At 71.1% G+C, this 115,343-nt stretch carries 94 protein-coding genes, 3 tRNA genes, 1 other RNA gene and 1 pseudogene (2 of these 99 only partly in view); 30 read left to right on the top strand and 69 right to left on the bottom strand.

Features of this window, described 5'->3' with window-relative positions; translation table 11 throughout:
* A protein-coding gene (locus EDF53_RS03330; protein WP_111086611.1) for a biotin carboxylase N-terminal domain-containing protein crosses the window boundary here: on the top strand, window positions 1-736 show its final stretch. The gene continues 1,049 nt to the left of window position 1, outside the view; only the last 736 of its 1,785 coding nucleotides appear in the window; its start codon lies off the left edge, out of view; it ends in the stop codon at window positions 734-736.
* Window positions 737-872: 136 nt separating this feature from the next.
* Here EDF53_RS03330 and EDF53_RS03325 read toward each other — a convergent pair whose 3' ends face one another.
* The 13 genes from EDF53_RS03325 to EDF53_RS03265 all read right to left on the bottom strand — a co-directional run bounded on the left by EDF53_RS03325 (window position 873) and on the right by EDF53_RS03265 (window position 15,248).
* A complete protein-coding gene (locus tag EDF53_RS03325; RefSeq protein ID WP_123292192.1) occupies window positions 873-1,826 on the bottom strand; it encodes a hypothetical protein in 954 nt (317 codons plus the stop codon).
* Window positions 1,827-2,021: 195 nt separating this feature from the next.
* Entirely contained in the window at window positions 2,022-3,698 is a 1,677-nt protein-coding gene (locus EDF53_RS03320; protein ID WP_123292191.1) for a phospho-sugar mutase, read from the bottom strand.
* Entirely contained in the window at window positions 3,695-4,537 is an 843-nt protein-coding gene (locus EDF53_RS03315; protein WP_123292190.1) for a purine-nucleoside phosphorylase, read from the bottom strand. Before EDF53_RS03315 ends, EDF53_RS03320 begins: the two co-directional genes overlap by 4 nt.
* Window positions 4,538-4,614: 77 nt before the next feature.
* Window positions 4,615-4,893, bottom strand: a complete 279-nt coding sequence (locus EDF53_RS03310) for a PTS sugar transporter subunit IIB (protein ID WP_123292189.1) — start codon at window positions 4,891-4,893, stop codon at window positions 4,615-4,617.
* A complete protein-coding gene (locus EDF53_RS03305) occupies window positions 4,890-5,336 on the bottom strand; it encodes a PTS sugar transporter subunit IIA (protein WP_123292188.1) in 447 nt (148 codons plus the stop codon). The genes EDF53_RS03310 and EDF53_RS03305 overlap by 4 nt, the downstream gene beginning before the upstream one ends.
* A gap of 3 nt (window positions 5,337-5,339) precedes the next feature.
* The gene (locus EDF53_RS03300) at window positions 5,340-6,452 is read right to left on the bottom strand and encodes an adenosine deaminase (RefSeq protein ID WP_123292187.1); all 1,113 of its coding nucleotides are present in this window, start codon (window positions 6,450-6,452) and stop codon (window positions 5,340-5,342) included.
* Window positions 6,453-6,630: 178 nt separating this feature from the next.
* Window positions 6,631-7,929: a thymidine phosphorylase gene (locus tag EDF53_RS03295; RefSeq protein ID WP_123292186.1), complete on the bottom strand. Its 1,299-nt coding sequence runs from the start codon at window positions 7,927-7,929 to the stop codon at window positions 6,631-6,633.
* Between the two features lie 5 nt (window positions 7,930-7,934).
* A complete protein-coding gene (locus EDF53_RS03290; RefSeq protein WP_123292351.1) occupies window positions 7,935-8,333 on the bottom strand; it encodes a cytidine deaminase in 399 nt (132 codons plus the stop codon).
* A 166-nt stretch (window positions 8,334-8,499) separates the two neighbouring features.
* Window positions 8,500-9,789 (bottom strand): ABC transporter permease, encoded by a 1,290-nt coding sequence (locus EDF53_RS03285; RefSeq protein WP_123292185.1) that lies wholly within the window; start codon window positions 9,787-9,789, stop codon window positions 8,500-8,502.
* On the bottom strand, window positions 9,786-11,147 hold the full coding sequence (locus EDF53_RS03280; RefSeq protein ID WP_185020921.1) for an ABC transporter permease: 1,362 nt from the start codon (window positions 11,145-11,147) through the stop codon (window positions 9,786-9,788). Before EDF53_RS03280 ends, EDF53_RS03285 begins: the two co-directional genes overlap by 4 nt.
* A gap of 114 nt (window positions 11,148-11,261) precedes the next feature.
* Window positions 11,262-12,782, bottom strand: a complete 1,521-nt coding sequence (locus EDF53_RS03275) for an ABC transporter ATP-binding protein (RefSeq protein WP_123292184.1) — start codon at window positions 12,780-12,782, stop codon at window positions 11,262-11,264.
* Between the two features lie 87 nt (window positions 12,783-12,869).
* Complete coding sequence (locus tag EDF53_RS03270; protein ID WP_123292183.1) at window positions 12,870-13,934, bottom strand: BMP family protein; 1,065 nt, start codon at window positions 13,932-13,934, stop codon at window positions 12,870-12,872.
* A 198-nt stretch (window positions 13,935-14,132) separates the two neighbouring features.
* Window positions 14,133-15,248 carry a mannose-1-phosphate guanylyltransferase gene (locus EDF53_RS03265; RefSeq protein WP_123292182.1) on the bottom strand — a complete coding sequence of 372 codons (1,116 nt, stop codon included), beginning with the start codon at window positions 15,246-15,248 and terminating at the stop codon, window positions 14,133-14,135.
* A 188-nt stretch (window positions 15,249-15,436) separates the two neighbouring features.
* Here EDF53_RS03265 and EDF53_RS03260 point away from each other — a divergent pair, with 188 nt between their 5' ends.
* From EDF53_RS03260 to EDF53_RS03235, 6 genes are all read left to right on the top strand, one after another.
* Window positions 15,437-16,672 (top strand): glycosyltransferase family 1 protein, encoded by a 1,236-nt coding sequence (locus EDF53_RS03260; RefSeq protein ID WP_235035928.1) that lies wholly within the window; start codon window positions 15,437-15,439, stop codon window positions 16,670-16,672.
* A gap of 78 nt (window positions 16,673-16,750) precedes the next feature.
* The gene (sdhC, locus tag EDF53_RS03255) at window positions 16,751-17,200 is read left to right on the top strand and encodes a succinate dehydrogenase, cytochrome b556 subunit (RefSeq protein ID WP_123292180.1); all 450 of its coding nucleotides are present in this window, start codon (window positions 16,751-16,753) and stop codon (window positions 17,198-17,200) included.
* An 11-nt stretch (window positions 17,201-17,211) separates the two neighbouring features.
* Entirely contained in the window at window positions 17,212-17,658 is a 447-nt protein-coding gene (sdhD, locus tag EDF53_RS03250) for a succinate dehydrogenase, hydrophobic membrane anchor protein (protein WP_123292179.1), read from the top strand.
* Window positions 17,659-17,707: 49 nt separating this feature from the next.
* The gene (gene sdhA, locus EDF53_RS03245) at window positions 17,708-19,501 is read left to right on the top strand and encodes a succinate dehydrogenase flavoprotein subunit (protein ID WP_123292178.1); all 1,794 of its coding nucleotides are present in this window, start codon (window positions 17,708-17,710) and stop codon (window positions 19,499-19,501) included.
* Between the two features lies 1 nt (window position 19,502).
* The gene (locus EDF53_RS03240) at window positions 19,503-20,273 is read left to right on the top strand and encodes a succinate dehydrogenase iron-sulfur subunit (protein WP_123292177.1); all 771 of its coding nucleotides are present in this window, start codon (window positions 19,503-19,505) and stop codon (window positions 20,271-20,273) included.
* A 52-nt stretch (window positions 20,274-20,325) separates the two neighbouring features.
* Entirely contained in the window at window positions 20,326-20,970 is a 645-nt protein-coding gene (locus tag EDF53_RS03235; protein ID WP_111086631.1) for a TNT domain-containing protein, read from the top strand.
* A 70-nt stretch (window positions 20,971-21,040) separates the two neighbouring features.
* Here EDF53_RS03235 and EDF53_RS03230 read toward each other — a convergent pair whose 3' ends face one another.
* From EDF53_RS03230 to EDF53_RS03210, 5 genes are all read right to left on the bottom strand, one after another.
* Window positions 21,041-21,766 carry a DUF805 domain-containing protein gene (locus tag EDF53_RS03230; RefSeq protein ID WP_185020920.1) on the bottom strand — a complete coding sequence of 242 codons (726 nt, stop codon included), beginning with the start codon at window positions 21,764-21,766 and terminating at the stop codon, window positions 21,041-21,043.
* On the bottom strand, window positions 21,763-22,341 hold the full coding sequence (locus tag EDF53_RS03225) for a DUF805 domain-containing protein (protein WP_123292176.1): 579 nt from the start codon (window positions 22,339-22,341) through the stop codon (window positions 21,763-21,765). Before EDF53_RS03225 ends, EDF53_RS03230 begins: the two co-directional genes overlap by 4 nt.
* Before the next feature lie 70 nt (window positions 22,342-22,411).
* Window positions 22,412-22,978: a DUF805 domain-containing protein gene (locus EDF53_RS03220; RefSeq protein ID WP_123292175.1), complete on the bottom strand. Its 567-nt coding sequence runs from the start codon at window positions 22,976-22,978 to the stop codon at window positions 22,412-22,414.
* 132 nt (window positions 22,979-23,110) lie between these two features.
* Entirely contained in the window at window positions 23,111-24,043 is a 933-nt protein-coding gene (locus tag EDF53_RS03215; protein ID WP_123292349.1) for an NADP-dependent oxidoreductase, read from the bottom strand.
* 10 nt (window positions 24,044-24,053) lie between these two features.
* Window positions 24,054-25,319, bottom strand: a complete 1,266-nt coding sequence (locus EDF53_RS03210; protein ID WP_185020919.1) for an ice-binding family protein — start codon at window positions 25,317-25,319, stop codon at window positions 24,054-24,056.
* 186 nt (window positions 25,320-25,505) lie between these two features.
* On the opposite strand from EDF53_RS03210, the gene EDF53_RS03205 reads away from it, so the two are divergent.
* Window positions 25,506-26,465, top strand: a complete 960-nt coding sequence (locus EDF53_RS03205; RefSeq protein ID WP_123292173.1) for a diacylglycerol kinase family protein — start codon at window positions 25,506-25,508, stop codon at window positions 26,463-26,465.
* Between the two features lie 72 nt (window positions 26,466-26,537).
* Here EDF53_RS03205 and EDF53_RS03200 read toward each other — a convergent pair whose 3' ends face one another.
* From EDF53_RS03200 to ptsP, 4 genes are all read right to left on the bottom strand, one after another.
* A complete protein-coding gene (locus EDF53_RS03200; RefSeq protein ID WP_123292172.1) occupies window positions 26,538-27,704 on the bottom strand; it encodes a mannitol-1-phosphate 5-dehydrogenase in 1,167 nt (388 codons plus the stop codon).
* Window positions 27,701-28,138, bottom strand: coding sequence for a PTS sugar transporter subunit IIA (locus EDF53_RS03195; RefSeq protein WP_027466426.1), 438 nt, complete (start codon window positions 28,136-28,138; stop codon window positions 27,701-27,703). The genes EDF53_RS03200 and EDF53_RS03195 overlap by 4 nt, the downstream gene beginning before the upstream one ends.
* 90 nt (window positions 28,139-28,228) lie before the next feature.
* Entirely contained in the window at window positions 28,229-29,767 is a 1,539-nt protein-coding gene (locus tag EDF53_RS03190) for a PTS mannitol transporter subunit IICB (RefSeq protein ID WP_165903544.1), read from the bottom strand.
* Window positions 29,768-29,832: 65 nt separating this feature from the next.
* Window positions 29,833-31,488: a phosphoenolpyruvate--protein phosphotransferase gene (gene ptsP, locus EDF53_RS03185; protein WP_123292171.1), complete on the bottom strand. Its 1,656-nt coding sequence runs from the start codon at window positions 31,486-31,488 to the stop codon at window positions 29,833-29,835.
* 252 nt (window positions 31,489-31,740) lie between these two features.
* Between ptsP and EDF53_RS03180 the strand changes: the two genes are divergently transcribed.
* From EDF53_RS03180 to EDF53_RS03135, 10 genes and pseudogenes are all read left to right on the top strand, one after another.
* Window positions 31,741-32,511: a DeoR/GlpR family DNA-binding transcription regulator gene (locus EDF53_RS03180; protein ID WP_111086639.1), complete on the top strand. Its 771-nt coding sequence runs from the start codon at window positions 31,741-31,743 to the stop codon at window positions 32,509-32,511.
* A gap of 69 nt (window positions 32,512-32,580) precedes the next feature.
* The gene (locus EDF53_RS03175; RefSeq protein WP_111086640.1) at window positions 32,581-32,853 is read left to right on the top strand and encodes an HPr family phosphocarrier protein; all 273 of its coding nucleotides are present in this window, start codon (window positions 32,581-32,583) and stop codon (window positions 32,851-32,853) included.
* Window positions 32,854-33,105: 252 nt separating this feature from the next.
* Entirely contained in the window at window positions 33,106-33,948 is an 843-nt protein-coding gene (locus tag EDF53_RS03170; RefSeq protein WP_123292347.1) for an exodeoxyribonuclease III, read from the top strand.
* Between the two features lie 42 nt (window positions 33,949-33,990).
* Window positions 33,991-35,001, top strand: coding sequence for a tryptophan--tRNA ligase (gene trpS, locus EDF53_RS03165; RefSeq protein WP_111084195.1), 1,011 nt, complete (start codon window positions 33,991-33,993; stop codon window positions 34,999-35,001).
* 2 nt (window positions 35,002-35,003) lie between these two features.
* Window positions 35,004-35,561, top strand: a complete 558-nt coding sequence (locus EDF53_RS03160) for a GNAT family N-acetyltransferase (protein ID WP_185020918.1) — start codon at window positions 35,004-35,006, stop codon at window positions 35,559-35,561.
* 120 nt (window positions 35,562-35,681) lie between these two features.
* Window positions 35,682-36,746, top strand: coding sequence for a bifunctional diaminohydroxyphosphoribosylaminopyrimidine deaminase/5-amino-6-(5-phosphoribosylamino)uracil reductase RibD (gene ribD, locus EDF53_RS03155; protein ID WP_260215203.1), 1,065 nt, complete (start codon window positions 35,682-35,684; stop codon window positions 36,744-36,746).
* A gap of 29 nt (window positions 36,747-36,775) precedes the next feature.
* Window positions 36,776-37,429, top strand: a pseudogene (ribA, locus tag EDF53_RS03150) (GTP cyclohydrolase II); the annotation flags it as partial.
* Between the two features lie 188 nt (window positions 37,430-37,617).
* Complete coding sequence (locus EDF53_RS03145; protein ID WP_123292167.1) at window positions 37,618-38,997, top strand: MFS transporter; 1,380 nt, start codon at window positions 37,618-37,620, stop codon at window positions 38,995-38,997.
* A 143-nt stretch (window positions 38,998-39,140) separates the two neighbouring features.
* Window positions 39,141-39,356: a helix-turn-helix domain-containing protein gene (locus EDF53_RS03140; protein WP_123292166.1), complete on the top strand. Its 216-nt coding sequence runs from the start codon at window positions 39,141-39,143 to the stop codon at window positions 39,354-39,356.
* A 7-nt stretch (window positions 39,357-39,363) separates the two neighbouring features.
* On the top strand, window positions 39,364-41,217 hold the full coding sequence (locus EDF53_RS03135; protein ID WP_123292165.1) for an ABC transporter ATP-binding protein: 1,854 nt from the start codon (window positions 39,364-39,366) through the stop codon (window positions 41,215-41,217).
* A gap of 19 nt (window positions 41,218-41,236) precedes the next feature.
* Here the strand turns inward: EDF53_RS03135 and EDF53_RS03130 are convergent, their stop codons facing one another.
* The 4 genes from EDF53_RS03130 to EDF53_RS03115 all read right to left on the bottom strand — a co-directional run bounded on the left by EDF53_RS03130 (window position 41,237) and on the right by EDF53_RS03115 (window position 45,984).
* Complete coding sequence (locus EDF53_RS03130) at window positions 41,237-42,706, bottom strand: NAD-dependent succinate-semialdehyde dehydrogenase (RefSeq protein WP_123292346.1); 1,470 nt, start codon at window positions 42,704-42,706, stop codon at window positions 41,237-41,239.
* Between the two features lie 56 nt (window positions 42,707-42,762).
* Window positions 42,763-43,383 (bottom strand): isochorismatase family protein, encoded by a 621-nt coding sequence (locus EDF53_RS03125; protein WP_123292164.1) that lies wholly within the window; start codon window positions 43,381-43,383, stop codon window positions 42,763-42,765.
* 23 nt (window positions 43,384-43,406) lie between these two features.
* The gene (gene dacB / locus EDF53_RS03120; protein WP_260215201.1) at window positions 43,407-44,915 is read right to left on the bottom strand and encodes a D-alanyl-D-alanine carboxypeptidase/D-alanyl-D-alanine-endopeptidase; all 1,509 of its coding nucleotides are present in this window, start codon (window positions 44,913-44,915) and stop codon (window positions 43,407-43,409) included.
* Between the two features lie 73 nt (window positions 44,916-44,988).
* Window positions 44,989-45,984, bottom strand: coding sequence for a Gfo/Idh/MocA family protein (locus EDF53_RS03115; protein WP_123292163.1), 996 nt, complete (start codon window positions 45,982-45,984; stop codon window positions 44,989-44,991).
* Window positions 45,985-46,113: 129 nt separating this feature from the next.
* Here EDF53_RS03115 and EDF53_RS03110 point away from each other — a divergent pair, with 129 nt between their 5' ends.
* Entirely contained in the window at window positions 46,114-47,793 is a 1,680-nt protein-coding gene (locus EDF53_RS03110) for an HAD family acid phosphatase (protein WP_123292162.1), read from the top strand.
* Between the two features lie 3 nt (window positions 47,794-47,796).
* On the opposite strand, the gene EDF53_RS03105 is transcribed toward EDF53_RS03110, so the two are convergent.
* From EDF53_RS03105 to EDF53_RS03050, 12 genes are all read right to left on the bottom strand, one after another.
* The gene (locus tag EDF53_RS03105; protein WP_123938665.1) at window positions 47,797-48,237 is read right to left on the bottom strand and encodes a BLUF domain-containing protein; all 441 of its coding nucleotides are present in this window, start codon (window positions 48,235-48,237) and stop codon (window positions 47,797-47,799) included.
* 101 nt (window positions 48,238-48,338) lie between these two features.
* Window positions 48,339-49,142: a glycoside hydrolase family 16 protein gene (locus EDF53_RS03100; RefSeq protein WP_123292160.1), complete on the bottom strand. Its 804-nt coding sequence runs from the start codon at window positions 49,140-49,142 to the stop codon at window positions 48,339-48,341.
* Window positions 49,143-49,337: 195 nt separating this feature from the next.
* Window positions 49,338-49,410 (bottom strand) — tRNA-Thr (locus EDF53_RS03095).
* Window positions 49,411-49,456: 46 nt separating this feature from the next.
* On the bottom strand, window positions 49,457-50,092 hold the full coding sequence (locus EDF53_RS03090) for a TetR/AcrR family transcriptional regulator (RefSeq protein WP_123292159.1): 636 nt from the start codon (window positions 50,090-50,092) through the stop codon (window positions 49,457-49,459).
* 48 nt (window positions 50,093-50,140) lie between these two features.
* Window positions 50,141-51,283 (bottom strand): DNA polymerase III subunit delta', encoded by a 1,143-nt coding sequence (locus tag EDF53_RS03085; protein ID WP_123292158.1) that lies wholly within the window; start codon window positions 51,281-51,283, stop codon window positions 50,141-50,143.
* A 61-nt stretch (window positions 51,284-51,344) separates the two neighbouring features.
* Window positions 51,345-51,980 carry a dTMP kinase gene (gene tmk / locus EDF53_RS03080; protein WP_123292157.1) on the bottom strand — a complete coding sequence of 212 codons (636 nt, stop codon included), beginning with the start codon at window positions 51,978-51,980 and terminating at the stop codon, window positions 51,345-51,347.
* The gene (topA, locus tag EDF53_RS03075; RefSeq protein ID WP_123292156.1) at window positions 51,977-54,784 is read right to left on the bottom strand and encodes a type I DNA topoisomerase; all 2,808 of its coding nucleotides are present in this window, start codon (window positions 54,782-54,784) and stop codon (window positions 51,977-51,979) included. Before topA ends, tmk begins: the two co-directional genes overlap by 4 nt.
* Window positions 54,760-55,209: a hypothetical protein gene (locus EDF53_RS19195; RefSeq protein WP_185020917.1), complete on the bottom strand. Its 450-nt coding sequence runs from the start codon at window positions 55,207-55,209 to the stop codon at window positions 54,760-54,762. The genes topA and EDF53_RS19195 overlap by 25 nt, the downstream gene beginning before the upstream one ends.
* 16 nt (window positions 55,210-55,225) lie before the next feature.
* Window positions 55,226-55,600, bottom strand: a complete 375-nt coding sequence (locus EDF53_RS03065) for a TadE family type IV pilus minor pilin (RefSeq protein WP_123292155.1) — start codon at window positions 55,598-55,600, stop codon at window positions 55,226-55,228.
* A complete protein-coding gene (locus tag EDF53_RS03060; protein ID WP_123292154.1) occupies window positions 55,584-55,796 on the bottom strand; it encodes a DUF4244 domain-containing protein in 213 nt (70 codons plus the stop codon). The genes EDF53_RS03065 and EDF53_RS03060 overlap by 17 nt, the downstream gene beginning before the upstream one ends.
* 84 nt (window positions 55,797-55,880) lie before the next feature.
* On the bottom strand, window positions 55,881-56,681 hold the full coding sequence (locus EDF53_RS03055; protein ID WP_165918796.1) for a type II secretion system F family protein: 801 nt from the start codon (window positions 56,679-56,681) through the stop codon (window positions 55,881-55,883).
* 59 nt (window positions 56,682-56,740) lie between these two features.
* Entirely contained in the window at window positions 56,741-57,637 is an 897-nt protein-coding gene (locus EDF53_RS03050; RefSeq protein ID WP_123292152.1) for a CpaF family protein, read from the bottom strand.
* 941 nt (window positions 57,638-58,578) lie between these two features.
* On the opposite strand from EDF53_RS03050, the gene acs reads away from it, so the two are divergent.
* A complete protein-coding gene (gene acs / locus EDF53_RS03045; protein ID WP_123292151.1) occupies window positions 58,579-60,531 on the top strand; it encodes an acetate--CoA ligase in 1,953 nt (650 codons plus the stop codon).
* Between the two features lie 79 nt (window positions 60,532-60,610).
* Here acs and EDF53_RS03040 read toward each other — a convergent pair whose 3' ends face one another.
* A complete protein-coding gene (locus tag EDF53_RS03040; RefSeq protein WP_123292150.1) occupies window positions 60,611-61,072 on the bottom strand; it encodes a RidA family protein in 462 nt (153 codons plus the stop codon).
* A complete protein-coding gene (locus EDF53_RS03035) occupies window positions 61,069-61,227 on the bottom strand; it encodes a DUF4177 domain-containing protein (RefSeq protein ID WP_017888699.1) in 159 nt (52 codons plus the stop codon). The genes EDF53_RS03040 and EDF53_RS03035 overlap by 4 nt, the downstream gene beginning before the upstream one ends.
* Window positions 61,228-61,277: 50 nt before the next feature.
* Between EDF53_RS03035 and EDF53_RS03030 the strand changes: the two genes are divergently transcribed.
* From EDF53_RS03030 to EDF53_RS03010, 5 genes are all read left to right on the top strand, one after another.
* Complete coding sequence (locus EDF53_RS03030) at window positions 61,278-63,845, top strand: transglycosylase domain-containing protein (protein WP_123292149.1); 2,568 nt, start codon at window positions 61,278-61,280, stop codon at window positions 63,843-63,845.
* The gene (locus EDF53_RS03025; protein WP_123292148.1) at window positions 63,842-64,798 is read left to right on the top strand and encodes a metallophosphoesterase; all 957 of its coding nucleotides are present in this window, start codon (window positions 63,842-63,844) and stop codon (window positions 64,796-64,798) included. The genes EDF53_RS03030 and EDF53_RS03025 overlap by 4 nt, the downstream gene beginning before the upstream one ends.
* Window positions 64,799-64,889: 91 nt before the next feature.
* Window positions 64,890-64,963: transfer RNA gene (locus EDF53_RS03020), tRNA-Pro, on the top strand.
* 151 nt (window positions 64,964-65,114) lie between these two features.
* Window positions 65,115-66,146 carry a sensor histidine kinase gene (locus EDF53_RS03015; protein ID WP_123292147.1) on the top strand — a complete coding sequence of 344 codons (1,032 nt, stop codon included), beginning with the start codon at window positions 65,115-65,117 and terminating at the stop codon, window positions 66,144-66,146.
* Complete coding sequence (locus tag EDF53_RS03010; RefSeq protein WP_148058254.1) at window positions 66,143-66,760, top strand: response regulator transcription factor; 618 nt, start codon at window positions 66,143-66,145, stop codon at window positions 66,758-66,760. Before EDF53_RS03015 ends, EDF53_RS03010 begins: the two co-directional genes overlap by 4 nt.
* Window positions 66,761-66,847: 87 nt before the next feature.
* On the opposite strand, the gene EDF53_RS03005 is transcribed toward EDF53_RS03010, so the two are convergent.
* The 13 genes from EDF53_RS03005 to ffs form a co-directional block, all read right to left on the bottom strand.
* Window positions 66,848-67,891 (bottom strand): LLM class flavin-dependent oxidoreductase, encoded by a 1,044-nt coding sequence (locus EDF53_RS03005; RefSeq protein ID WP_123292344.1) that lies wholly within the window; start codon window positions 67,889-67,891, stop codon window positions 66,848-66,850.
* 375 nt (window positions 67,892-68,266) lie between these two features.
* Window positions 68,267-68,893 (bottom strand): thymidine kinase, encoded by a 627-nt coding sequence (locus EDF53_RS03000; protein WP_123292145.1) that lies wholly within the window; start codon window positions 68,891-68,893, stop codon window positions 68,267-68,269.
* Window positions 68,893-69,594: a response regulator transcription factor gene (locus tag EDF53_RS02995; RefSeq protein WP_235035937.1), complete on the bottom strand. Its 702-nt coding sequence runs from the start codon at window positions 69,592-69,594 to the stop codon at window positions 68,893-68,895. The genes EDF53_RS03000 and EDF53_RS02995 overlap by 1 nt, the downstream gene beginning before the upstream one ends.
* Window positions 69,581-70,840 (bottom strand): hypothetical protein, encoded by a 1,260-nt coding sequence (locus tag EDF53_RS02990; protein WP_123292144.1) that lies wholly within the window; start codon window positions 70,838-70,840, stop codon window positions 69,581-69,583. Before EDF53_RS02990 ends, EDF53_RS02995 begins: the two co-directional genes overlap by 14 nt.
* Window positions 70,837-72,090 carry a sensor histidine kinase gene (locus tag EDF53_RS02985; RefSeq protein WP_123292143.1) on the bottom strand — a complete coding sequence of 418 codons (1,254 nt, stop codon included), beginning with the start codon at window positions 72,088-72,090 and terminating at the stop codon, window positions 70,837-70,839. Before EDF53_RS02985 ends, EDF53_RS02990 begins: the two co-directional genes overlap by 4 nt.
* A gap of 153 nt (window positions 72,091-72,243) precedes the next feature.
* The gene (locus EDF53_RS02980; RefSeq protein ID WP_123292142.1) at window positions 72,244-73,350 is read right to left on the bottom strand and encodes an Rv2578c family radical SAM protein; all 1,107 of its coding nucleotides are present in this window, start codon (window positions 73,348-73,350) and stop codon (window positions 72,244-72,246) included.
* Between the two features lie 46 nt (window positions 73,351-73,396).
* Complete coding sequence (locus tag EDF53_RS02975) at window positions 73,397-74,884, bottom strand: malate:quinone oxidoreductase (RefSeq protein WP_123292141.1); 1,488 nt, start codon at window positions 74,882-74,884, stop codon at window positions 73,397-73,399.
* 112 nt (window positions 74,885-74,996) lie between these two features.
* Entirely contained in the window at window positions 74,997-76,049 is a 1,053-nt protein-coding gene (locus tag EDF53_RS02970) for an aspartate-semialdehyde dehydrogenase (RefSeq protein ID WP_123292140.1), read from the bottom strand.
* Window positions 76,050-76,081: 32 nt separating this feature from the next.
* A complete protein-coding gene (locus tag EDF53_RS02965) occupies window positions 76,082-77,347 on the bottom strand; it encodes an aspartate kinase (RefSeq protein ID WP_123292139.1) in 1,266 nt (421 codons plus the stop codon).
* A 116-nt stretch (window positions 77,348-77,463) separates the two neighbouring features.
* Window positions 77,464-78,063 carry a recombination mediator RecR gene (gene recR / locus EDF53_RS02960; RefSeq protein ID WP_111084231.1) on the bottom strand — a complete coding sequence of 200 codons (600 nt, stop codon included), beginning with the start codon at window positions 78,061-78,063 and terminating at the stop codon, window positions 77,464-77,466.
* On the bottom strand, window positions 78,063-80,849 hold the full coding sequence (locus EDF53_RS02955) for a DNA polymerase III subunit gamma and tau (RefSeq protein ID WP_123292138.1): 2,787 nt from the start codon (window positions 80,847-80,849) through the stop codon (window positions 78,063-78,065). Before EDF53_RS02955 ends, recR begins: the two co-directional genes overlap by 1 nt.
* Before the next feature lie 164 nt (window positions 80,850-81,013).
* Window positions 81,014-88,627, bottom strand: coding sequence for a choice-of-anchor G family protein (locus EDF53_RS19520; RefSeq protein WP_123292137.1), 7,614 nt, complete (start codon window positions 88,625-88,627; stop codon window positions 81,014-81,016).
* 206 nt (window positions 88,628-88,833) lie between these two features.
* An RNA gene (gene ffs / locus EDF53_RS02945) (signal recognition particle sRNA small type) lies at window positions 88,834-88,930 on the bottom strand.
* 37 nt (window positions 88,931-88,967) lie between these two features.
* Here ffs and EDF53_RS02940 point away from each other — a divergent pair.
* Window positions 88,968-89,642: an SDR family oxidoreductase gene (locus tag EDF53_RS02940; protein ID WP_123292136.1), complete on the top strand. Its 675-nt coding sequence runs from the start codon at window positions 88,968-88,970 to the stop codon at window positions 89,640-89,642.
* Between the two features lie 524 nt (window positions 89,643-90,166).
* Here EDF53_RS02940 and EDF53_RS02935 read toward each other — a convergent pair.
* Together EDF53_RS02935 and pta are read right to left on the bottom strand one after the other, a co-directional pair.
* Complete coding sequence (locus tag EDF53_RS02935) at window positions 90,167-91,363, bottom strand: acetate/propionate family kinase (RefSeq protein ID WP_123292135.1); 1,197 nt, start codon at window positions 91,361-91,363, stop codon at window positions 90,167-90,169.
* A 66-nt stretch (window positions 91,364-91,429) separates the two neighbouring features.
* A complete protein-coding gene (gene pta, locus EDF53_RS02930) occupies window positions 91,430-93,538 on the bottom strand; it encodes a phosphate acetyltransferase (RefSeq protein ID WP_123292134.1) in 2,109 nt (702 codons plus the stop codon).
* A 121-nt stretch (window positions 93,539-93,659) separates the two neighbouring features.
* On the opposite strand from pta, the gene EDF53_RS02925 reads away from it, so the two are divergent.
* A tRNA-Ser gene (locus tag EDF53_RS02925) sits at window positions 93,660-93,747 on the top strand.
* 353 nt (window positions 93,748-94,100) lie between these two features.
* Window positions 94,101-94,745: a hypothetical protein gene (locus EDF53_RS02920; RefSeq protein WP_123292133.1), complete on the top strand. Its 645-nt coding sequence runs from the start codon at window positions 94,101-94,103 to the stop codon at window positions 94,743-94,745.
* 19 nt (window positions 94,746-94,764) lie between these two features.
* On the opposite strand, the gene EDF53_RS02915 is transcribed toward EDF53_RS02920, so the two are convergent.
* Window positions 94,765-96,783 carry a helicase HerA-like domain-containing protein gene (locus EDF53_RS02915; protein ID WP_123292132.1) on the bottom strand — a complete coding sequence of 673 codons (2,019 nt, stop codon included), beginning with the start codon at window positions 96,781-96,783 and terminating at the stop codon, window positions 94,765-94,767.
* Window positions 96,784-96,847: 64 nt separating this feature from the next.
* Window positions 96,848-98,104 carry a multidrug effflux MFS transporter gene (locus EDF53_RS02910; protein ID WP_123292131.1) on the bottom strand — a complete coding sequence of 419 codons (1,257 nt, stop codon included), beginning with the start codon at window positions 98,102-98,104 and terminating at the stop codon, window positions 96,848-96,850.
* Window positions 98,105-98,329: 225 nt separating this feature from the next.
* Here EDF53_RS02910 and EDF53_RS02905 point away from each other — a divergent pair, with 225 nt between their 5' ends.
* Window positions 98,330-98,911, top strand: coding sequence for a TetR/AcrR family transcriptional regulator (locus EDF53_RS02905; RefSeq protein ID WP_165901107.1), 582 nt, complete (start codon window positions 98,330-98,332; stop codon window positions 98,909-98,911).
* A gap of 102 nt (window positions 98,912-99,013) precedes the next feature.
* Here EDF53_RS02905 and EDF53_RS02900 read toward each other — a convergent pair whose 3' ends face one another.
* The 7 genes from EDF53_RS02900 to EDF53_RS02870 form a co-directional block, all read right to left on the bottom strand.
* On the bottom strand, window positions 99,014-99,586 hold the full coding sequence (locus EDF53_RS02900; protein ID WP_185020916.1) for a substrate-binding domain-containing protein: 573 nt from the start codon (window positions 99,584-99,586) through the stop codon (window positions 99,014-99,016).
* Between the two features lie 31 nt (window positions 99,587-99,617).
* Entirely contained in the window at window positions 99,618-101,018 is a 1,401-nt protein-coding gene (locus tag EDF53_RS02895) for an MFS transporter (RefSeq protein WP_123292128.1), read from the bottom strand.
* 113 nt (window positions 101,019-101,131) lie between these two features.
* Window positions 101,132-102,277: a cystathionine gamma-synthase gene (locus EDF53_RS02890; protein WP_123292127.1), complete on the bottom strand. Its 1,146-nt coding sequence runs from the start codon at window positions 102,275-102,277 to the stop codon at window positions 101,132-101,134.
* Between the two features lie 14 nt (window positions 102,278-102,291).
* Window positions 102,292-103,656: a cystathionine beta-synthase gene (locus EDF53_RS02885; RefSeq protein WP_123292126.1), complete on the bottom strand. Its 1,365-nt coding sequence runs from the start codon at window positions 103,654-103,656 to the stop codon at window positions 102,292-102,294.
* Window positions 103,657-103,666: 10 nt separating this feature from the next.
* Window positions 103,667-105,100: a mechanosensitive ion channel domain-containing protein gene (locus tag EDF53_RS02880; protein ID WP_123292125.1), complete on the bottom strand. Its 1,434-nt coding sequence runs from the start codon at window positions 105,098-105,100 to the stop codon at window positions 103,667-103,669.
* Window positions 105,097-107,337 (bottom strand): adenylate/guanylate cyclase domain-containing protein, encoded by a 2,241-nt coding sequence (locus tag EDF53_RS02875; RefSeq protein ID WP_123292124.1) that lies wholly within the window; start codon window positions 107,335-107,337, stop codon window positions 105,097-105,099. Before EDF53_RS02875 ends, EDF53_RS02880 begins: the two co-directional genes overlap by 4 nt.
* Window positions 107,338-107,670: 333 nt before the next feature.
* The gene (locus tag EDF53_RS02870) at window positions 107,671-109,545 is read right to left on the bottom strand and encodes an ABC transporter ATP-binding protein (protein ID WP_123292343.1); all 1,875 of its coding nucleotides are present in this window, start codon (window positions 109,543-109,545) and stop codon (window positions 107,671-107,673) included.
* Window positions 109,546-109,704: 159 nt separating this feature from the next.
* Between EDF53_RS02870 and EDF53_RS02865 the strand changes: the two genes are divergently transcribed.
* A complete protein-coding gene (locus tag EDF53_RS02865) occupies window positions 109,705-111,129 on the top strand; it encodes an amino acid permease (RefSeq protein WP_123292123.1) in 1,425 nt (474 codons plus the stop codon).
* A 172-nt stretch (window positions 111,130-111,301) separates the two neighbouring features.
* Here the strand turns inward: EDF53_RS02865 and EDF53_RS02860 are convergent, their stop codons facing one another.
* The 5 genes from EDF53_RS02860 to EDF53_RS02840 form a co-directional block, all read right to left on the bottom strand.
* Complete coding sequence (locus tag EDF53_RS02860) at window positions 111,302-112,219, bottom strand: type IV toxin-antitoxin system AbiEi family antitoxin domain-containing protein (RefSeq protein ID WP_123292122.1); 918 nt, start codon at window positions 112,217-112,219, stop codon at window positions 111,302-111,304.
* A 300-nt stretch (window positions 112,220-112,519) separates the two neighbouring features.
* On the bottom strand, window positions 112,520-112,900 hold the full coding sequence (gene rplL / locus EDF53_RS02855; RefSeq protein ID WP_017888664.1) for a 50S ribosomal protein L7/L12: 381 nt from the start codon (window positions 112,898-112,900) through the stop codon (window positions 112,520-112,522).
* Window positions 112,901-112,951: 51 nt separating this feature from the next.
* A complete protein-coding gene (gene rplJ / locus EDF53_RS02850; RefSeq protein WP_123292121.1) occupies window positions 112,952-113,467 on the bottom strand; it encodes a 50S ribosomal protein L10 in 516 nt (171 codons plus the stop codon).
* Window positions 113,468-113,733: 266 nt separating this feature from the next.
* Entirely contained in the window at window positions 113,734-115,245 is a 1,512-nt protein-coding gene (locus EDF53_RS02845) for a cell wall metabolism sensor histidine kinase WalK (protein WP_123292120.1), read from the bottom strand.
* A protein-coding gene (locus EDF53_RS02840) for a response regulator transcription factor (RefSeq protein ID WP_017888661.1) crosses the window boundary here: on the bottom strand, window positions 115,242-115,343 show its final stretch. Its footprint extends 639 nt past the window's final position; 102 of the gene's 741 nt are visible here — the last part of the coding sequence; its start codon lies beyond the right edge, outside the window; the stop codon is at window positions 115,242-115,244. The genes EDF53_RS02845 and EDF53_RS02840 overlap by 4 nt, the downstream gene beginning before the upstream one ends.

Below are 115,343 nucleotides of genomic sequence, written 5' to 3'. Positions count from 1 at the left end.
CGCGCCCGGCCCCGTGCACGCCTTCAACGCGCCGTCGGGCCCCGGTGTCCGCGTCGACTCCGGCGTCGTGAGCGGCGACGTCGTGTCCGGTTCGTTCGACTCGATGCTCGCGAAGCTCATCGTCACCGGCGCCACCCGCGCCGAGGCGTTGGAGCGCTCGCGTCGTGCACTGGCCGAGTTCGAAGTCACCGGCCTGCCGACCGTGCTCCCCTTCCACCGTGCGGTCGTGTCGGACCCGGCGTTCGCAACGGACGACTCCTCGCCGTTCTCCGTGTACACGCAGTGGATCGAGACCGACTTCGTCAACGAGATCCCGGCGTGGAGCGGTTCTCCGGAAGAACTGCCGGCGCCGGCTTCGCGCGACTCGGTCGTCGTCGAGGTGCAGGGCAAGCGCATCGAGGTCACCATGCCGTCGATCGTCGGTGGCGGTGCCGCCGCCGGTGTCGCCGGTCGTCGTCCGGCCGGTCCCTCCGCTCCCCCGAAGCGCCGCTCGTCGGCGGTCAAGGGCGGCATCGCGAAGTCCGGGGGGTCCGTCGCGTCGCCGATGCAGGCGACCGTCGTGAAGCTCGCAGTCGCCGAGGGCGACACCGTGGTGAAGGGCGATCTGCTCGTCGTGCTCGAGGCCATGAAGATGGAGCAGCCCGTGCAGGCCCACAAGGACGGCGTCGTCACCGGCCTGAACGCCCCGGTCGGCCAGACGGTCTCGTCCGGTCACGTGCTGCTCGAGCTGGCGTAGGCGCGCGCGGCGGGGCTTCCCTCCCCGGGCCGTTCGTCCGGCGCACGTCCGCTGCGCACAACCAAAGTCACCTCGAACCGGGTAATCGCACGGTTCGAGGTGACTTTGGTTGTGCAGACAGTTCTGGCGCGGCTGTTCATCGGACGTGGTGGTACGAGCGGGACACCATCGGGAGCCCTGTCGCGCGCAACACTGCACGCAGGGACTCGGCGTCGTTCGTCTCACGCGCCCCGAACCTGCCGACCGCGCGGACATCCGGATGTCGTCGGAGACGGTCCTCCCGACGCTTCTCCGCCACGACGACGTCGGCCGACGACCGGCCCGCTGCCCGGAGCGCCGGATCCACGTACTTCGATCGACCGTCGAACTCGAGGACCACGCCGTGCTCCGGGAACCAGAAGTCCACACGTCCGATCAGACCGGCGCCGTCGCGGAACTCCTGCTGGAGCACCGGTCGCGGAGCCCCGACCTCGTCGAGCGCGACCCTGGCGACGGATTCACCAGCCGAACCACTGTCGGCGTCCGCGAGGTCGATCGCAACACCCGCCCGGTGTCGACCGTGCACCGCGCTCCGACTCGCCAGTTCGTCACGGATCGCACGCTTCGACACACCGCACTGCAGCGCCACGTCGAGAGCGGGCACCGCGATCCGGAGCTCGTGCGAGATCGCCACGTCGACGACGGTGCTGACCAGGTCGGTGAGTCGCCGGCCGTTCGCGACCATGGTCTGCGTGCGCAGTCGTCGTCCCCTGCCAGGGCGCTTCCGCACGTGGGTCAGCGCCTGCGAGGTCGCGCGGAGTGGATCGATCACCTCGACCACGTCCGGGAACTCGCCCTTCCACGGCAATCCGTGCAGCGCGGCTGCCGAAGCGTGCGACACGACGAGCCGGTCGGCGATCCCGTCGTGCACCGCCTTGATGCGGGCGATGTGGCGCTCGCCTGGAGTCGCCCGACGCCAGTCGTCCGCATCGACGAACCGGCCGGGGACCAGGCGGATCAACTGACCGGCGTCTGCCGCCGAGCGCTGAGCCCGTCCCGTTCGGCCGCTCGTGTCGGCCGAACCACCGCGGATGATCGTGAGTCGTGTCATCCCGGCAGGATCCCTCGTCTGTGCGCGGCGCATTCGGTCGCGCGGTCTGCCTGTGGAGAGCGGACGGCCCGGAGGCACTCGGGAGGAGGGCGGCACCGTTCAGCCTCGCACGACCAAAGTGCCCTCGAGCCGCGCTTTCAGGCGGTTCGAGGGCACTTTGGTTGTGCGCAGGCCCCGGGGCGGCGGGCGGCGGCGCTACGAGACCAAGGGGCGGACGGACTCCGCGAGGGCGTCGACGAGGCGCTGGGCCTCGGCGGGGGTCTCGGCGACGGTGTCGATGTAGACCTTGACCTTGGGCTCGGTGCCGCTCGGTCGGACGATCACGCGCGCGTCACCGGTCAGGTCGTACCGCAGGATGTCCGACGGTGGGAAGCCCTCCACCCCGTCGACGTAGTCCGTCACGGTGCGGACGTCCAGCCCGCCGAGCGACGACGGCGGCGCGGACCGCAGCGAGGCCATGATCTCGCCGATGCGGGACAGGTCGTCCACGCGGGTCGCGACCTGTCCTGACGCGAACGCCCCGAACTCGGCGGCGAAGGCGTCGAGCTGCCCGGCGATCGACGATCCGGCAGCGGCCAGGTCCGACGCCAACGACAGCAGCGACAGTGCCGCCGAGATGCCGTCCTTGTCGCGCACGACCGACGGGTCCACCAGGTAGCCGAGCGCTTCTTCGTACCCGAAGAGGAGCCCGGGGACCCGCGAGACCCACTTGAAGCCGGTCAGGGTGTCGCGGTACTCCAGGCCGTGGCGGGCGGCGACGCGGGCCAGCGCCGGCGACGAGACGATCGACGCTGCGAGGGTGCCCGTGGCGCCGGTCTCCGACGCACGGACGGCAGCCTGCCACCCGAGCAGCCACCCGACCTCGTTGCCCGACAGGCGGCGGTAGGTCGGAGCCCCGGAGTCGGACACCGTTGGGATCGCGAGCGCGAGCCGGTCGGCGTCGGGGTCGTTCGCGATGACGAGATCAGCGCCGACGGCGAGCCCGCGGGCGATCGCCAGGTCCATCGCGCCGGGCTCTTCGGGGTTCGGGAACGACACGGTCGGGAACGCTCCGTCCGGCTCGATCTGCTCCGGCACGACCGCGGGCGATGCGAACCCGGCGGCGGCGAACACCGCGCGTGCGGTCTCCCACCCGACACCGTGCATCGCCGTGTAGACGACCTTCGGCTGCTCCTGCGGCGCCAGGGTCGGGGCCGGCACGATGGCGGCCGTCGCGGCCACGTAGGCGTCGAGCAGCGCCGACGACGCGACGGTGTAGTCGGTGCCCCGGGGCAGGTCCGTGATCGACCCGGCAGCGACGGCTTCGATGGCCGCAGCGATCGAGCCGTCGACCGGCGGCACGATCTGCGACCCGTCGTCGTCCTGTCCGAGGTAGACCTTGTACCCGTTGTCGCGGGGCGGGTTGTGGCTCGCGGTGACCATCACCCCGGCGCCGACGTCGAGGTGCCGCACGGCGAACGCGAGCACCGGCGTGGGCAGGGCGACCGGCAGCAGCGTGACCTCGAGCCCGAGGCCGCGCATGACCTCGGCGGAGTCGCGTGCGAAGACGTCGGAGTTCACCCGGCCGTCGTAGCCGATCACGACGCTGCGCGACCGGCCCGTGTCGATCAGGAAGCGTGCGAGACCGGCAGCGGCCTGCGACACGACGACCCGGTTCATGCGGAGCGGGCCGTAGCCGAGCTCGGCGCGGAGTCCGGCGGTGCCGAACTGCAGCCGGCCGCCGAACCGCGCGGCCAGGGCCTGCACGGCCGGACCGGAGCCGTCGGACGCGGCCTCGATCGCGGCGGTCAGCTCGTCGCGGGTCTGCGGATCCGGGTCCTGCGCGAGCCAGGACCGAGCGGTCCCGAGCACGTGGTCGAGGTCGATCTTCACGACGCCGGCTGCCCGAGGGCGGTCACCACGCGGGCGAGCAGGTCCGCGATCACGGGCTCGGCCTGCTTGCCGGCCTCGAGCACCTCGGTGTGCGACAGCGGCGTCTTCTGGATGCCGGCGGCGAGGTTCGTGATGAGCGAGAACCCGAGGACCTCCATGCCGGCCTGTCGGGCGGCGATGGCCTCGAGTGCAGTTGACATGCCGACGATGTGTCCGCCGATGGCCTTGGCCATCTGGACCTCTGCAGGGGTCTCGTAGTGCGGGCCGCGGAACTGCGTGTAGACGCCCTCGTCCAGGGACGGGTCGACCGACCGCGCCACGTCACGCAGCCGGGACGAGTACAGGTCGGTGAGGTCGATGAACGTCGCGCCCTCGAGCGGGCTGTCGGCGGTCAGGTTGATGTGGTCGCTGATGAGCACGGGCGTGCCGGGCGTCCAGTGCTCCTTGATGCCACCGGCACCGTTCGTCAGCACCATGACCGTGGCGCCCGTGGCCGCGGCGGTGCGGACGCTGTGCACGACCCGGCGGACACCGTGGCCCTCGTAGTAGTGCGTGCGTGCGCCGATGACGAGCGCGTGGCGGCCGTCGGCGAGGCGGATCGACCGGATGGTGCCGGAGTGTCCGGGCACGGCCGAGGCGCTGAACCCGGGGACCTGGTCCGCCGGGATCTCGGACACGGTCTCACCGATGATGTCGGCGGCCTTGCCCCAGCCCGAGCCGAGGGTCAGGGCGATGTCGTGCCGCTCGATGCCGGACTTCGCGGCGATGACGGCGGCGGCGTCCCGCGCGACCTCGAACGGGTCGGCAGCGGGGTCGTTCAGCGGATTCTCGGTGCTCATGCCCCAACTCTAAAGGGCCGACGCCCGCCGCAGCGGCCGCCGCCGCTCCCGCCCCAGCGGCCGCCGCCGCACCCGCCTCAGTGCTCGCCGAGCGCCCGGTCCACCGCCGCCGTGATCTCACCCTGGTCGAAGTGGTTCCGGATCACGATGACCTCGGCGTAGGTGTCGCCGATCGCCTCGACGAACTCCTGGCTGGTGAGGATCACGTTGGCGTCGTCGGACACGTCGCGCACCGAGGCCACGTCGGCTGCGACGACCGATGCCTGCAGGCCGAGGGCGGACAACGCCTTCTCGGCGTTCACCTTGAGGATCCCGCTCGAGCCGATGCCCGCGCCGCAGATGGTCACGATCTTCACGCGGACACCCCCATGATCGTGCGGACCTCGTCCGCCGTCGTCGCGTCGGCGATCCGCCCCGTGACGGCCTGGTCGTTGAACAGGTTCGCGATCTCACCGATGGACTCGAGGTGCGTGCCGACCCCGGCGACCGCGAGCCCCAGGACCACGCGGACCGGGTCGTTGTGCGGGTGGCCGAACGCGACCGGTGTCCCGAGGGTCACGACGGCGAGCCCGTCGCGCAGGACCGCGCCACCTGGTCGGGCGTGCGCGAACGCCAGACCCGGGGAGATCACGATGTACGGCCCGTGTTCCTCGACCATGCCGATCATGGCGTCCGTGTACTCGTCGGTCGCGGCTCCGGACGCGACGAGCGCGCCGCCGGCCAGGCGCATCGCGTCACGCCAGGTTGGCGCGGTGGCCCCGAGGAGCACGGCGGCGTCCGGCAGCGGCGGCAGTCCCATGCGTCAGGCCTCCGAGTACCCGGAGGTGATGGTCGCGATGATCTCCTCACGGTCCTCGAGCGGCAGGAAGGAACCGAGCGCCGCGTTGATCTGGAACGCCGCCAGGTCGTCGAGGTCGTAGCCGAACGTGCCGGCGAGCAGTGCGAGCTCCTTCGACAGCGACGTCCCGCTCATCAGGCGGTTGTCGGTGTTCACCGTGACCCGGAAGCCGAGCTGGTAGAGCACGTCGAAGGGGTGGTCGGCGAGGTCGTCACCCCAGGCCGCGATCGCACCGGTCTGCAGGTTGGAGGACGGCGAGACCTCGAGCGGGATCTCGCGGTCGCGGACCCACGACGCGACCTCGCCGAGGGAGGCCAGCGTCGAGCCGTCACCGGCGTCGGAGAGGGAGACGTCCTCGAAGATCCGGACGCCGTGCCCGAGGCGCAGCGCGCGGCCGTCGACGAGCGCGGACCGGATCGAGGCGAGTCCGTCGGCTTCGCCCGCGTGGACGGTGACGGGGAACAGCTCGGATGCGAGGTAGTCGAACGCGGCACGGTGGTTCGAGGCGGGGAACCCGGCTTCGGCACCGGCGATGTCGAAGCCGACGACCCCGTTGTCACGGTGCCGGACGGCGAGCTCGGCGATCTCGAGCGAGCGGTCGGCGTGGCGCATCGCGGTGACGAGCTGGCCGACCCGGATGCTGCCGCCCGCGGCGTCGACCGCTTCCTCGATGCCGGCCTGCACGGCCTCGACCGTCTCGTCGAGCGTCAGCCCGCCCTGCAGGTGCTGTTCCGGGGCCCATCGGACCTCGCCGTAGACGACGCCGTCGGCGACCAGGTCCTCGACGAACTCACGGGCGATGCGCGTCAGCTGCGGTGCCGTCTGCATGACCGAGGTGGTGACGTCGAACGTCTTCAGGTACTCGACGAGCGAGCCCGAGTTCGACTGGTCGGCGAACCACTGCCCGAGCTCGGACGGGTCGGTGGTCGGCAGCGTCACACCCGACGCAGCAGCCAGCTCGACGATCGTCGCGGGGCGCAGGCCGCCGTCGAGGTGGTCGTGCAGCGAGACCTTCGGCAGGTCGTTGATGACCGCCCCGGCGTCGGGCAGGCGGTAGGTCGGGGCGTCGGCGCTCATGCGACCAGGCTATCGGTGGTCACCGACCGCGCGCAGGCACCTGTGCACAACAGACCCCTGCACAGACTGGCGCATCCCACTAAACGGGATCGCGAAGCGATCCGTGGGATGCGCGGGCGAGCCTGCGAGCCCGGTCCACACGTGTGCGGAGAGCCTCCAGCCGGTCGGACGGTCGCGTTCAGCCCGCGATGCGCTCCCGCACGATCGGCCCGCGGGCCGCCACGGCTGCGTCGGACGAGCCGATCGACCACGCACCCTCGAGCGACTCGAGCGCGCGCGGGATCCGCGAGGCGTCGTCGGTGTGCAGCGTCCAGAGCGGCTGCCCCTCGGTCACGGTGTCACCGGGCTTGACGTGCAGCTCGATGCCCGCCCCGGCCTGCACCGGGTCCTGCGCGCGGGCACGACCGGCGCCGAGGCGCCAGGCCGAGACGCCGAACGGCAGGGCGTCCTGCTGCGCCAGCACACCGGACGACGGCGCCGTGACGACGTGCTGCTCGCGGGCGACCGGCAGCGCGGCGGAGGGGTCCCCACCCTGCGCGGAGATCATCCGACGCCAGGTGTCCATCGCGCGACCGTCGGCCAGCGCCGCGGCCGGATCGGCGTCCGGCATCCCGGCGAGCGTCAGCATCTCCGAGGCCAGTGCCACGGTCAGCGAGACGACGTCGGCCGGCCCGCCGCCCTCCAGCACCTCGATCGACTCCCGCACCTCGAGTGCGTTGCCGATCGTCAGGCCGAGCGGGACCTCCATGTCGGTCAGCAGCGCCGAGGTCTTCACCCCGGCGTCGTTCCCGAGGTCGACCATCGTCTGCGCGAGCTCGCGCGACGCTTCGTAGGTCGGCATGAAGGCACCGGAACCGAACTTCACGTCGAGCACGAGCGCACCGGTGCCCTCGGCGATCTTCTTCGACATGATGCTCGACGCGATGAGCGGGATGCACTCGACGGTGCCGGTGATGTCGCGCAGGGCGTACAGCTTCTTGTCGGCCGGTGCGAGACCCGAGCCGGCGGCGCAGATGACCGCACCGACGTCGGACAGGATCTCCATCATCCGGTCGTTCGACAGCGCAGCCTGCCACCCGGGGATCGACTCGAGCTTGTCGAGCGTCCCGCCGGTGTGGCCGAGGCCACGGCCGGACAGCTGCGGCACCGCGACGCCGAACGACGCCACCAGCGGTGCGAGCGGCAGCGTGATCTTGTCGCCGACCCCGCCCGTGGAGTGCTTGTCGACGGTCGTCTTGCCGAGCGACCCGAACGACATCCGCTCCCCCGACGCGATCATCGCGAGCGTGAGGTCCTTGACCTCGCGCCGCTCCATCCCGTTCAGGAAGATCGCCATCGCCATGGCGGCCATCTGCGGGTCCTCGACGTAGCCGCGCGTGTACGCGTCGACGAGCCAGTCGACCTCGGCGGTGCTCAGGGCGCCGCCGGATCGCTTCGTGCGGATGAGGTCGACGGTGTCGAACGGCTCGACGGCCATGGGGATCAGTGCTCCTGCTGGTAGGTGACGAGGGTGCGCGGCCCGAACGCGTCGGGCAGGACCTCGTCGATGGTGCGGATGCCCGAGACCGTCTCGAGGAGCATGCCCTCGGTCGAGTGCTCGAACAGCAGCTGGCGGCAGCGGCCGCACGGCATCAGGGTCGCCCCGTCGCCGTCGACGCACGTGAACGCGACGAGCTTGCCGCCGCCGGTCATGTGCAGCTGCGACACGAGCGAGCACTCCGCGCAGAGCGTCACCCCGTAGCTCGCGTTCTCGACGTTGCAGCCGGAGACGATCCGGCCGTCGTCGGTGAGCGCCGCGGCGCCCACCGGGAACGACGAGTACGGCGCGTAGGCGCGCCGCATCGCGGCCGTGGCGGCGTCCCGGAGAGCGCCCCAGTCCACGTCGTCGACCGGGAGGCCCGTGGCTGCGTCCGCCCCGTCGGCGGCGGTGTCGCCGCCTCCCGCGCGCAGGGCCGTGGCCGGGTCCGTCCAGGCGATCGCGTCGGTGGACGCGGCCGTGCCGTCGTCCGCAGCGTGCGTTTCGGTCATGTGCCGTGCCTCCTGGCCGTCAGCTCTTGATGTACGGCTTGCCGGACGCGGCGGGACCGCGCGACTGCCCGACCAGGCCGGCCACCGCGAAGATCGTCACCACGTACGGCAGCATCAGCAGGAACTCGCTCGGCACGGGCGAGTCGATCGCCCCGAGCGTGTTCTGCAGGTTCGAGGCGAAGCCGAACAGCAGCGCCGCCAGCGTGGCCTTGATCGGGTCCCAGCGACCGAAGATGACGGCGGCCAGGGCGATGTAGCCAGCGCCGGCCGTCATGTCCTTCGTGAACGGCCCGACCGCGTCGAGCGTGAAGTACGCACCACCGAGGCCGGCGATCGCGCCGGCGAGCGACACGTTCCAGAACCGGGTGCTCGTGACGTTGATGCCCACCGTGTCGGCCGCCTGCGGGTGCTCGCCGACCGCGCGGAGGCGCAGGCCCCAGCGGGTCTTGAACAGGCCGAAGGTGACGACCGCGACGGCCACGTACGCCAGGTAGACGATGACGCTCTGCTCGAAGAACACCGGACCGATGACCGGGATCTGGTGCAGCAGCGGGATCTCGAACTTCGGGAACCGGACGCCGACGTTCAGCGTGGTCTCGTTCGGGGACAGCACCTGCGAGTACAGGAAGCCGGTCAGCCCCGAGATGAGGGCGTTGATGACGACGCCGACGATAACCTGGTCGACGAGGTACTTGATGCTGAACGCGGCCAGGATGAACGAGACGAGCACACCGGCGACGAGCGCGCCGACGAGTCCGACCCACGCGGAGCCGGTGAGCGACGCGATGAGCGCCGAGGTGAACGCACCCGCGAGGAACTGGCCCTCGATGGCGATGTTGACCACGCCGACCCGCTCGGAGATGACGCCGCCGAGGGCACCGAACACGAGCGGGACGCTCAGCCCGAGTGCGCCGACCAGCAGGCCGGGCAGCGGGATCGTGGCGCCGGCCGCTGCCCACGTCAGGAAGCCGACGACGAAGACGATCGCGAAGACCGACGTGACCCAGAGCGGGACGTGCCGGTACGCGCGGACCTCGACGAAGGCGTAGACCGTGGCGATCGCGAGGAGCACGACGACGACGTAGCCGGTCGGTGCCGCCGACAGCGGGACGTTCGGCAGCGCGACGAAGTCGCCGGCGTTCGCGAGCCGGAAGGTGGTCGTGCCGACGCGGCTGAGCAGGACGAAGAACACGACCGCGAGCAGCGTGAACACGGCGTACCCGATCGGGAGCTTCCAGCTGCGGGTCGTCTCGACCGGACGGTCGGACAGGGGCGACGCGGGCGCCGCGGTGGGGCTGAGGGTGCTCACGCGGCGACCGCCTTCTTGCTGTTCTTGCTCGTCTTCGTGCGCTGGCGGGCTCCCGGCTGCGGGATCCGGAAGATCGCGCGGACGAGCGGCGGCGCCGCGATGAATAGGACGATGAGGGCCTGGATGACACCGACGATGTCGATCGGGATGCCGTTGGCGGCCTGCATGGCGTAGCCACCGTTCTTCAGCACGCCGAACAGGATCGCGGCCCAGAACACGCCCCACGGCTTCGAGCGGCCGAGCAGCGCGACGGTGATCGCGTCGAAGCCGATGCCGGCGTCGATGCCCGAGGTGAAGCCCGTCGTGACCGCACCCTGCACCTGGTAGGCACCGGCGATGCCGACGAGGGCACCGGAGATGACCATCACCCAGATCGTCAGCGCCGGCACGCTCATGCCGGCGACGCGGGCGGCACGGGGGTTCTCACCGATGGTGCGGAACCGGAAGCCGAGGGACGACTTGTTGACGAGCCACCAGACCACGACGACGGCGATGATCGCGACGATGAAGCCGAGGTCCACGCCGTACCGCACGCCGAACAGCTGCGGCAGCAGGGCGCTGTCCTTCGTGGCCGGGGAGATCGGGTTGCTGCTGCCCGGAGCCTGGAGCAGACCGGGTGTCCGGAGCAGGTAGCTGACCAGGTAGAGCGCGACGTAGTTGAGCATGATCGTGACGACCACCTCGTTCGCACCCGTGCGGGCCTTGAGGACACCGACGATCCCGCCCCAGACCGCACCGCCGACGATGCCAGCGACGATCGTGAGCGGGATGTGGATCGCGGCGGGGCCGTCGAACGAGAACCCGACCCAGCCGGCGGCCGCGGCCCCCATCAGGATCTGGCCCTGGCCGCCGATGTTGAACAGCCCGGCGCGGAAGGACAGCGCGATCCCGAGGCCGGCGACGACGAGCGGCACCGCGTAGTCGATCGACCGGGTGAGCGGGGCGATCGCCTGCTGGAAGCTGGTGGCGCCGAAGTTGACCACCGAGCCCTGGAACAGCGAGGCGTAGGCGCCGCCGACCGCGGTGCCGATGGCCTGGAGCATGTCGGCGGGACGGGCGAAGAAGTAGCCGGCCGTGGCGCGGACGTTCTCGTCGGTCAGGGCGATGAGGATGCCGCAGGCGACGAGGGCAAGGACGACCGCGAGGACCGTGACGAGCACGGAGCCGTTCAGGATGCTCTGCATCGCGGCGTGCCAGCGGTCGGTGCCGGGGGCGCCGTTGCGGCGCTCCGTGTCGTCCGCCGAGTCCGTCATCAGGTGCGGGGTCTCCGGGGCCTCCTGCAGGCGGTCGTCGGTGAGCGGGGCGTCTGCCTCGGTGCCGGCGGTGGGCTGCGTGTTGTCGGGCGTGGGGGTGGTCACGCTGCCAACTCCGTTCCGGTCGTGGATGTGGCTTGGATCTCGCCGGCCGAACCGGTCATGCGGCCAACTCCGTTCCGGTCGTGGATGTGGCTTGGATCTCGCCGGCCGAACCGGTCATGCGGCCAACTCCGTTCCTTCTGGGATCTCGCCGGCCATCATGAGGCCGAGGACGTCTCGCGGGGTGGTCGCCGGCACGATCCCGACGATGCCGCCGCGGTACATGACGGCGATGCGGTCGGCCAGTGCCACGACCTCGTCGAGCTCGGTGGAGACGACGATGACGGGCACACCGGTGTCGCGGGTGGCGACGATGCGCTTGTGCACGAACTCGATCGACCCGACGTCGATGCCGCGCGTGGGCTGCGCGGCGACGAACAGCCGGAGCTCGCGGCTGAGCTCCCGGGCGAGGACGATCTTCTGCTGGTTGCCGCCGGACAGCCGACCGGCAGCGGTCGCGCGGCCCGGCGTGCGGATGTCGAACTCGGCGATCTTCTCGTCGGCGAAGGCGTCGCGCTCGGCGGCACGGATGGTGCCGGCGCGGACGAACGCGTCGTGGTCGGACCGGTCGAGCATGAGGTTCTCCGCGATCGTGAACTCGCCGACCAGGCCGTCCTCCTTGCGGTCCTCGGGGACGAAGCCGACGCCGGCGTCGAGCACCTGCTTGACGCTGCGGCCGGTGAGCTCCTTGCCGTCCAGCGTGATGCGGCCGGCGTGGACGGGCTCGAGACCGAGGATCGCCTCGGTGAGCTCGGTCTGTCCGTTGCCCTGCACCCCGGCGATCGCCAGGACCTCGCCGCGACGGACCGAGAACGACACGTCGTCGACGAGCACGATGCCGGACGGGTCGGTGACGGTGAGGCCCTCGACGACCAGGGCGTCCTCGCCACCGGTCGACGGCGTCTTGTCGACGACGAGGGAGACGGCGCGGCCGACCATCATCGCGGCCAGCTCGTTGTTGGTCGCCGCGGGCGAGGCCTCTCCTACGACCTTGCCGAGCCGGATCACCGTGATGCGGTCGGCGACCTCGCGGACCTCGCGGAGCTTGTGGGTGATGAAGACGATCGCGGTGCCGGCCTCGCGGAGCTGCCGCATGATGCCCATCAGCTCGTCGGTCTCCTGCGGGGTGAGGACGGCCGTCGGCTCGTCGAACACCAGCACGGAGGCGTCGCGGGAGAGCGCCTTGATGATCTCCACACGCTGCTGGACGCCGACGGGCAGGTCCTCGATCTTGGCGTCGGGGTCGACGTCGAACCCGAAGCGGTCGGAGATCTCCTTGACCCGCTTGCGGGCGCCGGCCAGGTCGAGCCGGCCGCCGAAGGTGGTCTGCTCCTGACCGAGCATGACGTTCTCGGCGACGGTGAAGACGGGGACGAGCATGAAGTGCTGGTGCACCATGCCGATGCCGGCGCGCATGGCGTCACCGGGGCCGTCGAAGTCCTGGACCACGTCGTCGAGCAGGATCTCGCCCTCGTCGGCGTCGTACAGGCCGTAGAGGACGTTCATCAGGGTGGACTTGCCGGCGCCGTTCTCACCCAGGAGGCAGTGGACCTCACCCGGCTCGACGGTGAGCGAGATGTGGTCGTTGGCGACCAGGGCGCCGAACCGCTTGGTGATGCCGCGGAGTTCGAGCTTCATGTTCGGGAGTCTATTTCTGTCTCGCGCGCGCCACGCGGGCGCGCGAGAACGCGGGCGAGGGAAGATCCCCCGCCCGCGTCCATCGGGTTAGGACTGGGTCTTGACCTTGATCGAGCCGTCGATGATGCCGGCCTTGATGTCGTCCAGTTCGCCCTGCAGGCCCTTGTCGACCTTGGACTCGTAGTCGTGGAACGGCGCGATGCCGACGCCCTCGTTCTCGAGCGTGCCCACGTACGGGGTCTTCGAGAACTTCTTGTCGGCCGCCTGCTCGACGACGTCCTTCACGGCCGGGCGCATGCCCTTCTCGACCGAGGTGAAGGCGATGTCCTTGTAGCGCGGGTCGGCCTCGTAGAGGTCGCTGTCCGCACCGATCAGGACGGAGCCGTTGTCGGCGTCCTTGATGGCCTCGGCAGCCGACTGGTAGATCGGACCGCCGACGGGCAGGATCACGTCGGCGTCCTGGTCGAGGAGCGTCTGCGCGACCGACTTGGCCTGCGTGCCTGCCTCGAAGCCACCGGTGAAGGAGCCCTTGCCGGTGTCGACGTTCCAGCCCTTGACCTGGACGTCCTTGTCCTTCTGCTCGTTGTAGTACTTCACGCCGTCCGCGAAGCCGTCCATGAAGATGGTGACGGTCGGGATCTGCATGCCGCCGAAGGTGCCGACGACGCCGGTCTTCGAGTAGGACGCCGCTGCGTAGCCGGCGAGGAACGCGGCCTGCGAGGTGTCGAACGTGATCGGCTTGACGTTCTTCGCGTCGATCGAGCTGTCGTCGATGATCGCGAAGTCGGTGTCGGGGTTCGCCGCGGCCTGCTTCTTCGTGGCGTCGGCGAGGTTGAAGCCGACGGTCACGACGAGGTTGCAGTTCTGGCCGATGAGCTGCTGGATGTTCGAGTCGTAGACGGTGGCGTCCTTCGACTCGGCTTCCTTGTAGGTGGCACCGAGGTCCTTGGCGGCGTCCTTCATGCCCTCGTAGCCGAGCTGGTTGAACGACTTGTCGTCGAAGCCACCGGCGTCGGAGACCATGCAGGGGCGGAAGTCGGTCTTCTTGGCGGTCGTCGTGTCGGACGGCGCCGAGGCGCAGCCTGCGAGGACGGCGGCGGTGCCGAGGAGCGCGAAGCCGCTGAGGACGACGCGTCGGGTACGAGATGTCACGGGTGGGTTCCTCCGGGGAGCGTGCCCGGACCACGTGCGTTCCGGGCGATCGTGGCGACAGTACACGACCGCCCGGCCGGTACAGGACCCGTTCTGAGCACCGGACGGATCAGTTACGGGATCGCGACCGCGCCGAAACGCGCCCGTAACGCGGGGTCACGCTCGGACCCCCAGTTCGAGGGGGTTGTCGGTGGAGCGCTACAGGACGTCGCCGCGGCCGCTGATCTTGAGAGCATCCACGACGCCCTTGACCCGCTGCGCGTTCGCGCTGGTCGTCACGAGCAGCGCATCGGGGGTGTCCACGACGACGATGTCCTCGACCCCGATGAGCGAGATGAGCCGCTGGCTGTGCGAGATCACGATGCCGCTCGACGAGTCGGCGAGGATCCGGGCGCCGTCACCGAGCACGGCGAGGTTGTTCGGACGACCACCGGACTGCAGCTTGGCGAGCGAGGCGAAGTCGCCGACGTCGTCCCAGTCGAAGTCACCGGGCACGACCGCCATGCGTCCGGCCGCGGCAGCAGGCTCGGCGACCGTGTAGTCGATCGCGATCTTCTCGAGCGTGGGCCACACCGCGTCGACGACCGCGCCGCGGGCCGAGGTGTCCCAAGCGTCCGCCAGCTCGTTGATGCCGGCCAGCAGCGTCGGGTTGTTCCGGCCGATCTCCTCGAGCAGCACGTCGGCGCGGGCGATGAACATGCCCGCGTTCCACAGGTACGTGCCCTGTTCGATGTACGAGCGTGCGGTGTCCAGGTCGGGCTTCTCGACGAACGACCGGACGGCGTGCGCGGTCGGTGCGCCCTCGATGTCCAGGGTGTCGCCGTGCGCGTGGATGTACCCGAAGCCGATCGCGGGCTCGGTCGGCGTGATGCCGATGGTGGTGATGTACCCGGCGCGGGCGACGGCGACGGCCTCGCGCACGGAACGGCGGAAGCCGCGGGCGTCGCCGATGACGTGGTCGGCGGCGAAGGAGCCGATGACGACGTCGGGTTCGCGGCGCACGAGGATCGCCGCGGCGAGCCCGATGGCCGCCGTGGAGTCCTTCGGCTCGCTCTCGAGCACCACGTTGTGGTCCTCGACTCCCGGCAGTTGCGACTCGACGGCGACGCGGTGCGCCCGTCCGGTCACGACCATGATCCGCTGTTCGCCCGCGAGCGGGGCGAGCCGGTCCCAGGTCTGCCGGAGCAGCGAGGTGCCGGAGCCGGTCAGGTCGTGCAGGAACTTGGGTGCGTCCGCGCGCGACAGCGGCCACAGGCGCGATCCGATGCCCCCTGCGGGGATGATCGCGTAGAAGTCTTCGAGAGCGTCAGCCACGCGCTCACCGTACCGGTCCTGCCGCGCGGATCCTGGGTGGTCTCCGCACGATTCCCGCATGCGGGCTCCCGCAGGGCAGTGACGCGCGTGCGCGCGGCGACGACGTTGCGTTGTTCACCCGTCGCCTCCGCCCCGTTCACGTCGTCGGCCCCGCGGGGTCACGTCACGCCCGGAGCATGGGAAACACCATGAGCGCACGCAGCGTGGAGCGCGGCACGTCCCCCCGGACCGTCGCCGTCGTGACCGAGAGCTTCCTGCCCACCCTCAACGGCGTGACCACCAGCGTCCTGGCGGTCCTCGACCACCTGGAACGCCGAGGCCACCGCGCGGTCGTGATCGCGCCGGACACCCCGGGGCTCGCGCAGTTCCGGTCGCGCAGCAGTGTCGAGCGCTACCGCTCCTTCGACGTGCACCGGATCCCCGCCGTCGCGTACCGGCAGTTCCCCGTCGCACTCCCCCACCCCGTCCTCGACACGATCCTCGCCGCCTCCGGCGCCGACGTGCTCCACGCCGCGAGTCCGTTCCTGTTGGGTGGGCGCGCGATCACGGCAGCCGGGAGGCTCGGCATCCCTTCCGTCGCTGTCTTCCAGACCGACGTGGCCGGTTTCGCCCGCCGCAACGGCTTGACGGCGACCGTCCCGTTGGTCCGCAGGATCCTCGGCCGCATCCACGCTGGCGCCTCGCTGACGCTCGCGCCGTCGAGTGCGACCGCCGCGATGCTCGCCGAGGACGGGGTCCCCCGCGTCGCACGCTGGGGGCGCGGGGTCGACACCGAGCTCTTCCACCCGGCCCGACGGGAGTCCGCCCACGTCCGAGCGCTCCGACGCCGGATCGCGCCGCACGGCGAGACGATCGTCGGCTACGTCGGGCGACTGGCGCCGGAGAAGGAGGTCGAACGGCTCGCCGAGCTCGGCGGGATCCCCGGCATCCGCGTCGTCGTGGCCGGCGGTGGACCGTCCCGCGCGCTGCTTGAACGGCGACTGCGGCACCTCGACGTCACCTTCACCGGACCGTTGCGCGGCGACGCCCTCGCTGACGCGTACGCCTCGCTCGACCTCTTCGTGCACACCGGTCCGGCCGAGACCTTCGGGCAGACCCTCCAGGAAGCGCACGCCTCGGGGCTGCCGGTGATCGCGCCGGCGTCGGGTGGTCCGCTCGACCTCGTCGCCCCCGGACTCGACGGCGAGCTCTACGACACCGACGCACCGCAGGCCCTGCGACAGGCGGTCCTGCGGCTCCACCACGACCGCGCACTCGCGGAACGGATGGGATCGGCGGGCCGTCTCCGGGTCGAGGGCACCACGTGGGAGGCCGTCGGCGACCAGCTCCTGGGGCACCACGACACGGCCAGGAACATCGGCGCGCCGCCCGTCGGTCGGGGCCTGCGGGCCGGTCGGGACGAGAAGGTCAGCACCCGCGCATAGGATGGGACGTGTTCCACACGAACACGAACGGCAAGGGCTCGCCGATCGGGCGAGCCCGTCCTATGGAAGGACGAGCTCATGGCTGAGCCCACCGGCGGCGGTACGGCGACCGCCGTCCCCGAAGTCACGATCGAGGCGCCCCGCGCCTCTCGGAAACTCGAGGGCACGCTGTACCGCGGGTCGACCGGCATGTGGTCGTGGGTCCTGCACCGGATCACCGGTGTCGCGATCTACTTCTTCCTGCTCGTGCACATCCTCGACACGGCTCTCGTGCGCCTCTCACCCGAGGCCTACAACGCGGTCATCGGCACGTACAAGACCCCGATCATGAACCTCGGCGAGATCGCCCTGGTGATGGCCATCGTGTTCCACGCGTTCAACGGGCTCCGGATCATCCTCGTCGACTTCTGGTCCAAGGGGCCGAAGTACCAGCGGGCCATGTTCTGGGTCGTCATCGTCCTGTGGGCGATCGCGATCGCGGGCTTCCTGCCCCGCCAGCTCATGAACCTCTTCGCGGACTTCAACTAGAGGGGCACCTGATGACCACGCAGATCGTCGAATCTCCCCGTTCCGCCTCGGCCGCCCGCCGCTCCACCAACTGGGAGAAGTGGGGCTGGATCTACATGCGCGGCTCGGGCGTCCTGCTCGTCGTGCTGATCTTCGGCCACCTCTTCGTCAACATGGTGGCTGGCGAGGGCGTCAAGCAGATCGACTTCGCCTTCGTCGCCGGCAAGTGGGCCAACCCGTTCTGGCAGGTGTGGGACTCCCTCATGCTCGTCCTGGCGCTCATCCACGGCTCGAACGGCATGCGCACGATCGTCAACGACTACGTGTCGAAGCCGGGCATCCGGAAGACGCTCCTCGCCGCGATCCTCATCGCGTGCGTCGTGCTGATCGTCCTCGGCCTGCTCGTCTGCTGGACGTTCGACCCGTGCCCCGCCGGCGCAGCCGCCGCGGACCTGCCCTCCTTCTGCCCGGCGCAGTAGCACCATCCCTGCTGCCGACCGCCTTCCCACCGTCTACGGAAAGACCCCTGTGACCGAGACCACCGTGCACCACCACCAGTTCGACATCGTCATCATCGGCGCAGGAGGCGCGGGCATGCGTGCCGCGATCGAGGCCGGCCCGAAGGCGAAGACGGCCGTCATCTCGAAGCTCTACCCGACCCGCTCGCACACCGGTGCGGCGCAGGGCGGGATGGCCGCGGCCCTCGCGAACGTCGAAGAGGACTCGTGGGAGTGGCACACCTTCGACACGATCAAGGGCGGCGACTACCTGGTCGACCAGGACGCCGCCGAGATCCTGGCGAAGGAAGCCATCGATGCCGTCATCGACCTCGAGAACATGGGCCTGCCGTTCAACCGCACGCCCGAGGGCAAGATCGACCAGCGTCGCTTCGGCGGCCACACCCGCGACCACGGCAAGGCACCGGTCCGTCGCGCCTGCTACGCGGCCGACCGCACGGGCCACATGATCCTGCAGACGCTGTTCCAGAACTGCGTCAAGCTCGGCGTCGAGTTCTACAACGAGTTCTACGCGCTCGACCTCATCATGGTCGACGTCGTGGGCGAGGACGGCGTCACGCGCAAGCAGCCGGCCGGCGTCGTCGCGTTCGAGCTCGCCACGGGTGAGCTGCACGTCTTCCACGCCAAGGCGATGATCTTCGCGACCGGTGGCTTCGGCAAGATGTACAAGACCACCTCGAACGCGCACACCCTGACCGGCGACGGCGTCGGCATCGTGTGGCGCACGGGTCTGCCGCTCGAGGACATGGAGTTCTTCCAGTTCCACCCGACCGGCCTCGCGGGCCTCGGCATCCTGTTGACCGAGGGTGCTCGTGGCGAGGGTGCGATCCTGCGCAACGCCTCCGGTGAACGCTTCATGGAGCGCTACGCCCCCACCATCAAGGACCTCGCCCCACGCGACATCGTCGCCCGGTGCATGGTGCAAGAGGTGGCAGAGGGCCGCGGTGCCGGCCCGAACAAGGACTACGTCCTGCTCGACTGCACGCACCTCGGTGCCGAGGTCCTCGAGACCAAGCTCCCGGACATCACGGAGTTCGCCCGCACCTACCTCGGCGTCGACCCCGTCGTCGAGCCGGTGCCGGTGATGCCGACCGCGCACTACGCGATGGGTGGCATCCCGACGAACACCGACGCGCAGGTGCTCTACGACAACACCACCGTCGTCCCCGGCCTCTACGCCGCCGGCGAGTGCGCCTGCGTCTCGGTGCACGGCTCGAACCGTCTCGGCACGAACTCGCTCCTCGACATCAACGTCTTCGGCAAGCGCTCGGGCAACAACGCCGCCGAGTGGGTCAAGACCGCCGAGTTCCTCCCGCTGCCCGTAGACCCCGCTGCCGGCGTCCGGGCGATGCTCGACCAGCTGCGCGCCTCGACCGGCACCGAGCGCATCGCCGTCCTGCGCAAGGAGCTGCAGGACGAGATGGACAAGAACGCCCAGGTGTTCCGCACCGACGAGTCCCTCGCCCGCGTCACCGAGACCATCCACACGCTCCGGAACCGCTTCATGCAGGTCTCCGTGCAGGACAAGGGCAAGCGGTTCAACACCGACCTGCTCGAGGCCGTCGAGCTCGGGTTCCTGCTCGACCTGGCCGAGGTGGTCGTCTACTCGGCCCGCAACCGCAAGGAGAGCCGCGGCGGCCACATGCGCGACGACTACCCGAAGCGCGACGACGAGAACTACATGCAGCACACGATGGCGTACCTGACGGGCGACCCGCACTCGTCACTCGCCGACGACCACATCACGCTGGACTGGAAGCCGGTCGTCGTGACCCGGTACCAGCCGATGGAGAGGAAGTACTGAGATGACCGACACCCTGGTCTCCGACGCACCCCGGACCGACACCACCGACGCGCCTCCCGGGTCCTTCTCCGTCACGCTCATCATCCGGCGCTTCGACCCGGACGTCGACGACGAGCCGCGCTGGCAGGACTTCGACGTCATGATGCTGCCGACCGACCGCATCCTCGACGCCCTGCACAAGATCAAGTGGGACCAGGACGGCTCCCTGACGTTCCGACGTTCCTGCGCCCACGGGGTCTGCGGCTCGGACGCGATGCGCATCAACGGCCGGAACCGGCTGGCGTGCAAGACCCTGATCAAGGACCTCGACGTCTCGAAGCCGATCTACGTCGAGGCGATCAAGGGCCTGCCGCTCGAGAAGGACCTCGTCGTCGACATGGAGCCCTTCTTCAAGTCCTTCCGCGAGGTCCAGCCGTTCCTGCAGCCGAAGACGGCGCCCACCCCGGGCAAGGAGCGCATCCAGTCGGTGGCCGACCGCGCACGCTTCGACGACACCACGAAGTGCATCCTCTGCGCTGCGTGCACCTCGTCGTGCCCGGTGTTCTGGACCGACGGGCAGTACTTCGGCCCGGCCGCGATCGTGAACGCGCACCGCTTCATCTTCGACTCGCGTGACGACGCCGCCGAGGTCCGCCTCGACATCCTCAACGACAAGGAAGGGGTCTGGCGCTGCCGCACCACCTTCAACTGCACCGACGCCTGCCCCCGTGGCATCCAGGTGACGAAGGCGATCTCCGAGGTCAAGCAGGCCGTCATGCGGGGCCGCGCCTGACACTCGGGGTCGTCCAAGACTCGACATCGACTCCACCGATAGGCTCCGCTCCATGACGTTCGCGGCCACCCGCCCCATCCTCGACCAGCTCGGCTACACGATCCGCTACGTGCAGCTCCCCGGAGAGACCCTGCACGAGCCGCCGGTCGAGGGTGCGCTCCGCGTTGTCCCGGCCGAGGCGTCCGACGAGTTCGCGCTCGAGGTCGTCGACTACGGCACGGCTCGTCGCCTCGCCACCGCGCGCGGTGAGGAGGACGCGGTCGAGATGCTCCGTCGGTTCCTGAACCGGCCGTTCCCGGCTCCGCGCGACATCGCCCGGCACGAGCTCGACGGGCTCCGTGACCGTGCGGCGTCGACGTACCCACAGCTGGCACAGCAGGTGTCGCAGGCCGGCGAACAGGGGCTGACCATCCAGATCCCCGCGGGCGTCCCCGTCGACCGCATCGGTGGTCCGGACGGCTACCTGCTGCACCCGCTCGACACCCCGCTGCCGAGCCGGTCGCTGCCGCCGCACGTCGCCGGCGTCCCGGAGACCCACCGCTACCTGGTCGAGCGCCCGTTCATGGTGAACGTCCGCTTCGTGCAGCCGTGGTTCGAGCAGCCGGGCGGTGCGCTCCGCTTCCAGATCGCCGATCCCACGGTCACCGTGCGCGACCTCGTCGTCGACGGTGCGCTGGCTCGACTCCGCGTGGTCTGACCCCGCGCACGACGCAGATCGGCCCGCACCGCGCTTTCGCGCAGTGCGGGCCGATTGCCGTTGTGTGGAGTTACGCCTGGTCGGGGCGGTCGTACTGCGCACCAGCCGGGTTCGGCGGCAGGCAGCCGAACACGATCGCGGCGATGCCGACGAACATCCCGATGAGCCAGAGCGGACCGGCGAGGTTCGCGTCGTGCACGCGGCGCCACCCCAGTGCGATGTTCGGGATGAGGGTCGCGAGCCACCACAGGCCGTACAGGACGAGCAGGATGAAGATCCACGCCGGGGGTGCACCCTCGGTCTGGGTGTAGCCGTACTCGTCGGTGGTCGAGGCCGAGACGCTCCACGAGATGATGCCGGCGATGAACCCGCCGTACAGAACGAGGGTCACGATCGCGTTCGCCAGGATCCAGTACCAGTACTCACTGCGGCTGGCGCGCCCGTCGAACCGGGCGTACTTCTTGAAGAAGCGCGTGAAGGCGTCGAGGAAGCCGGCACCGTAGAAGGGTGCCCACAGCGGCGGAGCTCCGTCGGGCCCGACCGGGATCGGCGGACCGGCCTGCGGGTACGGGTCGGCGTACTGCTGGCCGTACCCGGGCTGCTGGCCGTACTGGGCAGGCTGCTGGCCGTACTGGGGCTGCTGACCGTACGGACCAGGCTGCTGTCCGTAGGGTCCGGGCTGCTGCCCGTAGGCACCAGGCTGCTGCCCGTACCCCGGCTGCTGTTGCCCAGGGTCAGGCTGCCCCGACGGCTGGTCGCCGCCGGGCTGGCCCCACTGCGGTGTGTCGTTGCTCATCGAGCGCCGGTCGGTCGGTCGTAGCGCTCGCCCTGCGGGTTCGAGGGCAGCAGGCCGAACACGATGCCGACGATGCCGACGAAGATCGCGATGATCCACAGGGCACCGGGCAGGTTCGCGTCGTGCAGGCGTCGCCAGCCGAGGGCGAGCGTCGGGATGATGATCGCGAGACCCCAGAGTCCGAGCAGGATGCCGGCGATCACGAAGAGCGCGGACGGGCTGGTCACCGTCGACTGCACGCTCGCCGAGGTCGCGGTCGACATCGACACCGTCGAGCGCTCCGACGTGGCGAAGCCGATGCCGTACAGGATGCCGAGGACGATGCCGACGATCGCGTTCGCCAGGTACCACCACCAGAACTCGCTGCGGCTCGCGCGGCCGCTGAAGGTCGCGTACTTCTTGAAGAAGCGTCCGACGGCCTTGCCGAAGGAGATCCCGTACCAGGGGGCCCAGATCGGCGGCTCGCCGTTCGGGCCGGTCGCCGGCTGCTGGCCGTACTGCGGCGTTCCGTTGTACGGGTTCGGCTGGCCGCCCGGCTGCTGGCCGGACGGGTTCTGCGGGTACTGGTCACTCACGGTGTCCCCCTCGATCGTTGGCTGGTAGTCGGATCCGAGTCAACCAGAACCGTCGTGCGGCCGTCGCTCGCTACCCGCGGTGGGGTTCGTCGTACCGCTGTCCCTGCGGGTTCGACCCCATCAGACCGACGATCAGCGAGAACAGGACGCCGAGCGGCGGGATGATGAAGAGGAAGGCGAAGTACCCGCTCAGGTTCACGTCGTGCAGTCGTCGCACCGTCAGGGCGATGAAGCCGAGAGCACAGGCCAGGGCCCAGAGCCCGCTCAACCCGTTCGACGCGTCGTCGAAGAACGGCAGCACGTTGAAGAACCCGCCGACGATACCGGTGGCCGCCGAGCCGATGACGTACCAGAGGGCCCAGAACCAGAACTCCGACTGGCTCGCGCGGCCGTCGAACCGGACGTACTTCTTCCAGAACCGCGGGAACGCCTGCACGAACGGGATCCCGTACCAGGGCGCCCACAGCGGGGGCTGGCGCGCGCCGGTCGGCTGCTGGCCGTACGGTCCGGGCTGCTGTCCGTACGGTCCGGGCTGCTGGCCGTACGGTCCGGGCTGCTGGCCGTACGGTCCGGGCTGCTGGCCGTACGGTCCGGGCTGCTGGCCGTACGGGTTCCGCGGCGGGTACTGGTCACTCACTGGTTCGTTCCTTCCGAGGCCGACTGCGATCACCGTCGAGTCTGGCAGCGGCGGCGGCAGGACGCGTCCCCCCAGCGGAGGACAGCGCAGCGACTGCGCTGGGACAGCGCTCCGACCGGCGCTTCGACCGACTCAGGGCACCAGCGCCAGCTTGCCGCCGGGGTGCCCGGACTCCAGCAGCTCCGCGGCCGCCTTCGCCTCGGCGAGCGGGAACGTCCGCGCCACCGGGACCTCGAGCTGTCCAGCCCCGGCCAGGTCGATCAGTCGCTGTCGCACCGAGTCGCGGAACGCCTTGCTCGCTGGCTGCGCCCCACCGACGGCGGCGAACCCCGCCTCGGCGGCGCGCGCCTGCGCGGCGATCGTGACGATCCGGTCGCGGTCCGCGACCACCGCGAGCGAGACGTCGACGGCCTCGTCGGTGCCCACGCAGTCCAGTGCCACGTCGATGCCGGAGGGGGCGAGCGACCGGACCCGTGCCTCCAGGCCGTCGCCGTACGCGACCCACTCGCCGCCGAAGCGTCGCACGACGTCCGCACCCCGCTCGGAGGCGGTGCCGATGACGCGCGCGCCGAGCAGGCGGAGCTGCTGCAGCAGGCTGACGCCGACTGCTCCGGAGGCACCGTGCACCAGCACGGTGTCGCGGCCCGCGGCACGGGTGACGCGCAGCATGTCGGCTGCGGTGGTGCCCGCGAGCAACAGGTTCGCCGCCTCGGGGAAGCCGAGCCCGACGGGCTTCGCGAAGACGTCCGCGGCCGGGACGGTGAGGGACGACGTCCAACCGCCGGCGACCCGGAACGCCAGGACCTCGTCGCCGACCGCTCCCCCGCCGGACGCGATGGTGGTGTCCGGTCCGAGGGCGGTGAGCACGCCGGCGACCTCGTAGCCGATGGGCACCGGCAGGTCGGCCGGGTCGCCCTGCCGCGTGTGCTTCGTGTCGGCGGGGTTCATGCCGGCGGCGCGGACCGCGATGGTGACCTCACCGGGTCCGGGTGCGGCGACCTCGGTGTCCACGAACTCGAGGACCTCGCTGCCGCCGAACCGCGGTGCCACCCAGTGCTTCGTCATGCGGCCGACGCTACGCCCCGATCCGCCGGCGGTGTGCGCGGAGAGTCCGTGCACGGAGCACCATCACGGCGATGCCGCCGAGCAGCATCGCGCCTGCCGCGGTGAGCGGGATCGTCGGGTCGCTGCCGGTGAAGGCCAGTTCCGTCGTGCCGCCGCCGGTGTCGCCTCCTCCGATGACCGGGACCGCGGGTGCTGTCGACGTGGGAGCGGTGGGCACGGGAGCCGAAGCGGTCGGCGTCGCCGTGGGCGTCGGTGCCGGCGCACGGACGGTCACCACGTAGGTCTCGGTGTCCGGCGGTGCGGTGCCGTTGTCGACCGTGATCGTCACCGTCGTGGTGCCGGGCGTGGTCGGTGTGCCGGAGATGACACCCGTGTCCGGGTTGATCGTGAGTCCCGGCGGCAGGGTCCCGCCGTCGGAGTACGTCGGTGCCGGGTTGCCCGTCGCGGTGACGGGGAACGAGTACGGCGTGCCGGCGGTGGCGTCGGTCGGCGTGCCCGAGGTGATCGTCGGTGCGACGCTCTCGGACGGCGTTCCGGCAGCCGGGCAGTTCGTCGGCCGGGTGATGGTGTTGTCGTCGAGCGTCACCGCTGCGTTCCGGGCGAGCAGTCGGCCCACGACCGTCGCACCCGTCGTGGCGGTCACGGACTGGTCGGCGAGGACGGTGCCCTGGAACTGGGCGGCGCTGCCGATGGTCGCTGAGCTGCCGACCTGCCAGAACACGTTGCACGAACTCGCGCCACCGGTGATGACGATCCTCGTGCCGGACCCGATGGTCAGGGTCGACGCGGCCTGGAACACCCAGACGGAGTCCGCGCTGCCGGCCAGGGTGAGCTGGCCGGTGTTCGCGAGCTGCAGCGTGTCGCCGTTGTAGACGCCCGGGCTGAGGCTGAGCCCGTTGAGCTCCTGGAGGCCGGTCTGCGTCGGCGTCAGCGAAGCGGCCACGTTGTAGGCGGTCGTGGTGTCCGACTGGGCCTGCGCGGCCGCCGCGTCGGTCTGGTGCACGGTGCCGTTCACGGTCCCGTTGCCGGTGCCGCCGAAGCCGGTGATCGAGGTACCGGGCGAGACGCCGAGGTCACCGTTGACCACGGTCGGCCCGGTGTTCGTCACGGTCTGCGCGCCGAGGACGCCGTAGCTCGCTGCGGTCCCGAGACCGACGGGGCCGTCGATGATGGTGGCGGCGGACGCGGCCGAGGAGGCGCCGAGGGCGAGCGCTGCGGCCAACCCGATCCCGGTGCTGACGACGATGAGCGGACGGAGGATGGGCGTTCTGGCCACGGAGGCCCCTGCCTGAGATGGCGAAGAGCCGATCGGGCATCGGAGACACCCGGCGTTCACCGTGTCCCGAGTGTGTCCGGATCGCATGTGTTCCGAGGTCTTGACTCCCAGGTTCGCCCGGATCAGCCGATACCGGACAGGACCCGTCCGTTCCGGTCGACGACGGCTGTTCGGTATCGTCCTCACATGCCGCGCGCCGCGATCGTCGTCAACCCGTCCAAGGTCGACCTGCGGGTGCTCCGCAACACCGTCGCGGCTGAGGAGGATCGGACCGGTTGGGCTCCCACGACCTGGTTCGAGACCGCGGCGTCCGACGACGGCCGTGCCGCTGCGGTCGACGCACTCGCCACCGCGCCGGACGTCGTCCTGGTCGTCGGCGGCGACGGCACGCTGCGCGTCGCAGCCGAGGTGCTGCACGGCTCCGGCGTGCCCCTCGCCGTGCTCCCCGTCGGCACCGGGAACCTGTACGCCAGGAACCTGCGCATCCCGCTGAACGACGTCGCCGGCTCGGTCCGTACCGCCTTCACCGGGACGGATCGACGGGTCGACCTCGCGTTCGCCGAGCTCACCGACCCGCAGGGCACGACGACGCGCCACGCCTTCCTGGTGATGGCGGGCATCGGCCTCGACGCGAACATGGCGGCCAACACCAACGCACGCCTGAAGAAGCGGTTCAGGTGGCTCGCGTACTCCGACCCGATCATGCGGTCCGTCATCGGCAACCGGCAGATCGACCTGCGGTACCGCCTCGACGACGGTGACACCCGGACGATGCGGGCGCACACCGTCATCGTCGGCAACTGCGGCACCCTGACCGCCGGCGTCCTGCTGCTGCCCGCCGCGAAGCCGGACGACGGGGTGCTCGACGCGGTCGCGTTCCGCCCCGGTCGGACGGTCGGCTGGGCCGGCGTCGGCTACGGCCTGTCGCTGAACCGCTTCTTCCACCGGACCGGCTTCGGTCGCTTCCTGTCGTGGCTCATCCCGGCCACCCGGACGCTGCGGTACACGAGCGCACGGGTCCTCGACCTCGAGCTGGACCAGCCCGAACAGGTCCAGCTCGACGGCGACCCGTTCGGCACCGTGGTGGCGGTGCGGCTGACGGTGGACCACGGCGGGCTCACCATCCGGGTGGGGCCGTCGCGGTGACCACGTGAAGACGGGAGGCCCGGCGCCAGCTGGCACCGGGCCTCCCGTCATCACCGGGCCACGTCGAGGGCGTCAGCCGCGCGCGACACGCACCCGGTCCGCGAACGCTGCGTGCAGCGGGTGCTCCGCGGCGAGGCCGGTGATCTGCGTCACCACGTCGGCATCGGACGCGTCCGAGGCCAGGAGCGCCTGCAGCTCGACGCTCTGCTCGTCGTCGGCGACGTCGAAGCGGAGCGCCGCGCCCATCGCGTCGAGCAGTGCGGTCGGCTCGGTGCCGTCCTCGGCCAGCGCCGCGGCGGGCGAGACGAAGCGCTCGTCACGCGACAGCTTGCGGAGCGGCTGCCGGCCGACGCGTGTCACCGTGTCGGGCAGGTGCGGGTTCTCGAACCGGGCGATGATCGCCTGGACGTAGGCGCGGTGCACCTCGGGGTCGAGTTCGTGGCGGCGGACGAGCAGGTCGCTCGTCTCGGCGAGGACGGACTCGAGCTCGGAACGCACCGCGGGGATCGCGATGGCGTCGGAGATCTTGTCGGCCCCGGCGACGAAGCCGTGGTACGCGACGGTGGCGTGCCCGGTGTTCACCGTGAAGAGCTTGCGCTCGATCGAGGCGGCGAGGCCGTCGACGTAGTGCGCGCCGGGGATCTCCGGCTCGTTGCCGCCGAACGGCGTGCGGTCGATGGCCCACTCGAAGTAGGTCTCGACGGTGACGTCGAGGCCGGCGCCCTCGGGCTGGGCCGGCACGATGCGGTCGACGGCGGTGTTCGCGAAGACGGCCTTCGCGAGTGCCGCGTCACGGCCCTCGGCCGGGAGCGCGTCGACGATGAACTCGCGCAGACGGTCCGTGGCGTTCAGGGCGTTCTCGCACGCCATCACGGCGATGGGCGCAGCGTCCGCGTCGCGCTGCTGCAGCGCCCGCGCGATCACCGGGGCGATGAACTTCAGGACGTTCGGGCCCACCGCGCAGGTGACGATCGCGGCAGTGGCGATCTCGGCGACGACGCCGTCCTCGTCCTGCGCGCTGTTCAGGGCGCGGAAGTTCGTGACCTCGTGGTCCTGCGCTCCGGTGCCGACCTCGTGCACGGTGTACGAGTCGGCGGCGGCGAGGGCGTCGATGAGCGGCGCGGCGACGTCGGCGAAGACGACCTCGTAGCCCGCTTCGTGCAGGAGCAGGCCGACGAAGCCGCGGCCGATGTTGCCGGCACCGAAGTGGACGGCGGTGCCCCGGTCGGCGGTGCTCACTCGTTGACCTCGCCGAGGATCGACAGGATCGCGCTGGTGTCGGCCGCGTCGGTGAGCTTCTGGACCTCGTCCTCGTCGGAGAACACGATCGCGATCTTGGACAGGATGTCGAGGTGCTCGTTGTTCACGCCGGCGATGCCGACGACGAAGCGCACGGGGTTGCCGTCCCAGTCGATCGGGCTGGCGTACCGGATGAACGACAGCGCGGACGACTTGATGGCGTCCTTCGCGTCGTTCGTGCCGTGCGGGATGGCGAGGAAGTTGCCCATGTACGTGGACACGCTCTTCTCACGCTCGAGCATCGCCGGGTAGTAGTCAGCGGTGACCGCGCCCGCAGCTTCGAGGATCTCGGCTGCCTCCTTCATCGCCTCCGACTTGGTCGGCGCGGTGTCCTCGGTGTGGATCCGGATCTGGCTCTCCTGCAGGACGGGCATCGTGGTTCTCCTTGGTGTTCGAGGACGTGACGGAGGGGACGGGGATGTCCCCGTCCCCTCCGATACTGCACTTCGTTACTGGTGGTGGCGTTACTGGTTCTTGAGCTGGTCGACGACCTGGTCGTACTGCGGCGCGTTCATGAAGTTGCCGACCGACACGTGCTGCGCGTTCGGGTTCTTCTGCTTGGCGCGGTCCGTCAGTTCTTCCTGCGTGATGATCAGGTCCTCGTCACCGGACAGGTTCGCGATCGCCTTGTTGGTGACCGTGACCCCTTCGATGCCCGCCTTCTTGATCTTGTTGCGCAGGACGCTGGCGCCCATGGCGCTCGACCCCATGCCGGCGTCGCAGGCGAACACGAGGTTCTGGACCTTCGTCGCGGTGGCGGTGGTGCCGGCAGCGGCTGCCTCTTCCGAGTTGGCCGGGGCGGTGCCGCCGAAGAGCCCTGCGGTCGCGGCGTTCGCGTCGCGGCCCTTGGTGGCCTGCATCTTGTCGAACGCTGCGGTCATGTCGCCGCCGCCGTTGGCGAGGTCGCGCTTGCGGCTGGCCAGCAGGAAGAACGACGCGACCGCGAAGGTGACCGCTGCGGACAGGATGACCGACAGGATGACGCCGACGTAGCTGTCCTTCGCCGTCGCCGTCAGCACGGCGAAGATCGATCCGGGCGAAGCCGGGGCGACCAGGCCGGAGCCGAACAGGACGTTCGTGCCGACGCCCGTCGCACCACCGAGGATGACGGCGATGAACAGGACCGGCTTCTGCAGCACGTACGGGAAGTAGATCTCGTGGATGCCACCGAAGAACTGGATGAGGATCGCACCGGGAGCGGTCGAGCGGGCGATGCCGACACCGAAGAAGGTGAAGGCGAGCAGGATGCCCAGACCGGGGCCGGGGTTCGCCTCGAGCAGGAACAGGATCGACTTGCCGGAGTCCTGCACCTGCTGGGCGCCGAGCTGGTCGAGCACACCGTGGTTGATGGCGTTGTTCAGGAAGAACACCTTGGCCGGCTCGATGATGACGCTGGCGAGCGGCAGCAGCGAGTGCTGGACGAGGAAGTTCACCGCGTCACCGAGGCCCTCGGCGATGAGCTTGAACAGCGGGGCGAGCCAGAAGAACCCGACCATCGCCAGCCCGAAGCCGAGGATGCCGGCCGCGTAGTTGTTGACGAGCATCTCGAAGCCCGGCTTGATCTTGCCGTCCCAGATCTTGTCGATCTGCTTGATGAGGTACGCGCCGAGCGGCCCGCAGATCATCGCGCCGAGGATCATGATCGTGCCGTTGGCGCCGAGGATGACGCCCATCGCCATGATCGAGCCGACGACGGCGCCGCGGGTCTCGTAGATCATCCGGCCGCCCTGGAAGGCGATCGCGAGCGGGATCAGGTACGTCAGGATCGGGCCGACGAGACCGATGTTGGCCACACCGTCCGTCTCGCCGAACCCGCCGAGGATCCCGACGGGGGTCCACCCGGTCTCGATGAAGAAGGCGGTGATCAGGCCCCACGCGATGAAGATCGCGATGTTGGGCATGACCATGCCGGAGAGGAACGTGCCGAACTTCTGAACGGCGACGCGTGCGCCGCCCCGCGACTTCGCGGGTGCGTCGGGCGCTGCAACGGACGACGTTGTCATGTGCGGTGACTTTCTGTGTGGTGGAGCTGCTGCTGGTGCGGACGGGGTGTTGGGGATGGTGCGGCTCAGACGGCGTGCGCGGCCGCCGCGGCGGACTTCGCGGCCGCCGCCGTGGACGCGGCGAGTGCCGCCTGGGCCATCTCGCGGGCCTGCTCGAGCGTGTGCTGACCGAGTTCGGCGCGCACGTCGGCGAGGGCCGCGGGGGTCATGGAGAGGGTGGTGGCGCCGAGGCCGACGAGCACGACGGCGAGCAGCGGGTCGGCTGCGGCCTCACCGCAGATGCCGACGGGCTTGCCCGCGTCGGCACCGGCCGCACCGAGCTGCGCGACGAGGCGCAGGACGGCGGGGTGCCACGGGTCCTGGTAGGACGCGACGGTGCCGAGCATGCGGTCGGCGGCCATCGTGTACTGGGTCAGGTCGTTCGTGCCGATCGACACGAAGTCCGCGTTCTGGAAGACCTGTTCGGCCATCAGGGCGAGCGACGGCACCTCGGCCATCACGCCGGCGGTGCGGATGCCGAGCTCGCGGGCCAGGGTGACGAAGTACTCGGTCTCCTCGGCGTCGGCGACCATCGGGGCCATGACCCAGAGGTCGGCCTCGGTCGCGGCGTCCGCCTGGGCGAGTGCGACGAGCTGGTCGCGCAGCACCTCGGGGTGGTTGCGCAGCGCACGGAGCCCGCGACGGCCGAGCGCCGGGTTCTCCTCGTCCTTGTCGGTGAGGAACGGCAGCGGCTTGTCGGCGCCGGCGTCGAGCGCGCGGACGACGACCTTCTTGCCCGGGAACGCGGCGAGGAGCTGACGGTAGGACTCGGTCTGCTCGTCGACGGTCGGCGCCTTCGGCGAGTCGAGGAAGAGGAACTCGGTGCGGAAGAGCCCCACGCCCTCCGCACCGAGAGCAACGGCGCCCGCGGCGTCGGCGGGGCTGCCGAGGTTCGCGAGCAGGGGCACGACGTGGCCGTCGGCCAGGGCACCGGCGGTGAGCGGTGCGGCGGCCGCGGCGAGCCGGTCGGCGATGCGCTGCTCGACGTCGGCCACCAGGGCCTCGGACGGCTCGGTCACGACGGTGCCGGCGACGGCGTCGACGACGATCGGCTGCCCGTCGGCCAGGTCGTCGGCACCGGTGACGCCGACGATCGCGGTGATGCCCTTGGCACGGGCGAGGATTGCGGTGTGCGAGGTCGGGCCGCCGTCGCGGGTGACCAGCGCGAGGACCTTGTCGAGGTCCAGCAGTGCGGTGTCGGCCGGAGCGAGGTCACGGGCGACGAGGACGAACGGGGTGTCCGACTCGGGGACACCGGGGGCGTGCACGCCGCGGAGCTTCGCGATGATGCGCTGGGCGACGTCGTCGAGGTCGGCTGCGCGCTCCCCCATGTAGCCGCCCATGCCGACGAGCAGGTCGCGGAACTGCGCGAACGCCTCGTACACGGCACGCTCGGCGTTGGTGCCGCCGTCGATGCGCGTGTGCACGTCGTCGAGGAGGGTCGGGTCCTGCGCCATGAGCGCCTGCGCCTCGAGCACGGCCTGGGCGTCGCCGCCGGCGAGCTGTCCGCGCTTGTTGAGGTCCTCGGCCACCGCGGCCAGTGCGTCGTGCACGGCCTGCTTCGCATCGTCCGCCGAACCGGTCAGGGCGTCCTTCGACGGTTCGCCGAGCGGGTCCGCCATGCGGAGCACGGGGCCGTGGGCGACGCCGCGGCCGACGCCGGTGCCGAGCAGTTCGGACATTCGAGACTCCTTCATCTCACACGCGCTTGCGGTGGGGTGTTCGTTCGGTGCGCGCACGGCTGAGACGGGACCTCGCCGGTGCGGCTGAGCAGCACACTACCCCGATCCGCGTTGACAAACAAACACATCCGGGGATAAAAATGCAGAAACAGATGCCCGTTTGCGTCTGGCGGCCAGCCGCTCCGGCTCGGTTCCGTCAGGTTCGTGCCCGGTCATGTCCGTTCCGTTCCGACCAGGAGACGACGAGGTCCGATGTACGCACCAGAACGCCACCAGCGCATCGTCGAGCAGGCGCGCGCGCAGGGGCGGGTCGACGTCAAGGACCTCGCCGAGCTGCTCGAGGTCACGCCAGAGACCATCCGCCGCGACCTCACCTCGCTGGAGCGACGAGGATTGGTCCGACGTGCCCACGGCGGGGCCATCCCGGTCGAGCGCATCACGATCCACCCCGGTGTCGGCGACCGGGGCGGCATCAACCAGGCCGAGAAGATGGTCATCGCCGAGGCCGCGCTCGAGGAGCTGCCGGAGAACGGCTCGATCATGATCGACGCCGGCACCTCCACCATCTGCCTCGCCGAGATGCTGCCGACCGACCGCGGACTCACCGTCGTCACCCACTCGCTCCCCGTCGCGATGGCCGTCGCGAACCGGCCCGGCATCGACCTGCACCTGCTCGGCGGCAACATCCGCAGCGACTCCCTGGCCGGCGTCGGCACGTGGACGCACCAGCTCATCGGCATGGTGAGCGTCGACGTCGCCTTCGTGAGCATCAACGGCATCACGCCGGAGCGCGGCCTGACGACCCACAACATGGCCGAGGCCGCGGTGAAGTCGGCGATGATCAAGTCCGCCCGCCGGAGCATCCTGCTCGCCGACCACACCAAGTTCGGCCGCGAGGAGTTCGGCCGCGTCGCACCCCTCGCCGCCATCGACACGATCATCACCGACCCCGCCGTCAACCTCGACCTGGTCCGCGAGGTCGAGGCCGCCGGCACCGAGGTGTTCTGGCCCGGTCGACCCTGACCGCTCGCCCGACCCGCCCATCCGGCGCTCGCTAGCATGAGCGCACCACCCATCGACAGGAGTACATCGATGTCCGAAGCCACCCGCACCGTGACCGTCGCCAGCGCGTCCGGCCTGCACGCGCGCCCCGCGTCCCTCTTCGTCCAGACCGTGACGGCCTCCGGCCACCAGGTCACGATCGCCAAGGGCGACAAGTCCGGCAACGCCGGCAGCATCCTCGCACTGCTCGGCCTGGGCATCGAGAACGGCGACGAGGTCAGCCTCACCGTGACCGGCGACGACGCCGAGACCACGGCCGACAGCCTGGTCGAGTTCCTGCAGACGGACCACGACGCGGCCTGATCGCGCGGATCCGACGGACGGGAGGCACGGTGCCAGCTGGCACCGTGCCTCCCGTCCGTCGTGCGGTCGCCCGCACTGCCGGGCCCGCGCCCGCCCCGTCCGTCCGGCCCGCGCCCCGAGGTTCCGAAATCTCGGCATCTCGGCGTCACCCGGGCCGGTCCGTGGAACCTCGGCGGACGGCACGCGGCGAGTCGTGGAACCTCGAACCGGTGCGGTCCGGGGCTGTCGGCGCCCGCCGATAAGGTGGTCGGCATGACACGCCTGCGCCTCGCATCCGTTAACGTGAACGGCGTCCGCGCCGCCTTCCGCAAGGGCATGGGCGACTGGCTCGCCACCCGCGACGTCGACGTGCTCGCCCTGCAGGAAGTCCGTGCGTCGAGCGAGGACCTGGCCGGTCTGCTCGGCGACGAGTGGGACATCGTGCACGACCCCGCGACCGCCAAGGGCCGGGCGGGTGTCGCGATCGCGTCCAGGCACTCGGCGCAGATCCACCGCGTCGCCCTCGGACCGGACGAGTTCGACTCCGCCGGCCGCTGGCTCGAGGCCGACTACGAGATCGGCGGCACCACGGTCACGGTCGTGTCCACCTACGTCCACTCGGGCGAGGTCGACACCCCCAAGCAGGACGAGAAGTGGAAGTTCCTCGACGCCATGACCGAGCGGCTGCCCGCCCTCCGCGCGCACAACCCGCTCGCCGTCGTCGTCGGTGACCTCAACGTCGGGCACGACCAGCGCGACATCAAGAACTGGAAGGGCAACGTCAAGCGAGCGGGCTTCCTGCCGCGCGAGCGTGCCTACTTCTCGCGCTTCTTCGGTGCCGACGGCGAACCGGTCGAGGGCGCTGACGGCTCGACGGGCCCGGGGCTCGGCTGGGTGGACGTCGGGCGTGCGCAGGCCGGCGACGTCGAGGGACCGTACACGTGGTGGTCCTGGCGCGGCCAGGCGTTCGACAACGACACCGGCTGGCGCATCGACTACCAGATGGCCACGCCCGACCTCGCGGCGAAGGTCACGGAGTACACGGTCGACCGCGCCGCCGCGTACGACCAGCGATGGTCCGACCACGCCCCCGTGGTCGTCGACTACGAACTCTGATCCCCACTCGTTGCGCTCCACCTGACCCACAGGAACACCACCATGACCAAGACCCGCATCTTCTCGGGCATCCAGCCGTCCGCCGGCTCGCTGCACCTCGGCAACTACGTCGGGGCGCTCATGCAGTGGCGCGACCTGCAGGACGACTTCGACGCCATCTACTGCGTCGTCGACATGCACGCGATCACCTCGCCGCAGGACCCGGCCGAGCTCCGCGCGAGCACCCGGGCGACGGCCGCGCAGTACATCGCATCGGGCATCGACCCGACGAAGTCGACGCTGTTCGTGCAGTCGCACGTGCCGGCCCACGCCGAGCTCGCCTGGGTGCTCAACACCCTCACCGGGTTCGGTGAGGCGAGCAGGATGACCCAGTTCAAGGACAAGTCGGCGCGGCAGGGGTCCGAGGCCGCGTCGGTCGGGCTCTTCACGTACCCGGTCCTGATGGCCGCCGACATCCTGCTGTACGACACCAAGGTCGTCCCGGTCGGCGACGACCAGCGCCAGCACGTCGAGCTCACCCGCGACCTCGCCGGACGCTTCAACTCGCGCTTCGGCGACACGTTCGTCGTGCCCGAGGCCCGGATCGGCACCGAGACGGCGCGCATCTACGACCTGCAGGACCCGACGAGCAAGATGAGCAAGTCGGCGGCGTCCGACAGCGGCCTGATCCGGCTGCTCGACGACCCGAAGCGCACCGCGAAGAAGATCAAGTCGGCCGTCACCGACGACGAGCGCGAGATCCGCTCCGACCGGCAGGCGAAGCCGGGCGTGACGAACCTGCTCGCGATCCTGTCCGCCTTCAGCCGGACCCCCGTCGCCGAGCTCGAGGCATCGTTCGCGGGCAAGGGCTACGGGGACCTCAAGGGCGCGGTCGCCGACGCCGTCGTCGCCGAGCTCGAGCCGGTGCGCACCCGCACGCTCGAGCTGCTCGACGACCCGGCGGAGCTCGACCGGCTGCTCGCCGTCGGCGCGGACCGTGCCGAGTCCATCGCGCAGGAGACCCTGGCGCGCGTGTACGACCGGATCGGGTTCGTCCCGCGCTCGCGCGGCTGACCGTGCTGCCGGTCACGCTGGAGTCCGCTCGGGTCCGACTCGACGTCCCGACCCGGGCGGACACCGCGGCGATCACCGACGCCTGTCAAGACCCGGACATCGTCCGCTGGACGACGATCCCCACGCCGTACCGCGAACAGGACGCACGGACCTTCGTCGACGCCCTGGTCGGCCCCGGCTGGGCGTCGGACCGCGAGTACACCTGGGCGATCCGTCGCAGTGGGGCCTCCTGGCTCGAGGGGATCATCGGCTACCGCACCGCCGGCCGCGACCTCGGCTTCTGGCTGGCGCCCTCGGCCCGCGGTGCCGGGTTGATGCACGATGCGGTGGAGCTCGTCGTGGACTGGGCGTTCGAGGATGGTGCTCCGGACGTCTACTGGGAGTGCTACGAGGGCAACACGGCGTCGGCCGCGGTCGCCCGCAGCGCCGGGTTCTCGTTCACTGGCGTCGGGCCCGCCCGGATCCCCGGACGCGACGGCGGACCGACGACCGCCTGGACCGCCCTGCGCCGGGCCGACGGCGCGCCCGCATCGGACCTCCCGTGGCCCGACGCTCCGTGACGCAGCGCCCCGTGACCCGGTCCCGCATGACGCCCCGTTCCCGACGATGACGCGTCACCGATCCACCGCCGGTAGGCTCGATCCGTGAGCGACACGGCACGACCCACCGAGGTCCGGGCGATGCGCCGCGGGCTCGAACTCGCGGCCCTCGGGCCCGTCGTGGGCGACCACGCTCGGGTCGGCGCGGTGATCCTTTCCCCCGCCGGCGACGTCCTCGCCGAGGGGTGGCACAAGGGTGCCGGAACCCCGCACGCCGAGGTCGACGCGATGGCGAAGGTCGATCCGACTCAGCTGCGCGGCGCGACGGCCGTCGTCACCCTCGAGCCCTGCAACCACACCGGCCGCACCGGCCCCTGCGCCGTCGCCCTGATCGAGGCCGGGGTCGCCCGTGTCGTGTACGCGATCGACGATCCGGGCGCGGACGTGCACGGCGGTGCCGACCGACTCCGCGCCGCCGGGGTCGACGTCGTGTCCGGTGTGCTCGCCGACGAGGCCGAGGCGTTCCTCGAACGGTGGCTCCTGTCGGTCCGCCTCGGACGCCCGTGGGTGACCGTGAAGTGGGCCTCGAGCCTGGACGGCCGCGCCGCGGCTGCCGACGGAACGAGCAAGTGGATCACCGGCGCCGCAGCCCGACAGCACGTCCACGAGCAGCGTGCCGCGCACGACGCGATCCTGGTCGGCACCGGCACCGTCCTCGCCGACGACCCGAGCCTGACCGCTCGGGGTGACGCGGGCGAACTCCTCGCCGACCAGCCGCTCGCAGTCGTGCTCGGTGACCGCGCCGTCCCCGACGACGCCGCGGTCCGGCGACACCCCCGCGGGCTCGTGACGCTGCCGGGGCACGACCTCGCCGCGTCGCTCGCCGCCCTGCGTGGGCACGGCGTGCACTCCGTGTTCGTCGAGGGCGGCCCCACCGTCGCGTCCGCGCTCATCGCCGCCGGGCTCGTCGACGAGTACCTCGTGTACGTCGCCCCGATCCTGCTCGGCGGACCCCGGGTCGCCCTCGACGACCTCGGGGTGGGAAGCATGTCCGGGCGTCGGCGGTTGGACGTACTATCGACCACCAGCCTGGGCCCTGACCTGCTGGTCCGAGCCCGACCGCAACGCAGCGCGACAGCGCAGCAGCACGACGCAGCACCCGGGTTCGGAGACGACGGGCCCACGAACGACCGGAGCACCCCATGACCGACGCGCTGACCTCCTCCACCCCGGGCAGCCCCGTCCAGTTCGAGGTGTCGACGAACGTCCCCACCACCCACGGCACGTTCCAGATGCGCGCCTACCGCGACCTCGTGACCGGCGCGGAGCACGTCGCGATCATCGGCGCGCTGCCCGACGGGTCCGCCCCGTCCGACGGCGCCCTGGTCCGCGTGCACTCCGAGTGCCTGACCGGCGAGGCGTTCGGCTCGCTGAAGTGCGAGTGCGGGCCCCAGCTCGACGCCGCCCTCGACACCATCGCTGCCGAGGGCGGCGTGGTGGTCTACCTGCGCGGGCAGGAAGGCCGCGGCATCGGGCTCATCAACAAGCTCAAGGCCTACCGACTGCAGGAAGACGGCCTCGACACGCTCGACGCCAACCTGGCGCTCGGGCTGCCGGCCGACTCCCGTGCGTACGGGGGCGCCGCGGGCATCCTCGCCGAACTCGGCATCACCCGCGTGCGACTGCTCTCGAACAACCCCGAGAAGCGTCGCCAGCTGGAGGAGCACGGCATCACCGTCGAGTCGCTCGTGCCGCTGGTCGTCGGTGTCTCGGCGCAGAACGCCGGCTACCTCGACACCAAGCGCGACCGGATGGGGCACCAGCTGCCCGCGCACCTCGAGGCCGGCGCCAGCGCCGGGGCGGGCGCCGGCGCAGGAGCCGCCAGCTGACTCTGGGCTGATTCGCAGGTGGGCGACATCTGTCGTACGATGTTGTCTTCCGTCACAAGCGGTCCCCCACCAACCGAACGCACCCGATCGGTGCCCGCGCCACCCTGCGCGAACCGATCGGTGTCCGCCGTTTCGGGTATCCGTGCTCCCTGCCAGGAGCGCGCACCACGGAAGACCACACGACACCCATGACCGCCGCACCGGCACCCGCAACCCCGACCTCAGCTCCGGCACCAGCAGGCAACCCGCGCTCGCGCGTCGTCATCGCCAGCCTCGTCGGCACCTCGATCGAGTTCTACGACTTCTACGTCTACGCGACGGCCGCGGTCCTCGTCTTCCCGACGCTGTTCTTCCCGAACGAGGACCCCACGGCATCGCAGCTGTCGTCGTTCGTGACGTTCGCCCTCGCCTTCTTCGCGCGGCCGATCGGGTCGATCATCTTCGGGCACTTCGGTGACCGGGTGGGCCGCAAGACGACCCTCGTCGCGTCGCTGCTCGTCATGGGCACCGCGACGTTCCTGATCGGCTGCCTGCCGACGTTCAGCACCATCGGCGTGTGGGCGCCGGTCCTGCTCGCCGTGATGCGCTTCGCCCAGGGCGTCGGCCTCGGCGGCGAGTGGTCCGGTGCGGCACTGCTCGCCACCGAGAACGCCCCCAAGGGCAAGCGCGGCGTCTTCGGTTCGATGCCGCAGCTCGGCGCACCGATCGGCTTCCTGCTCGCGAACGGCCTGTTCATCGCGATCAACGCCGCGATGCCCGCCGGTGCCGACGGCACCCCGAACGCCGACTTCCAGGCGTGGGGCTGGCGCATCCCGTTCCTGCTCTCCTCGGTCCTGGTCATCGTCGGGCTCTACGTGCGCTTCAAGCTCGTCGAGTCGCCGGTGTTCCGCGGTGTGCAGGAGTCCGGCACGGTCGCGAAGATCCCGCTGGGCCGGGTGTTCCGCACCTCGTGGAAGGCGCTCATCGTCGGCACGTTCGGCATGGTCGCGACGTACGTCCTCTTCTACTTCATGACCACGTTCACGCTGTCGTACGGCACCACCGGTGCCGAGGCCGGTCCGCTCGTCCCGAAGGTCGGCCTCGGCTACAGCCGCGGTGAGTTCCTGACGCTGCTCATGATCGGCGTCGTGTTCTTCGGCATCTTCACCCCGATCGCCGGCATCCTGGCCGACAAGTTCGGGCGCCGGAAGACCCTCATCCCGACCACGATCGGCATCGCGCTGTTCGGTCTGACGTTCCAGTTCTGGTTCGCCGCGTCGCAGGGCCCGATCACGGTGGTGACGTTCCTGATCGTCGGACTGTCCCTGATGGGGCTGACCTTCGGGCCGATGGGTGCGCTGCTGCCGGAGCTGTTCCCGACGAACGTCCGGTACACCGGTTCGGCGATCGCGTACAACGTCGCGTCGATCCTCGGTGCCTCGCTCGCGCCGACGATCGCCCTGGCGCTGTGGCAGGCCGACGGCAACATCTTCCTGGTCGGGCTGTACCTGACGATCGCCGCCGTCGTGACGCTCGTCGCGCTGCTCTTCGTCCGTGAGACGAAGAGCAAGGAGTTCGCGGACGCCTGAGGCGTCACCACGGACGGACGGGAGGCCCGGTGCCAGCTGGCACCGGGCCTCCCGTCCGTCCGTCGTCGCGTCCACCGGACGGCGCGACCCTGTCCGTCAACTCAGGTTGACAGATGTCGGCGCGTCAATGTAGGTTGACAGCCATGGACCGACCGACCATCACGAGCCTCGCGGCCGGAGCCTCCGGGGACGACCCGTTCTCCGCCCTCGCCAACGTGCGCGAGCTCCGCCGTGAACTCGACCGGACCGAAGAGCTCGCTGCCCGTGCCGCCCGCAACGCCGGGGCGTCGTGGCAGGAGATCGCGACCCTGCTCGGTGTCAGCCGACAGGCAGTGCACAAGAAGTACGGCAGAAACTAGGAACACGATGAGTCTCCCCTTCGCGCGCCCCAAGAAGACCGACGGCCCCCGCGCCACCTTCGGCCGCCTGTTGTCCTACCTGTTCGAGAACAAGCCGGCGATGGTCGTCATCATCGTGCTGAGCATCCTCGGCGCTGGGGCGTCGCTCGCGCAGCCGCTGCTCGTCAACCAGGTCGTCACGGCGGTGCAGCAGGGCAACACGCTCAGCACGCTCGTCTGGCTGCTCGTCGGGCTCGTCCTGGTCGCCGGCATCCTGAACGGTGTGCAGCACTTCCTGCTCCAGCGTGCGGGCGAGGGCGTCGTGCTCTCGACGCGCCGCAAGCTCATCGCCCGCATCCTCAACCTGCCGATCTCGGAGTTCGACACCCGCCGCACCGGCGACCTGGTGTCCCGCGTCGGCAGCGACACCACGCTCCTGCGCGCCGTCCTGACCCAGGGCCTGATCGAGTCGATCGGCGGCGCCCTCACGTTCATCGGCGCGATCATCGCGATGGCGATCATCGACCCGCTGCTGCTCGTGATCGTGGTCGTCATCGTCCTGGTCGCGATCGTGGTCGTCGGCGGACTGAGTCGGCGCATCCGGATCGCGTCGAAGCGTGCGCAGGAGAAGGTCGGCGACCTGACCGCGGCGGTCGAGCGCGGCATCGGCGCCGTCCGCACCATCCGCGCGGCGGGTGCCACCGAGCGCGAGGTGCACGAGGTCGACGGACACGCGACCGAGGCCTACCAGCGCGGCCTCGACATCGCGAAGATGTCCGCGTTCGTCGTCCCGGTCGCGAGCATCGTCATGCAGGTGGCGTTCATCGCCGTGCTCGGCGTCGGCGGGGCCCAGGTCGCCGCGGGCACCATCACCATCGCCACGCTCATTACGTTCATCCTGCTGCTCTTCATGATGATCATGCCGCTCGGCCAGGCGATGGGCGCTGCCGTCGCGGTCGCCCAGGCGCTCGGTGCGCTCGGCCGGATCGAGGAGATCCTGCACCTGCCGACTGAGGCGCAGGACGACGCCGCTGCGCGCCCCGCCGCCGCCGTCGCCTCCGACGACGCCATCACGTTCGAGCACGTCACGTTCCGGTACGCGGCTACAGCGGATGCGTCCGGTCCGGACGGCGCCGTCGCGTCCGGCGCGGTGGACCGACCGGGAGGCCCGGATCGCCTCGCCGACGAGCGTCCGGCCGACGACGTGGTGCTCCACGACGTGTCGTTCCGCGTTCCGCGCGGCTCGCGGGTCGCACTCGTGGGCCCGTCGGGTGCTGGCAAGTCGACGACCCTCGCCCTGATCGAGCGGTTCTACGACCCGACCGAGGGCGTCATCCGGCTCGGTGGCATCGACGTCCGGGGCATGGACCGCCACGAGCTCCGCGCCCAGATCGGCTACGTCGAGCAGGACGCCCCGGTTCTCGCCGGCACCATCCGCGCGAACCTGCTGCTCGGTTCGCCGGACGCGACCGAGGACGACTGCGTCCGCGTGCTCGAGGCGGTCAACCTCGGCGAGGTGCTGCACCGCGACCCGCGTGGGCTCGACGCCCAGGTCGGCGAGGACGGCGTGATGCTCTCGGGCGGAGAGCGTCAACGGCTGGCCATCGCCCGCGCCCTGCTCGCCGCTCCCCCGATCCTGCTGCTCGACGAGTCGACGTCGTCGCTCGACGGCGTGAACGAGCAGAAGATGCGACTGGCGATCGACGCCGTCGCCGAGGACCGCACCCTGCTCGTCATCGCGCACCGGCTGTCCACCGTGGTCGACTCCGACGTCATCGTCGTGCTCGAGCACGGCCGGGTCGTCGGCGCCGGCACGCACTCCGAGCTCGTCGAGTCGACGCCGCTCTACCGCGACCTGGCGAAGCACCAGCTGCTGGTCTGAGCCCCGCCGCCGGGCCCGTTCAGGCGGCGAACGGGTCCGGGGTGAGCACGTACACGGTCTCGAGGTACTCCTCGATGCCCTCGTGCGAGCCCTCGCGGCCGAGCCCGGACGACTTCACCCCGCCGAACGGGAACGCTGCGTTCGACACGACGCCGGTGTTCAGCCCGAGCATCCCGGTCTCCAGGCGTTCGGCGAGCCGCTGCCCGCGCGGGAAGTCCGTCGTGAACGCGTAGGCGATGAGCCCGAACTCGGTGTCGTTGGCGAGCCGGATGCCCTCGTCCTCGGTCGCGAAGCGGGTGATCGACACGACCGGTCCGAAGATTTCGGTCGTCAGGATCTCCGATCCCGGCTGGACGTCGTCGAGCACCGTGGGCGCGTAGTAGGTGCCGGGCCGCTCGACGCGGTGTCCGCCGGTGACGAGCCGTGCGCCGCGGGTGACCGCGTCGTCGACGAGTCCGGCGGCCTTGTCCACCGCACGATCGTCGATGAGCGGACCCATCGTCGTGCCGACCTCGGTACCCCGGCCGATGCGGAGCGCGTCGACCTTCGCGGTGAGGGCGGCCACGAACGCGTCGGCGATGCCGTCCTGCACGAAGAACCGGTTGGCGGCAGTGCAGGCCTCGCCGACGTTCCGGAACTTCGCGAGCATCGCAGCGGTGACGGCGGCGTCGAGGTCGGCGTCGTCGAAGACCAACAGCGGGGCGTTGCCGCCGAGCTCCATGCTCGTCCTGAGCACGTTGTCCGCCGCCTGCTTGAGGAGCGCGGACCCGACCGGCGTCGATCCGGTGAAGGTGAGCTTGCGGAGGCGGCGGTCGGCGATGATCGGCTCGGACAGGCCCTTGGCGTCGAGGGACGGCACCACGTTGAGCACGCCGTCCGGCAGCCCGGCACGGCGGAACAGCTCGACCAGGAACAGCGTGGTCAGCGGCGTGAGCTCCGCCGGCTTCACGACGACCGTGCAGCCGGCCGCCAGTGCAGGGCCGATCTTCCGGGTCGCCATGGCGAGGGGGAAGTTCCACGGGGTGATCGCGTACACCGGGCCGACCGGACGCTTCAGGACGATCGCGCGTCCGGTGCCCTCGGGGTTGGTGCGGTAGTCGCCGCCGATGCGGACGGCCTCCTCCGAGAACCAGCGGAGGAACTCGCCGCCGTAGACCACCTCGCCGCGGGCCTCGGCCAGGGGCTTGCCCATCTCGAGCGTCATCAGGGCGGCAAGGTCGTCCTCGTGCGCGCGCACCAGGTCGAACGCGCGGCGCAGCACGTCGGAGCGCTGGCGCGGTGCGGTGGCCGCCCACTCCTGCTGTGCGGCGACCGCGGCGTCGAGCGCGGCGATGCCGTCCTCGGGGGTGGCGTCGGCGACCTCGGCCAGCACATCGCCGGTCGAGGGGTCGCGGACGGCGAACGTCGCGCCGCTCGCCGACGGGCGCCAGGACCCGCCGATGAACAGGCCGGTCGGCACGCCCTGCACGGTGACGTGGTCGTCGCCCACGGTCGTGACGAGGTCGCCGGTCGTGGTGTCGGTGCTCGTGTCGGTGTTGGTCTCGGTCACAGCTGTGCTCCTCCGGGGTTCGCGAGCCCCTCGTCCATGTCACTGCGGTCGACGTGCCCGCCGGCCGCTCGGATCTCGTCGAGCGCGCGGTCACTGCGGTCGCCGTCGACTCCGGCCACCAGGTCCTCGTAGACGGCGACGTCGATGCCGGCGGCGCGCGCGTCGAGGGCCGAGGCCCGGACGCAGTGGTCGGTGGCGATGCCGACGATGTCGACGGAGTGGACCCGGTGCTCGGTCAGGATCTCCGGCAACGGCACGCCCGTCTCGGTCCGTGCCTGGAACGCCGAGTAGTCCGGCGTGCCCTGGCCCTTGAAGACGTCGACGTCGATCGGCTCGGTGTCCAGCTCCGGGTGGTACTCGGCGCCCGGTGTGCCGGCCACGCAGTGCACGGGCCAGGTGTCGACGAAGTCGGGGCCCTCCGGTCCGGCGAAGTGTCCGCCGTTGTCGTCGTCGCCGTGGTGCCAGTCGCGGGAGCCGACGATCAGGTCGTACTCCTCGGCGTGCCGGCCGAGGAACGCGCTGATCCGCTCCGCGAGGGCCGCACCCCCGGTGACCCCGAGCGCACCGCCCTCGGTGAAGTCGTTCTGGACGTCGACGATGAGGAGAGCCCGTGCCATGGGCCCATCCAACACCCGGTGACTCAGGAGTCGGTGAGCTTGCTCCCGCACGAGTAGGCCGCCGCGGTCACGGCGTCGAGCGCCGGCAGCGCGGCCGCGCGCGACGACCCGATGGCGTAGAACGCGAAGGTCAAACGTGATCCGTCCGCGGCGTCGATGTACCCGCCGAGCGTGTTCGCACTGTCGATCCACCCGGTCTTCGCGTGCACCTTGCCGCGGGCGACGGCGTTCGCGCCGGTGAAGCGGCTGGCGAGGGTGCCGGACTGGCCCGACACGGGCAGGGCGTTCGCGAGGGTACCGAGGCCCTTCGCACCGGCGGCGACCTGCACCATGAGGTGGGCGACGAAGTTCGGCGACACTGCGTTGGCGGCGCTCTCGCCCGAGCCGTCCTTGATGACGATGCCGGCCGGGTCGACGCCGTAGGAGCCGAGCGCCGACTGGTACACCGAGGTCAGCGACGCCGCCGACCCGTTCGAGCCGGACTCCTTCGACGACACCCGGGCGAGCATCTCGGCGAGGGTGTTGTCCGAGTTCGGGATCATCTGCCCGATCAGTGTCGACACCGGCTGGGACGACACCGTCGCGATGGTGTTCGTGCTGGTCGTGGCGCGCTTGACGATCTGTGCCGACCCCGCCCCGGCGACCCCGGCGTTCGCCAGTGCCGTCCGGAACGCGGCGCCCGCACGGCCGACCGGGTCCTCGGACCGGGGCGAGGTCGCCGCGGCCGGGTTCGCCCGGTCACCGTCGACCATGAGCGCCGTCACCTTCGGCTGGTACCCGATGGTGCGCTCGGACACCGGCCACGTGGGGTCCCACGCGTCGGCGTCGCTCCAGTACGTGTCGTCGGTGACGATCGTGGTGACGGGGGTGTCGCCGACCTTCGCCTTGACCTGCTGGGCGAGCTGCGCGAGCGTCGGGGCCCCCGGGTAGACCGTGCCGTTGCCGGCGGACAGGGTGGCGTCGCCGTGCCCGACCAGCGCGATGGTCCCGCCGGACTCCTGCGTGACCGTGGTCGGGATGCGGTGGTCGCCGCCGAGCACCGCGAGCGCCGTCGCCGTCGTCAGGGTCTTCATGACGCTGCCGGTCTGGGCGGCCTTGTCGCCGTCCTTCGAGAACAGGACCTCGCCGGTCTTCGCGTCCATGACGTACCCCTCGAACGCGCCGAGACCACTCGCCGACGCCGCGCCGGCGATCGAACAGGTGCGCAGGGCAGAGGGGCCGGCCGGGTCCTTCGGCACGGCGCGGGCGTCCGGGGTGGGTGTCGGCGTGCTCGTCGGTCGCTTCGTGGTGGCGGTCGACCGGCTCGGCGTCGAGGTCGCGCGCGACGTGGTCGCCGGCGCGGCCGTCGTGCCCGTGTCCGGTGTCATCGCCGCGGCGACCGCGACGGCCCCGCCCGAACCGATCACGAGCAGGGCCGCGAGCCCACCGGCGATCCAGGGCACCGGGCGGCGCACGGCGGAGGCGCGCGCGGCTGCGACGGCGGCGCGGACACGCTCCGGTACGGAAGGCGGGGTGGGCTGCTGCTCGGACATCGCGACCGATCCTACGGAACTGCGGCAGGAGCCTCCAGGCCGGATCGTCCCGATGTGGACGACGCGACCCGGATCAGGGCGCTGTGGAGGCGTCGTCCGCGGGGTAGTGCACGCCGACCTGGCGGCGGGCCTCGTCCATGACGGCCATGATCGCGACCGACTGTTCGGCGTCCATCGGACCGCCCTCGTGCACGCCGGACGTGACCATCGCCTCGAACGCGCGCGCCTCGTGGCCGTAGCCGGCGAGCTCCTCGCGCGCGTCGAACTCCTCGACCACGACGCCGTCGCGGTCCCGGATCCGCCACGTCGTCGGGGTGTACCAGGTCGAGTCGACGTCGATGCGCCCCGACTCGCCGATCACCGAGGCCGTGTTCGGGCTGCGCACGTCCATCCCGAAGTGGATCACCGACTGTGCACCGCCGTCGTGCGTCAGGACGATGCCCATCTGCGTGTCGACACCCTGCTCGCTCAGCGTGCCGGCCGCGACGAGCGAGGTGGGCACCCCCAGCACGTCGACGGCGAAGGACACCGGGTACACGCCCAGGTCCAGCAGGGCTCCACCGCCGAGGGCGGGATCGCGCAGCCGGTGCGACGGGTCGGTGGGCAGGGCCTGGTGGTGCGTCGCCTCGACGAGCACCGGCCGGCCGATGCGCCCCTCGGCCAGGACCTCGCGGATCATCGCCATCTGCGGCAGGAACCGGGTCCACATCGCCTCGGTCACCGCGACGCCCGCTCGACGGGCAGCATTGACCACGGTCCGCGCCTCGGCCGCCGTCATCGTGAAGGCCTTCTCGACGAGGACGTGCTTGCCGGCGCGGATCGCGAGCAGGGCGTCCTCGGCGTGCCGGACGTGCGGGGTCGCGACGTACACGGCGTCGACCGTGTCGTCGGTGACGAGGTCCTCGTAGGAGCCGTGCGCCCGTGGGATGCCGAACTCCGCCGCGAACGCCTCGGCACCGTCGCGGGTGCGGCTGCCGACCGCCGTGAACTCGATGCCCGCGGCGACGCAGTCGCCCACGAAGGACCGGGCGATGCCGCCCGTGCCGATGACTCCCCAGCGAACCGTCATGCGGCCATGTCTACCAGGACTGGCCGCAGCACTTTGGTATGGACTCCACTGGTGATTGCCAGCTAACGTGCTGCGAGATCCCCCATCCGGGGGTCACTCCTCCCCGAGTCGAAGGTGTGCAGGTCCTCCATGCGCCGTTCCGTCCTCTCCGTCGTCGCCACCAGTGCGGCGATCGTCCTCACGTCCACCCTCGTCGGCGGTCCGGCCAGCGCACACGGGTGGGGCGACCCAGGACACGGACCGGGACACTCGCCGGGGCACTCCGCCGACGCCGGCCTGACCCCGCGGACGCACTTCACGATGGCTGCCGATGGCACGTCCGGTGCGACCCAGGGCGGCGAGGGCATCCCGAACATCGACTCCGTCAAGAAGACCATCGCCACCTACTACGGCGACCCCGGCACGGGCCTGGCGAACCGGACCGACTCCCCCTACATCCGCGAGATGCGATCGATCGTCGCCCGCCAGGGAGCGTCGCTGCAGCGCATCCACGACCGCGCCGTCCGGCACGGCGAGAAGCCCGCGATCGTCCTCGACGCCGACGACACCACCCTGTGGACGTACGACATGGAGGTCGCGGACATGCACTTCGTCTTCGACCCCGCACGGCAGGACGAGTGGGTGCAGGACGAGCGCTTCGCCGCCACCCCGTCCATGGTCGGCTTCGTCAACCGCGCCGCCGCGATGGGCTTCACCGTGTTCGGACTGACCGGCCGGAACGACGACCAGAAGACCGCGACCGTGCAGAACCTGTCGAAGGTCGGCTACACCGCCTTCACCGAGGACCGCTTCTTCACGAAGTGGACCGGCAAGGGCGCCTCGCAGCAGCCGTCGTACGTGACCTGCGCCGCCGCGAGCTGCACGACCGTCGAGTACAAGGCCCTGACCCGCAAGCACATCGAGCAGGACCTCGGCTACGACATCACGCTGAACATCGGCGACCAGTGGAGCGACCTGCAGGGCGGGTACGCCGACCGGTCCCTCAAGCTGCCGAACCCCACCTACTACCTCCCCTCGGCTGATCTGCCCGGCGTCTCCGAGCCCCGGCTCGCGCCCCGCACACAGTTCACGATGGCTGCCGACGGCACGTCCGGTGCGACCCAGTCCGGTGAGGGCATCCCGAACATCGACTCCGTCAAGAAGACCATCGCCACCTACTACGGCGACCCCGGCACGGGCCTGGCGAACCGCACCGACTCCCCGTACATCCGCGAGATGCGGTCCCTCGTCCGGCGGCAGGCCCCCGTCGTCGCCGCCCAGTGCGCCGTCGGCCGCAAGCTGCACCGCAACCCCGCGATCGTGCTCGACGCCGACGACACCACGCTCTGGACCTACGACATGGAGGTCGCGGACATGCACTTCGTGTTCGACCCTGCACTGCAGGACGAGTGGGTGCAGGACGAACGGTTCCCCGCGACCCCGTCGATGACCTCGCTCGTGTCGATCGCACAGCGTTCCGGCTGCACGGTCATCGGGCTGACCGGCCGGAACGCCGATCAGGAGACCGCCACCATCGACAACCTGCAGCGCGTCGGCTCCCCGCAGTTCTCGGCGACGAAGCGCGGCACCGAGACGTACTACACGAAGTGGACCGGAGTCGGGGCGTCGCAGCAGCCGTCGTACATCACCTGCGCCACGGCGAAGTGCACCACCATCGAGTACAAGTCGCAGACCCGGGCGCACATCGAGTCACGATCGGGCGGACGCTACGACGTGGTCGCGAACTTCGGCGACCAGTACAGCGACCTGCTCGGGGGCTCGGCGGACCGCAGCGTCAAGCTGCCGAACCCGACGTACTACCTGCCCTGAACCTCAGCGCCGGTGCTTGCCGAGTGCGGCGTCGGGCGCGGCCATCGGGTGGGTGCGGAACCAGCGCAGCAACGCTCGCGCCTTGCTGGTGTCCGCACTCCGGTCGCCGTCGGACAGGAACGTGTCGAAGCCGTCGGGGAGCGCGGTCTCGTGGTCGCGGTCGAACGCCATCGTCCACTCGCCGAACCGCGGCGTGTGGATCCGCTCCTCGACGAGCAGCCCGACGTCGGTGTGCCGGGGGTCCTCGGTGATGCGCTGGTAGGTCTCGAGGACCGCGGCCTCGGGCCCCTCGAGCAGCTGCATGAAGCGGCCGTCCTTGTACACGAGCAGGCCGGACAGGCCCGATGCGGCGTTCCGGGCCCTGGCGTGTTCGAGGAGCGCGTCGAGGCGGGGCTGGTCGAAGGGTTCGTCGGCGGCGCTCATGTAGACGAGTGACAGGAGCATGACGACCTTCCGAACGGAGAACACGGCTTCGGTTCGATCGTCCCGCACGACGGAGGTCCGGCGAAGCCCCAGAACGGGGAGCGGGCCGGCGCGGCCCGTCGTCACTGCGCGTCGTAGGTGCGGACCCAGTCGATCTGCAGGTTGCCGGCCTTGCCCCAGTCGCCGACCTGCACCATGTAGCGGTGCGGGGTCGTCGGGACGTTCCGCGCGACCGTGAAGACGAGCTTGCCGTCGAGGTAGTAGTGGATCGCCCGCCCGGGGATCCACTCCGTCGTGTAGGTGTGCCAGTCCCGCCAGGACACCCGGGTGTTGTAGTTGTCCGACGCCTTCTCGTCCCCGGGCAGCATCGAGTGGTGGAACACCCGCGGCGAGCCGTCGAAGTTGCCCTCGGGGTAGTTGAGTTCGCCGTCCGCCCAGTCGTTCGACGTCGGCCAGAGCATGATCGCTGCGCCGTTCTTGTCGCCGCCGGTGGCACGGGCGCGGACGCTGAACGACCCGCCGACGTGCGACCAGGCGTCCTCGGGCGTGCCGAACGTGCCGGCCGAACCGTGCTCGCCGTCGAGGGCGATGTCCATGTACCCGTCGTGCGCGCTGACCATCTTGCTCGACCAGTACTTGCCGCCGGTAGCGTCCGGGTACGGCTGCCACGACTGCGCGTACGTCGCCGCGAACGGGCCGTTCGCCGCAGCCGGCGTGTCGAAGTCCACCGAGAAGGTCGGCGTGCGCCCGATGGTCGGATCGGTGGCCACCGTGGTCGGGTGCGGGGTCGGGGTCGCGCTGCTGCTCGATCCGCCGGCCGGGGCCGCCGATGACGTCGCCCGCGACTCCGGCACCGCGGCGGCCGTGATGGCCAGCGCAGCAGCCGCAGCAGCCACCAGGACGACGGTCGTCGCACGCTTGAACACGGTACCTCCGTCGGTCGTCCGCCGAGGGGGTACGGGGCGGTGCAGGTGGTCGGTCGCGGGGATCCCCGCGTCCTGACGAGGCTAACCCGCGTCCTGCGCCGCTGTCTGGTCCGGAGCCAAGGGGTGCGGTTTCCCGCAGACGCAGAAATCCCCGGTCAGGACCTGTTGCAGATCCGTGACCGGGGATGTGTTCCGAGCCGCCTGTCGGAATCGAACCGACGACCTATTCATTACGAGTGAATCGCTCTACCGACTGAGCTAAGGCGGCGCGCTCGCTCCGAACCCGGAGCGGCACGATCAATGACTATACAGGCTCAGACGAGTGAACGCGAAACGAGCACGCCGAGCTCGGCGAAGGACCTGCGGAGCTCGTCGACCAGGTGCGAACCGGCCTCGGACCCGGACCACTCCCACCACGCGTGCCGGAGCGCACCGAGCGCCACGATCGACGCCAGGCGCGCCCGACGACGGAGCGCATCGGGGTCCGCGGCGAGTTCGGGGTCGTCGCGTTCGAGCCGCCGGGCGACCGCCGCCTGGATCTCGGCCTGGAACTCCTTCATCGACTCCATGCGACGGCTGAAGAGTTCGGGGTTCGCCCGGAGCACCTGCTGCCGCTCCTCGATGAGTCCGCGTTCCTCGATGAGCTCCTGCGTCGAGTGGACGAGCAGTGCGCCGAGGTCCGACAGCAGGTCGCCGTCCGGTCCCCCGTCGACGAACTCCTGCAGCGCGGCGTCATCGGGCAGCTCCGGGTCGTCCCCGAGGATCGCCTGTTCCTTGCTCGGGAAGTAGTTGAAGAACGTGCGCGGTGAGACGTCGGCCCGACGCGAGATCTCGTCCACGGTGACCGCACCGAGGCCGTCCTCGATCGCGATGCGGAGCGCGGCCGCCTGGATGGCGCGGCGGGTGGCGCGGCGTTTCCGTTCGCGCAGGCCGGGTTCAGCGTCGGGCATGCCGTGATTGTCCCATGCCCCACTCGTCGCGGGGAGAGTCCGTCACGGTCAGTGGCGGACGCGGGCGATCGTGACGAGCAGCGCCTCGAGCGCGAGCAACGCCGCCACGTTCGCGGCGATCCGCTGCCGGGCGAGGGCGATCGCGTCGAGCACCTCGAGCGCCGCGGCCGGCGTGACCGACTGCAGGGCCTGGTCGAGGTGGTCGCGCATCGCCAGGTTGACGGGTTCCGCCGGGGCGCCGAGACCGAGCAGGAGCAGGTCGCGGTACAGCGAGGACACGTCGACCAGGATGCGGTCGAGACCGTCGCGCAGGCTGCGGGTCGCACGGCGCTTCTGGTCGTCCTCGAGCAGCCGGAGCTGCGAGCGGAGGGCCGGCGGGATCGTCCCGCCGGGTTCGATGCCGAGCGATCGCAGTGCGGCGTCGCGTTCTTCGGAGTCGCGCTGCTGCGTGATGGCCTTGGCGTCTTCGTCGGCGACGGCGAGCAGGTCGGCGGCGGCCATCACGGCGTCGCCGACGCTCCGGACGCCGAGCACGGTCGTCAGGGTGCGGCGGCGACGATCGCGGGCGTCCTCGCTCGTCGCCAGGCGCTGCGCCATGCCGATGTGGCTCTGCGCCTGCCGTGCTGCGTCCATCGCGAGGGCGCGGTCGATGCCGGTGCGGGCGACCAGCAGGTCGGCGACGGACTCGATGCCGGGGACCCGGAGGCGTACGGAGCGCACGCGCGAGCGGATGGTGGGCAGCAGGTCGGCTTCACTCGGGGCGCAGAGGATCCAGACGGTGCGCTCCGGAGGTTCTTCGAGCGCCTTGAGCAGCAGGTTCGAGGTGCGTTCCGTCATGCGGTCGGCGTCCTCGATGATGACGATGCGGTACCGACCGACCGAGGGCGAGTAGTACGACGAGGTCACGAGCTGCCGGATCTCGTCGATCGTGATGATCACGCGCTGCGTCGTGAGCACCGACACGTCGGGGTGGGTCTTCGCGGTGATCTGCTGCAGGGTGTGGTCGTCGTCGGGACCGTTGCCCACGAGGGCCGCGGCGAACGCCGTCGCCACGTTCGACCGGCCGGACCCGGGCGGCCCCGTGATCAACCACGAGTGCGTCATGCCGCCGGTGCCGTCGGTCGACTCCGCGGCGTTCCGGAGGGAGGCGACTGCTTCTTCCTGACCGGTCAGGCCGTCCCACACGCTCACGGGACCATCCTGTCAGCGACCACCGTCATGCGGGCGACCACCACCTTGCAGGCGACCACGGTCATGCCGGGTCGATCGCGACGAGCGGGGCGACCGCGGCACGGATGGCACGCTGCACGTCCTCGGTGGATCCGCCGGCGTCGACCACCAGGAAGCGGTCTGGCTCGGCTGCCGCCATGTCCAGGAAGGCCTGCCGCACCGACTCGTGGAACGCCTCGGCCTCGGACTCCAGGCGGTCGAACGTGTCGCCACGGGCCGCGGCGACCCGGGCGCGTCCGACCGTCACGTCGAGGTCGAGCACGATCGTCAGGTCCGGCGCCAGGCCGTCCGCCGCCCACTCCGACACCGAGCGGATGTGTTCGGCGCCGAGGCCGCGCGCGACGCCCTGGTAGGCGACCGACGAGTCGATGTACCGGTCCTGCAGCACGACCTCGTCGCGGGCGATCGCGGGACGCACGACCGTCTCGACGTGGTGCGCGCGGTCGGCCGCGTACAACAGCGCTTCGGCGCGGGGCGACACGTGCCCGCGCTCGTGCAGCACGATCTCGCGGATCCGGAGGCCCAGGTCGGTGCCGCCGGGCTCGCGGGTGCGCAGGACGGTGCGGCCGTGCTCGACGAGCCACGCCGAGAGCAGCTCGGCCTGGGTCGTCTTGCCCGCGCCGTCGCCGCCCTCGAGCGTGATGAACCGTCCGGTCACTTCTTCTTCGCCGGCGCCCGTCGGGCCGGCGTCTTCTTCTTGACCGGGCCCTTGGCGCGCTTGTCCGCGATGAGCTGGACCGCACGGGCGTGGTCGACGGCCTCGACGTCCTCGCCCTTCGGGATCGTCGCGTTCGTCTCGCCGTCGGTGACGTAGGGGCCGAAGCGGCCGTCCTTCATCTTGATCGGCTTGCCGGACACGGGGTCCGCCTCGAACTCCTTCAGCGCGGAGCTCGCGGCACGGTTGCCGCCGTACTTCGGCTGCGAGAAGATCTCGAGCGCACCGGGGAGGTCGATGTCGAAGATCGCGTCCTCGCCCGGGAGCGTCCGGGTGTCCGTCCCCTTCTTCAGGTACGGACCGTAGCGACCGTTCTGCGCGGTGATGTCGTTGCCGGTCTCCGGGTCCTGTCCGACGACGCGGGGCAGGTCGAGGAGCTTCAGCGCGGTCTCGAGGTCGACGGTCGCCGGGTCCATCGACTTGAAGAGCGAGGCGGTCCGTTCCTTGGGCGCCGCGGCCTTCTTCGTCGCCTTCTTCGCCGGGGCCTTCTTCGCCGGGGCCTTCTTGCCGGTCGTCGTCTCGGCAGGGGCCTCGGCTGCTGCGGGCTCCGGGGCGGCGGCCGCGGCGTCGACGACCTCGCCGGTCTTCGGGTCGACGGTGGGCTCGGGCTCCGGGGTGCGCTCCGTGACGTAGGGGCCGAAGCGGCCGTCCTTCGCCAGGACCTCCTTGCCCGTGTCCGGGTTGATGCCCACGACGCGGTCGCCGATCACGGGGGCGTCGACGAGTTCCTTGGCCTTCTCGACGGTCAGCTCGTCGGGTGCCAGGTCCTCGGGGACGTTGACGCGACGCGGCTTCTCCGGGTCGTCGCTCGGCACCTCGATGTAGGGGCCGTAACGACCGATCCGCAGGGTGAGGCCCGGTGCGAGCTCGACCGAGTTGATCTCACGCGCGTCGATCTCGCCGAGGTTGTCGATGACGGTCCGCAGGCCGCGCTGGTCGTCGTCGCCGCCACCGAAGTAGAAGCCCTTGAGCCAGTCGACCCGGTCGGCGTCGCCGCGGGCGATCCGGTCGAGGTCCTCTTCCATCTCGGCGGTGAAGTCGTACTCCACCAGTTCGCCGAAGTACTCCTCGAGCAGCCGGACCACGCTGAACGCGATCCAGTTCGGCACGAGCTGGGTGCCGCGCAGTGACACGTAGCCGCGGTCGATGATCGTCGGGCTGATCGTCGGGTAGGTCGACGGACGCCCGATCCCGAGCTCTTCCAGCGTCTTGATGAGGCTGGCCTCGGTGAAGCGCGGCGGGGGCGTGGTGTCGTGCCCCTTCGCCAGCACGTCGTGCACCTCGAGGTGCTCGCCCTGCTTGACGTCGGGCAGTGCGACGTCCTGACCGGCACGCTCGCTCGACTCGTGGCGGTCTTCGTCGCGGCCTTCTTCGTAGGCGCTGAGGAACCCGCGGAAGGTGATGACGGTGCCGGACGCGGTGAACTCGGCGTCCGTACCGTTCGCGGTCGACGTGATGCCCTCGACCGACTCGGCCGACGAGATACCGAGCACGATCGATGCGGTCGAGCCCTTGGCGTCCGCCATCTGGGAGGCGACGGTGCGCTTCCAGATGAGGTCGTAGAGCCGCCACTCGACACCGGTGAGCGTGCCGTGGAGCTCCTGCGGAGTGCGGAAGGAGTCGCCCGAGGGACGGATCGCCTCGTGCGCCTCTTGCGCGTTCTTGCTCTTGCTCGCGTACAGACGGGGCTTGTCCGGCACGGTCGCGGCACCGTACAGGTCGGCCGCCTGCTTGCGGGCCGCGTCGATCGCCTGCTTCGAGAGCGAGACCGAGTCGGTACGGATGTAGGTGATGTACCCGTTCTCGTACAGCGTCTGCGCCGCACGCGCCGTCTGCCGCGGCGACAGGCGCAGCTTGCGCGCTGCCTCCTGCTGCAGGGTCGACGTGGTGAACGGGGCCGCCGGACGGCGGGTGTACGGCTTCGAGTCGACGCTGCGGACGGTGGCGTCCCCGGCGCGCTCGAGCACGGTGGTCAGCGAGGCGGCTGCGGCCTCGTCGAGACGCACGACGTCGCCGCTGAGCGCACCGCGGTCGTCGAAGTCGCGCCCCGAGGCGACGCGGGTGCCCTGGATCCGGGCGAGTCGCGCCGAGAAGGAGGACTCCCCCGTCTTCTCGAACCGAGCGGAGAGGTCCCAGTAGTTGGCCGAGACGAACGCGAGACGCTCGCGTTCGCGGTCGACCACGAGCCGGGTCGCGGCGGACTGCACACGACCGGCGGAGAGGCCGGGAGCGACCTTGCGCCACAGGACCGGCGAGACCTCGTACCCGTAGAGGCGGTCGAGGATGCGGCGGGTCTCCTGCGCGTCGACGAGGGCGGTGTCGAGCTCACGGGTGGCCTCCTGCGCACGCTGGATCGCCTCCTTCGTGATCTCGTGGAAGACCATCCGCTTGACGGGGACCTTCGGCTTGAGGACCTGGAGCAGGTGCCAGGCGATCGCTTCACCCTCGCGGTCTTCATCTGTTGCGAGGTAGAGCTCGTCGGCATCCTTGAGCGCACGCTTGAGCTCGGCGACCGTCTTCTTCTTGGCGTCGGACACGACGTAGTACGGCTCGAAGCCGTTGTCGACGTCCACCGAGAACTTGCCGAGGGAGCCCTTCTTGAGCTCGGCCGGCAGGTTCTTGGGCTCGACGAGGTCGCGGATGTGTCCGACCGAGGCCTGGACTTCGTATCCGTCACCGAGGTATTGCGCGATCGTCTTCGCCTTCGCGGGGCTCTCGACGATCACGAGCTTCTTCGTGCCTGGCACGTGTCTCCTTGATCCGTGGTGCTGGTCGGCCCTGGACACGAACGTGTCCGGGTCGCCCGGGACATCGGTGACCGGTGGCCGACAGGCACACCATACACACCGTGGTCGGGGTGGTCGTCCGCCGGACCGGCGACCGCGGATGCGCCGACGGCGAACGGTCCGGAGCCGACGACCACCCGCACCCGGGCCGTCGCGGCGGCGAGGTCGCAGGCCACGAGGGCCGAGCCGTTCGCCCGTGCGACCCGCTCGGCGACGTCGCACGGCGACCCCGTCAGGAGTCCGATGGACGTCGCAGCGGCCGAGGTCGCGGCGGCGTCGGCGGCGTCCCCGGCACGGACCGCCTGCGTGCGGTGTCCGGCGGCGGCGAGCGCTGACGACGCGACGAGCACCCCGACGCCGAGGACGGCGGCGACGAGCACGGTCACCGAACCGCGCTCGGGGTCAGCGTCCCCCGGCCGCAGCACACGCCGTCGCCCGGAGCGGCAGCGCCGAGAACGGACCGGTGCCGCCGCGCGTGGCGTCGACGCACACCAGGTCGTCGGTGCGCCGGATCGTGACGAAGGATCCCGGCGCGATCCGCTCGGCGGCGGCGAGTCCGACGGCGTCGTCCCCGCGCCCGACGCCCCGCGCAGCCGCCGCGGCGGCCGACTGCAGGCGTCCCTGTCCGTCGACGACCAGCACGGCCGCGACGAGCAGGGTGAGGACGAGTGCGACGGCGGGCAGCACGACCGCGAACTCGACCGTGACCGAGCCCCGGTCGGAGTCCCGGTCGGAGTCCCGGTCGGGGCGCCGCGCCTGGTCACAGCGACAGGGCACCGCGGACGAGCTCGGTGAGGATGGTCTGCACCTCGCCCGAGCGCATGACGGCGACGAGCACGCCAGCGAACGCCACGGCGGCGAGGATGACGACCGCGTACTCGGCGGTCGCGGACCCCTGGTCGTCCTGCGCGACGGCGCGGAGCCGGTCGACGACGCGGCTGGTGCGACGGATTCGGTTCGGGGTGGTGCTCATGGGTTCGTCCCTTCTGTTGCGGTGATCCCAGCGTGGCGCGTGGCCACCGCACGATCAGCGCCTCGAGCGGCATCTGTGGAGAGGTCATCGCGCACCGACGACGGTGGAGGAGAGGACGCCGACCACGACGGGGACCACTCCGACGAGCACGAACGCGGGCAGGACGCAGACACCGAGCGGCAGCACCAGTCGGACGGCCAGGCGCTCGGCCGCGGCGAGGCCGGCGGCAGCAGCGTCGTCACGGACGTCCTCCGCGGCGCGGCGCAGCAGTCCCGCCGCGGGCACGCCCGCTCGCACGGCCAGGTCGAGGACCTCGCGCAGGCGAGCCACGTCGGCAGCCGGCGGGACGATCCCGTCGGCGGCACGACGGACCGCCTCGCCGGCGGCGATCCACGAACCACCGCCCGAGACGGCCACCGCCCAGGCGTCGAGGACGACCCCGGGCACGCGTCCGTCCGGCGTCGCCGACCGGACGAGCCGCGCGGTCCAGGCGCGCCCGGACAGGACGAGCACGGTGGCGAGCGCCGAGCAGACCCAGCCGAGCGGCGAGCTCGTGAGGACCTGCACGGCTCCGGACCCCCACGCGGCCCCGAGTCCGAGGCCGAACAACGGCAGCGCCAGGACGACGCGGGCACTGGTGCGCGGGCCGGCGAGGGCGACCCGGATCGCCCGGTCCGACGCTGCCGATCGGCGGAGCGCTCCGGCGAGGGCCCCGAGCGTCTCCGCGACGGGGGCGCCGGTCCGGTCCGCCACCCGCAGGACGACGGCGATGTCCGCGGACGCGGGAGCGGTCCCTGCAGGGAGCCTGCCGACGAGCTCCCAGGCCCGCGGCGGCGGGACCCCGGCGGCGACGAGCGTCGCGACCCGGTCCAGGGTGCCGGCCACGCGCGCCGGGTCGAACGGCGCGGGACGCCGGACCCGACGTCCCAGGAGCGACCCCCTGCTCACGGTGCCCCGTCCACCGGGCGCACCCCGAGCCTCCCGTCCGACCCGACGTGGAACGCGCCCACCGCAGCGAGCCGTCGTCCGCCTGTCCGACGCTCGACGTGGAGCACCAGGTCGAACGCGCTGACCGCTTGTCGGGCGAGCGCCTCGACGCCGAGCCCGGCGAGGGCGCCGAGCGCCTCGAGCCGAGCGGCGACGTCCGCGACACCGTTCGCGTGCACGGTGCCGGCACCCCCGTCGTGTCCGGTGTTCAGCGCGGACATGAGCTCGCGGACCTCGGCGCCCCGGCACTCCCCCACGACGATCCGGTCCGGGCGCATCCGCAGGGCCTCACGCACCAGCCGGTCGAGGCCGAGCGCGCCGACGCCCTCGGCGTTCGCCTGCCGTGCTTCGAGTGCGACCACGTGCGGATGGGCGATGCGCAGCTCGGCGACGTCCTCGACCGTGACGATCCGCTCGTCGGCCGGGACGGCGCCGAGCATCGCGGCGAGCAGGGTGGTCTTGCCGCTGCCGGTGGCACCGGTGACCAGGACGTTGCGGCGCTGGTGCACGGCGGCCTCGACGACGGAGCGCGGCACGTGCTCGAAGGTGCCGGCGCGGTCGAGTGCGGCGAGGGTCGGCCGGGCGGGGTGTGGGAGCCGGATCGAGATCGCCGTGCCACCGACCGAGACCGGGGCGAGCACGACGTGCACCCGGATCCCGTCGCCGTGCCGGACGTCGGCGCACGGCGTGGTCTCGTCGACGTGGCGTCCGCCGAGCGCCACCAGCCGCGTGGCGAGCTCCCGGGTGCGCGCCTCGCTCAGGCGCGGCGCGGCGGCTTCGAGTCCGCCGCCACGATCGGTCCAGGTGCCGACGCCGCCGACGACCAAGACGTCGGTGACCCCGGCGTCCGTCACGAGGCCGGCGAGTTCCTCGAACTCGACGACACCGTGCGTTCGGCGCCGAAGGGCGGTGGCGGCAGCCCCGAGCGGAACAGGCCCGACCCCGGGCGGAACAGGCCCGGACCCGGGCGGGACAGGCCCGGCCCCGGGCAGAACGGACCCGGCCCCGGGCAGGAACGGTCCCGCCCTGGGCGGAACAGGCCCGGACCCGGGCAGGAACGGCGTGGCACGGTGACGGTGCATGACGCCAGAGCGTAAGAGGAGAGCCGTTTTCGGCATCCGGTGCCACAACCAGCCTGTGGAGAGGTAAGCGCTGATGGCACCAACGGACCGATTTGTCCCCCGAAACGGAAAGCCGTACCCCACTCGGCGAGGAGCGCCCGACGCAGCACGACGGCGGACCATACGAGCAGCTCCCGTCGATCACGGGCACCGGGACGAAGTAGCAATTGCTACGAGTCGGTCGGACGCTCCATGCGTGAGCATGTACCGGTCTGTCCACTCGACCGGCGTCCCCGTGCGGATCGCCGCCGATCGTCGGCGGCCGGCGAGCGCTGATCGCTCGAGCCGGACCCCGGACAAAAGAAGAGGCGGCACCGGTTGGGGGGAACTGGTGCCGCCTGGACATCGAAGGATTGGGGGGAATCCGATTCGATGCCGCCGGAAACGAGTCCAGCAGGAACTACTGTACCCCACGATCCGCCCCTCGGGGCAACCCCCGACACGACCGCCGGGCGTGCCGCCGCGACCAGGACACACCGGTGTGCGCCGTCGCGGCCCCGCTGCCCCAGACCCGCGCCTGCCGCCGCGGCCCCGCGCCCCCGCTCCCGGGCCGCCGCTCGTCACGGAACCGCACAGCACCCGGGCCGCCGCTCGTCACGCAACCGCGCAGCGCACGGGCCGAGGGGTAGTCTCCGTGGCGCACCCTGAGGACGCAACGACGCGAAAGGACATCGATGTCCACTCCGACCCAGACCGACCACCGCGAGGACGACGGCGCCACCTTCCCGCCGACACCCGAGTTCGTCGCCGACGCCGTCGCGCACGAAGACCTGCACGAGGCCGCCGCCGCCGACCGCGAGGCCTTCTGGGCCGAGCAGTCCCGCAGCCTGCTCGACTGGCGCACCCCGTTCACGCAGACCCTCGACTGGTCCGGCGCCCCGTTCGCGAAGTGGTTCGCCGACGGCTCGCTCAACGTGGCCGAGAACTGCCTCGACCGGCACGTCCGCGCGGGCAACGGCGACCGGGTGGCCATCCACTTCGAGGGCGCTCCCGGCGACACCCGCCGGATCACCTACGCCGAACTCACCGCTGAGGTCCAGCGCGCCGCGAACATGCTCACCGACCTCGGCGTCGGGCAGGGCGACCGCGTCGTCGTCTACCTACCGCTCATCCCCGAGGCCGTCGTGACGATGCTCGCCGTCGCCCGCATCGGCGCCGTGCACTCCGTCGTCTTCGGCGGGTTCAGCGCCGAGAGCCTCCGCGCCCGCATCGAGGACGCCGGCGCGAAGCTCGTCGTCACGGCGGACGGCGGCTGGCGCCGTGGCGCGGTGTCAGCGCTCAAGCCCGCGGTCGACGAGGCACTCGAGGGCGAGGGCACCGGCAGCGTCGAGCACGTCCTGGTCGTCAAGCGCGGCGGCAACGAGATCGCCTGGAACGACCGCGACCTGTGGTGGCACGACGAGGTCGCGAAGGCCGCCCCGGAGCACACGCCCGAGGCGTTCCCCGCCGAGACCCCGCTGTTCATCCTGTACACCTCGGGCACGACCGGGAAGCCGAAGGGCATCGTGCACACCTCCGGCGGGTACCTGACCCAGGCCGCGTACACGCACAAGAACGTGTTCGACATGCACCCGGAGAAGGACGTCTACTGGTGCACCGCCGACATCGGCTGGATCACCGGGCACTCGTACGTCGTCTACGGCCCCCTGGCGAACGGCGTGACGCAGGTGCTCTACGAGGGCACACCAGACGAGCCGAAGCCCGGCCGCTGGTGGGACATCGTCGACTCCTACGGCGTCACCGTTCTGTACACCGCGCCGACGGCGGTCCGTGCGGCGATGAAGGCCGGCCGCGAGATCCCCGAGGCGCGCAGTCTCGAGACCCTCCGTCTGCTCGGCAGCGTCGGCGAACCGATCAACCCCGAGGCGTGGAACTGGTACCGCCAGGTCATCGGCCACGACCGCACGCCCATCGTCGACACGTGGTGGCAGACCGAGACCGGCGCGATCATGATCTCCGCGCTGCCCGGCGTCACGAAGCTCAAGCCCGGCGCAGCGCAGACGCCGCTGCCCGGCATCGTCGCCGAGATCGTCGACGACGACGGCAACCGCGCCGACCCGGGAGAGAGCGGCTACCTCACGATCACGGAGCCGTGGCCGTCGATGGCGCGCGGCATCTGGGGCGACCCGGACCGCTTCGTCGAGACCTACTGGTCGCGGTTCCCGGGCCGGTACTTCGCAGGCGACGGAGCGCGGCTCGACGGTCAGGGCGACATCTGGATCCAGGGCCGCGTCGACGACGTCATGAACGTCTCCGGGCACCGCCTGTCGACGGCCGAGATCGAGTCCGCCCTGGTCGGGCACGAGGGCGTCGCCGAGGCCGCCGTCGTCGGAGCCGCCGACGAGACCACCGGACAGGCGGTCGTCGCGTACGTCATCCTGACCGCCGAGGCCGCCGCCGACGTCGACCGCGAATCGGCATCGACCGAACTCCGCAACTGGGTGGGCAAGCGCATCGGTGCGATCGCGAAGCCCCGCCAGGTGGTCATCGTCCCGGAGCTGCCCAAGACGCGCTCCGGCAAGATCATGCGGCGCCTGCTGCGCGACGCGGCCGAGGGGCGCCGCATCGGCGACACGACGACGCTGGCCGACCCGGCGATCATGGCGACCATCGCGGAACTCATGTAGTCCGTGTCACGCAGGTGGGACATCCAGTCCATGTCGGACGGGAGGCCCCACCTGCGTTCGCTTCACTGCTGACGGTCCGTCAAGACGTCAGTTCCACCACCAGCTCGACCTCCACAGGAGCGTCCAGCGGCAGCACCGCCACGCCCACCGCGCTGCGCGCGTGGACGCCGGCGTCACCGAAGACCTCGCCGACCAGGGTGGAGGCGCCGTTCGCGACCCCCGGCTGGCCCGTGAAGGACGGCTCCGACGCGACGAACACGGTGACCTTGACGACCCGGGCGACGCGGTCGAGCGAGCCGGCGACCGACTCGACGGCGGCCAGGGCGTTGAGCGCGGCCACGCGGGCCTGCGCGGTGGCGGTCTCGGCGTCGACCGACGCCCCGACCTTGCCGGTGACGGGCAGTGCGCCGTCGACGAACGGCAGCTGCCCGGCCGTGTAGACGTACTGGCCGGTGACGACCGCGGGGACGTACGCGGCGACGGGTGCGGCGACCGGCGGGAGCGTCAGCCCCAGCTCGGTCAGGCGGTCCGCGACGCTCATGCGTCGGCCTTCGGACGCTTGAGGTACGCGACGAGCCCACCCTCGGGGCCGGTGACGATCTGGACCAGCTCCCAGCCCTCGTCCCCGTAGTTGTTGAGGATGGCGGTGGTGTTGTGGATCATCAGGGGCGTGGTGAAGTACTCCCAGCGAGTCATGCGGTTCCTTGCCAGCCTTTCAGTCGTGGGTGTCGTTTAGGCTGCATCCTATGTCTGCCCAGAAGACGTCTGCCTCGCGGACCAAGCCCGTCTCAGCAGTCGGCGCCTTCATCGGATTCGTCGGGTTCAGTGCCCTCGCCGGCCTGCTCGTCACGATCGGGGTCACCCCGGCCATCGCGGTCGCCGGTGTCACGACGACCTCGACGATCGGTGTGTTCGAGTCGCTGCCGGAGTACATCGAGATCGGTGACCTGCCGCAGCGCAACGAGCTGTACGCGTACTCGGGCGGCAAGTCGGTGCACTTCGCGACGCTGTACGACCAGAACCGGCAGGAACTGAAGTTCGACCAGATCAGCGACCAGCTGAAGAACGCGGCCATCGACGGCGAGGACAAGCGCTTCTACAGCCACGGCGGCGTCGACATGACCTCGCTCATCCGCGCCGGCGTGGGCAGCATCGCCGGTGGACTCGGCGACTCGGGCGGTGGGTCGACATTGACCATGCAGCTCGTCCGCAACATCAAGATGAACGAAGCGCTGAACCTCCCCACGAAGAAGGAGCAGCAGAAGGCCTACAACGAGGCCGTCGAGCAGACCATCCCCCGCAAGCTCGAGGAGATGAAGCTCGCGATCGGGCTGGCAAAGAAGTACTCCAAGAAGGAGATCCTCACCGCCTACCTGAACATCGCGTACTTCGGCGACCAGACCTACGGTGTGCAGGCCGCTGCGCAGCACTACTACAACAAGAGCGCGACGAACCTGACCCCGGCCGAGGCCGCCTCGCTGATGGCCATCGTGCAGTACCCCGAGGCGCGCAACCTGTCGACGCCGAAGAAGTACGACGCCAACGTCGCTCGACGCAACGTCATCCTGCGCTCGATGTACGACCAGAAGAACCTGACCGAAGCCGAGTACCGCACGGCCCGCCTGTCGAAGCCGGCGGACTACGTGCACCTGACGCAGCCGTCGCAGGGCTGCCGGGCATCGGTCGGCGACGGCTCGCAGTTCTTCTGCGACTACGCCAAGAAGGTCGTGCTCGAGATGTCGCAGCTCGGCTCGTCGCAGAAGGCGCGCGACACCGCGTGGCGGAACGGCGGCTACAAGATCCAGACGACGCTGAACATCGACCTGAACGCCGAGCAGAAGCAGCTCCTCAACACCTACGACAACAAGGCCGAGACGAACCTGGCGCTCGGTGCGACACTCAACTCGATCGAGGCCGGCTCCGGCCGCATCGTGACCATGGCGCAGAACAAGGACTTCGACGAGTCGCTGAAGTCGGCACCGACGTCGACCTCGTTGAACTACAGCGTCGACTACAAGTACGGCAGCGCCAAGGGGTTCCAGACCGGCTCGACGTACAAGCTCTTCACACTGCTCGCGTGGCTGCAGGCCGGACACGGGCTGAACGAGGTCGTCAGCGGCACACCACGCGACATGTCGACAGGATGGACGGAGTGCGGCCAGCCGTACTACGTCGGTGGGGGCTACCGGCCGAAGAACGATGCGCCTGGCGAGAGCGGGAACTACACCGTCGCCGCAGCAACGGCCGCGTCCATCAACCTCGCGTTCCTCAACATGGCGCAGAAGCTCGACCTGTGCGACATCAAGAAGACCGCTGAGTCGCTCGGCGTTCACCGCGCCGACGGCGGAGACCTCTTGTCCAACCCGTCTTCGGTCCTCGGCATCAACGAGATCGCGCCGATGACCATGGCCGCCGCGTACGCCGCTGTCGCGAACAACGGCATCTACTGCAAGCCGATCGCGATCGACCAGATCACCTCGCCGTCCGGCAAGCAGCTCGGCGGGCAGACGAAGGACTGCAAGCAGGCCATTGACCCCGAGGTTGCTCGCGCAGCCGTGTACGCCATGAAGGGCACCATCGCCAGCGGTACGGCGCAGGGCGCACAGACGCCGGACGGGATGCAGCTCTTCGGCAAGACGGGTACCACCGACGACGGCAACCAGATCTGGCTCGTCGGCTCGAGCTCGCGTGTCGCCACCGCGTACTGGCAGGGCAACACCGATGGCAAGCTCACCAACCTCCGTAACTTCAGCAACGGCGTGAGCGGCACCTACGCTGCGAGTCGCGCCAGTGTCTGGCGCCAGGCGCAGACGCCGGTGAACGCCACGTACCCGGCCGGACCGTTCACGGATCCCAACTCGTCAGCCCTCCGTGGCAACGCGAAGGCGCTCCCGAACCTGCAGGGCAAGACGGCCGACGAGGCCCGCGCGGCGATCTCCGGCGCAGGCCTGACCTACGTCGACGGCGGGGCTCGGCCGGGTACCGGCAACGCGGGGACGGTCGCTACGACGTCTCCCGCGGCGGGTGCACTGTTGTCCAGCGGTTCCAGCGTCACCGTGTACACGTCCGACGGAACGCAGGCGAACGTCCCGGAGATCGGCGGTGACTCGCTCGGCGATGCCCGCTCGGCGCTGAACGACGCCGGCTTCGGCAACGTGAACGTGTCGGACGACTTCGCGAAGGGCGGCGGGAACAAGACCTGCAAGGTCGCAGCCGTCGAACCCGCGATCGGCGCTGCCGCCGACAAGAACGCCGACGTGAATGTCCAGCTCTACGGCGACAAGAACGGCAAGGCGCCCAAGGACTGCAAGTGACCCGGGGTCGCGCCGCGCTCGGGGTCCTCGCAGCCGGCGCGGCCGTCGGCGCTGCCTCGTTCGCCTGGGGCTCGCTCGTCGAGCGTCGACGCTTCGGCATCCGGTGGGAGACCGTCCCGGTCCTCCCGCCGGGGTCCCGTGACGTCACCGTTCTGCACCTGTCCGACATCCACATGGCCCCGTGGCAGGCCGACAAGCAGCAGTGGCTGCGCGACCTGTCCCTGGTGGAGCCGGACTTCATCGTGAACACCGGCGACAACCTCGGGCACCCCACGGCGAACGCGGCCGTGGAGTACGCACTCGAGCCGTTCCGGGGTGTCCCCGGCGTGTTCGCGTACGGGTCGAACGACTTCTTCGGACCGTCGCCGCGCAACCCGCTGAAGTACTTTTCCGGCCCGAGCCGCATGCACAGCGAGGCGAAGCCCGTCGAGCTCGACATCGACCGGCAGACGGCGTTCTTCGAGTCCCTCGGGTGGCTCGACCTGAACGACCACGCTCGCGCCATCGAGCTCCGCGGCTCGCGGTTCGAGCTGTTCGGCACCTCGGACGCGCACCGCGACTGGGACCGGCTCGACCTGCTCCCCACGAACGTCGACGAGATGCGCGGCGAGGTGCCCTGGTCCGAAGACGAGGACGGCCCGGCTCCCGTCGCGATCGGTGTCACGCACGCGCCCTACCGCCGCGTGCTCGACGCCTTCGTCACCCAGGGTGCGGACATCATCTTCGCTGGCCACACCCACGGCGGCCAGGTCCAGGTGCCGGGGGTCGGTGCCCTCGTCACGAACAGCGACCTGCCGCGCCGGTACGTCAGCGGGCTGCACAAGTGGGAGCATCGGAACCACTGGTCGTGGCTCGAGGTCTCGGCCGGTCTCGGCACCTCGATCTACGCGCCGGTCCGGTTCGCCTGCCGGCCCGAAGCGGTCGTCGTCACCCTCACCGCCCGAACCTCCTGACGACGCGCCCGGGAGTTCGCCGGATGGTCGTGAGCACCCCCGATCATCGGATAGTATTGTCGGGTTGCTCCGGTACGGAGTGATCACACCGCGGGGTGTGGCGCAGCTTGGTAGCGCGCCTCGTTCGGGACGAGGAGGTCGCAGGTTCAAATCCTGTCACCCCGACACTGTGTTGAGACAGTACGAAGAAGGCCCTGGTTCTCCGGAACCGGGGCCTTCTGCTTTTCCACGGTCGGGCGCTCGGCACTACACCTCCCGACACACGACGTGGCCGCCGCTCCCCCCGGCCGCGACGACACGGATAGCCTCGACAGCGATGTCACGCGCCGACCACCTCCGCCCGGTCCTCGAACGGATCGCCGCACAGTTCCCCGAGCTCGCCGACGACCCGGTCCTGACGCAGAACCTCGTCGACAACGTGACGTCGATGATCACCGAGGCACACGCGCGCTACGCCGCCGGTGCCGAGGACAGCGTGGTGAGCGGCGCGTACCTCGATCCGGAGCACCTGGCCACCGGAGCCCTGCACGCGGAGCAGGCCCAGCACCCGGCCGGCGCGATGCTCGCGGCGGAGATACTCTTCGACGCGTACCTGCCCGTCTTCGTGGACGAGGTCGGCGCGGAGTCCACCGCCGAGGTCCTGCGTGCCACCAGGGCCCTGCACGCGGGCATCTGGAGCCGGTTCCCCGCCGGGGCCGTCGCCTACACGGAAGCGCTGCGCCAGCGCGTCACGACGGCGCACCTGGACTCCCGCACGCAGATCGCCCGTGACCTGCACGACCGCGTGGCGCACGGCATCCTCGCCGGGCTCCAGCGGCTCGACCTCGTGCTGCTGACCGATCCCCCGGCCGACGAACGGGCCGACCAGCTCGACGACGCCGCACGATTGCTGCGCGGAGCACTCGGCGACGTGCAGGACCTCGCGGTGAGCCTGCACGCCCGCGTCGGCGACGCCCTGCTCGACGATGCGCTCGCCCGGCACGCCAGGGACCTGTTCTCCGACGACGACCGTTTGTCGTTCAGCACCACGGGTACGCCCGAGCACCTGCCGAACTGGCAGGCGGAGGAAGCGCTGACGATCCTGCTCGAGGCGCTCACGAACCGGCGGAAGCACGCACCGCACTCCAGCGCCGAGGTGCACTTCGCGTGGACCTCGGCATCCCTCGTCGTGACGGTCTCCGACGACGGTCCGGGCTTCGACCCCGATGCCGACGCCGACGGACGCCTCGGGCAGCAGACCATGCGCGAGCGGGCCGCGGTCATCGGCGCGCGACTCGACGTCGAGAGCACCCCAGGCACCGGCACCGGCACCACCGTCCGCCTGACGATCCCGAGGGGCACGCTGTGACCGTCACGCACGTCGCCATCGTCGACGACCACCAGCTGTTCCGCGAAGGACTGGCCACGATCCTCGCCGCCGTCCCCACGATCCGCGTGGTCGCGCACGGCGAGCGTCCGTCCGACGTCCTCGACTCCCCCGAAGCTGCCGCCATCGACGTCCTGCTCCTCGACGTCGAGCTCGACGGTCCGCCGGCACGCACGACGATCGCCACGGTGCGCCGGACCCGTCCGGACGTCCGCGTGGTGGTGCTCACGATGCACCGCGATGCCGTCCTGCGTCGGACCCTGCTCGACGCCGGCGCGGTCGACTTCGTGACGAAGGACACCCCGAGCCGCGAGCTCGTCGACCGCATCGCCCGGGCCGCGCACGCCGATGCCGCGCCGGTGACGTTCCCGGTCGACCTGGTCACCGAGGCCCGCGCGGGATCACCGCTCAGCGACCGCGAGCTCGAGGTCCTGCGGCTCCTCGCGGCTGCGCGCACCAACGCCGAGATCGCGGCGGACCTGCAGCTCGCGATCGGCACCGTCAAGCGACACGTCTACAACGTGTTCCGCAAGCTCGACGTCGGTTCGCGGGTCGGCGCCGTGGCTGCGGCGACGCGCCTCGGTCTGCTCACCTGAGGCTCCGCTCCACTTGGTGAGCAGAAATGGTCGGGTGCCCGACGGCGACCCGACCATTTCTGCTCACCAAGCGAACGAACGAGCGAGCTAGACCGACGCCGACGCGCCCGCACGCACGAGCCGCCCGGCGGCGTGCAGCCCGGCCACGACGTCGAGCGCCTGGTGCCGGTACCGCGCCTGCGCAGCACCCGGAGCGACGATCACGCCGTTCGCCCCGGTGGACTCCACGAGCGCGTTGATCTTGTCCGCCACCTGGTCGGCGGTCCCGTACGCCTGGCGCTCGGTGCGAGCCGCGATGAACCGACGCTCGAGGTCGTTGAACTCGTACGCTCGGGCCTCGTCCATCGAGACCGGCTCGGGCTTCCTTCCGGAGCGCATCCGGATGAACGAGATCATCCCGGGAGCGCTCTGCTCGTCGACGACGGCCGGGTCCTCGTCCGTGACGACCTGCACGCCGATGAGTGCGTTCGGCGTCTGGCGGAACCGCGAGGGCCGGAACGAGTCCCGGTACAGCGCGAGCGCCGCCTCGGTGTTGTCCGACGCGAAGTGGTGGGCGAAGGCGAACGAGACGCCGAGCGCCCCGGCCACCTGCGCGCTGTACCCGGAGGAACCGAGCAGCCAGAACTCCGGCACGTCGCCGTAGCCCGGCACCGCGCGGATGCCCGACAACGGGTTGTCCGCGGACATACCGGTGAAGAACCCGATCAGGTCAGCCAGGCGGTCGGGGAAGTCGTCGACGTCGAGCCGGTCGGTGCGGCGCAGCGCCATCGCGGTCGCCCCGTCTGTGCCCGGCGCACGGCCGAGTCCGAGGTCGACGCGGTCGCCGTACAGCGCTCGGAGCGTGCCGAACTGCTCGGCGATGACGAGGGGTGCGTGGTTCGGCAGCATGACGCCGCCGGAGCCGATGCGGATGGTCGAGGTGGCCGCGCCCACGGCGCTCAGCAGCACCGCTGGGGCCGACGAGGTGATGCCGGGCATGCCGTGGTGCTCGGCGACCCAGAACCGCTCGTAGCCGAGCTTCTCGGCGTGGACCGCCATGTCGATCGAGCCCTGCAGGGCTTCGGTGTTGGACTGGCCGTACTCGCGCGTCGCCAGGTCCAGGACGGACAGGTGCAGGGTGTCGTCGCTCATGTGGTCAGCAACGCACGCCGCGGCGCACGCATTCCACGACGAGACCGCCTCCACCACCGGTCCGGACACGCCGTCGTCCGCCGGTCGACCGGTCACCAGGCGTCGCCCGGACGTCGCACAAGCGACGGTTCGCGACCGAACGGCGGACGCATGCGGCGCGCCTTGGACGTCAGGCGCGACGGCCGGGAGGCCCGTGGCGGGGCTGCACCGCGCCTCCAGGCCGTCTGCGGTCGCGTCTCGAGCGCCGAGCGGTCACGACCTGCCGCGCGCATCTCGCGGACTGGTAGCGTCCGGTCGCCCGACGGGCGGACCGGCGACGCGACGTGTCCGCTCGGCGAACGCGAGCGGTGTGTGACGATCTGCCGGCAGCGCGGGTCAGGCGCCGTCGAGCCGGCCGCCGGACTCCGTCAGGTAGCAGTTGGCGCAGAGCGACTCGTAGGCGACGTCGACGCCGTCGATGGCGACCTGCGAGCCGTCGAACACGAACCGGCCGTCGACCGTGCGGGCGTTGAAGACGGCCTTGCGACCGCACCGGCAGATCGTCTTGAGCTCTTCGAGCGAGTGCGCGACCTCGAGCAGGCGGGCGCTGCCCGGGAACGCCTCGGTGCGGAAGTCGGTGCGGATGCCGTAGGTGATCACCGGGATCTCGTCGAGGACCGCGATGCGGAGCAGGTCGTCGACCTGCTGCGGAGTGAGGAACTGCGCCTCGTCGACCAGGACGCAGCTGACGGCGCGGACCATGCCGTCGAGGCGGTCGGACTCGGGGTCGACGGCACCGGCCGCGGCGACCGCGGACCGGACGTCGGCGTCGGGGGCGAAGACCAGGTCGACGGTGCGGGTCACGCCGAGGCGGGACACGATCTCACGGTCGCCCTTGGTGTCCACCGCGGGCTTCGCGAGCAGGACCCGGTGGCCGCGCTCCTCGTAGTTGTAGGCAGCCTGCAGGAGCCCCGTGCTCTTGCCGCTGTTCATCGCGCCGTAGCGGAAGTAGAGCTTCGCCACTACGCGAGGAACCCGTCCTCGGCGGCCCGCCGGATCAGATCGGACTTCTTCGAGGCGGGACGGCCGACCTTGCTGTACTTCTCGCGGACCCGGCGCAGGTAGGTCTTCGCGGTCTCGTACTGCACGTTCATCTGCGCGGCGACCTCGTTGGTCGAGTAGCCGGACACGTACAGCCGGAGCGCTTCTTCCTCGCCGTGGCTGAGCTTCGGACGCTGGTGCGCGGCCGCCCCGGTGGGCAGCGGACGCCACTCGCGCGGCTGCGGGGTCTCGCGTGCGACGCCCATGATCTCGCGGGCGACGTCCATGACCTCACGCATCGGCAGGGACTTCGACAGGAACGCCGCGGCGCCTGCTGCCAGGGCACGGTCGCGAGACTCGCGGCTGTCGACGCTGGAGAGCACGATCACCTTCGCACCGGCGGCGCGGCAGGTGCGGACACGGGCCTCGATCGAGACGGGTTCCTTGAGCTGGAAGTCGAGGAACACCAGGTCGGTCGGGAAGCTGTCGCTGTGGACCATCTCGAGCCAGGTGTGCGCGGTCAGGGCCAGGTCGAAGTCGAACGCGTTCACCGCGATCCAGCTCGACAGGCTGTCCAGCAGCACCTCGTGGTCGTCGAGGATGGCCAACCGCACACGTCGTGCCCCCGGGTTCGGGAGGGACGGGGACCCCTCCGAGAGCCTGTTCGGGTCAGTGCTGGTCATAGGAGAACCTTAGTGCGAGGGCGGACGGACGAACCGCGACGTCGAGGTCGGGGAACGTCACACGGAGGACGGCGAAGTAGGGGTCGAAGGTGCGGTGGATCCCGATGTCGGAGTCGGCCACGGCGAGGTCGAGTTCGAGCAGCACGCGGGCATCGCGGGCCGGGTCGGTGCGGGCGGGGTCGGTGCGGGCCGGGTCGGTGCGGGCCGGGTCGGTGCGGGCCGGGTCGGTGCGCGCTGCATCGCCGCGTGTGGCCGCGTCGTCCTGCCCGTCCGCGCGTCGGAGCATTGCCCGGAACCCGGCCGGGTCGACGGTCGAGGCACGGAAGGCGGCCCGCAGGAACGTCCGCACCACGGAGCGCTGGTCGGCGTCGAGCATCGCGGCGAGCCCGTCCGGGTCGTCGACCACCGGGGCCTCCCCGCCCTCGACCCGCACGGCCTGCTCGAACCAGGTGCGGTCCGCGTCGGCGACCATCGCCCGGCGGATGCCGTCGGCGATCAGTCGTGCCCGCTCGCGGTCGGCATCGGTGATGACCTCGCGCGTGCGCAGCTCGGCGAAGAACGGTGCGACGTCGCGGGCGAGGATCGTCGACCGGTCCTGCTGCACGCTCGCCGCGATGCCGTCCCGCTCCGCACGCTCGACCGAGTAGGAACCAGCCCGGATCTGCACCCGCTCGGCCAGACCCGCGAACGTCCACGCGAAGACGGCCGACGCAGCGGTCAGCACCAGGGTCGGTGCCGCCGCCAGGAAGGCCGCGACGGCGACGGGGATCTCGTGCGGGAACGTCGCTGCACCGACGCCCCAGGTCGCGGCGTTGACGACGGCGAGCAGGGCGCCGCCGATGGTCAGGTCCGTCCAGGGCCGGTACGGCGCGACCATCACGATGCCGGTCGCCGTGATGAGCGACATGAAGTCGTTCAGGGCGCTGCGGTCTGGTCCCCACTGCGCGGCGACGCTCGTCACCGACGCCAGGCCGAGCAGCCCGACGTGCGCGACGAACGCCCACCGCGGGAACGGTGCGCGGAACGGACTCGAGGCGGTGAACACGACCGCTGCCGATGCCGCGACCAGGATGACGGTGAGCGCGCTGAGGGTGGGGCTGCCCACGACGTCACGGTCGAACACTGACACCAGGAGTGCCCAGACGATGCTGGCGGCGCCGAGCCCGATCGCGAGCGGACGCGACCCCATCGCACCGAGCGGGTCGTACTGCTGCGCGGTCCGACGGGCCTCGGTCGTGGCGCTCACCGGTCGGCTCCGTGCACGCCGCCGACCTCGTCGGGGACCACGGTGCCGACGTGGTCGGTGGCCACGGCGTCGGTCGTGGCGGTGACCGGTCCGAACGGCACCGTCATCATCACGCTCGTCCCCGAACCGGGCGACGACCAGATCTGGACGTCGCCGCCCACCCGCCCGATGCGGTCGCGGACCGAGCCACGCAGGCCCATCCGGTCGGAGCCCGTGGAGTCCTCGTCGAAACCGCGACCATCGTCGACCACCATCACGGTGCACGACGCACCGTCGTCGAAGACGCTGACCTCGGCCGCGTCGACACCGGCGTGCTTGCGGACGTTGGCCAGACACTGCCCCACGGCGCGGACGAGCGCGGTGACGGCCCGCTGGTCGAGCCGGTCGAGGGCGGACGGATCACCGGAAACCGTGACATCGAGACCGGCCGCACGGTGCTCGTCGACCATGACGGCGAACGCGTCGACGGCTGCACCCGGTCGCTGCCGGGCGGCCGGTGCCAGCCACCCCTTGCCGGTCAGGACGGCGACGTCGGCTTCGACGGTCCGTGCCAGGTGCGGGTCCATCGGTCCGTCGGGCGCCAGGGCGATCGCGTTGAGGTGGTTCAGGACGGTGTCGTGCAGGATCGCAGCCGCCTCGGCCTCGACCCCGGCACGGTACGCGGAGACGTGCTCCTCACGCGCCGAGCGCAGCAGCTCCGGCTGCACCCGCTCCGACCGACCGGTGCTCCGGCTCGTGAACAGCACCAGGACGACCACGAAGCCGAGCGTCACCCAGGCGAGCACGAGCGGACGCGGTGGGCCGTCGGCCTGGACGACCGCGATCCACGTCGCCACGCGTCCGGTCAGGAACCCGAGGAAGGACCACAGCACGACGCGGCTCGGCACCGCGCCGGCACCGCCGACCAGGATGAGCGGGATGACCGCCAACGACAGCAGGTACGAGGTGACCCAGCCCAACGGGACCTGTTGCTGCACGACCATCGCGAACCACCACGCACAGACGCCGCCGACGACCAGGAACGCGACCGCGGAGCGCCAGGTGCCGAACTGCACGTGCACGCCGATCATGCCGAGCATCGGGACGAGCGCCAGGACCGCACTGATCACCTGCACGTCGGGCTCGGACAGCCGGTACAGCAACAGCGCGATCGCCGCCGCCACCAACGATCCGATCGCACCGGCGTGGAAGGCCCGCACCGTCGACCACGCGTTCACTCGCGGAGCGAGGTGCGTGGGGATGCCGAGCACGAGATGGGTCCTTCCGGGTGGCGGGAATGCCGCCCACGATCAAACACCTCGGTGCTGACCGTGTACCCCGAAACAGCGTCCGTTCGGCGACCCGGTCGATGATACCGGCCCCCACCACGCACCGATGTCCCCCGAACGCGCAACCTTCGTTGCTCAGAACAACGTCTGCGTCACGACCGGTCGGAGCAGACGGCGGTCGAAGCCCGGATCCGCGCGCTTGAGCGGCGACGTCGTGGGGATCGACTGTTCCTGCGGCACCGTCGAGGGGTCCGAGAAGCCCATCGACCCCGTCGCCGGGTCAACGCGTCCGAGGCCGACGCCGTGCGCCGCCAGGATCGGTCGGATGCGCTCCGACAGCCAGCGGCGGTAGTCCTTCGGCGCGAAGGTGTTGTCGAGGTACATCGCCCGGTAGCGCGCCACCAGGTCCGGCCGTTCGCGTCCGAGCCACTCGAACCACCACGGCTTCACGCCCGGCCGCAGGTGCAGCGCGGAGTACATGACGCTCGTGGCACCGGCCGCAGCAGCCCGACCGACGGCGTCGTCGAGCTGCGCACGGGTGTCGGTGATGTACGGCAGCACGGGCATGAGGAACACCGCACAGCCGAGCCCGGCGTCGCGGATCGCCCGCACGGTGGCGAGCCGCGCAGCCGTCGTGGGCGTGCCGGGCTCCACCGACTGCTGCAGGTCGTCGTCGTACACGGCGATCGACATCGCGAGGTCGACCGGCACCACCTTCGCCGCCTCGGCCAGGAGCGGCAGGTCGCGCCGGAGCAGCGTGCCCTTCGTCAGGATGCTGAACGGTGTGCGACTGTCCGCCAACGCCTGGATCACCCCGGGCATCAGCCGGTACCGACCCTCGGCACGCTGGTACGGGTCGGTGTTCGTGCCGAGCGCGATCGGGTGGCGGTCCCACGTGGGCTTGCCGAGCTCACGCCGCAGGACGTCGGCCACGTTCGTCTTCACGACGATCTGCTGGTCGAAGTCGGCTCCGCCGTCGAACTCGAGGTAGGTGTGCGTCGGCCGCGCGAAGCAGTACACGCACGCATGACTGCACCCCCGGTACGGGTTGATGGTCCACCCGTAGGTGCCGGAGCCGTCGGCGCTCGGCACCCGGTTCAGCGCACTCTTCGCCAGGACCTCGTGGAACGTGACTCCCGCGAACTCGGGCGTCGTCACACTCCGGACGAACCCACTGTTCGACTCCATGCCCGGCAGGGCATCGCTCTGCTCGGCATCGATCGCCTGTCCACTCCACCGCATGCCGTCATTCGAACACATGTTCGAACGGGCCGCAAGCCGGAGCCGGTCAGTGGTGCAGGCCGAGCACCTTCGCCGTGCGCTCGAGGGTGGCGTCGGCCAGGGCGGCGTCGTCACCGAGGTCCCGCCCGTAGGTCGGGACCATCTCGTGGACTGCGTCCTGCCAGCCGTCCCACCGGTCGGGGAAGCACTTCCGGAGCAGGCCGAGCATGATCGGCACGGCGGTCGACGCCCCCGGCGAGGCCCCGAGGAGCCCGGCGATCGAACCGTCGGCAGCCGTGATGACCTCGGTGCCGAACTGCAGCACCCCGCCCTTGTCCTTGTCCGGCTTGATGACCTGCACCCGCTGGCCCGCGATGATCTTGTGCCAGTTCTCGGGCTCGGCGCTCGGCATGAAGTCGCGCAGCGCGTCGAACTTCGTTTGCTTCGAGGCGAGCAGCTGGCCGATCAGGTAGCGCACCAGGTCGAAGTTCGAGAACGCGACGCTCAGCATCGGGCGCAGGTTGTGCGGTCGGATCGACTTGAACAGGTCGAGCAGCGACCCCTGCTTCAGGAACTTCGGGCTGAACCCGGCGTACGGCCCGAACATCAACGACGCGCTGCCGTCGACGATGCGGGTGTCCAGGTGCGGCACCGACATCGGCGGCGCCCCCACGCTGGCCTTGCCGTAGACCTTGGCGGCGTGCTTCTGCACGACCTCGGGGTCGTCGGTGCGCAGGAACTCGCCGGAGACCGGGAAGCCGCCGTACCCGCGGATCTCCGGGATGCCGGACTTCTGGAGCAGCTGCAGGGCCCCACCACCGGCACCGACGAAGACGAACTTCGCGGCGATCTTCTGCGTCGACCGACCGACCTCGTTCAGGACGTCGAGCGCCCATCCGTCGAAGTCCTTGCCCCGCGAGATGTTCTTGACCTGGTGGTTCGGTTCGAACTCGAGCCCGTCGAGTTCGAGCTGGTCGAACAGCTGCCGGGTGAGCGACCCGAAGTCGACGTCGGAGCCTGCCGCCGAGTAGGTCGCCGCGATCGGCTGGTCCTTCTTGCGACCGGGGATGAGCGCGGGCGCCCACTTGCGGATCTGGGCGGGGTCGTCGGAGAACTCGATCCCGGCGAACAGCGGGTGCCCCCGCATCGCCTCGTACCGCTTGCGCATGTACTCGACGTTGTCCGCACCCCAGACGAAGGAGATGTGCGGGGTCGGGTTGATGAAGTTGGACGGGTCGGGCAGCGTGCCGATCTCGACCAGGTGCGACCAGAACTGCCGCGAGACCTGGAACTGCTCGTTGACCGTGACGGCCTTCGCGATCTCGACGCGACCGTCAGCGAGCTCCGGCGTGTAGTTCAGCTCGCAGAGCGCGGAGTGCCCGGTGCCGGCGTTGTTCCACGGGTTCGAGGACTCCTGCGCGACGGCGCCGAGACGCTCGTACACGCGGATCTTCCACGAGGGCTCGAGCCGGTGGATGATCGCGCCGAGGGTGGCGCTCATGATGCCTCCCCCGACGAGGACGACATCGATCGGGTCCACCTGCTTCACTGCCACCCGTCGATCCTACCGGCGTCGACCGACAGGCCGGTCAGCCGCGCGCGGTGACCGTGCGGCGCGCGGCCGCGCCGCTGAGCGGCGACTCTGCCGCTCCGCGGCGACGGTGCGGCTACGCGGCGACGGTGCGGCGCGCGACGATCGCCTCGGCGATCTGCACCGCGTTGAGCGCTGCACCCTTCCGCAGGTTGTCGTTGCTGACGAACAGTGCGAGCCCACGCCCCTCGGGCGCGGACTGGTCGGCACGGATGCGCCCGACGAACGCGGGGTCCTGACCGGCGGCCTGCAGCGGCGTCGGAACGTCCGACAGCTCCACGCCCGGTGCGCTCGACAGGATCTCGGTCGCACGCTCGGGCGACAGCGGACGCTCGAACTCGGCGTGCACCGAGATGGAGTGGCCCGTGAAGACCGGCACACGCACGCACGTGCCGGCGACGAGCAGGTCGGGGAGCTCGAGGATCTTGCGGCTCTCGTTGCGGAGCTTCTTCTCTTCGTCGGTCTCCCCCAGGCCGTCCTCGACGATGCTGCCGGCGAGCGGCACGACGTCGAAGGCGATCGGGCGGACGTACTTGACCGGCTCGGGGAACGTCACTGCGGAACCGTCGTGGGTGAGCGCTGCGGTGTCCTGCTCGAGGGCGGCACGCGCCTGGCCGAGGAGTTCCTCGACGCCGGCGAGTCCGGAGCCGGAGACGGCCTGGTAGGTCGTGGCGACCAGACGGCGGAGCCCGGCCTCGGTGTCCAGCACCTTGAGCACCGGCATGATCGCCATGGTGGTGCAGTTGGGGTTCGCGATGATCCCCTTGGGGGCCTGGTCGATCGCGTGCGGGTTGACCTCGCTCACGACGAGCGGGACCTCGGGGTCCATGCGCCAGGCGCTGGAGTTGTCGACGACGAGTGCCCCGGCGGCGGCGAACTTCGGCGCGAGGGCCCGCGAGGCGGTGGCACCGGCCGAGAACAGGGCGATGTCGATGCCCGACGGGTCGGCCAGCTCGGAGTCCTCGACCACGATCTGCTCGCCGCGGAACGGCAGGGTCGTGCCGGCGGACCGGGCGCTCGCGAAGAACCGGACCTGGTCGGCCGGGAACGCGCGCTCTTCGAGCAGACGACGCATCACGGCGCCGACCTGTCCGGTGGCGCCGACGACGGCGACGGTGAGGGTGCTCATGCGGTGCTCCTGGTTCAGCGGGTCAGCGTGGGTCAGCGGCCGGTGCCGGCGTGGACGACGGCTTCGGCCTCGGCGTCGAGGTCGAACGCGTTGTGCACGACCCGCATCGCCTCGTTGAGGGTGTCGGCGCGGGTGACGACCGAGATGCGGATCTCCGAGGTGGAGATCATCTCGATGTTGATCGACGCGTCGTGCAGCGCGCGGAAGAGCTTCGCCGAGACGCCGGCGTTCGTGCGCATACCGGCACCGACCAGGGCGAGCTTGCCGATCTGGTCGTCGTACTGGATGCTCTCGTAGCCGATGTCGGACTTCGCGACCTCGAGCGCCGTGAGCACGGTCTGGCCCTGGTCCTTCGGCAGGGTGAACGAGATGTCCGTCCGCCCGGTCGACGCCGCCGACACGTTCTGGACGATCATGTCGATGTTCGCCCCGGCGCGTGCGACGTTGGTGAAGATCTCGGCGGCCTTGCCCGGCTGGTCCGGGACGCCCACGACGGTGATCTTCCCCTCGGAGAGGTCTCCGGCGATCCCGGTGATGATCGGTTCTTCCACGGTTTCCCCCTCGGCAGGGTTGTAGACGATGGTGCCCTCGGTGTTGTTGAACGAGGACCGGACGTGCAGGGTGACGCCGTGCCGGCGGGCGTACTCGACGGCACGGATGTAGAGGACCTTGGCGCCGGACGCCGCGAGCTCGAGCATCTCCTCGCTCGTGATGCGGTCGACCTTGCGGGCCTTCGGCACGACCCGAGGGTCGGCGGTGAAGATGCCGTCGACGTCGGTGTAGATCTCGCAGACGTCGGCGTCGAGCGCGGCGGCGAGGGCGACGGCCGTCGTGTCCGAGCCGCCACGGCCGAGCGTGGTGATCTCGCCCGTCGTGCGGTTGAACCCCTGGAACCCCGCGACGATCGCGACGTGGCCGGAGTCGAGCGCCTCACGCACGCGCTTCGGGGTGACGTCGACGATGCGCGCCTTGCCGTGCTGCGCGTCGGTGAGCATGCCCGCCTGGCTGCCGGTGTACGACGAGGCTTCGACCCCGAGGCTCTTGATCGCCATCGCGAGCAGCGCCATCGAGATGCGCTCCCCCGCGGTCAGGAGCATGTCGAGTTCACGGCCGGCGGGGATCGGGGTGACCGAGTGCGCCAGGTCGACGAGTTCGTCGGTGGTGTCGCCCATCGCCGACACCGCCACGACGACGTCGTTGCCGGCCTTCTTCGTCTCGACGATCCGCTTCGCCACGCGCTTGATGCTCTCGGCGTCCGCGACGGAGGATCCACCGAACTTCTGCACGATCAAGGCCACTGGCTGGTACTCCCGGAGACGGCGACACCGCGAGGTCACGCGGTCTCACAATGGTAGTAGGTGTTTCGAGGATGTTGCGTGCGAGCCGCCCCACACGCAACGATCCTGCGTGGAGCTCAGCCGCCGACGACGCGACGGCCCTCGAACGCGCGGCCGAGCGTGACCTCGTCGGCGTACTCGAGGTCGCCGCCGACCGGCAGGCCCGAGGCCAGCCGGGTCGTCCGGATGCCCATCGGGACGAGCAGCCGGCTCAGGTAGGTCGCCGTCGCCTCGCCCTCGAGGTTGGGGTCGGTCGCGATGATGACCTCTTCGACCGTGCCGTCGGCCAGGCGCGTCATGAGCTGCTGGATCCGCAGGTCGTCCGGGCCGATGCCGTCGATCGGGCTGATCGCGCCACCGAGCACGTGGTAGAGCCCGCGGAACTCACGGGTGCGCTCGATCGCCGCAACGTCCTTCGCCTCTTCCACCACGCAGATCGTGGCCGGCGACCGGCGCGGGTCGCGGCAGATGCTGCACTGGACGTTCTCGGTGACGTTGCCGCAGATCTCGCAGAAGCGCACGCGCTCCTTGACGTCCGCCAGCAGCTCGGACAGCCGCGACGGGTCGAACGACTCGGTCTGCAGGATGTGGAACGCGATGCGCTGCGCCGACTTCGGGCCGATGCCCGGCAGGCGACCGAACTCGTCGATGAGGTCCTGGACGATCCCGTCGTACATCAGGCACCGTCCTGGTGGAGAGCGGTCTCCTCGATGAACTGGGCATTGAGGATCTCACGCACCACGGCCTCACCGTAGCGACCGGCGACCGGCGCACGACGTGCCGGTGGTGCGGTCCGCGGTGCGGCCGGCGGAGCCGTCTGTGCGCGCGGGGCGGTCGGTGCCTGCGCGGGCGCTGCAGCGGATCGGCCGTGACCGGGGTCCGGGAACGGCGCGCCGTCGTCGTACGGTTCGTCGTCCAGCGGGTAGTCGTCGACGGGCACGCCCGGTACGACGGGTCCTCCGGGAGGCGCGGCGACCGTCGACGACGCCGCCTGCGGTCCGCCGTCGGTCGGCTGCACCCCCTGCGGTGCGGTGGCACCGGCGGGTTGCGCTGGCGCCTCGGACCGGGGCTGCTGCGGGTCGACGGACTCCGCCGGGGCGACGGGCGCGGCGGCCGGAGCGGTGCCGAAGGGTGCCGCCCAGCCGGGTTCGACGGACTCGGGCACGGCGTCGGCGGTGGGGTCGCTCGCGGGGATCGTCGCGACCGCCCAGTCGGTGACGGGTGCGCCGGACGGTGCGGGCGCCTGCGCGGGAGCGGGTGTCTGCGTCGGAGCGGGTGCCGACGCAGCAGCGGGAGCCGGCGCCGACGCCGGAGCGGGTGCCTGCGCCGGACGGGGCTCCGGCTCGGTGGCGGCGGGACCGGACTCCGGCGTGGACGCCGCGGGTTCGGGTGCCGCCGTCGTGTCGGGCGCTGCGGAGGCGGCGGCCTCAGCAGGGGCGGCCGGACCGTCCCCGGTGGCTGCAGCGGCCTCGGAGGCCGGGGCCGGGGCCGACGTCGGAGCGGGCGCGGCGGACTGCGGCGCCGACGACGTCTGCGGCTGCGGCTGCGACTGCGACTGCGGCTGCGCCTGCTCAGCGGGCTGGCTCGCCGGTGCCGAACGGCCGGCCGGCGCGGACGGCTGCTGCGTGGGAGCCGGGGTGCGCTGTTGACCAGGCCCTCCGGGACCGCGGGCGACGAACTTCACGCGGAGCCCGATGACGTCCATGATCGCGGCGCGGAGCAGTTCGCTGACGCTGGCCGAGGGGTCGGACATCTCCTTGAACGAGGCGACGTCCTGCTGGCTCGGGAAGGTCAGGGTCAGCACGTCGTCGCGCAGCGCGGTCACCTGTGCGGTGACGACGACCGACCACGCCGACCGCTTGGCGTGCTGCACGTGCTCGACGATCTGCGGCCAGGCGTCGCGCATCTGCTGGAAGCCCACGGCGCCGACGGTCCGGACCGCCGGCTCGTCACCGATCGTCGTGCCCTGGCCCGTGGACGAAGCACTGACTTGTTCGGTGGTCGGAGCAGCGGGCTCGGGAGCGCTCGGGACGGCTGCAGCCCAGGAGGCTGCGGCGTCACGTGCCGCACTGCCGGCGTCGGACTGCGCCGCCGGAGCCGCGTTCGCCGACGCCGCGGCGGGAGCCTGCTGCGCGGCGGGCTCCTGCTGCGCCGCCGGCGCCTGCTGGACGGCGGGCTCCTGCCGACGCGGTGCCGCAGTCGACGACGGGGCCGGAGCGGGCGCCGTGCTGGTGGCGGCCGGCTGTGCGGACCCCTGCGCTGCGACCGCGCCGGACGGTGCCTGGTGGCCGCCGGCGTCCCCGACGCCGACGCGGCGCTCGAGCCGCTCGACCCGGGCGAGGGCACCGCGCTGGGTGTCGTCGGCCTCGGGCACGAGCATGCGGGCCGTCATGAGCTCGAGGTGCAGCCGGGGCGAGGTCGCTCCGGTCATGTCGGTCAGCGCCTTGTTCGCGATGTCCGCGCCACGGGACAGCCCGGTGGCACCGAAGACACCGGCCTGCCGGGTCATGGTGTCGAGCTCGTCCGGCGAGACACCGCGCAGGACCGCCGCGGCGCTCTCGTTCGTCGCCGCGACGACGATCAGGTCGCGCAGTCGCTCGAGCAGGTCCTCGACGAACCGACGCGGGTCCTGACCGGTCTGCACGACCCGGTCGATCGCAGCGAAGGCGGAGGCCGGGTCGGCCACGGCGAGGGCGTCCACGACGTCGTCGAGCAGCGCGGCATCGGTGTAGCCGAGCAGGGCGACCGCGCGCTCGTAGGCGATCGCGCCGTCTTCGCTGCCGGCGATGAGCTGGTCGAGCAGGGACAGGGTGTCGCGGACGGAACCGCCGCCGGCGCGCACGACCAGGGGCAGGACGCCGGGTGCGACCGTCACGGATTCCTGCGTGCAGAGCTGCTCGATGTACTCGAGCATGACGGCGGGCGGCACGAGCCGGAACGGGTAGTGGTGGGTGCGCGACCGGATGGTGCCGATGACCTTCTCCGGCTCGGTCGTCGCGAAGATGAACTTGACGTGCTCCGGCGGTTCTTCGACCAGCTTGAGCAGCGCGTTGAACCCCTGCGGGGTGACCATGTGCGCTTCGTCGAGGATGAAGATCTTGTAGCGGTCGCGCGCGGGGGCGAACACGGCGCGGTCACGGAGGTCGCGCGCGTCGTCGACACCGTTGTGGCTCGCGGCGTCGATCTCGATGACGTCGAGCGAACCGCTGCCGTCACGGGCGAGTTCGACACAACTCGGGCAGACGCCGCACGGGGTGTCGGTCGGCCCCTCGGCGCAGTTGAGGCACCGCGCCAGGATGCGGGCCGAGGTCGTCTTGCCGCAGCCGCGCGGACCGCTGAACAGGTAGGCGTGGTTGACGCGGTTGGTGCGGAGCGCCGTGCGGAGCGGGTCGGTGACCTGCGACTGCCCGATCAGCTCGGCGAAGTTCTCGGGCCGGTAACGGCGATACAGGGCGGTGACCACGCGACCAGGGTAGCCGGGACGACCGACACCCGCGTGCCCCTCCACAGGTCCACGGGCACTGGACCGGACCGCCTGCCCAGAGTGGGCCGAGCGCACGGACGGCACCGCGCCTCCCGGCCGACTCGGGGTCGGACAGGAGGCGCGGTGCGTGACGCTGCTCGGGCTCAGCCGCGGCTGCGGCGGCGGGCACCCCTGGCGAGGCGGGAGAGCCCCAGCAGCAGGAACCCGAGGACCACGAGTCCGGCTGCCGTCCCGGCGATCGGGGCGACCTCCGCGCCGGTCCAGGCGAGTCCGCCGGGGCCGGTGCCGGACCCGGTGCCGGCACCCGTGCCGTTGCCCGGGTTGCCGGGCGCACCGGGCGTTCCCGGGGTCCCGGGCGTGCCCGGCAGGCCTGGCGTCCCCGGGGTTCCCGGCGTTCCCGGCGTTCCCGGCGTACCGGGGTTCCCCGGGGTGCCGGGCGTCCCGGGGTCACCCGGGGTCCCGGGCTCACCCGGCGTCACCGTGGCGGCGTCCACCACCACGCTGATCGTCTGGACGGCCGAGGTCGCACCCGCCACCGTCTGGGTGATCCGGAGGGTGTGCGGACCGACCGCGAGCCGCACCGTCACCGACCAGGCGCCGGTCTCGTCCGCCGTCGTGGTGACCGGTGTCCCGTCGTCGGCGACGACCGTGACGGTCGCTCCCGGCTCGGCGGTGCCGGTGACCAGCCAGTCGACGTACCCGGCGGCCGAGGCCGTCTGGTGCGCACCCGGCGTGGGCGACGTGACCGCGAGCGGGTCCACGGCGTCGACGACGATCGGCACCTCGGGTGCGGCGGTCGTCGTGCCGTTCACGGACTGGGTCGCACGGATCGTCCACTCGCCCTCGGGCACGCGGTCGAACGTGACGCTCCAGTCACCGTCCGCGTCGGCGGTCGTGGTGCGCACCTGGCCGTTCGACAGGGTGACCGTCACCGCCGCCCCCGGGGTCGCGTGCCCGGTCACCGTGAAGGAACCGGTGTCGCCGGGACCGTTCGCGGGGATGAGCTGACCCGGGGTCGGGCTGGTGATCGTGATGTCGGTCGCCTGGGCGACCACGACGGTGACGGCGCTGGTCACCGGGTCGGAGGTCCGACCGCCGACCGTCTGCGTCACCGACACCGTGTGCTCCCCTGCCGGCACGCCAGCGACCGTGACCGTCCACGACCCGTCGTCGCCGGCGGTCGTCGTCGCGGTCCGTCCGTCGACGTCGACTGTGATCGTCGCCCCGGGCTCGGCCGTGCCGCTCACCGGGATCGACGCGGTCGTGCCGGTCGTCGGGACCACCTGTCCGTCGGTCGGGCTCGTCACGGTGACCGGGGTCACTGCGGTCACCCGGAAGCCGACCTCCGGTGCGTCCGTCGTGGCGCCGTCGACCGTCTGGCTGGCGGCGATCGTGTGCGGACCGGTGCCGACGCCCGGGACGGTGACCGCCCAGTCGCCGTCGTCGTCCGCGGTCGTCGTGACCGCGGTGCCGCCGTCGATGCGTACCGAGACCGCGGCGTTCGGCGCCGAGGTGCCGACCACGCGGACGTCCGTCCGTCCGCCGAGCACGCGGTACGCGGTGCCGTCGGCCGGAGCCGTGACGACGATCGCGTCCGCCTCGGCGACCACGACGGTGACGTCGCGCTCGACCGGGGACGACGTGGTCCCGTTCACGACCTGGGTGACCGACACGGTGTGGTCACCGGCCGGCACGCCGGTCAGGCTCGTCGACCAGCGGCCGTCGGACCCGACCCGCACCATCACCGGGTCGTCGTCGTCCAGAACGATCCGGACGTCGGCGCCGGGCTGGCCCTGGCCGCTGACCGGGACGGTCGCGGTCGGGTCGGAGTCCGGCACGGTGAAGGTCGCGTCGTCGGCCGGGGCGGTCACCGTCAGGGCGGCACCGGGAGCCACCGTGAAGGTGCTCCGGACCTGCTCGGACGTGGAGCCGTCGACCGTCTGGGTCACGCGGATCGTGTGCTCCCCGACGTCCAGGCCGGGCAGCGCGAGGGTCCAGGTGCCCGCGTCGGTCGCGGTCACGGTCGTGGGGTCGCCCCCGTCGATCGTGACGCGGACCCGTGCACCGGGCTCGGCCGCGCCGCCTGCGGTGAGGGTGACGACCGAGTCCCGCTGGGCGACCCGCACCGTCGAACCGTCCGCCGGTGTGGCGATCGTGATCGGGGCGGCGACGAGGACGCGGATGCGGACCGTCACCGGAGCCGACTCCGTGTCGCCCACGCGCTGGGTGACGCTCACGGTCCGGTTGCCGGCCGGCACCCCGGGGACGGTGACACTCCAGGCGCCGTCGTCGTCCGCGGTGGTCGACTCGCTGCGGCCGCTGCCGAGGTCCACCACGACGGTCGCTCCGGGTTGCGCGGTGCCGCTGACGTCGACCGCGGTGGTCGCGTCCTCACCGGCGACCGTGTACTCCTGGCCGACGGTCGGTTCGTCGATCACGACGGGGGCCGCCGGCACGATCTCGAAGGTGGTCGAGGCCGGTGTGGTCGAGGTGGAGCCGTCGACGGTCTGGGTCACCTCGACGGTGTGCTCGCCGACTCCGAGGTCGGGGACGTCGACCGTCCACGAGCCGTCGTCGCCCGCGGTGACCTCGACGGGGTCGCGGTCGTCGACCGTGACCGTCACGGTGGAGCCCGGCTCGGCGTCGCCGGCGACCGTCACGGTCGTCGTGGCGTCGTCGTCGGCGACCGTGATCGGGTCGTCGCCCGGCTGCCGGATCGTGAGCGCGGCGGCGGCCACGACCGACACCGGTCGTTCGACCGCGGCGCTCGTGGTGCCGTTGACCGACTGCGTGACCGAGGCCGTGAACGACCCGGTCGGCACGTCGTCGACCGTGGTCGACCACCGTCCCTGCTGGTCGACCCGTGCCGTCGCGCTGCCGCCGTCGCCCAGGTCGACCGTGACGGTCGCGCCGGGCTGGCCGGTGCCGGCGAAGTCGACGTCGGTGGTGGCGTCGCCGTCGGCGACCGTGACGGCGGTGGCACCGGCGGGCGTCGAGACGACGAGCGGGGAACCGGCACGGACCGACACCGCCGCCGTGACCGGCGACGACGTCTGGCCGCCGACGACCTGGGTCGCGGTGACGCGGTGGTCGCCCACGGGCACGTCCGCGAACGTCGCCTGCCAGGCGCCGTCGTCGTCGGCCCTGACCGTCTGGGTCTCGCCTGTGGAGAGCCGCACCGTGACCTCGGCGTCGGCCTGCGCGAGGCCGCTCGCCGCGACGTCGGCGGTGCCCGCCGCGTCCGCGACCGTCAGGACGTCGCCGTCCTCGGGGGTCGCGATGGTCAGGGCCGTCCCCGCCCGCACCGTGACGGTCTGGGTCGGACTGGAGGCAGTGGTCCCGCCCACGGTCTGGGTCGCGGTGAGCGTCGGGGTACCGACACCGACCCCGCCGAACGTGACCGTCCAGTCGCCGTCGCCGTTCGCGGTGGTGGTCAGCGTGCTGCCGCCGAGCCGCACCGTGACCGGCGCGTCCGGCTCCGCCGTCCCCGAGACGACGACGTCACGCGTCGCGTCCGCGTCCGGCACGAGCAGGACGTCGTCGGCGTCGGGCGACGTGACCGACACCGCGTCGGCGGCCTCGATCGTGATCGTGCGCTGGGCTGGTGCCGAGGTGCGCGGGTCGGACACGGTGCCCGGGAGCGTCTGCGTCACCGACACGGGGTGCGGTCCGACGCCGAGGTCCGGGAACGTCACCGACCAGGTCCCGTCGGCCGCGATCGTGTCCAGCTGGTCGTCCGCGCCGGCGGTCGACGCGGTGACCCGGGCACCGGGCTGACCGGTGCCGGAGACGGTGACGTCGCGCTCGACGTCCGGACCGGCCACGGTGATCGGGTCGGTGCTCGGAGCCGTGATGGTCAGTGCGTTCGCCGTGACGACCTGGAAGGTCGTCGGGATGGCGCTCGTGACGACGTCCTCGATCTCCTGGCTCGCCGTCACCGTGTACACGCCCGTGGGGGCGAGGCCGGTGGCGTCGACGGCCCACGCGCCGTCGGCGTCCGCGGTCGTGGTGAACTGTGTGCCCGGTCCGACCGAGACGGAGACGGCGGCCAGCGGTTCGGCCGAGCCCGTGATCCGGACCGTCGCGGTGGCGTCGTCGTCGACCACGACGAAGCGGGTGCCGCTCGCCGGGGTGTCGATCACGATCGCATTGCCCGGCACGACGGTGAAGTCCCGCGTGACGACGGGACCGTCGGTGCCGTTCACGGTCTGGACCGCGGTGACGGTGTGGTCGCCGATGCCGAGCTGGGTGCTCGGGACCGCCCAGTTGCCGGCCGTGTCCGCGACCACCTCGACGGCGTCCGCGTCGTCGATCGTCACGGCGACGGTCGCACCCGGCTCGGCGGTCCCCCGGAGGACGACGTTCGCCTGTCCGCCGGTGCCCGCCGGGATCTCCTGTGCGTCGCCCGGTGCCTCGATGACCAGGGCGTCGCCGGCCTCGACCGTGAAGTCGCGGTCGATCGGCGCCGAGGTCGCTCCGCCGACGGTCTGCGTGACCGAGGCGGTGTGGTCGCCCGTGCCGACGTCCGACAGGGTCACCGACCAGGCGCCCTGCGCGTTCGCGGTCGTGGCGACCGCGTCGCCGCCGTCCAGGACGACCTCGATGTCGGCGTTCGCCTGCGCGGTCCCCCGCACCGTGACGTCCACCACCGAGTCGTCGGTCGCGACCGTGACGGTCGCGTCCTGCACCGGGGCGGTCACGGCGAGCGGAGCGCCCGCCTGCACGGTGACGACCTGACGGACGGCGGGCGAGGTCGTGCCGTTCACCGTCTGCGTCGCCGCGATCGTGTACCGACCGACCGGGACGTCCTGGACGGTGACGGTCCACGAGCCGTCGTCCTCGGCCGTGGTCGTCGCGGTGCGCCCGGAACCGAGCGAGACCTGGACCTCGGCTCCGCCCTCGGCCGTGCCGGTCAGCTCGAGGTCGGCCGTGGTGTCCGCGTCGAGGACCGTGACCACGTCACCGTCGTCGGGCGAGGTGATTGCGATGGGGTCACCGGCCGCGACGGTGAAGGTCGAGGTCACCGCTGCCGAGGTCGTGCCGTCGACGGTCTGCCGGGCCGTGACCGTGCGGTCGCCGGTCGGGACGCCCACGAAGGTCGCCGTCCAGTCGCCGTCGTCGTCCGCGTCCACCGTGGTGGTGAACGAGCCGCCGATGCCGACCGCGACCCGAGCGTTCGGGGCGGCGGAGCCGGAGACCGTGACCGGGGTCGTCGACGTGGCGTCCGCGACGGTGATCGTGCTGCCGTCGGCCGGTTCGTCGATGGTCAGCCCCGGAGCCGCCGTCACCGTGAAGTCGCGCTCGACCGGGCTGCTCGTGGTGCCACCGACCGTCTGGGTCACCTGCGCCGTGCGGTCACCCGCGGGGACACCGGTGACGCTCGTCGACCACGTGCCACCGGCGTTCGCCGTGGTGGTCGCGGTCAGGCCGTCGCCGAGGTCCACGTCCACGCGGGCCCCTGGCTGCGCGCTTCCCGAGAACGGGATGGACCGGGTGTCGCCCGCGAGCGGGAAGTCCTGGTCCGCCGTCGGGGTGTCGATCGTCAGGCCCGCGGCGGCCACGACGCGGAACGCCCGGGTGACGGGGTTCGAGGTCGTGTCGCCGACCGTCTGGGTCACGCTCGCGGTCTGGTCGCCCACGGGGACGCCGGGCACGGTGACGCTCCACGCGCCGCTGCCGTTGGCCGTGGTGGTCGCCGTCCGGCCGCCGCCGAGGTCGACGTCGATCCGCGCGTTGGCGGTCGCCGTGCCCGTCAGGGCGACCGGCGTGGTCGTCCCGGTGGTTGTGAAGGTCTGACCGGCCGTCGGGGTCGTGATGGTCAGTGCCTGCTGTGCGACGACCGAGAAGGTCTGGGTCGCGGAGCCCGCCGCCGTCCCGTTGACCGTCTGGTTCGCCGTGGCCGTGTGGTCGCCGACCGGGACGTTCGGGATCGAGGTCGTCCACGTGCCGTTCGCCGCCACGGTTGCCGTGCCGGTGCGTCCGCCGCCGAGGCTCACGGCGATGGTCGCGCCCGGCTCACCGGCACCGCTGACGGTGATGCTCCGGGTGGACGAGGCCGAGGGGACGCTGAACTGCTGGTTCGCCGTCGGGGCCGTGATGGTCGGCGGAGCGATGGCCGTCGCGCGGACGGTCGAGGTGGCGAGGTCGACGGTGGCGACGTTCGCGCCGGGCAGCACCGAGAGCCGGAGGGCGTGCACGCTGCGCGACCCCGGGTCGTACCCGCGCTGGTCGCGGAAGCCGGTGGTGGTGTCCTGTGCGTTCACGGTCAGGTCGACCACCTGGCGGAGCAGCAGCACGACGGGGCGCAGCAGCGTGGACACCGCGGTGGTCGTCGCGGTGAGCGTGGTGCCGAGGGTCGTCAGGGCCGTGCCGGTGACGAGCGGCCGCACGATGGTCTGCAGTGCCGGGACCACGATGGAGTTCACAGCGGGGGCGAGCAGGTTCCCGAGGACGGTCAGCCCGAGCGGGCCGCCGGTCGCGGTGACGGTGGCGTTCGCCGGGGCGGTGCCGGCCAGGGCGCCGAGCGTGGTGTCTGCCCGGAGCGCCAGGGCGGTGAGCGGGACGCCGGCCAGGTTCACGTTGGCGGTGACGTTGACGGCCACCGCGGTCGAGTTGATCGTGTTCACGACGGCGGTCTGCAGCGCGGTCGGCAGCTGGGTGCCGAGGATCGTCGTGATGCTCTGGTTGATCGAGCTGACGGCCGCTTCGGTCAGCACCGGGGTGTTCGCCGGCTGGTTGTTCAGTGTCGTCAGCTTGTCGAGGTCGACGGTGATCGCGCCGGTCGCCGGCGTGATCGTCACCGCGCCGTCCGTCAGCGGCTGTGCGAGCACCTGCTCGAGCGTGCCGTCGAGGTTGAGGTTCACCGAGGCGGTCACGTTCGTGCCGTTGAGGTTGACGAGTCCGAGGGCCGTGGACCGGAGCAGCCGCTGGAGCTCGGCGGTCAGCGCCGTCGTCGTGCCGGACAGGGCGCCGTTCGCCCCGACCGTGGTGTTCACGGAGTTCGAGAGCGTGCGCAGGTCGGTCCGCAGCGACGTCGTCAGGCCCGCGACCGCAGGGCTGGTGAGGTTCAGGTTCGCGCCGGCGATGCGGTAGTCGGTCGTGGTGCCGACCGTGGCGCCGCGTGTGGCTTGGATGCGGGACGCCAGGGCACCGATCTGCAGCTGCGCGTTCGACAGCACCGTGGTGTCCGCGCCCACCCGCGAGAACAGCGGGTTGAGGTTCAGGGTGCTGGCTCCGGTGCCGAGTCCCGTGCCGACCCCGATGCCGCCGTCGTTGGTCAGCAGGCCGGACGACGCCGTGGCCCCCGATGCCGAGGTGGTGGCGTACTGCCCGTTGACCCCGAGCGTGAGGATGCCGTTGGTGCCGAGCAGGTCGATGTCGTTGCCCAGGTCCACGCCCACCGCGTTCAGGGCGGTGAGGTTCAGCGGCTGGTTCGTCGTGCCGCCGCCCGTGGTCACCCCGCGTGCGGAGTACGCACCACCGAGCTGGGCGATGTCGTCGACGTTGACGATCCCGGAGCCGCTGAGCAGGACGCCCTCGCCCTCGGCGACGTCGGTCTGTGCCGCCGCCGCCGGTTGGATCGCCACGGTGGCGGCGACGAGCGCCGTCACCGTGGCGATGACACTGCCGCGCAGGAGGAGACGCCGATCGTCCGATGCTCGTCGTCGAGCTCGGTCGCCAGCATCGATGATCCGTCGTGTCCAGTTGTTCGCTGCGGTCGGTACCCGGGTACCGCGCTGCGACGCGTGCCTGCGCATGCGTGTCTCTCATCCTGGCGGGCGCACCCGCCACCTGATCCTCGGATCTCCCCCGCTGGTGAGGCGGTGGAGTCAGGAACCCTGGTTGGGAGTTCCTGAGGCAGATCTTTACACACGATCAGGTTGCTGTCCGCAACCCGTTACGAAACAGACATGCGGAAGCGGTGCGGAGACGCGCGGAGACGGCGCGGAGACGGCGCGGAGACAGAAAAGACTCCTCACGCACCCGCCAGAGCCCGGCTACCCTTGCTGCGTTTCCGCCCTGGGGGAGTTCACCTGGATGGCGTCACGTGAGGAGCCGCCGACAACTCTACCGGATGCGACCGGGCAGGATTGACACATGAAGATCGCCATCGCCGGAGGACACGGCCAGATCGCACTGCTCCTCGCCCGCCAGATCACCGACGCCGGACACGACGCCGTCGCGATCGTCCGCAACCCTGCACACGTCGCCGACGTGGAGCAGCAGGGTGCCACGGCGATCGTCGCGGACCTCGAACAGCTCGGCGACGACGACCTGGCACTGCGCCTCCGCGGGGTCGACGCTGTGGTGTTCGCCGCCGGCGCCGGGCCGAACAGCGGTGCGGAGCGCAAGCTCACCGTCGACCGGGACGGCGCGATCCTGCTCGCGGACGCCGCGGAGCGCGCGGGCATCGACCGCTACGTGATGGTGTCGGCGATGGCGGCGGACACCTACGACGCCGAGGCCGCGGTGGTCCCCGCGAAGGACGACGCCGCCGTGTTCCAGGTCTACCTCCGGGCGAAGGCCGAGGCCGACGCGAACCTGCGCGCCCGACGGCTGCGGTGGACGATCGTGCGTCCGGGAGGCCTGCTCGACACGCCGCCGCAAGGAACGGTCGACGTCGGGCGCACCGTCCCACGCGGCTCGATCCCCCGTGCCGACGTCGCCACGGTCGTGCTGCACGCGCTGCTCGACGACTCGGCCGTCGGGGTCCAGTTCGAGGTCACGAGCGGGAACACGCCGATCCCGGCGGCCCTCGACGCCCTGTCCTGAGGCGCGCGCGCCGTCCGCACCGTGCGCACCTCGTCACTCCGTGCGAGCTTGCACGCCCGGTGCCGCGCTGCAAGCGCGCACCCAGCGACCAACCCCGCACCAGCCCACGCAGGCCGCACCGTGCGGTGAACGCGACCGAGCGCCGGACGGGAGGCACGGCGCCAGCCCGCCCCGCGCCTCCCGTCCGCACCGTGCGCACCTCGTCACCCCGTGCGAGCTTGCACGCCCGGTGCCGCGCTACAAGCGCGCACCCAGCGACCAACCCCGCGCCAGCCCACGCAGGCCGCACCGTGCGGTGACCGCGACCCAGCGTCGGACGGGAGGCACGGCGCCAGCCCGCCCCGCGCCTCCCGTCCGCACCGTGCGCACCTCGTCACCCCGTGCGAGCTTGCACGCTCCGTGCCGCGCCACAAGCGCGCACCCAGCGACCAACCCCGCACCAGCCCACCCAGGCCGCACCGTGCTGACACCAGGCCGCGCAGCGCACCGCGCGGCGCCCCGCGCAGCGCGCAGCGCGCCCCGCGTCAGAGCGCGACCGCAGCCGACTGTCGGGCGATCTCCAGTTCCTCGTTCGTCGGGATCACGAGCACCGCGACGCGTGACGTGTCCGTGGAGATGACCCGGGCCTCCCGGGATCCCAGCTCGTTGCGGTCCGCGTCGATCTCGATGCCCAGGTGCTCGAGCCCGGCGAGCACGCGCCGGCGCAGCAGCGCGTTGTTCTCGCCGACGCCGGCGGTGAAGACCACCGCGTCGAGCCCGCCGAGCTGTGCCGTGTAGGCGCCGACGTAGCGACGGATGCGGTGGCGGTACACGGCGAGCGCCGCTTCGGCGACCTCGTCACCGTTCAAGGCGGCGTCCTGGACGTCGCGCATGTCGCCGTTGCCGGTCAGGCCGAGCAGCCCGGACTGCTTGTTGAGCATGGTGTCGAGCTCGTCGAAGGACAGCCCGGCCTCGCGGTGCAGGTGCAGCAGGACGGCGGGGTCGAGGTCGCCGGAGCGGGTGCCCATGACGAGGCCCTCGAGTGGCGTGAGGCCCATCGACGTCTCGATCGACTTCCCGCCGTCGATCGCTGCGGCCGAGGCTCCGTTGCCCAGGTGCAGCACGATGGTCTTCAGCTCGGACAGCGGGCGGTCGAGGAAGACCGCGGCCTGCTCGGAGACGTACTTGTGGCTCGTGCCGTGCATGCCGTAGCGGCGGATGGAGTACTTCGCCGCCAGGTCGGCCGGGATCGCGTAGGTGTAGGCGTGCGGCGGCATGGTCTGGTGGAACGCGGTGTCGAACACGGCGACGTGCGGCACGTCGGAGAACACCTGCTTCGCGGCCCGGATCCCCTCGAGGTTCGCCGGGTTGTGCAGCGGCGCGAGGCTGTTGAGCGCCTCGATCTGTCGTTCGACGTCGTCCGTCACCACCGTCGCGCGGTCGAAGGTGGTGCCGCCGTGCACGACGCGGTGGCCGACGACGGCCGGCGGGTGCTCGTCGAACGACGGGCCGACCTTGGCGAACGCGTCGATCATCGCCTGGAACCCGGCGGCGTGGTCCGGCACGGACGCTGCGTCGTTCGACGACGACTCCCCCGTCAGCGCGTTGGTGTGCTTCCACGCGCCGGCCGACTCGCCGATGCGCTCCACGAGCCCGGAGGCGAGCGTGCGCTCCCCCTCGAGTTCGATGAGCTGGTACTTGAACGAACTCGATCCGGAGTTCACGACGAGGGCTGCGGTCACGGGTGGTGTCGCTTTCTGCTCATGGCCTGGTCGGCCGGACGGGAGGCGCGGTGTGCGTCGCGCAGGTCAGGCCGCGTCGGACGCGGTGCCGGCCTGGATCGCGGTGATCGCGACGGTGTTCACGATGTCGCTGACGAGGGCGCCGCGGGAGAGGTCGTTGATCGGCTTGCGCAGTCCCTGCAGGACGGGCCCGATGGCGACCGCGCCGGCGGAGCGCTGCACGGCCTTGTAGGTGTTGTTGCCCGTGTTGAGGTCCGGGAAGATGAAGACGGTCGCCTTGCCGGCCACCGGGGAGTCCGGCATCTTCGTGCTCGCGACCGTCGGGTCGGCAGCGGCGTCGTACTGGATCGGGCCCTCGACGAGCAGATCTGGGCGACGCTCGCGGACGAAGGCGGTACCCGCGCGGACCTTGTCGACGTCGGCGCCGGTGCCGCTGTCGCCGGTCGAGTAACTGAGCATCGCGACGCGGGGGTCGATGCCGAACTGGGTCGCCGTCTCGGCCGACGAGATCGCGATGTCGGCGAGTTGCTCGCTCGTCGGGTCCGGGATCACCGCGCAGTCGCCGTAGACCAGGACCCGGTCGGCGAGCGCCATCAGGAACACGCTCGACACGATCGAGGTGTCCGGACGGGTCTTGATGATCTCGAAGGACGGCCGGATGGTGTGCGCGGTGGTGTGCTTCGCACCGGAGACCATGCCGTCGGCGAGTCCGAGCTGCACCATCATCGTGCCGAAGTACGAGACGTCGGTGACGGTGTCGCGCGCGAGCTCGATCGACATGCCCTTGTGCGCCCGGAGGCGGGTGTACTCCTCGGCGAAGCGTTCGCGGAGCTCGGGGTCGAACGGCGACACGAGCTGGGCGGCGTCGAGGTCGAGTCCGAGCTCGGTCGCGCGGGTGCGGATCGCGGCGGGGTCGCCGAGGATCGTCAGCTCGCAGACCTGGCGGGCGAGCAGCGTCGACGCCGCGCGGAGGATGCGGTCGTCCTCGCCCTCGGGGAGCACGATGTGCTTGCCGTAGCCCCGTGCCCGGTCGAGCAGGCCGTGCTCGAACATGAGCGGCGTGACGACGCCGGACGGCGTGAGCTGCAGGCGGTCGCGCAGGGACTCGGCGTCGACGTGCTGCTCGAACAGGGCGAGCGCGAGGTCGGCCTTGCGGGGCGAGTCCGCCGCCAGGCGCCCGCGGGTCTGCGTGATGCGGAGGGCGGTGTCGTACGTGCCCAGGTCGTTCTGCGCGATCGGCAGCGAGCTCGACAGGCCCTCGAGCAGCCGGGAGATCTGCGGTGCGGTCTCGAACCCGCCGTTCAGGATCACGCCGGCCAGGCTCGGGAACGTGTCCGACTGGTTCGCCAGCAGGGTCGCGATGAGGACGTCGCTGCGGTCGCCCGGGACCACGACGATGCCGCCCTCGATCAGGCGGGGCAGGACGTTCTCCATGCTCATGCCGGCGACGACGGTGCCGAGTGCCTCGCGGTCGAGCAGGGCGTCGTCCCCGCGCACCAGGGTCGCGTCGGTCGCCTGCAGCAGCGCGCGGACGGTCGGGGCGACGAGGACGCGGTCCTCCGGGATCGCCCACACGGGCACGTCCGGGTGGTCGTCGTGCACGGCCCGCTCGACACTCGCCACGATCGCGGCGAGGGCCTCTGGGTCGGCGCGGTTCACGACGACGCCGAACAGCTGCGCGTGTGCCGCTCGCAGCTCGCTCGTCGTGACGTCCGCGACCTGCGCCATCCCCTCGGGCGTGCGGGCACCGCGCTCGGCTGCGTCACGACCACCGAGGACGAGGAGTACCGGGGCACCGAGGTTCGCGGCGACCTTCGCGTTGAACGACAGCTCGGTGGGGCTGCCGACGTCGGTGTAGTCGGACCCGAGCACGACCACCGCGTCGCACTGCCGCTCCACCTGGGCGAAGCGGTTCACGATGGTGCCGAGCGCTGCGTCCGGATCCGCGTGGACGTCGTCGTAGGTGACCCCCACGGCGTCGTCGTACGAAATCCCGACCGCGGTGTGCTGCAGCAGCAGTTCGAGCACGTAGTCGGGTTCGGCGACCGAGCGGGCGACGGGGCGGAACACGCCGACGCGGCCGACGGAGCGCGCGAGGGTCTCGAGGACACCGAGGGCGACGGTGCTCTTGCCCGTGTGCCCTTCTGCTGACGTGATGTAGATGCGGGTCGACACGCGCCCCAGGGTAGTCGCCGGACATGTCACGACAACTGGGAGCACACGCCTCGACGACACACGGTCGTGAGCACCCCTGGGAACCTGTACCATTGGGTGTCGCCGTCGCGAGACGGCACAAGGAGAATTCGCCTAGTGGCCTATGGCGCACGCTTGGAAAGCGTGTTGGGTGCAAGCCCTCGGGGGTTCGAATCCCCCATTCTCCGCCAGCAGCAGTTGGGTGCGCGCACAGCACCCAACTGCGGGGTTCGAATCCCCCATTCTCCGCCAGCAAGGCCCCGCACCGAGTGCGGGGCCTTCGTCGTTCCGGGCGGCGCGCGTCGTGATCGCGCCGGCTGGTCCCCCACGCTGCGGACCCGTCTGTCCCCTGTTCGCCAAGGACTGGCCGTCAAACGCCGATCCGGGGTGGAACGGGCTGTCCTCGGTCCCCGTCGTGCGCCTATGCTTGCCGGAGCGGACGACTCCGGGACGAGTCGACCGCGGTGCATCGAGCGGCAGGGGCGTCGCTCGCAGGGCGGCCGATTCGGCGAGCCCGGGAGACCCGAGGGTTCAGGAGACGCGCATGGGGGACATGACGGTGCCAGCGACGCCGCACCTGCGTGCCACCGTGTACGACGTCGTCCTCCGCCCCCGCCGGTCCCTGGTCCGTTCGACGGCGCTGAGCATCGTGTTCTCGGCCGTGCCGCTCGCAGTCGCCCTGGTCTGGGTGTCGTTCCCGTTCCGGACGTGGGCGATGGTCGCGACCGTGGTCGTCGCGCTGGCGGTCCTCGTGGGCGTCGTCTTCGTCCGACTCAGCACGGCGTACATCGGCATCGACCCTGACGGCCTGACGATCCGGGGCGTGGTCACCGCGCACCGTCGGATCCCCCGCGACCGCGTGCACAGTCTGGTGCTCGCCACCACCTACGGCAGCTCGGTCGACCGCACCATGCGCGAACTCGTGGCGTTCGACGCGACGGGTGCGCACCTGTTCCGCATCCGTGCCGACGTGTGGGGCGACGACGGACTCGCCCAGGTCGTCGACGCCCTGGGCGTCCAGGTGACGGAAGAGGCACGTCCGGTCTCGGCCCGGGTCTTCGCGAAGCGCTACCCGTCGAGCCGCGCCTGGTACGAACAGCGGCCGGCCTACCTGCTCGTCGGCGGCGTGGCAGCACTCGTCGTCCTGGGTCTGCTCGTCGTCGAGTTCACCGGCCTGCTCGGTCGCTGACGCTCGGAGCTGCTGGACGTCACCGACGTCGGCGCAGCGTCGAGAAGATCCCCTGCACGACCTCCTTCGCGATCGTGCCGCCGAGCCGTGACCCGAGCAGTTCCGACAGCGGGTCGTCCGCCTTCCGTGAGGTCGTCGTCCGCGTGCTCCGCCCCGACCGGCCCGAACGCCGCGACGCCGCAGCCCGCTCGGCCTTCTCGAACTCGCGCTGCGTCCGCTCGTACTCCTTCTGCGCAGCAGCCCGCTCGCGTTCCTCCTGCTTGGCCTGCGCCGCGGCTTCCTTGGCCGCGGTCGCCGCCGCCCGCGCGGCTTCCTTCTCGGCCTCGGCCGCCGCGAGGGCTGCGTCCTTCTGCGCGTCCGCCGCCGCGGCCTCGGCAGCAGCTGCCTCCATCCGACGCGCGAGCATCTCGTGCGCCGAGTCCGGGTCCACCCGGGTGCCGTACGTCGCGAGCAACGGCGATGCCTGCACCCGCGACTGCATCTCGGCGGCGGGCATCGGGTCCATCGACCCCTGCGGCGCGCGCAACCGGGTCCACGCGACCGGCGTCGGCGCACCCTTCTCGTTCATGACGGTGACGATCGCCTCGCCGGTCGCCAGCGAGGTCAGCACCTCGCCCAGGTCGTAGTCGCTCGACGGGTAGGTCGACACCGTCGCCCGGAGCGCCTTCGCGTCGTCGGGGGTGTGCGCCCGCAGCTGGTGCTGGATGCGCGACCCGAGCTGCGCCAGGACGTCGTTCGGCACGTCCTTCGGGGTCTGGGTCACGAAGAAGATCCCGACGCCCTTCGACCGGATCAACCGCACGGTCCGCACGATCTGGTCCGTGAAGTCCTTCGACGCCCCGCTGAACAGCAGGTGCGCCTCGTCGAAGAAGAACACCAGCTTCGGCTTGTCCTGGTCGCCGACCTCTGGCAGTTCGTTGAACAGGTCGGCCAAGAGCCACATCAGGAACGTCGAGAAGACCTCGGGCTGGTCCTGCACGCCCGGGACCTCGAGCAGGCTCACGATGCCCCGGCCGTCCGCCGCCGTGCGCAGGAACACCTGCGTGTCGATCTCGGGCTCGCCGAAGAACTGGTCGGCACCCTTGTCGGCGAACGTGATGAGCTCGCGCAGGATCACCCCGGCGGTCTGCTTCGACAGACCACCGAGCTCGGCGAGCTCGCCCTTGCCCTGGTCGCCCACCAGGAACGTCAGCACGCTCCGCAGGTCGGCCAGGTCGACGAGCGGCAACCCGGCCTGCTCCGCGTAGTGGAACACCAGTCCGAGCGAGGACTCCTGGGTGTCGTTCAGGCCGAGCACCTTCGACAGCAGCAACGGCCCGAACCCGGACACCGTCGCGCGGATCGGCACGCCCGTGCCCTGACCACCGAGCGAGAAGAGCTCCGCCTGGCTCGCGACGCCCTGCCACTGCTGGCCGATGCCCGCGGTGCGCGCGAGCAGCTTCTCGTTCCCCTGCCCGACCACCGCGAGCCCGGACAGGTCGCCCTTGATGTCGGCCGCGAAGACCGGCACGCCGTTCGCCGCGATCTGTTCGGCGAGGACCTGCAGCGTGCGGGTCTTGCCGGTGCCGGTCGCACCGGCGACCAGCCCGTGCCGGTTCAGCATGCCGAGCGGGATGCGGACCTGGACGTCGGGCTGCGCCTCGCCGTTCACCAGGGCACCGAGTTCGAGCGCCTGCCCCTCGACGGTGTAGCCGGTGCGGATCGCGGCGACGGCGTCCGGCCCGAGCGGGGCTGCGCCACTGCCGGGAGGCGCGGTGCCGGCCGCCGGGGCGTCCGCCGGTGCCGCGACGGCCGCGTCGGGAGCCGCCGTCGCGTCGTCCGGGACGGCTGCGGTGGGTCCTGCGGTGGTGGGCTCTGGACCGGGTGGGGTGGCGGAGGCGGGCTCCGCGTCGGGGGCGAGCCGGGCCTCCTGTCCGGCGAGTGCGGCGGCGAGCTCCTCGGCCCGCTGCACGGCTTCGTCGGCCAGCCGGCGTGCCTCGTCCGCTGCCTGCCTGGCGGCCTCGGCCGCTGCCCGTGCCTGCTCCACCGCGTCGCTCATGGGCACAGCCTATGGACGCGCGGGGGCCGCTGTCCGGCTGATCCGGGCAGCTGTGGAGAACCCGTCAGTGCGTGAGCTCGGGGACCATCCGGGGCCGCACCACGAACCACAGGATCAGGATGGCCATCACCGAGGTCGAGGCCATCACGATCGCCATCGGGGTCGCGGCGGTGATGCCGAGCCAACCGACGATCGGCGAGATCAGGCCGGCGACGCCGAAGTTCAGGGCGCCGAGCAGCGACGCCGCCGTACCGGCCTCCTTGCCGTGCGCGGCCAGGCCGATGACCTGGACGAGGGGGAACGAGAACCCACACGCCGCGATGAAGAACCACAGGGGCACGAGCACGCCCACGAGCCCCGCACCGAGCTGGTCGAGCACGATGATCGCGATCGACGCCAGGAACAGGGTCGCCGTCGAGCACGCCAGGATCCACTGCGGCCCGACGCGCTGCGCCAACCGCGCGGAGATCTGCACACCGAGGACGACGCCCACCGAGTTCACCGCGAAGAGCAGCCCGTACTGCTGAGCGTCGAGTCCGTAGACGCCCTGGAACAGGAACGGCGACGAGCTGAGGTACGAGAACAACCCGCTGAACACCATCGCCCCGATGAGCGCGACCCCCACGAAGATCCGGTCGGAGAACAGCGCCTTGTACCGCTGACCGATCGTGGAGTGGCCGGCCTCGCGGCGACGGGCCGGGGGCAGGGTCTCGACGATGAGCAGGATCGACGCGATCACCACGGCCAGGCCGTAGCAGGCGAGGAACACGAAGATGCCGCGCCAGCTGGTGAACTGGAGCATCTGCGAGCCGATGAGCGGCGCGAGGATCGGCGCCAGCCCGTTCACCATCGCCAGGCGGGACAGCATCCGGACGAGCGGCTTGCCGCCGAACAGGTCGCGGACGGTGGCCATCGCGACGACACCGCCGGCGGCCGCGCCCATGCCCTGGAGCACGCGGAACACCGCGAGGAGCTCGATGTCGGGAGCGGTCGCCGCGCCGATCGACGCGGCGATGTGCACCGTCGTCGCGATGATGAGCGGCAGCCGGCGGCCGACCTTGTCGCTCCACGGACCGACGAGCAGCTGCCCGAACGCGAACCCGAGCGTCGTCGCCGTGAGCGTCAGCTGCACGGCGCCGTCGGTGACGCCGAACTGCTCCTTGATCGCCGGGAACGCCGGCAGGTACAGGTCGATCGTGAACGGCCCGAGCGCCGTCAGGGCGCCCAGGACGAAGACGTAGACGAGTCGCTGCCCACGGGAGAGTGAGTCTCCGGGGTGCAGGACGACCCGGAGCGAACCGGTGGTGGCGGGCGCGGTCACGAGCAGGAGTCCTTCGGCGGTGAGGGGCGGGGAGGTGATCGCGGCGTCGATCGAATCGATTCGTCCGCGGAACCATCCTACGGGCCGCGGGAGCGCTCCCGATGCCGTCGGCTCGGATTGCCCGCGTGTTGCCACCCGCCGTCAGCGTGCCGATCCCGTGCCATGCGGTACCGTCGGACTGCTCGGGGGCCTCCGGGTGAACCGGATCAGAAGGGGGTGGGCGTCATGGTGGATGCCCGGATCCTGCACACGACCGCCGCCCTGCGCGAAGCGATCCTGCGACTGGCGGCCGACCGCCCCGTCTCCGAGATCACCGTCGCGGACGTCACCCGTGCCGCCGGCATCAACCGCGCGACGTTCTACTCGCACGCGGTCTCCCCCGGATCGCTGCTCGCCGACGTGCTGACGCCGGAGCTCGACCGCATCCGGCAGGACGACGCCGACGACCGACGGGCCGCAGCCGCCCGCGGGGCCGACGCGGCCGAGCTCGCGACCATCACACGGCGGGGCATCAACGCGGTCGTCGAGCACGTGACCACCCACCGCGACATCTACGCCAAGGCACTGCCGGACCCGAACGACGCGTCACTGCACCGGCTGCTCGTGGGCCACTTCACCGAGTCGAGTGCCCTGCACATCCGCGAACTCGACACCGACCGCCGCCCGGAGCTCCTCGACGACGTGGCCGCCGGCTACGTCGCGCAGGGCTTCGTCGGGGCGATCGAAGCGTGGCTCGCCGGGCCCCGACGGTCGCGGAAGGCGCTGGTCGAGACGATCACGCTGTCGTTCCCGGCCTGGTGGAGCTGAGCTGAGCCGCCTGGTGGCACGGCACTGACCGGCCTGGTGGCACGGCGTTGACCGGCCTGGTGGCGCTGCGCTGACCGGCCTGGTGGCACGGCTCGCCTCGGCTCACTCGGCGTCGGTCGAGTCGCCGTCGCTCGGTTCGGTCTCCGGCTTCTCGCCGCGCTGCAACGACTGCACGACCTCGACCGCGGTGGCCGCCAGGTCTGCGTCGTCCGCCGCTGCGGGCACCCGGTAGTCGGCCGACACACCGTCGCCGCCGGTACCGCTCGCCGGCAGCGGATCGCCCAGGGACACCACCACGACACCGGCGTCGTGCGCGGTCTGGATCACCCCGGTGAGCGCGGACGGCCGAGCCGCGTGCACGAGCAGGGCCTTGGCGCCCTTGCGGACGAGCTGGGCGACCGCGGTCCGCTGGGACGCCGCCGCGCCGGACGCGGGTGCGACCCGGACGTCGGGACGGAACCCGGCATCGGACAGGCCGGTCCGCAGGTCCTCGCCCAGGCCCGCGTCGTCGTCGACCAGCACGACGCCGATGACGGCCTGCTTGTCGAAGCCGCCGTCGGAGCTGGTCAGGTCCGTGCTCTGCACCGGCGTGGGCGCAGCGGAGGTCGTGCCCTGGCAGCCGGCCAACGCGAGGGCGGCCGTCAGGACGACGGCTGCAGCGACGATGCGCACCACGGGTGTCTCCTCTTCGGTCCGGTCTTCCACGCTACCCGGCTGCGCGGTCCGGCGACGCCGACGACACCGGCGCGGGGACGGGTCCGAGCCGCCGGACCGCGGCGATCGCCAGTGCGGCGAAGCAGATCATCGCCGCGAAGACCAGTGGGAAGGACACCGCGCCCTCGGCGCCGCCGGTCGCGGTGAACAGCAGCCCGGTGACCGCCAGGCCGATGACGCTGCCCGCGGCGTCGGCGATGGTGAGCGCCGAGCTCGCGAAGCCGTCGTCGCCCTCGCCCGAGAACCGCAGGGTGAGCATCGACGTCCGCGGGTAGATCGCCCCCATGCCCGCGCCGCCGACGAACCAGCCGGCGACGAGCACCCACCACGGCAGGTCGAGCGTCGCCACCGCGAAGGCCGCCAGCAGGCTCACCAGGACGAGCACGAGTCCGACACCGAAGGTCCGACGTGCGGCCAGGCGCTGCTCCCCCAGCCGACCGTGCGCCCAACTCGAGGCCGCCCAGCTGAGCGCGGCGACGGTCAGCGCGAGCCCCGCTGCCGATGCGGACAGGCCGTGCTTCGCCTGCAGCAGGAACGGCACGTACGCCTCGCTGCCGAAGAACGACGCCGCCACGAGCCCGCGCAGCAGCACCACCGACGGCAGTCCGGCAGCGGCGCGGAAGGTGCCGGTCGGCAGCAGCGGGCGCAGCGCGAACCACGTCCCGACCAGGCCGACCACGACCGCGGCCACCATCCCCCACGGGGTCAGGTCCGGCGCGAGGTTGAGCAGCAGGATCGACACGGCCGCGGCGACCGACCACCCGATCCGGATCCGCTGCCACGGCGGCCGCAGCTCGACCGCCGGTGCCTGCAGCCGTCCGAGCGTCGGCACGAGCACGGTGAACGCACCCACGGCGATCACGAGCGCCCCCGCGAAGACCCAGTGCCAGTTCCAGGTGTCGGTGACGATGCCGGCGATCGCCGGGCCGATGAGCGCCGGGACCACCCACGCGGCCGCGAACCCGGCGAACACCGGTCCGTGCAGCTCGGCGGGGAAGATCCGGGCGACGAGCACATACAGCACGACGTCGATCGCGCCGGCACCGAAGCCCTCGACCAGTCGACCGACGAGGAAGACCTCCATCGTCGGCGCGAGCATGACCACGGCGGTCCCGACGGCGAACAGCAGCGCGGAGACCCAGGCGACGATCCGGCCGCCCGCGCGGTCGGTCCAGTTGCCGGCGAGCACCATGCCGGGCACCCCGGCCGCGAGCGGTGCCGCGAAGGCCAGGGCGTACAGGGCCTCGCCGTCCAGGTCGCGACTGATCACCGGCATGATCGTCGTCATCGCCAGGTTCTGGAACGCCGCGACGCCCACGATGGCGACCATGCCGATCGTCGCGAGGGCGTACCGCCCGCTCAGCAGGCCCGTCCTCGTCGCCGTGGTGCTCACCCGCTCATCGTAGGGGCGAGGGGCGACACCGCCGACGTCGCGGGGCGCGGACCACGCGCGATGCGCGTCAGCGCCTGCTGCAGGTCCGCGTCAGCGCCTGCTGCAGGTCCGCGTCAGCGCGTCAGCGCCTGCTGCAGATCCGCGATCAGGTCGCCCGCGTCCTCGATGCCGACGGACAGCCGCACCACGTTCTCGGGCACCGCGAGCTCCGTGCCCTTCACCGAGGCGTGGGTCATCTCGCTCGGGTACCCGATGAGCGACTCCACACCCCCGAGCGACTCGGCCAGCGCGAACAGCTCCGTGGACTCCGCGAAGCGTCGGGCCGCGTCCGGGCCGCCGGACAGTGCGACGGACAGCATCCCGCCGAACCCGCGCATCTGGCGGGCGGCGACGTCGTGCCCCGGGTGGTCGGTGAGCCCCGGGTAGTAGACGCGCTCGATGCCCGGCGCTGCGACGAGCGCCTCGGCGACGGCCTGTGCGTTCGTGGAGTGCCGCTCCATCCGGACCGCCAGGGTCTTGATGCCGCGGGTGGTCAGGAAGGCGTCGAACGGCGACGAGATCGCACCGGCGCCGAACTGCAGGAACTGCACCTTCGCCGCGAGCTCCTGGTCGGCGAGCACGACGGCCCCACCGACGACGTCGGAGTGGCCACCCAGGTACTTCGTCGTCGAGTACACGACGACGTCGGCACCGAGCGACAGCGGCTGCTGCAGGTACGGCGACGCGAAGGTGTTGTCCACGACGACGAGTGCACCGGCCTCGTGCCCGAGGGTCGCGAGTCCGGCGATGTCGGCGATCTTCATGAGCGGGTTGGTCGGCGTCTCGACCCAGAGCACGGTGTCGTCGGGGGCGCCCTGCAGCGCGGCCCGGACCTGGTCGAGCTCGCTCATGTCGACGACGACGAGCTCGACGCCCCACGGTACGTGCAGTCGGCTGACCAGACGGTGGGTCCCGCCGTACACGTCGTTCCCCATCACGACGCGGGCCCCGGGACGGAGCGCCGCCCGGAGCAGGGCGTCCTCGGCCGCGAGACCGGACGCGAAGGAGTACGCGGCCACGCCGCCGTCCAGGTCGGCGAGCAGCGTCTGCAGGGAGTCGCGCGTCGGGTTGCCGGCACGGGAGTACTCGTAGCCGTTCCGCATCCCGCCGATGCCGTCCTGCACGTAGGTGGACGTCAGGTGGATCGGCGGGATGACGGCGCCGGTGGGGCCGTCGGGCTCCTGGCCGGCGTGGACGGCGCGGGTGCTGAACTCGGTCATGCTGGCTGCGTTCCTTACTCGGAGAGGTAGGTCAGGAGGTCGTGGCGGGTCAGGACCGTGACCGGTTTGCCGTCCTCGACGACGAGCAGGGCGTCCACCGTCTCGAGGGCTCGACGCGCTGCGGACACGGACTCGCCCACGCCGATCAACGGGAGCGGTTCGCCCACGAAACCGGTCAGGGCGTCCGTCATCTTCGCGGCACCGGTGAAGACCTGTTCGAGCAGGTCCTTCTCGGCGACGGCCCCGATGACCTCGCCGATGACGACCGGCGGTTCCGCGCTGAGCACGGGCATCTGGGACACCCCGTACTTGGTCATGATGTCGACGACCTCGCGCACGGTGTCCGCCGGGTGCGCGTGCACCAGGTCGGGCAGACGGCCGTCCTTGCCGGCGATGAGCGACCCGACGGTGCGCGCCTCGTCGGTCTCGGCGAAGCCGTACGAGCGCATCCACCGGTCGTTGAAGATCTTGCCGAGGTAGCCGCGACCGCCGTCGGGCAGCAGCACCACGACGACGTCGTCCTCGGTCAGGTCGCGGGCGGCCCGCAGCGCTGCGACGACCGCCATCCCGCTGGACCCGCCCACGAGCAGGCCCTCTTCCCGCGCCAGGCGGCGGGTCATCGCGAACGAGTCGGCGTCCGACACCGCGATGATCTCGTCCGGCACCTCGGGGTCGTACGCGGTCGGCCAGAAGTCCTCGCCCACACCCTCGACCAGGTACGGCCGGCCGGTGCCGCCGGAGTAGACCGAGCCCTCGGGGTCGGCCCCCACGATGCGGACACGGCCGTCGGATGCCTCCTTCAGGAAGCGCCCGGTGCCCGAGATGGTGCCGCCCGTCCCGACGCCCGCGACGAAGTGGGTGATCTGCTGCTCGGTGTCGCGCCAGATCTCCGGACCGGTGGTCTCGTAGTGGCTGCGCGGCCCGTTCGGGTTGGCGTACTGGTTCGGCTTGTAGGCGCCGGGGATCTCGCGGACGAGCCGGTCGGACACCGAGTAGTACGACTCCGGGTGTTCCGGCGGCACCGCGGTCGGCGTGACGACGATCTCGGCGCCGTACGCGGTCAGGACGTTGCGCTTGTCCTCGCCGACCTTGTCCGGCAGCACGAACACGCACCGGTAGCCGCGCTGCTGGGCGACGAGGGCCAACCCGACGCCGGTGTTGCCCGAGGTGGGTTCGACGATCGTCCCGCCGGGTCGCAGGTCACCGGAGGCCTCGGCCGCGTCGATGATCCGCGTGGCGATGCGGTCCTTCGACGACCCACCGGGGTTGAGGTACTCGACCTTCACCAGGACGGTCGCGCGCACCCCCTCGGCGACGCGGTTGAGCTTGACGAGCGGGGTGTCGCCGACGAGGTCGACCACGGAGTTCGCGTAACGCACGGGCCCGAGTCTAGGACGCCGTCACCGCGTTCTGCTGGGATGCGACGTGCGCGGACACCGCTGCGGACACCTCGGCGCGTCGACGGTCGATCACGTCGCCCATGTCGCGCGCCAGCGCCGGGGTGGACCGGACGATCTGGTCGAGCGCCGTGGCGGGGATGACCAGCACCGAGACCTCGGTGAGCGCCGTGGCGGTCGTGAGCAGCGCCTCCCGGGTCAACGCCGTCTGTCCGACGTAGTCGCCGGCCTCGACGCGGGTCGCCGGCAACTCGGCGTCCTCGAACGGGACCCGGAGGTCCACGCTGCCGGACAGGACGAACCGGACCGCGTCCGGCACGGTCCCCACCCGGTGGATGACCTCGCCGGCGGCGTAGCGCTCCAGGCGCACCACCGGGGCGAGTGCGACGCTGTCGTCCCCGCTCAGGTACAGCGTCGCGGCGATGGCCGCGAGCGCCTCGTCGCGGCGGGCGTCCGTCACGAAGTCGTCGGTGGTGTCGCCGTCGAGCCCGAGTCCGGCGCGACGAGCGGCGTACCAGAGCCACATCCGGAACTGGGCGAGCGCGTCGGCTTCCTGGGACGGGCCGCGCACCTGGAACGACACCGTGTACGCCGCACCGCCCGCAGGCACCGCCGTCGGTCGCGTCCCGGTGTACAGCTGCGGGAGACCGCTGGCGACCCGCTCGAGCAGGGCGACCACGGCGGCGGGTGGATCGTCCGTCGTGAACGTGACGTCGGTCGACACCGGGAACGTGCCACCGGTGCGGCTGAGGTTCGTGAACGACGCCCCGGCCAACGATCCGATCGGGGTGATCAGGATGCCCTCGCCGGTGTCGACGTGCACCGATCGCCAGTTGACCTCGACCACCCGGCCGCGCGTGCCGCCGATGTCGAGCCAGTCGCCGAGGCGGAACGGCTGTTCGAACAGCAGGAACAGGCCGGCGACGATGGGCCCGACGGCGGTCTGCAACGCGAGGGCGATCACGAACGACCCGACCCCGAGCGCCGTGAAGATGCCGCCGATGTCGGTCCCCCACACGATGCGGAACACCACCGCGAGGCCGATCGCCACCAAGATGACGCGGGCGATGTCGACGAAGATCGACGGGATCTTCTCGCGCCACGTCCCCTTCCTAGCGTTCGTGAACATCAGGATGTTCAGCCCGTTCAGCACGAAGACGATCAGCAGGAAGCCGAGCACGGTCGCGATGACCTGGCTGACCACCGGCCGACCCGGGTCGACCGCGTCGGTCACCTGCACCGACAGGACCAGGATCGCGATGACCGGGACGACGGCGTTGCGCAGCAGCGCGACGACCTTCGACATCGGGTTGTGCCGACGCTCGAGGCTCGACTGCACCTCGGTCAGCAGGAGCAGCAGGAGCGGCAACCCGACGATCACGCTGATCGACGGCCAGAACCACGACTGCTCCCAGAACGCGGTCACGACGCCACCCGCTCGAGCTTCCAGACCTTCTGCGGACCGGTCTGGGTCTGCACCGTCCCGACGTCCTGCACGCCACCGCGGTCACCGAGCTTGTCGATCACCCGCTGCGTCGCGTAGACACCGGGCGCGGGCGCGATGCCCTGCACCCGGTACGCCAGGCTGACGGCATCGCCCCACATGTCGTAGACGATGCTGGAACGACCCACCAGACCGCTCGTCACCTGGCCGGTGTCGATGCCCGCGCGCAGCCCGACCTTCGAACCGTGCTGGGCGTTGAACCGCTCGAGTGCACCCTGTGCTTCCTCCGCCCAGTCGACCACCCGCCGGACGTTGTCGACGCGGGGGACGCTCAGACCGCAGCTGGCCAGGTAGCCGCTGCGCGTCGTGCGCACCCGCTCGATGCCGTGCCGACCAGCGGCCTCGTCGAGGGACCGCCACAGGTCGTTGAGCAGCGACAGCGACTCCTCCGCCGTCAGGCCGGCGGCGAAGTCGTCGTACCCGATGATGTCCGCGTAGACGACCGCGACGTCCTGGTGGTCCGAGGCGATGGTCTCGTCGCCCTGCTTGTACCGCCGGGCGACCTCCTCCGGCATGAGCGTCAGGAGCAGGGTGTCGTTCTGCCGCCGCTGCTCGTCGAGCAGGTCCTGCTTCACCTGCAGGCTCCGGCTCATGTCGTTGAAGGCGAGCCCGAGGTCGCCGATCTCGTCGCCGGCCTTCGTCTTCACCTCGACGCCGAGATCGCCGCTGCTGACCCGGTTCACTGCGGTCTGCAGTCGGCGGATGGGGCGGACGAAGACCTGCGCCAGCAGCAGCGACAGCAGGCTCACCAGGACGATGATGGCGACCAGGGACAATCCGATGTTCCGGGCGAAGTCGTTCACCGGCGCGAAGGCCTCGGCGGTGTCCATCTGCGCCACGACCACCCAGCGCAGGCCGTCCACCTCGAGCGGCGCGTACGCGGACAACACCTCCTTGCCCCGGTAGTCGTTCGAGATCACCGTGCCCGACTTGCCCTGCAGTGCCAGGCTGACCGGGGTGGTGTTGACCTCCTGCAGGAGCACCGACCCCTTCACGGCGATCTGTCGCGCGGCCGTGCCGGGTGCGGTCCCCGCGGCGATCACGTCGCGCTGGTACTGCTTCGGGTGCTCGAGCAGCTGGCGTGGGTAGGACCGCATCAGGTGGTCGGCCCCCACCAGGTACGACTCCCCCGTGTCGCCGAGCCCGTCGTCGGCCCAGTCCTGGTTGCCCGTCATGACCTGGTTGATGAGGTCCACCGGCACCTGCACGGCCAGCACGCCGATGATCTTGCCGTCGTCGGCCACCGGGGACATCACCCACAGCGTCGGGACGTTCAGGCTCGGTGCGTACCGGGCGAAGTCGGTCACCACGAAGTCGTCCGCACTGGTCAGCTGCAGCGCCTCCTCGTACCCGCTCGCCAGGTTCGAGTCGCGGTACGGGCCGTCCTGCAGGTTGGAACCGAGGTCCGCCCCGGAGTAGGTCGAGTACGTCACGTCGCCGTCGGTGTCCATGAGGAGCAGGTCCTCGTAACCGGCGGACTCGACCGCCTGGCGGAAGTACGGCTGGTACTCGGCGTGCGCCTCGGACCACTTGCTGCCGTCACCGGCGTCGTCGAGTTGCGCGGCCTGGTCGTAGTCGTCGAAGGGCGCCGTGTACCGGGCTTGCAGGTACGCCTGCGGATCGGTCGTCGGCGCGAACTGGTCCGGGTTCGCCGAGCCGCCACTCCGCGCGTCGAGCTGCGGGACGAAGGTGTCCGCGTACCAGGCGTCGACCTTCGTGTGGTCGGCGTCGGACACCGGACGGTCGCGCAGGTCGTCCCACCCGGCCGAGAACGCCTTGGTCGCGCCGATCACGCTCTCGTTGCGGGTCTGCGCGACGACCGTCTGCGTGAACTGGTCGAACGACCGCTTCAGCTCGGTGATCCGGGCCTCGCGCAGCGACGTCACCTGGTTGAGCGCTGCGGCCTCGAGCGAGGCACGACCGTTCAGGTACCCGACGACGCCGACCACCAGTGCCGCGATGATGCTCACGGCGAGCAGCATCACCAGGAGCTTCGACTGGATGTCGAGTGAGCCGCTCGTCAGGAAGGCCCGGAGCTTGCCCTTCCTGCGCGGTGCGTCCTCGACGACGCGAGGACCGCCCGTCTGCGCGTCCGTCGCCGGGGGGATCGGGTCGGGACCGGGGCTGCTGGTGTCGGACGTCGGTGGGACTGCAGTCACTTCGAACTCCGCTCAGGAGGGCTGGGTGCGCGCGCGCGTCAACCACAGGTACCACGCGAGCAACACTCGTGTCAGGTATCCGACGTTCGTTGCGGCTTCGTGACCTCGGTGGTCGCGTTCGCGACACCTGTCGCGGGGCGGGCCGGAGACGGCGGGCTGGAGACGCGGGCTGGAGACGCGGGCTGGAGACGCGGGCGGTCGGACGGGAGGCGCGCTGCGGCCCCGTCACGGGCCTCCCGTCCGCCGTCGGGTCACCTGTCCGTTCCGCGCACGCGCCGCGCACGCTGGCACCGGTCGGTCCGTGCGCACCGGCGCCGGCGCCGGCCGGCCGGCTCAGCGCTCGACGGCGTCCGCCGGGGTGTTCTGCTGCCGGTGCAGGAGCGCATAGGTGCCGTCGAGCGCGAGGAGTTCGTCGTGCGTCCCCTGCTCGACGATCCGCCCGTGGTCGAGCACGAAGATGACGTCGGCGTCCCGGATCGTCGACAGCCGGTGTGCGATCGAGATGGTGGTGCGCCCCGCGGCGGCCGTGTCGAGCGCGGTCTGCACCACGCGCTCCGAGATCGAGTCCAGCGCGCTCGTGGCCTCGTCGAGCACGAGCACCGGCGGGTCCTTCAGGAGCACCCGCGCGATCGCGATCCGCTGCTTCTCGCCACCGGACAGCCGGTACCCGCGCTCCCCCACGACGGTGTCGTAGCCGTCCGGGAACGAGGCGATCGTGTCGTGGATGTTCGCCGCCCGTGCCGCTCGTTCGACCTCGTCGTCGGTGGCGTCCGGCTTGGCGTAGCGCAGGTTGTCGCCGATCGTCGCGTGGAACAGGTACGTCTCCTGGCTGACGATCCCCACGTGGCGCATGAGGTCCTCGTGCACGAGGTCGCGGACGTCCTGTCCGGCGAACCTCACGGAACCCTCGGTCGCCTCGTACAACCGTGGCACCAGGTACGACACGGTGGTCTTGCCCGCACCCGACGGACCGACGAAGGCAGCGAACTGCCCGGGTCGGAGGTCGAACGAGACCCCGCGGAGCGTCGGCTTGTCGGCCTCGCCGTCCGGGTACGTGAACGTCACATCGTCGAACGCGACGTGACCGACCATGGTGTCGTCGACGGGCTTCGCCGTGGGCGAGTCGGTGATCGCGGGCTTCAGGTCGAAGTACTCGAAGATCCGAGCGAACAGCGCTCCGGAGGTCTGCAGGTCGAGCACCACCCGGAGCAGTCCGACCGTCGGGAACAGCAAGCGCGACTGCACCGTCGTGAACGCGACGATGGTGCCGGCGGTGATCGGGACGTCGCCGATGATCAGCCAGGCTGCGACGAGGTAGATGATCGCCGGGATGATCGACAGGAAGATCTGCACGATCGCGAAGAACCACTGCCCGGACATCTGCTGGCGGACCTGCAACTGGATCTGGTTGCGGTTCTCGTCCCCGTAGCGGCGGGTCTCACTGCGCTGCTGGTTGAAGCTCTTGGCCAGCAGGATGCCGGAGACGCTCAGTGCCTCTTGCGTGATCGCCGTCATGTCGGACAGCGACTCCTGCGTCTGCCCGGCGATGCGGGCACGGACCTGCCCGACCCGACGCTGCGCGATGACGAGCAACGGCAGCAGCACGACCGCGACCAGGGTCATCTGCCAGCTCAGCAACAGCATGGCGACGATGGCGGCGATGACCGTGACGGTGTTGCCGAGCACCGACGAGATCGTGTTGTTCAGCACGCTCGCGACGCCGCCGACGTCGTTCTGCAGGCGGGACTGGATGACACCGGTCTTCGTGCGGGTGAAGAACGCGAGTTCCATGCGCTGCAGGTGCCCGAACAGGCGCATCCGCATGGCGCCCATGACCTTGTTGCCGACCGTCGCCGTCAGGTAGGTCTGCCAGACGCCCACCCCGGCGCTCGCGATCCAGAGGAACACCATCGCCGACACGAGCTCGACCAGCACCGGGACGTCGGGGCTGCCGGAGGGTGGGAACAGGCCCCGGTCGAACGCCTGCTGCGTCAACAGCGGCGGGATCACCGAGATCGCCGCGCCGATCAGGACGAGGACGACCGTCAGGATGATCGACCGCCGGTGCGGGACGAACAGCCCGGCGATCCGCTTCACCAGGTGCGGGATCTTCGGCGCTTCGGCGTTGGCGGCCTTCTGCGCACGGAAGTCACCGCTGGAGATCCGGCCGCCGCCGCGCGGACCACCGCCACCGCCGCCCCCGCGCATCCCGCCGCCCATGCTCATGCAGCAACCGTATCCCCGCGGTCGGACATCGGCGCGCGCTCGACGACCGCCGTTCCGCGGTGCAGTCCGACGGCCGTATTTGACCCCGTTCAGGGGGCGTGCGAGCATGTGCCGTCCCCGCCCCCGCACCACCGAGGTCCCATGACGTCCGCGCCGTCCCGTCCCACGTCCCTCCGCCAGCAGCTCGCCCGCCGCAAGCCGATCGAGCAACTGCAGTCCGAGGCGGCCGTCGGCGTCAACGGCGAACCGCTCCGCCGGTCGCTCGGTGTCTGGCACCTGACGATGATCAGCGTCGGCGCGACCCTCGGGACCGGCATCCTCGTGGTGCTCGGCACGGCCGTGCCGCTCGCGGGTCCCGCCGTGTGGATCTCCTTCGTCGTCGCCGGGATAGCGGCCCTGCTCTCGGCACTGTCCTACGCCGAGATGGCCGGAGCCGTCCCGACCTCGGGGTCGAGCTACTCGTACACCTACGCCACCATGGGCGAGGGCATCGCGTGGGTCTGCGGATGGTGCCTCGTCCTCGAGTACGCCGTCTCGGTGGCCGCGGTCGCGGTCGGCGCGAGCGAGTACGTGGACGAGACCCTGCGCGTGTTCGGGTTACACCTGCCGACAGCACTGTCCGCGCCTCCGGGCGACGGCGGCGTCGTGAACCTGCCGGCGGCCGTCCTGGTCCTGCTCGCCACCGTCGTCCTGATCCCCGGTGCCCGCGAGAGCGCCTGGGTGAACACCGTCATGGTCGTCGTGAAGATCGCACTGCTCGTGTTCTTCGTGGTCGTCGCCTTCGCGGCCTTCCAGGCGCAGAACTTCGAACCGCTCGCGCCGATGGGTGCCGCCGGGGTGACCGCCGCCGCGTCCAGGCTCTTCTTCTCGTACATCGGCTTCGACGCCGCCTCCACCGCCGGCGAAGAGGCGAAGAACCCCCGCCGCGACCTCCCCCGGGCGATCATCGGTTCGATCGCGCTCATCACGGCGCTCTACATCCTCGTCGCCATCGCCGCGATCGGTGCCCGTTCGTGGACGGACTTCTCGTCGTCCGAGGCCTCGCTCGTCCGCATCGTGGTCGACGTCACGGGTCAGCCGCTCGTCGCACTGGTCTTCTCGATCGGCGCGGTGATCGCGATCGCGAGCGTGGTGCTGACCGTGCTCTACGGCCAGACGCGGATCCTGCTCACCATGGCCCGCGACGGCCTGGTCCCGAAGGTCTTCGGTCGGGTCTCCCGGCGCACCGGCACCCCCATCGCGAACACGTTGATCATCGGCATCGCGGTCACGATCGTCGCCGCTTTGGTCCCCCTGGGCGAGCTCGCCGACGCCACGAGCATCGGCACCCTCGTCGCGTTCGCGCTCGTCAACGTGTCGGTCATCGTGCTCCGTCGCTCGCAGCCCGACCTCGAGCGCTCGTACCGCGTGCCGCTGTTCCCCGTCGTGCCGATCCTCGGCGCCCTGAGCTGCGTGCTCCTGGCGGTGTTCCTCGGCGCAACGACGTGGATCGCCTTCGGCATCTGGATGGTCGTCGGCGCCGTGCTCTACCTGGCCTACGGCCGCCGTCACAGCACCTTGCGCTGACCCGCGCCGCCCTCCGGCGCTGGCCGCGCCCCCCTCCGCCAAAGCGACAGGGTGCCGCCAACAGTTCGCGAACATCTGTCGCTCTGCCAGGAGGCCCGGCTCGTCTCCGGCAAAAAGTGTCGCTCTGGCAGCACGGAGGGTCTGAACTCCGCACTCCCGCGCGCGATCGCCATCAACGGCACGGCACGCCGTGCTGTCGGAACAGCGACCGGAGCCGTTCTGGTGCCACGACGTGCTCCCAGTAGACACGGACGAAGCCGTTCACCTCTGATCGACCCCGGACACGGTCTTCACGCTGCTTCTCGGTCCACACGGCTTCAGCGCCGGTCTTCCCTCCGAGCATCCCGGGGTCCTCGTACTTCTGTCGACCGTCGAACTCCACGACGATGCCCTGGCGTGGCAGCCAGAAGTCCACACGGTCGACACGGCCGTCCGGTGAGCGGAACTCGTGCTGGGGTTCCCAGTCCGGACAGTGCAACTCGGCAGCGCGGACGGCCAAGTACGACTCCCCGACCGACTCGTGGCGTGCATCACAGATCGTCAGGGCCTGCTCGAGCCGGGCCGCGCCCCACGGACCTCCGGCAACGCACAGACGCTCGAGCTCCCCGCGTTCGACACCGCTCCGCAACGCGTGGTCGAGCCCCACGACGGCATCGGCGAGGGTGCCACGCCGAGCGTTCTCGACGGTGGTCTGCGCCAGCGCGGTGAACGGGACACCGTGGAACAGCTTTCCCGATCGTTCGGGCGCACCGGCATGGACGGTCAGGCCCACCCGGTGCCGATCGTGCTCGAGCCCGGCGTCGACGACCTGGACACGATCGGGCCACGGATCGAGTCGTGGCAGACCGAACACCGCAGCAGCCGAGTCGAGCGCGAACACCGCGTCGGACCGGAGCAACGGGATGACGGCCCGCATCCGGACGAGGTGTCGAGAGCGACCGTCCAGAGCCTCCCACTGCGCACGTTCGACGTAGACGCCATGCCGGACGCGCACGAGCTCGCCAGCCCGCTGCCGTCGCTGGAGATGGCGGGCGCCAGCCCGGTCGAGGTCGTTCGTGCGGAGGATCTCGATGGCGTTGGCGGGATGCATGACAGCACACTGTCGCTCCAGACGACCGGTCTCAGGAGCCTGAGCCGATCTGTGGACAACCGCCGCGCCTCCCGGCGGTCAACAGTGTCCTGCCAAAGCGACAGATCTCAGCAGTCCCCGACTGAATGTGCTGCCATCGCGACAGAATCCCGCGAACAGTTGGCGCCACTCTGTCGCTTTGGCGCAAGCGCCACTCGGGCCGTACCCGCACCCGCACCACCCGCACAGCCCCGCACCCCCGGCAACGACGAAGGCCGCCACCCCGAGGGGCAGCGGCCTTCGTGAACCGAACGGTCGAGACTACGCGAGCTCGATCGTGGCGCCAGCGGCCTCGAGGGTCGCCTTCGCCTTGTCGGCGGTCTCCTTGTTCGCACCCTCGAGGATCTTGGCGTCGGCGGTCTCGACGAGCGCCTTCGCCTCACCGAGGCCGAGCGACGTCAGGCCACGGACCTCCTTGATGACCTGGATCTTCTTGTCACCAGCGGACTTGAGGATGACGTCGAACTCGGTCTTCTCCTCAGCGGCCTCGGCCGGGGCAGCGGCGGCCGGAGCGGCAGCAGCGGCCGGGGCAGCAGCGGTGACCTCGAAGACCTCTTCGAACTTCTTCACGAAGTCCGAGAGCTCGATGAGCGTGAGCTCCTTGAAGGCCTCGATGAGCTCGTCCTGCGAAAGCTTCGCCATGATTTTCTCCTACTACTCAGTAATACGTGTGGTTGTGGAACGCGAGCCTGATCAGGCCGCGGACTCCTGCTTCTCGCGAAGGGCGTCCACGGTGCGGACGGCCTGCGAGAGGGGGGCCTGGAACAGGTACGCAGCACCGAACAGCGAGGCCTTGAAGGCGCCGGCGAGCTTGCCGAGCAGAACTTCACGGGACTCGAGGTCGGCGAGCTTGTCCACCTCGGTCGCGGTGAGCGGGTTACCGTCGAAGTAACCGCCCTTCACCACGAGCTCGGGGTTCGCCTTGGCGAATGCACGCAGCGACTTCGCGACGGCGACGGTGTCACCGTGGACGAAGGCGAGAGCGGACGGACCGGCGAGTTCCTCGTCGAACGAGGAGATGCCGGCGTTGTTCGCCGCGATCTTGGTCAGCGTGTTCTTCACCACGGCGTACGTGGCGTGCTCACGGATCGAGTTGCGGAGCTCCTTGAGCTGCGCGACCGTGAGACCGCGGTACTCGGTGAGCAGAACGGCGTTCGAGCTACGGAAGGACTCCGTGAGCTCGGCGACCGCAGCTTCCTTGTTCGCCATGGTTCTCCTTGGGGGTTTCTTGCCGGTAGCCCCAGGTCCACGAACGAAAAAAGCTCCGGCGCAGAGGCTCGGAGCTGCTCTCACCAGATGGTGGGAGTGGTTCGGAACACCTGCGCGGGATGCCTCACGAGTGAGGACCTTCGGTCATGATGCACGCAGCACGACATCCGGCGGTCTTTGGCTTCGAGAACAGTAGCAGATGCCGTGGACGAGACCAAACGGCGGACGGGAGGCGCGGTGCGGGCCCGCCCCGCACCTCCCCAGCGTCAGTGGGTCGCGTCCACCGCAGCGGGCGTCCCCGACCAATCAGCGGACACCGCAGCAGCGGCCGACGCGGCCGACTCCGACTCCGCCGCAGCCGACGGATCCACCGGCAGGTGCACCGTGAACACGGTGTCGCCCGGCACGCTCGCCACCTCGACGCTGCCGCCGTGCGCCTGCACGACCGCGTCCACGATCGCGAGCCCGAGCCCTGTCGACCCCACGGTGCGCGACCGGGAGCTGTCGGCTCGGGCGAACCGCTCGAACAGCTTCGGCAGGAACTCCGGGTCGATGCCCTGGCCGGTGTCCCGCACGGTCAGGTCCACGCCGGGGCCGGACGGCGACGGCGCGAGGCCCACGGTGATGCGGGTGCCCTCTGGTGTGTGGGTCCTGGCGTTGGTGACGAGGTTCACGATCACCTGGTGCAGGCGCGCGGCGTCCCCCACGACCACGACGGGTGAGGACGGCACGTCGATCTCGATGACGTGCTCCGGCGATGCCGCGTGGGCGTCGTTGACGGCGTCGAGCACGAGGCCGGTCAGGTCGACCTCGTCGAACTGGATCTCGCGCCCCTCGTCGAGGCGGGCGAGGAGCAGCAGGTCCTCGACCATCGACGTCATCCGGATCGACTCGGACTCGATGCGGCTCATCGCGTAGACGACGTCCTTCGGCAGGTCACCGCCCATCCGACGGGTGAGCTCGGCGTACCCGCGCACCGAGGCGAGCGGGGTGCGGAGCTCGTGCGAGGCGTCGGCGACGAACTGCCGGACCTTCTGCTCGGAGCGTTCCCGGGCCTGCATCGCGCTGCCGATGTGCCCGAGCATCCGGTTGAAGGCGCTGCCGACCCGGCCCACCTCGGTGCGGGGGTCGGTGTCGGGCACGCGGACGCCGTCCAGGGCGTCACTGCGGTCGAGGGGCATCCGTGCCACGGTCGAGGCGGTCTCGGCGACGCGCTCGAGCGGGCGGAGCGAACGCCGGACCACGACGGCGGCGACGATCGACGCGGCGAGCAGCGCGGTGCCGACGACGATGACGACCACCCAGAACAGCTTCCAGACGCTGTCGTAGACCGACGCCATCGGCAGTCCGACGACCAGCACGGCGGGACCGACGTCCACTGCCGTGATCCGGTAGCGGCCGATGCCGGAGCCGAGGTCGACCGTGGTCGGATCGGCACCGACGCGCACCGTGCCGAGTGCCGCCACGCTCGACTGTGTGATCCCGCCCGGGCGCCCGTACTCGTCGAGCACGTTCGCGATGACGACCTGCCCGTCGACGAAGTACGCGGTCAGTGTCCCGGCAGCCTGCCCGGACAGCCGCGTGAGGTCGATGCCGGGCTGACCCGACTCGTTCTGCTGCAGGTACCGCTGCGCGCGGTGCGTGGCGCCCGTGATCTGCTTGTCGATCGCGTTGGTCTGGATCGAGGAGAGCGCGATGATGCTCGCCGCCCCGATCACCGCGCTGACGGCGACGACGAGGGCGACGATGCTCAGGACGAGCCGGCGCCGGAGGGTCACGAGGTGGGCTTGATGACGTACCCGACGCCGCGCACCGTGTGGATCATCGGGGTTTCGCCGGCGTCGATCTTCTTCCGCAGGTACGAGATGTAGATCTC

The organism is Curtobacterium sp. PhB78 (assembly GCF_003751685.1).
Classification (GTDB): Bacteria; Actinomycetota; Actinomycetes; order Actinomycetales; family Microbacteriaceae; genus Curtobacterium.
This window is presented reverse-complemented; position numbering and strand designations above follow the sequence as displayed.

Bases quoted from the DNA above. Each gene is read 5' to 3' on its own strand.
- EDF53_RS03325 (WP_123292192.1), bottom strand. From the start codon at position 1,826: ATGACACGACTCACGATCATCCGCGGTGGTTCGGCCGACACGAGCGGC.
- EDF53_RS03315 (WP_123292190.1), bottom strand. From the start codon at position 4,537: ATGAGCACCGAGAATCCGCTGAACGACCCCGCTGCCGACCCGTTCGAG.
- EDF53_RS03305 (WP_123292188.1), bottom strand. From the start codon at position 5,336: ATGGGACTGCCGCCGCTGCCGGACGCCGCCGTGCTCCTCGGGGCCACC.
- EDF53_RS03300 (WP_123292187.1), bottom strand. From the start codon at position 6,452: ATGAGCGCCGACGCCCCGACCTACCGCCTGCCCGACGCCGGGGCGGTC.
- EDF53_RS03295 (WP_123292186.1), bottom strand. From the start codon at position 7,929: ATGGCCGTCGAGCCGTTCGACACCGTCGACCTCATCCGCACGAAGCGA.
- EDF53_RS03275 (WP_123292184.1), bottom strand. From the start codon at position 12,782: ATGAAGCTCGAACTCCGCGGCATCACCAAGCGGTTCGGCGCCCTGGTC.
- EDF53_RS03260 (WP_235035928.1), top strand. From the start codon at position 15,437: ATGAGCGCACGCAGCGTGGAGCGCGGCACGTCCCCCCGGACCGTCGCC.
- sdhC (WP_123292180.1), top strand. From the start codon at position 16,751: ATGGCTGAGCCCACCGGCGGCGGTACGGCGACCGCCGTCCCCGAAGTC.
- sdhD (WP_123292179.1), top strand. From the start codon at position 17,212: ATGACCACGCAGATCGTCGAATCTCCCCGTTCCGCCTCGGCCGCCCGC.
- EDF53_RS03240 (WP_123292177.1), top strand. From the start codon at position 19,503: ATGACCGACACCCTGGTCTCCGACGCACCCCGGACCGACACCACCGAC.
- EDF53_RS03235 (WP_111086631.1), top strand. From the start codon at position 20,326: ATGACGTTCGCGGCCACCCGCCCCATCCTCGACCAGCTCGGCTACACG.
- EDF53_RS03230 (WP_185020920.1), bottom strand. From the start codon at position 21,766: ATGAGCAACGACACACCGCAGTGGGGCCAGCCCGGCGGCGACCAGCCG.
- EDF53_RS03215 (WP_123292349.1), bottom strand. From the start codon at position 24,043: ATGACGAAGCACTGGGTGGCACCGCGGTTCGGCGGCAGCGAGGTCCTC.
- EDF53_RS03205 (WP_123292173.1), top strand. From the start codon at position 25,506: ATGCCGCGCGCCGCGATCGTCGTCAACCCGTCCAAGGTCGACCTGCGG.
- EDF53_RS03195 (WP_027466426.1), bottom strand. From the start codon at position 28,138: ATGCCCGTCCTGCAGGAGAGCCAGATCCGGATCCACACCGAGGACACC.
- EDF53_RS03190 (WP_165903544.1), bottom strand. From the start codon at position 29,767: ATGACAACGTCGTCCGTTGCAGCGCCCGACGCACCCGCGAAGTCGCGG.
- ptsP (WP_123292171.1), bottom strand. From the start codon at position 31,488: ATGTCCGAACTGCTCGGCACCGGCGTCGGCCGCGGCGTCGCCCACGGC.
- EDF53_RS03180 (WP_111086639.1), top strand. From the start codon at position 31,741: ATGTACGCACCAGAACGCCACCAGCGCATCGTCGAGCAGGCGCGCGCG.
- EDF53_RS03175 (WP_111086640.1), top strand. From the start codon at position 32,581: ATGTCCGAAGCCACCCGCACCGTGACCGTCGCCAGCGCGTCCGGCCTG.
- EDF53_RS03170 (WP_123292347.1), top strand. From the start codon at position 33,106: ATGACACGCCTGCGCCTCGCATCCGTTAACGTGAACGGCGTCCGCGCC.
- trpS (WP_111084195.1), top strand. From the start codon at position 33,991: ATGACCAAGACCCGCATCTTCTCGGGCATCCAGCCGTCCGCCGGCTCG.
- ribD (WP_260215203.1), top strand. From the start codon at position 35,682: ATGCGCCGCGGGCTCGAACTCGCGGCCCTCGGGCCCGTCGTGGGCGAC.
- EDF53_RS03145 (WP_123292167.1), top strand. From the start codon at position 37,618: ATGACCGCCGCACCGGCACCCGCAACCCCGACCTCAGCTCCGGCACCA.
- EDF53_RS03140 (WP_123292166.1), top strand. From the start codon at position 39,141: ATGGACCGACCGACCATCACGAGCCTCGCGGCCGGAGCCTCCGGGGAC.
- EDF53_RS03135 (WP_123292165.1), top strand. From the start codon at position 39,364: ATGAGTCTCCCCTTCGCGCGCCCCAAGAAGACCGACGGCCCCCGCGCC.
- EDF53_RS03125 (WP_123292164.1), bottom strand. From the start codon at position 43,383: ATGGCACGGGCTCTCCTCATCGTCGACGTCCAGAACGACTTCACCGAG.
- dacB (WP_260215201.1), bottom strand. From the start codon at position 44,915: ATGTCCGAGCAGCAGCCCACCCCGCCTTCCGTACCGGAGCGTGTCCGC.
- EDF53_RS03115 (WP_123292163.1), bottom strand. From the start codon at position 45,984: ATGACGGTTCGCTGGGGAGTCATCGGCACGGGCGGCATCGCCCGGTCC.
- EDF53_RS03110 (WP_123292162.1), top strand. From the start codon at position 46,114: ATGCGCCGTTCCGTCCTCTCCGTCGTCGCCACCAGTGCGGCGATCGTC.
- EDF53_RS03105 (WP_123938665.1), bottom strand. From the start codon at position 48,237: ATGCTCCTGTCACTCGTCTACATGAGCGCCGCCGACGAACCCTTCGAC.
- EDF53_RS03090 (WP_123292159.1), bottom strand. From the start codon at position 50,092: ATGCCCGACGCTGAACCCGGCCTGCGCGAACGGAAACGCCGCGCCACC.
- EDF53_RS03060 (WP_123292154.1), bottom strand. From the start codon at position 55,796: ATGAGCACCACCCCGAACCGAATCCGTCGCACCAGCCGCGTCGTCGAC.
- acs (WP_123292151.1), top strand. From the start codon at position 58,579: ATGTCCACTCCGACCCAGACCGACCACCGCGAGGACGACGGCGCCACC.
- EDF53_RS03040 (WP_123292150.1), bottom strand. From the start codon at position 61,072: ATGAGCGTCGCGGACCGCCTGACCGAGCTGGGGCTGACGCTCCCGCCG.
- EDF53_RS03035 (WP_017888699.1), bottom strand. From the start codon at position 61,227: ATGACTCGCTGGGAGTACTTCACCACGCCCCTGATGATCCACAACACC.
- EDF53_RS03030 (WP_123292149.1), top strand. From the start codon at position 61,278: ATGTCTGCCCAGAAGACGTCTGCCTCGCGGACCAAGCCCGTCTCAGCA.
- EDF53_RS03015 (WP_123292147.1), top strand. From the start codon at position 65,115: ATGTCACGCGCCGACCACCTCCGCCCGGTCCTCGAACGGATCGCCGCA.
- EDF53_RS03005 (WP_123292344.1), bottom strand. From the start codon at position 67,891: ATGAGCGACGACACCCTGCACCTGTCCGTCCTGGACCTGGCGACGCGC.
- EDF53_RS02995 (WP_235035937.1), bottom strand. From the start codon at position 69,594: ATGACCAGCACTGACCCGAACAGGCTCTCGGAGGGGTCCCCGTCCCTC.
- EDF53_RS02980 (WP_123292142.1), bottom strand. From the start codon at position 73,350: ATGCGGTGGAGTGGACAGGCGATCGATGCCGAGCAGAGCGATGCCCTG.
- EDF53_RS02970 (WP_123292140.1), bottom strand. From the start codon at position 76,049: ATGAGCACCCTCACCGTCGCCGTCGTCGGCGCCACCGGACAGGTCGGC.
- recR (WP_111084231.1), bottom strand. From the start codon at position 78,063: ATGTACGACGGGATCGTCCAGGACCTCATCGACGAGTTCGGTCGCCTG.
- EDF53_RS19520 (WP_123292137.1), bottom strand. From the start codon at position 88,627: ATGCGCAGGCACGCGTCGCAGCGCGGTACCCGGGTACCGACCGCAGCG.
- EDF53_RS02940 (WP_123292136.1), top strand. From the start codon at position 88,968: ATGAAGATCGCCATCGCCGGAGGACACGGCCAGATCGCACTGCTCCTC.
- EDF53_RS02920 (WP_123292133.1), top strand. From the start codon at position 94,101: ATGGGGGACATGACGGTGCCAGCGACGCCGCACCTGCGTGCCACCGTG.
- EDF53_RS02915 (WP_123292132.1), bottom strand. From the start codon at position 96,783: ATGAGCGACGCGGTGGAGCAGGCACGGGCAGCGGCCGAGGCCGCCAGG.
- EDF53_RS02905 (WP_165901107.1), top strand. From the start codon at position 98,330: ATGGTGGATGCCCGGATCCTGCACACGACCGCCGCCCTGCGCGAAGCG.
- EDF53_RS02890 (WP_123292127.1), bottom strand. From the start codon at position 102,277: ATGACCGAGTTCAGCACCCGCGCCGTCCACGCCGGCCAGGAGCCCGAC.
- EDF53_RS02870 (WP_123292343.1), bottom strand. From the start codon at position 109,545: ATGCGCGGGGGCGGCGGTGGCGGTGGTCCGCGCGGCGGCGGCCGGATC.
- EDF53_RS02865 (WP_123292123.1), top strand. From the start codon at position 109,705: ATGACGTCCGCGCCGTCCCGTCCCACGTCCCTCCGCCAGCAGCTCGCC.
- EDF53_RS02860 (WP_123292122.1), bottom strand. From the start codon at position 112,219: ATGCATCCCGCCAACGCCATCGAGATCCTCCGCACGAACGACCTCGAC.
- rplL (WP_017888664.1), bottom strand. From the start codon at position 112,900: ATGGCGAAGCTTTCGCAGGACGAGCTCATCGAGGCCTTCAAGGAGCTC.
- rplJ (WP_123292121.1), bottom strand. From the start codon at position 113,467: ATGGCGAACAAGGAAGCTGCGGTCGCCGAGCTCACGGAGTCCTTCCGT.